Source organism: Streptomyces tirandamycinicus (assembly GCF_003097515.1).
In the GTDB taxonomy this organism is placed as follows: Bacteria; Actinomycetota; Actinomycetes; order Streptomycetales; family Streptomycetaceae; genus Streptomyces; species Streptomyces tirandamycinicus.
The window spans coordinates 6,210,046-6,325,388 of the sequence record NZ_CP029188.1 but is presented as its reverse complement, the minus strand read 5'-3'; the positions used below and the strand labels follow the sequence as shown (position 1 = coordinate 6,325,388).

The window sequence follows — 115,343 nt, the reverse complement described above, 5'->3', positions numbered from 1 at the left end:
GGGCGGGACGGGCCGGAGTCCGGCGTCCAGGACGTGCGCGCGGAGGTTGTGCAGCGGACGGCCGACGAGCGGGCGCGGATCGCCGGAGAGCGGCTGGTACAACGCGTCGACGGTGCACTCGGTGGGGCCGTAGATGTTGAACGCGGCGGTGTCGGGGGCGGCGGTGAGGGTGGCCCAGAGACTCTGGCCGACGGCCTCGCCGCCGAGCATCAGCAGGAGGGGCGGACAGCGATCGAGCAGTCCCTCCTCGACCAGCCGCTCGGTCTGGCCGGGTGTGACGTCGAAGACGTCGGTGCCGGTGCGCTCGGCGTAGCGGACGATGGCGGCGGCGTCGCGGCGCAGGTCGTCGTCGAGCAGGTGCAGTTCATGGCCGGTGACCAGCCAGAGCAGCCCCTCGAGGGCGGTGTCGAAGGAGAACGAGGCGGTCTGGGCGAAGGTGAACCTGCGCCCCGGGTGGGCCTGTTGTGTGGAGCCGATCACTTCGGCACGGTGGAAGGCGAGCAGGTTGGCGAAGCCGCCGTGGTTCACCACGACGCCCTTGGGGCGGCCGGTGGAGCCGGAGGTGTAGATCACATAGGCGGCGCTCGACGGCTCGACCCGGACGGACGGGGCATCGGCGGGCTGCCCGGCCCAGTTGCCCTCGGCGACATCCAGGACCACGGGACCGGTCGATGCCGTGGATCCGCCGCCACCGGCGGATGCGGAGAGACCGGCGGACGCCGTCGACCCGGTGGGTCCCGTCGACGCCGCGGACTCTGATGGCCCGGTGAGGCCGGTGGAATCGGCGGGCCCGGTGGGTCCCGTGAGGTCGTCGATCACCTCCGGCAGCGGCCAGCCGGCACCCGTGAGCACCGCCGCCGGACGCGCATCGGCCAGCATCCGGGCGATCCGCTCCCGGGGATACTCGGCATCCAGCGGCAGAAACGCCGCACCCGCCTTCAGCACCGCGAGCTGACACACCACCGTCTCCACCGAACGCGGCACAGCCAGCGCCACCACATCCTCGGCACCCACACCACAACCCACCAACCCATGCGCCAGACGATTCGCCCGAACCTCCAACTCCGCATAGCTCAACCGGGTCTCCCCGAACACCAGCGCCGTCTCCTCCGGCGTCGCCGCCACCTGCGCCGCGAACGCCACCGGGACGAGCGGCGTTTCGGCGCCGGGCATGGCGGTGTCGTGCCACTCGGCGAGCGCGGCCCGGCCGGCCTCGCCCAGTACGTCCAGTTCGGCGACCGGGCGGTGCGGGTCGTCGGCGGCCTGGGCGAGCAGACGGAGCAGGGCCCCGGCGAGCCGTTCGGCGGTGCTGCGCTCGAACAGGTCGGTGGCGAACTCCAGACCGCCTTCGAGTCCGGCCGGGGTGCCGTCCGGGTGGTGGCGTTCGGCGAGGTTGAGGGTGAGGTCGAACGCGGTGGCGGGCAGGCCGAGCGGCTCGTATGCGGTACGGGTGCCGGGGAACTCGGGTGCGCCGCCCGCGGTGTTGTCGAAGGCGATCATCACCTGGAAGAGCGGGTGCCTGGACAGCGAGCGGGCCGGGTTGAGCTCCTCGACCAGCCGCTCGAACGGCACGTCCTGGTGGGCGTAGGCGGCGAGGCCGGTCTCCCGGACCCGGGCCAGCAGCTCGGCGAAGGTGGGGCGGCCGCCCAGGTCGGTGCGCAGCACCAGGGTGTTGGCGAAGAAGCCGACCAGGTCGTCGAGGGCCGGGTCGAGGCGGCCGGCCAGCGGAGTGCCGATCGGCAGGTCGTCGCCTGCGCCGAAGCGGTGCAGCAGGGTGGCGTAGGCGGCCTGGAGCACCATGAAGAGGGTGGCGCCGTGCGCGGTGGCCAGTTCGGCGAGGCGTGCGTGCAGGTCCGCGTCCAGCTCCAGCGGGACGACGTCGCCCCGGTGCCCGGCGGCCGCCGGACGGGGGCGGTCCAGCGGGAGCGGCAGCTCGTCCGGCAGTCCGGCCAACGCCTCTTTCCAGTAGTCCAGTTGGTGGGACAGCTGGGACTGCGGGTCGGTGTCCGCGCCGAGCAGCCGGTGCTGCCAGACGGTGTAGTCGGCGTACTGGACCGGCAGCGGCTCCCACGCGGGCGTCTCGCCGCCGAGCCGGGCGGTGTAGGCGTCGGCGAGGTCGCGGAAGAGGGGCCGCAGGGACCAGCCGTCGCTGGCGATGTGGTGCATCACCAGCAGCAGTACGTGCTCGTGGGGCGACTCGGGGCGCAGATAGGCGTGCAGCGGGATGTCGCGGGCCAGGTCGAAGGTGTGGCCGACGAGTTCCTGTGCCGGGCGGTCGGTGACGGTGAGCAGCGCGGCGGGGGGAGCGGGGAGCACTCGCTGGTACGGGACGCCGTCCTGCTCGCCGAAGACGGTACGGAGCGTCTCGTGGCGGGCGACGACGTCGCCGAGCGCGCGTTCCAGGGCGTCCGCGTCCAGCGGGCCGGTCAGCCGAAGGGCGAGGGTGACGTTGTAGGTGGCGGTGGGTCCTTCGGCCTGGCCGAGGAACCACAGCCGGCGCTGGGCGAAGGAGAGCGGCAGGCGCTCGGGCCGGGGTCCGGGGCGGAGCACGGGGCGGTCCGGGCCGGTGGCGAGCCGGGCGGCGAGAGCGGCGACGGTCGGGGCCTGGAAGAGGTCTCCGATGGCCAGTTCGGCGCCGAGTTCGGTGCGCGCCCGGCCGACCAGGCGGGTGGCCAGCAGCGAGTGGCCGCCGAGCTCGAAGAAGTCGTCGTCGACGGTGATGTCGTCGATGCCGAGGATCTCGCCGAAGAGAGTGCACAGGGCGCGCTCCCGCTCGTCGCGCGGGGCGCGGCCGGCGGGCCCGGAACCGGTCTCGGGGGCGGGCAGCGCCTGCCGGTCGACCTTGCCGTTGGCGTTGAGGGGCAGGGCGGGCAGGACGACGACGGCCGAGGGGACCATGTAGCCGGGAAGGTTCTCCGCGGCGAACTGCTTGATGGCGGTGCCGAGTTCGTGATGCGCGTCGGGAGTGGGGCTGTCGTGCACCGCGCAGTAGCCGACCAGCCGGGTGTCGCCGGGGCGGTCCTCGCGGGGGACCACGATGACCTGGCGGACGGCGGGGTGGCGGGAGAGCACGGCCTCGATCTCGCCCGGCTCGATCCGGAAGCCGCGCAGCTTGACCTGGCCGTCGACCCGGCCGAGGAACTCGATCGCGCCGTCGGTCCGCCGGCGGACCAGGTCGCCGGTGCGGTACATCCTCTCGCCGGGAGTGAAGGGATCGGCGACGAACCGCTCGGCGGTCAGCGCGGACCGGCGCCAGTAGCCGCGGGCCAGGCCGGCCCCGGCCACGTACAGCTCGCCGGGCACGCCGGGCGGGACGGGTTGCAGGCGGGCGTCCAGGACGTGGGCGCGCATGTTGTCGAGCGGGGCGCCGATCGGGGGCCGGGGCCCGGCCAGGTCGGCGGGGGCGAGGTGGTGGTGGGTGGCGAAGGTGGTGGCCTCGGTCGGCCCGTAGACATGGGCGAGCAGCAGGTCGGGGCAGTGGTCGAGGACGCGTCGCATCAGGGTGCCGGAGGCGGCCTCGCCTCCGGTGCATACGGTCCGCAGGGCGCGGAAGGTCTCCGGGGCCTGCTCGGCGACCAGGTCGAAGAGCGCCTTGGTGAGGAACACCGCGGTGACCCGGTGCCGGGTGGCGACGGCGTGCAGGGCGGCGGCGTCCAGGCCGCCGGGCGGGGCGACGACCACCGTGCCGCCGGACAGCAGCGGTGTCCACAGCTCGTAGGTGGCGGCGTCGAAGGCGTGCGGGGAGTGCAGCAGGACCCGCCGGTGCCGGCCGTCCTGCCAGCGGCGGTCGGCGGCGAGGCCGACCACGTCGCGGTGCCGGACCGCGACGCCCTTGGGGGTCCCGGTGGATCCGGAGGTGAACATCACATAGGCGAGCCGGTCGGGATGGACGGGCAGGCCGGGGTCGTGCGCCGGGGCGGCCGTCTCGTCGCCGGGGCGGACCACGGCGGCGTCGTGCGGGAAGCCCGGGTCGGCGCGGTCGGTGATCAGGACGGGAGCGGCGGTGTCGGCGAGCAGCGCGGCCATCCGCTCCGGGGGCAGGCTCGGGTGCATCGGGACGTAGACGCCGCCGGCCTTGATCACGGCCAGGGTGGCGACGACGAGGTCGACCGAGCGTTCCATCAGCAGGGCGACCGGGGACTCCGGGCCGACACCGGAGGCGATCAGATGGTGCGCCAGCCGGTTGGCGCGGGTGTTGAGCTCGGCGTAGCCGACGGTGCCGCCGTCGTGGGCGAGTGCGACCGCGTCCGGGGTGCGGGCGGCCTGGGCCTCGAACAGCTCCGGCAGCGAGCCGGTCGGAACGGGCGCGGCGGTGGCGTTCCACGCGTCGTGCAGGCGGCCGCGCTCCTCGGGGGTGAGGATGTCGAGGGTGCCGATCGGCGCCCCGGGGTCGGCGGCCGCGGCGGCGAGCAGCCTGCCCAGGCGCTCGAACAGGGTGGTGACGGTGGCGCGGTCGTAGAGGTCGGCCGCGTACTCGACCGAGCCGCTGAGGCCGTCGGGGGCGCCGTCGGGGGTGCGCCGTTCGGTGATGCCGATGTTGAGGTCGAACTTGGCGACCCGCAGGCCGAGCGGTTCGGGGGCCGACTCCGTGCCGGGCAGCCCGAGTTCGCCCTCCTCGTGGTTCTGCAGGACGAGCAGTGTCTGGAACAGCGGGTGGCGGCCGATCGCCCGGACCGGGTTGACCTCCTCGACCAGCCGCTCGAACGGCACGTCCTGGTGGGCGAATGCGTCGAGCTGGGACTCCCTGACCCGGTCGACGAGGTCGGCGAAGGTGGGGTCGCCCGAGGTGTCGGTGCGCAGCACCAGGGTGTTGACGAAGAAGCCGACCAGGTCGTTCAGTGCCTCGTCGGAGCGGCCGGCCACGCCGGTGCCGATCGGGATGTCGGTGCCGGCGCCGAGCCGGGTGAACAGCGCGGCGAGGCCGGCCTGGAGGACGGAGAACAGGGTGGCGCGGTGGCGGCGGGCCAGCTCGGCCAGCGCGGTGTGCAGTTCGGGGCCGTAGCCGAATGCCACGGCGTCGGCGGTTCCGGTCGGGACGGGTGGCCGGGGGCGGTCCACCGGCAGCTCCAGCTCCTCGGGCAGCCCGGACAGAGCTTCCCTCCAGTAGTGGAGTTGACGGCTCATCAGGCTGTCCGGGTCGGTTTCGTCACCGAGCAGTTCGCGCTGCCACAGCGCGTAGTCGGCGTACTGGACCGGCAGGGGCTCCCAGTCGGGGGCGCGGCCGTCGAGGCGGGCGGCGTACGCGGTGGCGAGGTCGCGCAGCAGCGGGCCGAGTGACCAGCCGTCGCCCGCGATGTGGTGGAGGACGATCAGCAGCACGTGCTCGGTGGACGAGCCGTCGCGGCACTGGTCGGGGGTGAGTGAGAAGACCGTGACCCGGATGGGCGGTTCGGCACTGAGGTCGAAGGTGCGGGCGGCGGCCCGGTCCCGCAGGGCGGGGTAGTCGCCCGGTGCGCACTCCACCGTCTCGAAGGCGATCTCCACCTCCGCGACCGGCAGGATCCGCTGCACCGGGACTCCCCCGGCCACCGGGAACACCGTGCGCAGGGCCTCGTGCCGGGCGACCACGTCCGCCGTCGCGGCACGCAGTGCGCCGGTGTCGAGCGTGCCGCGCAGCCGGAGGGCGAACGGCAGGTTGTAGAGCGCGGTGGGCCCTTCGATCTGGTCGATCAGCCAGAGGCGCTGTTGTGCGTACGAAACCGGGATCACGGTGCTTCCTCTGCTCACGTCACGGCGCGGATGGGGTTCGGACTGCCTCAGGCGGGGACTGCGGCGGTGGGGTGCACCGTGGGCCGGCAGTCCAGGAGGTCCACGGGGCGGCCCATCGCGACGGCGATCCTGCGGTCGCCGCGGAACGGGTCGCGGCCGTGCGCGCACAGCAGGTTGTCGACGAGCATCACGTCGCCCGCCTGCCAGGTCTCGCGGACGGTGGCGGCGTCGTAGGCCGCGTTGAGGGCGTCCACGTCCTCCCGGGACAGCGGCTCGCCGTCGCCGAAGCCGGTGTTGAACGGCAGGCCGTCCGGGCCGAACTCGTCGACCATGGCCTCCCGGATGTCCGGGTCGAGCGACCACTCGTTCCAGAAGGCCAGGTGGTTGAACCAGACCTCCTCGCCGGTGACCGGGTGGTGCACGGTGGCCGAACGCAGCTGGCTGGTGCGCAGGTTGCCGTCCGGCTGCCACTGCCAGGCGATGCCGTTGCGACGGCAGTACCGCTCGACGTCGGCTCGTTCCTCGGTGCCGAAGGCGGTGCGCCAGCCGAGCGAGACGTAGTCCGAGTAGCTGCGTGTGAGGATCCAGCCGGAGGACCGGCCCCGCTCCACCAGGTGGCCGGGGAGCCGGGCGAGGACCTCGCGGACGTCGGCGGTCGGGGTGGCGCCGCCCTCCTCGGGGGCGGTCAGGCAGGCGAAGAGCAGCCGGCCGGGGAAGGTCAGGGTGTAGCTGTTCTCGTTGTGCATCCGGATCGACTGGGCGGGCGGCAGGTCGGTGGACGAGAAGACGCCGTTGCCGTAGTCGCTGCGGGGGGTGGCCTTCTCCCGGTACGGGGTGGGCTCGGGGATCAGTACGTCGCGGACGGCGGCGACGTCCGCGCTCCGCGCCACCGGCAACCCGCGCAGGAAGATCGTGCCGTGCTCGTGCAGGGCGGCGGTCAGCTCGGCCTCGTGCTGCCGCAGCCACTCGCAGGCCTCGGCGAGGTCGGCGGTGACCGGCACACGGGTGAGGGCCGGTCGGCCCGGGTTCAGTTCCCAGGTGGGCATGGCGGCACTCACCGCGGGTCGAGGGCGGCGAGCAGGCTCGCCGGGCGGATGTCGGTCCAGTTGGCCTCGATCCAGTCGAGGCACTCCTGGCGGGGGGCCTCGCCGTGGACGGTGGTCCAGCCGGCCGGCACGTCGATCCAGACCGGCCAGAGCGAGTGCTGGTTCTCGTCGTTGACCAGGACCAGATAGGCGGCGTTGTCGTCCTCGAACGGGTTGCTCATGGTGGTCTCCGTAGGGTGAGAGGTGCTCTGGCGAAGGTGATTGCTCTGCGAAGGTGATTCGAAGGTGGTTCGAAGGTAGGGGCGCCGGACGGGCCCGAGCGGCACAAGCCCCGGCAGCTGAGGGGCAGTTACGGGGCTGCCGCGGCCCGGGCCGCCGCGCGGCGGCTCGGCTGCTGACGGCCCCTGCCGCCGGCCGGGCGGGCGGGGCGGACCGCGAGAACGCCCTGCCGCGGGCCGGTCCGCTGCAGGCGCGCGACGGCCCGCGGCGGGAACCGCCGGGCTACCGGGGGATCAGGCGGACCGGGAAGTGGTCGAGGCCGAAGTTGATGATCGACCTGTTGTGGCGGACCGGCCCGGCCGGCTCGATCAGGGACGTCTTCTCCAGCGCGGCCGAGTACAGCGCGCTCAGCTCGGCCTTGGCCAGCGGCGCGCCGATGCAGTAGTGGGCGCCGAGTCCCAGGGCGAGATGCTTGTTGGGCGAGCGGTCGAGCCGGATCTCCTCGGGCCGGTCGAAGGCCTCCGGGTCGCGGTTGGCGGACCACACCCAGACCGCCACCCGGTCACCGCGCCGGATCCGCTGCCCGCCGAGCTCGATGTCCCTGGTCGCGGTGCGCAGCGTGTGCAGCCCCACCGACGTCCAGCGCAGCAGCTCGTCCACGGCCGAGTCCAGTGACACCTCGCCCCGCTGCAGCATGCGCCACAGGTCGGGCCGCTGGACCAGGGTGTGCAGCCCCATGGCGGCGGTGTGGCGGACGGTCTGGACCCCGCCCACCACGATGTTGTCCAGGTTGAGCACCACGTCCTCGACCGGCAGCAGCCGGCCGCCGACCCGGTAGGTGGCCATCATGGAGATCAGGTCGTCGCGCGGGTCGGTGCGGCGCAGCATCACCTGGTGCAGCAGGTAGGGGATGAGCTGCTGGTGCCCGGCGCGGCGCTCCTCCGGCGTGCGGCCGAGGAACGCGGTGTCGCAGACCCGGACCACCATGTCGCGGTCCGTCTCGGGAACGTCCAGCAGATCGCACATGACCGCGAGCGGCAGCGCGGAGACGACGTCGACGAGGTCCACCTCGCCCTGCTCGACGGCCCGGTCGAAGAGCTCGCCGGCCCGCTCGGCGATCGAGCGGGCGGCGCCGCGTACCCCGCCCTTGGAGAAGAAGGGGTTGGCGGGGGCCCGTAGCTCGCGGTGGCGGGGCGGGTCGGTGAGGGCCATCATCCGGCCCGAGCCGACCGGCACCTTGCCCTCCCCCGAGCCGAGCAGCGATCCGGACTCCGAGCTGAACGCGGCGGCGTTGCGCAGCACGTCCGCCGACTCCCGGTAGGTGAGCACCGACCAGACCGGGCCGTCGTCGACGGTGTCGGTGCGGTGTACGGGTGCCTCGCGGCGCAGTTCGGCGACCAGGGCCGGGGTGCCGGGCCGGGCCCACAGGCCCGGGTCGGTGAGATCGACGGCGGCGGCGAAGGTGGTGGAGGCGGAGGTGGTGGAGGCGGAGGTGGTGGTGGAGGCGGAGGTGGTGGAGGCGGAGGTGGTGGAGGCGGAGGTGGTGGTGGAGGCGGAGGTGGTGGAGGCGGAGGTGGTGGAGGCGGAGGTGGTGGAGGCGGAGGTGGTGGAGGTGGAGACAGGGGCGGTGGCGCCCGTCACGGCGGTCGGGGTGGCCGGGGTCGTCGGGGTCGTCGGGGCGGTGGTGGCGGCGTTCGTGGTCGTGGCGGACGTGGCGGCGCCGGCAGTCGAGGCGTTCGTGCTCGTGGCGGCGGTCGAGGCGGTGGCGTTCGTGCTCGTGGCGGCGGTCAGCATGGCTGCTCCCTGGGGGCGGTGCGGGAAGGGGCCCATGGACGGCGGCCGGTCAGAAGAGAGACCAGCAGGCCGACCGGACCGGTCCGGTCGACGGTGGCGAGCAGATGCCCGCCCGGGACGACGCCGTGGCCGAAGGCGCCGCTGGTGTGGGCGGCCCATCCGGTGAGGGCGGTGGTGGCGAGCGTGGGGTCGTCGGCCCCCGCCAGTGCGTACAGCGCGGAACCGATCGGCGCGTGCGCGCGGTGGCGGTAGGTGGCGCTGACGGCGAGATCGGTGCGGATGGCGCCCAGGGCGAGTTCGGCCAGGTCCGGATCGGCCCCGACCAGCTCGTCCAGGCCGGTGAGTCTGAGCAGCTCCGGCGCGTCCAGGTCCCTGGTCCCGCGCCCGGTCCACTCGGCGGGGCTGGGTGCGCCGGCCACGACCACCAGCTCGGGGCGGCGTTCGGCGGGCAGGGCGCGGGCGACCTCGTAGGCGAGCAGGGCGCCCAGGCTCTGCCCGTAGAAGCCGAACCGGCCGCCGTCGCCGCCGGTCAGGTGCGGGGTGATGGCCTCGGTGACGGCGGCCACCAGGGCTTCGAAGTCCGGCGGCATCGGATGGCGGCTGCGGCCGCCCCGGGCCGGCGGGCGCAGCGCCCAGACCTCGGCGACGGGTGCCAGGGCACGGGCCAGCCGTGTGTAGGCGGTGGCGTCGCCGCCGGCGTGCGGGAAGCAGAACAAGCGTAAGGGGCGGTGGGGTTGGGGCGCGGGGACGAGCAGCCAGTCGCCCTCGGCCCGGGGGCGGGCGGTCCGCGCGGCGGGTGCGCCGTGTGCGGCGGTCGCCGTGGTCGCACCAGTCGCAGTGCTCGCGGCGGTCGCAGTGCTCGCACTCGTACCAGTCACCGCGGTCGCACCGGTCACCGTGGTCGCGGCGGTCGCAGTAGTGGCGGCGGTCCCCGTGGTCGCGGCGGTCACCGGACGGCCGCCCGGCGGGCGGTGAGCGCGGGGCGGGCCTCGGCCGGACCGGCCTGGGCGGCGCGGCGGACGGCCTCGGTGAAGCCCGCCAGGTCGGCGGCGTCCAGCAGGTGGCGGAGCTGGAGTTCGACGTTGAGCCTGCGGCGCAGCAGGTGGACCACGCGCAGGGCGGCGAGCGAGTGGCCGCCGAGGGAGAGGAAGTCGTCGTCCGGTTCGACGCTGGGCACACCGAGCACGGTGCGCCAGACCTCGGCGACCTGCTCGGGCAACCCGGCGGGCGCGCCGGGCCGGCCGGCCGCGTCCGGAGCTGCGGCGTCCGCCGTCGGGGCGGGCAGGGCGCGGTGGTCGACCTTTCCGTTCGGAGTGAGCGGCAGGGCGTCCAGCACGGTCACGGTGGACGGCACCAGATGGCCCGGCAGGGTACGGCGCAGCTCGGCCAGCAGGTCCGCGGAACGGACACCCGCGCCGGTGACGTAGCCGGCCAGCCGACGGTCCCCGGGCGCGGGCTCGTGCACGGTGACCGCGGCGGCGGTGACCCCGGCCAGGGCCCCCAGCGCGTGCTCGACCTCGCCCGGTTCGATCCGGAAGCCGCGGAGCTTGATCTGACGGTCCACCCGGCCGACGTACTCCAGCAGGCCCTCGGCCGAGCGGCGGGCCTGGTCGCCGGTGCGGTACATCCGGGCGCCCGGCTCGGGTGCGAACGGGTCGGCGACGAACCGGCCCGCGGTCAGGCCCGGGTGGCCCGGGTAGCCGTGCGCCAGGCCGCCCCCGGCCAGGTACAGCTCGCCGACCGCGCCGGCGGCCGTCACGGGGGAAAGGCGGTCGTCCAGCAGATAGGCACGGACGCCGGGCAGCGCCTCGCCCAGGTGCGGGCCGGGGCCGGTGATCGGGGTGGTGATCGCGTCGACGGTGCACTCGGTGGGCCCGTACAGATTGAGCGCGTCGATGCCCGCGCCCGCCAGTTCGCGCCAGGTGCGGGCGGGCACTGGCTCGCCGCCCATGAACAGGCGCGGGACGGGGGCTTGGGCCAGCGGCTCGCGGAGCAACTGCCAGTGCGAGGGGGTCAGGTCGAGGTCGGTGACGCCGTGTCCGGCGAGCAGTTCCACGAGACGGGCCGGCTCGGCTCGCCGGGCTTCGTCGATCACCACCAGGGTGTCGCCGCGGCAGATCCGGATCCACTGCTGGACGGAGGCGTCGAAGGAGACGCTGGCGTTCCAGGCGACGACGCCCGGCTCGGGGCGGTAGGCGCCGCTGCGTTCCAGCGCGGCGGCGAGGCCGGCGAGGGCACCGTGCGGGACCTCCACGCCCTTGGGGCGCCCGGTGGAGCCGGAGGTGTGGATGACATAGGCGGAGTCGAGCGCGTGGGGGGTGAATCCGGCCGCGTCGCCGTCGGTTTCCGGGTCGGCCGGAGCGGCGGCTTCCACCGGTGCGGCGGCGTCCGGGCGGAGCACCGGGACACCGGCCGGGACGGGCGGTGCGGTGTCGGCACTGACCACGACGGCGACGCGGGCGTCGGCCGCCGTGAAGGCGATCCGCTCGGCCGGATAGGCCGGGTCGAGCGGGACGTACGCGGCGCCGGCCCGCCAGACGGCGAGCAGCGCGACCGGCAGGTCGGTGGTGCGGGCGAGGTGGACGCCGACCCGGTCGCCGCGCCGGACGCCGTGCGCCCGCAGGGCACGGGCCAGGGCGGCGGTGCGGCGGTCCAGCTCCGCGAAGTCGAGGCTGCCGTCGACGGCGTGCACGGCGGGCCGCCCGGGGTGGGCGGCGACGGCGGCGCGCAGGCGGGACAGCAGGTCGGTGGCGGGGGGCGGGGTGACGAAGGCGGCGGTGGCGGGCGGGGTGCGGACGGGTGGGGTGGCGGGGGACGCATCGGCGAAGGCGGTCATGGGAGGACGCTCCTCGGAGGTCGATGGGGTCAGTGCGGTCGATGGGGTCGGTGCGGTCGGTGAGTTCGGTGCGGTCGGTGCGGTCGGTGCGGTCGGTGAGGTCGGATGACACGGGTCACGACGGGTCACGACGGGTCGCGACGCATCACGGCGGAAGCTGCCGCCTCGGGGCGGCGGTACGGGCGTCGGCGGACGACGGCAGGCGACGGCAGGCGACGGCGGGGCGACGGCGTCACGGCCGCGCCGCCCGGGCGGACCCTTGGCGCGTGCCGGGACGGAGCCCCGGACGAGCGGCCACCCGTGGCGCGTGCCGGACGGAGCGCCGGGTGGGCGGGCGGATACCGCCGTACGCGGCCCTTGGCAGGTGTCCGGCAGCGCGCTCCGCGGCGGGTCAGATACCGGTGGCCATGCGCGCCAGCGCCGTCGCGTAGGCGTCGACGTACTCCTCCGCCGTGGCGTCGTCCACCACCGCGCGCTGGTGGTCCACGGCGAGCAGCACGCGCTGCGAGACCGGGTCCTGGATCAGCGAGGCGCCGAAGGCGAAGCTGTTGGGCTCGTGCCGCAGGGTCGGCTCGCAGCCGATCCGGCCGTCCTCGATCCGGGCCGCGCTGAGCCGGCCCAGCGCATGGAACCGCAGGTAGCCGAACTGGCTGTCGAGCGCGGTGCCGGCCATCATCCGGGCCAGCCGGGCGAACGGCACCCGGCGGTGCGGCATCATGTCCAGCTCCTCCCGGTGCACGTGCCGCACCAGGGCGGCCAGATCCCCGTCCGGCTCGGCGGCCAGCGGGACCGTGTTGAGGAACAGCCCGTACACCTCGGTGCCGCCGAGCCGTTCCAGCCTGCCGTTCATCGCCAGCCCGGTGACGACCCGGCGGCGCCCGGTGATGCGGGCGAGGGCGTGCAGGTGGGCGGCGAGCGCGACCGACTTGACCGGGACGGCGAGCGCGTCGGCGGCCGCGCGCAGCTGCCCGGGGGCGTCGTGCAGCACCCGCTCCACCGTGCGCGGCAGCTCGTGGACGTCCTCGCTGCCGGGCCAGAGCCGGCCGGTGACGCCGTCGAGCCGCCGGTGCCAGTAGGCCAGGGAGTCGGGGTCGGCGGCGGCCGCGCGTTCCACCGCGACGAAGTCCCGGAAGGCGGTGCGCGGCGGCGGGGTGGGCGCGGATTCCGGGTCGGCGGCCAGCGCGGTGTGCCGTTCGAGGATCTCGGTGAGCAGCGAGGTGAAGCTCCAGCCGTCGAGGACGGCGTGGTGCTCGGAGACGGTGAGCTGGAAGGCGCCGTCGGCCAGCCGCTGGACGGTGATCCGGAAGAGCGGTGGTGCGGCGAGGTCGAAGGGCCGGTCCCGATGGTGCTCGAAGACGCGGCGTACCTCCTGGTCCTGCTCCTCCTCCGGCGCCCCGCGCAGGTCCGCGAACTCGACCGGCACGGGCAGCGTGCCGTGTACCAGCTGGAGCGGTTCGCCGTAGCCGGAGAGGTCGAGGCCGGTGCGCAGGACGGCGTGCCGGGCCATCGCCTCGGCGACCGAGCGGCGGAAGGCGGTCTCGTCCAGGTCACCGGTGATGCGGTAGGAGTTGACGTTGTGGTAGCTGTCGGTGCCGCCGGCGACCTCCATGTGGAAGACCATGGAGAGCTGCATCGAGACCATCGGGTACGCGTCGACGATCCCGGGCGGCAGGTCGGCCCGGTCCTCGTCGGTGATCAGGGCGAACGGCCGGTCCGCGGCGGGGTCGGCGGCCACCGGGCGGGCCAGCGGCAGCAGGGCGGCGACGGTGGGGGCGTTGAAGACGTCCCGCAGGGTGACCTGCCAGCCCCGTTCGTGCAGGGCGCCCGCGAGCTGGACGGCGCGGATGGAGTCCCCGCCGAGATGGAAGAAGTCGTCGTGGACGCCGATCCCGCCGACGCCGAGCACCTCCGTCCAGACGCCGGCGAACAGCTCCTCCTCCGGCGTGCGCGGCTCGACGTGCCCCCCGTCGGGGGTGGGCGCGGCCCGGTCGGGGGCGGGCAGCGCGGCCCGGTCGACCTTGCCGTTGACGGTGAGCGGCAGCGCGTCCAGCACGGTGAAGCTCGCCGGGATCATGTACTCGGGCAGTGTGCGTGCGAGGAAGGCCCGCAGGTCCCGGGGCTCGGCGGGTGAGCGCCCGGTGAGGTACGCGGCGAGCCGGTCCTGGTGCACGGTGACCACGCAGGCGTCCACCTCGGGGTGGGCGGCGACGGCGTTCTCGATCTCGCCGAGCTCGATCCGGAATCCGCGCAGCTTCACCTGGAAGTCCGCCCGGCCGACGTACTCGAGACCGCCGTCGGGCAGCCGTGTGGCGATGTCGCCGGTCCGGTAGAGCCGGGCGCCGGGCGGTCCGTAGGGGTCGGCGACGAAGCGGCCGGCGGTGAGGCCGGGGCGGCCCCAGTAGCCGTGCGCGAGGCTGCCGCCGCCGATGTACAGCTCGCCGGGGACGCCGGGCGGGCAGGGGCGGAGCCATCCGTCCAGGACGAGCGCGGTGAGGTGCGGCATGGGTTCGCCGACCGGACTGCGCCCGATGCCCGCGCCGCCCTCGGCCATGTCGTGGACGGTGACGTCGTGGACGGTGACGTGGACGGTGGTCTCGGTGATGCCGTAGAGGTTGCAGAGCCGGGCGGGCGGCCTCGGGTCGAGGCCGTACCAGCGCTGGACGACGCCCGGGTCGAGCGCCTCGCCACCGAGCATGATCCACCGCAGTGCGGGCAGGGCCCGCGGGTGCCGGCGCAGCGCCGGTTCGAGCTGGCGCAGCGCCGAGGGCGTGAGGCAGAGATGGGTGACCCGTTCCCCGTCGATCAGGGCGGCGAACTCGTCGGGTGAGCGGCTGGTGAGGTAGGGGACGACGACCAGGCGGCCGCCGTGCAGCAGCGCGCCCCAGAGTTCCCAGACCGTCCAGTCGAAGGCGTAGCTGTGGAACAGCGTCCAGACCGTCTCCGGGCCGAAGCCGAAGTGGTCCCGGCCGGAGTCGAGGAGGCGGCTGACGTGCTCGTGGGCGACGGCGGCGCCCTTGGGGCGGCCGGTGGAGCCGGAGGTGAAGATGAGGTAGGCGAGGTCGCCGGGGCGGCCGGTGGCCGGAGGCCGGGTGGCCGGGTGAGCGGCGATCTCCTCGGCCCGGGCGGCGACGTCGAGGGTCTGCCAGGGGCCGTCCGGGGCGCGGTCGGGCCGGTCGGTGAGGAGCAGGGTGACGGCGGTGTCACCGAGGACCAGGGCGGCCCGGCCGGCCGGGGCGGCGAGGTCGACCGGCACATAGGCCGCGCCGGTCTTCAGCACGGCCAGGATCGCGACCGGCACGGCGGCGGTGCGCTCCAGCAGCAGGCCGACCCGGTCGCCCGGGCGCACCCCCCGGGCGAGCAGGGCATGGGCCAACCGGTTGGCGCGGCGGTCGAGTTCGGCGTAGCTGAGGGTGCCCTCCGGGTCGCTCACGGCGGGCCGGTCGCCGTACGCGTCGACCGCCCGCTCGAAGAGCCGGTGCAGGCAGTGGCCCGGTTCGAGCCGGGCGGGGCGGTGCGGCCGCCCGCCGGAAGTGAGCCGGAGCACGGTGGCGTCCGGGTCGGCGAGGGCTGCGTCGAGCAGCTTCGCATAGTCGGCGGCGAGCCGGCGCACGGTGCCGGCGTCGAAGAGGTCGGTGCTGTACTCGACCTCGCCGCGCAGTTCACCGCCGTCGGTGCCGCCGAAGACGGACCAGGTGAGGTCGAACTTGCTGGTGCCGTTGGAGCGGACGGTGCGCTCGGCGGTGGCGGCACCGAGCCTCAGCGGTGCGCGGTCCTCGTCGTGGGCACCGAACACCACCTGGACCAGCGGCGGGTGCTGCGGGGTACGGGGGGTGCCGAGCAGGTCGACCAGCTGGTCGAAGGGGACGTCGAGGTGGCCGAACGCGTCGAAGGCGCCGTCCTGGAGGCCGGCGAGCAGCCCGCGGAAGGTGGCGCGGGGGTCGAGCCGGACGCGCAGTGGCAGCAGGTTGACGAAGTAGCCCAGCAGATCGCCGAGTTCGGGGCGGTTGCGGGTGGTGACCGGGGTGCCGACGAGCAGGTCGTCGGCGCCGGTCCGGCGCCCCATCAGCAGGGCGAACGCGGCGAGCTGGACGGTGAACGGGGTGACGCCCTCCTGTTCGGCGAGCGCCCGGACCCGGGCCGCGGTGCCGGGGGCGAGGCCGAACGCCTCGGTCGCGCCGCGGTGGCTGCGCTCGGCGGGACGCGGCCGGTCGCCGGGCACCTCCAGCAGGGTGGGGGCGCCGTCGAGAAGCTGTTTCCAGTGGGCGAGGTGCTCCTCGTAGGAGGTGCGCCGCTCTTCCTCCGCCCAGTCCGCGTACTGGGTGGTGAGCACCGGCAGCCGGGGGGCCCGCTGTTCGCCGAGCGCGCTGCAGAACTCGGTGATCTCGCGTTCGAAGAGCTCGGCCGACCAGCCGTCCCAGACGATGTGGTGGACCACGAACAGGAGCGTGGTGCGGTCGTCGGCGAGCCGGAACGCCTCGGCGCGCAGCAGCGGGCCCGCGGTCAGGTCGAACGGCGCGGCGGCCCGTTCGGCGATCAGCCGCTCCGCGCGGTCGCCCCGTTCGGGTTCGGGCAGCGTGCGGAGGTCGGTGACGGCGAGAGGCACGGCGAGGGTGCGGTGGACCCGCTGGCGCGGTCCGTCGGGGTGCAGGGCGAAGGTGGTGCGCAACGCCTCGTGCCGGTCGACCACGCCGTCCAGCGCCCGCTGGAGCAGCGCCAGGTCGAGGGGACCGGTGACGTCGTACGTCCAGGGCGTGGTGTACGTGGCGGCCTGCGGGTTCCAGCGGTCCAGGAACCACAGGCCCCGCTGGAGGCCCGAGACGGGCGCGGTACGGGCCAGACCGGCGGGTGGTTCGACCGGCGGTACGGCCAGACCGGTGGCCGGTTCGACCGGCGATACGGCCAGATCGGGGGTCGGCGGAGCGGCACGTTCATCGGCGAACGGCGGCGCGGAAGTCGGCGGCACGGGGGTCGGCGGCGCGGCGGACGGCGGCCCGGCAGGTTCATCGGCGAACGGCGGCCCGGGGGTCGGCGGCGCGGCGGGCAGGTCGGCGGACGGGCTCACGGCCTCGTTCCCTTCGTTCGGGCGGGTGGGCTGGCGGGCCGGCTGTCCTGCCGGCGGGTCATCACGCGGCCATCCGTTCGGCGATGGCGCCGACCGTCCGGCCGCGGAAGACCGCCTGCGGCGGGACCCGGGTGCCAGTCTGCTGGGAGAGCCGCATGGCGACCCGTACGGCGGCCAGCGAGTTGCCGCCGACGCGGAAGAAGTCGGCGTCCGGGCCGAGGTCCTCGGCCAGGCCCAGTACGGCGCGGACGGCGTCGGCGACGAGCCGCTGCTCCGGGGTCAACGGGTCGGCCGGGGCCGCCGCGGAGCGCTCGGCCGGGGCGGGCAGGGCCCGCCGGTCGACCTTGCCGTTGGGGTTGAGCGGCAGCGCGTCCAGCACGTCGAGCGTGGCGGGCACCATGTGCTCGGGCAGCAGAGCGGACAGATGGTCGAGCAGCGTTTCCGGGTCGGCGACCGGAGTTCCGGCCGCGGTGGTGACGTACGCGGCGAGCCGGCGGTCGCCCGGGGCCGGCTCGTGGACGGTGACGGCGGCCTCCCGCACCGACGGGTGGCGGGTGAGCGCGTCCTCGATCTCCCCGGGCTCGACCCGGAAACCGCGGATCTTCACCTGGTCGTCGGTCCGGCCGGTGATCTCCAGCAGTCCCTCCGCGGTCCGGTGGCCGAGGTCGCCGGTGCGGTAGAGCCGCTCGCCGGGCGCTCCGAACGGGGAGGCGACGAACCGCTCGGCGGTCAGGCCGGGCCTCCCGACGTAACCGAGGGCGAGGCCGCCGCCGGACGCGTACAGCTCGCCGGTGGCGCCGTCCGGGACGGGACGCAGAGCCTCGTCGAGGACGTGGATCGCCTTGCCGTGCAGCGGGTGGCCGATCGGGATGGAGGCTCCGGCGGCGTCCTGACGGGTGACACGGTGGCAGGTGGTGAGGCCGAGGCTCTCGACCGGGCCGTAGCCGTTGGCCACGACCAGGTCCGGGTGCTGCTCCAGGGCCTTGCCGACATGGGTGACGGAGGCCCGCTCGCCGGCGGTGAAGGCCACCCGGAGGTCGTCGTAGGTCTCCGGGAGCTCCTCCAGCAGGAAGTTGAACAGACTGGCGGAGAGCTGGAGTTGGGTGACGCCGTGGCGGCGGGTGAGTTCGGCGACGGTCTGCGGGTCGGGCCGCTGGCCGGGCTGGAGCACGCACACCCCGCCGAAGGCCAGGGCGCCGTACAGCTCCAGGGCGAAGGCGTCCCAGGACACCGGGGAGCACTGGAGCCAGACCTCGTCGGGTCCGAAGCGGGCGTAGTCCTGGCCGAGGTAGGTGGTGGTGAGGGCGCGGTGCGGGACGGCGACGCCCTTGGGCCGGCCGGTGGAGCCGGAGGTGAACATCACGCAGGCGAGGTCGGCGCCGGTGACCGGCAGGCCCGGGTCGTGGGCGGGGCGGGCCGCGACGGCTGCTGCGGCGGCGTCCAGGTCGAGGTGGCGGGCGACCGGGAACGGCGGGCTCGCGTTGCCGTGGGTGACCAGCAGGGCGGCACCGCAGTCGGCGGCCGCGCGGGCCAGCCGCTCGGCCGGGAAGTCCGGATCGAGCAGGGTGTAGGCGGCACCGGCCTTCAGCGCGGCGAGCAGGGCGACCACCAGTTCCGGTCCGCGCTCGGTCAGGACGGCGACGGTGTCGCCGCGGCCGATGCCCCGGCCCCCGAGGTGGTGGGCGAGTCGGTTGGCCCGCTCGTTGAGGGTTCCGTAGTCGATGCGGTCCTCGCCGTGGATCAGGGCGAGCGCATGCGGGTCCCCGGCGGCCCGGTCCTCGAACAGTCTGTGCACCGGCGCTTCCACGGCGGCGGCGAGCGTGCCCAGCCAGGCGTCGCACAGGCCGGCCATGGTGGCCGGGTCGAACAGGTCGGAGTCGTACTCGAAGCGGCCGGTGAAGTCGGTGCCCCGGTCGTCGACGGAGATCGAGAGGTCGAAGCGGGAGACCGGGTTGGAGTGGAGCTCGCGGGTGACCTCGGTGCCGCCGATGGTCAGCGGGCCGGTGTCCAGCGGGTGGAGTTCCAGGAGCACCTGGCAGAGCGGGTTGCGGTCCTCGGTCCGGTCGTCGGGGCGCTCCGCCATGACGGCGCCGACGATGGAGTCGAACGGCGCCTCCTGGTGGCGGTAGCCGCCGATCGCCACCTCACGGACATGCCGGATCAGCTCGCGGAAGTCCATCCCCTCCCCGAGCCGGACGCGCAGCGGCAACAGGTTGACGAAGTAGCCGATCAGCGCGTCGAGTTCGGCCCGGCCGCGGACACTCACCGGGGCGCCCAGCACCAGGTCGCGCTGCCCGGTGCGCCGATGCAGGGTCAGCGCCAGCCCGGCCAGCAGCACCATGAACGGGGTCGCGTCCTCGCTGCGGGCCAGCGCGCGGACGGCCTCGGCGACCGGGCGGGGCATCGCGAAGCGGTGGAACGCACCCCGGAACGACCGGTGTCCGGGACGCGGCCGGTCGGTGGGGAGCGCGGGCCCGGCGGGCGCGTCGCGCAGTTGCTCGCGCCAGTAGTCCAGTTGCCTCCCGGCGGTGCCGTCCCGGTGCTGAGCACTGCTGTAGTCGGCGTACTGGACGGGGAGTTCGGGCAGCCCTGCGGGCCTTCCGGTGGCCAGGGACTCGTACAGGGCGCCGAGTTCGGCCTCGAGAACGGGAAGCGATCCCTCGTCCCAGACGATGTGGTGGAAGAGCAGCAGCAGGGTGGACGTCACGCCGGTGCGGTAGAGACGGGCGCGAACCAGCGGGCCGGTCTCCAGGTCGAAGGGCACCAGCGCCGCCTCGGCGATCAGGTCGTCCAGGGCGGCCTCGGTGGTCTCCACGACGGTGAACGGCAGCTCCCCGGGAGGGGCCTCCCCAGGCCCACCGGCCGCAGGGGCCGGGGCCTCCCCAGGCCCACCGGCCGCAGGGGCCGGGGCCTCCCCAGGCCCACCGGCCGCAGGGGGTGGGGCCTCCCCAGGCCCACCGGCCGAAGGGGGTGGGGCCTCCCCAGGCCCACCGGGCCTAGGGGAAAGATGGACCACCTGCCGGGGCCCCTCCTCGCCCAGCTCGAAGGTGGTGCGCAGCACTTCGTGCCGGTCGACCACACCGGCCAGCGCCCGGCGCAGCAGCTCCGGGTCGACGGGACCTGCGAAGCGGAACACCCAGGGCACGTTGTAGGTGGGCGCGCCCGGGTTCCACTGGTCCAGGACCCAGAGCCCCCGCTGGAAGTCGGAGAGCGGCGCCTCGGTGGCACCGGTGCGCTGCAGCGCGGGGCGTTCGCCCGCGCCAGGGGCCGCGGACACCGCGGCGGCGAACTCGGCGAGGGTCGGCGCGTCGAAGATGGTGTACGGGGAAACCATGCCGAACGCGTCGAAGACCCGGCCGACCACGCGCACGGCGGTGAGCGAATCACCACCCAGGTGGAAGAAGTTGTCGTCGGCTCCGATCTCGGGCACCCCGAGCACGTCCGCCCAGACGGCTGCGATCAGCTGCTCGGCCGGCGTGCGCGGCGGTCGGCGGCGGGCCGCCGGTGCGGCGGGCCGGGCCGGGGGCTCGGGCAGCGCCGCCCGGTCCACCTTGCCGCCGGCGGTCAGCGGGAAGGCGGCCAGCGGGGTGACGGTCGCCGGGACCATGTACTCGGGGAGCCGCTCGGCCAGATGGGCGCGCAGTTCGGCGGCGTCGGGGGCGGTACCGGTCACATAGGCGGCGAGCCGGCCCTGGTGCGCCACCACGACCGCTCCGGCAACTCCCGGGTGCCCGGCCAGCACCTGCTCGATCTCGCCCGGCTCGACCCGGAAACCGCGGATCTTCACCTGGTGGTCGGCGCGGCCGACGAACTCCAGCACGTCACCCGTACCGGATCGCCGAACCAGGTCGCCGGTGCGGTACATCCGGGCGCCCGGCTCGGGCGCGAAGGGGTCCGCGACGAACCGGCCGGCCGTCAGACCGGGGCGGCCGTGGTAGCCGGTGGCCAGCAGGGACCCACCGAGGTACAGCTCGCCTGACTCACCTGGCTCCACCGGCCGCAGCCTGTCGTCCAGCACATACGCGCGGCGATCGCCGAGCGGGCGGCCGATCGGTACCGTGTCGCCCTCCCCCGCCGCCGGGCCCGCCTGCTCGTGGACGGTGGCGGTGACCACCGTCTCGGTCGGCCCGTAGGCGTTGAGCAGCGGCACGCCGGTGGCGGCCCACCAGCCGGCGGCGGCGTCCGGGTGGAGCCGGTCGCTGCCGGAGATCATGAGGCGGAGGGTGCGCGGCGCACGGGCGCCCTCCCGCAGCGCGGCCACCACCTCCTCGAAGTAGCCCGCCGCGACATTGGCCACGGTGACGCCCTCGGCGTCCAGCAGTTCCAGCAGGGCCACCGGGGCGAGCAGTTGCCGCTCGGGCACCACGACGCAGGCACCGGACGAGAGGGCGGTGAGCACCTGCTCGACGGCCACGTCCACGGCCGGGCGGGCGAAGTGCAGCACCACGTCGTCCTCGGTGAGGCCGAAGCGCTCGACGGCGGCGGCCAGGTGGGCGTTCAGCGCGGGGAGCGGAACGTGCACGCCCTTGGGGCGCCCGGTGGTGCCGGAGGTGTACACGAGGTAGCCGGCGGTGGTCCCGCGACCGTGCCGGCCCTGGTCCGGCTCGTTCGGGGGACCACCCAGGCCGTCCGGCGTGCCGAGCCCGGTGAGCCCGCCGAGTCCACGGCGCTCGCCGAATCCGCCCCGTCCGACGGGTGCGACGGGTCCGACGGGTCCGACGGGCGCAACGAGTTCGAGGAGTTCGCCGTCGGTCAGGGCGAGCGTGGCCCCGGCGTCCTCGCGGATCCAGCGGTTTCGCTCCTCGGGCGCCTCCCGGTCCAGCGGCAGGTAGGTGGCGCCCGCGCGGAGGGCGGCAAGCAGGCCGACCACGTGGTCGAGCCGGTCCCGGCCGGTGACGGCCACCGTCCGCCCGGGGGCGATACGGGCGGCGAGGGCACCGCTCAACTCGTCCAGCTCCCGGTACGCGACGGTCCGGGCGCCGAGCCGCAGGGCCGGACGGTCCGGGAAGCGACGCGCGACGGATATGAAGGGGAAACCGCGAGATTCCATCATCCAACCCCGATGAATTAACGACGCTGCGGGCATGAGCGGTCTCGACGATAGGGCGGCATTCCCGGTCCGATCGGCAGAACGTCCGGAAGACCATCGGCAGTTTGAACTGCCTCTCACTTGTGAGCCGTTGCCGCGAAAAGCACGGCTGGCCGGGACATTGAGCGGCCACCACAGCGGGCTTCGGGAAAAGCCTCGGCCGGCCGCGGGAGCAGCCCCGGGTCAGCCGACTGCGGGAACAACATGTGTCAGCCGGCCGTGGGAACAGCACGTGTCAGCCGACCGCGGAAAAGCCTCGGCCGGCCGGCCGCGGGAGCAGCCCCGGGTCAGCCGACTGCGGGAATTGCTGCCGAATCCGGGAATTCCGGTGCCCACACGTCGTCCCGGTCCAGCGCGCCCGGCGCGTATTTCCCGAGCGCGCTGATCAGCAGGCGGAGTTCGAGCGCGAGGCATTGTGCGAACCGCGTCAGCCCGGCCCGCGGGTCCTCGGCCGCGGCGAGCAGCGCCGCCCGGCCCAGACCCACCGCCCGGGCCCCGAGCGCCAGGCTCTTCACCGCCCTGCCGCCCTCCCAGATCCGTCCCGACACCAGCAGGCACGGCGGGGGGCCCGCTTTCGCCAGCCGGCGCAGGCACTCCGCCAGCGGCAGGCCGACCCGGGCCGGGAAGGCGTCCGGCGCCCAGCCGGTGCCACCCTCGGCACCGTCGACCGTGACGGCGTCCGCGCCCGCCTCGGCGGCCACCCGGGCGGCCTCGGCGACGTCCCGGCCGGGGTGCAGCTTCACCCATACCCGGGCCCGGGGGAAGTTGTTGCGCATCAGCCGGATCTGCTGGCGCAGGATCTCCGCCGTGAACGTGCCGGGGGTGCCGGAGCGCAGCACCCGGCCGTCGCCGAAGACGTCGTCCAGCCCGTACCGGTCGCCGAGCCGCGCGGCCGACTCCGCGTCCAGCACGGTCATCCCGCCGAGGCCCGGCTTGGCTCCCTGCCCGAGCTTCAGCTCGAAGGCCAGCCGACCGGACTCGAGCAGCGGCAGTGCCGCCGGGTCGCTGTAGACGAGGTTCCACACCTCGGCGTCGGCGTCCTCGGTGGACTGCTGGACGGCGACCCCGCCCTGTCCGTCGGCGAGTTCCCCCGCGTAGGCGCGGAGGCGGCCGAGGAGTGCGCGGTCCGCGGGCTCGCCGAGCCGGCCGTAACCGCCGACCGGGACGACGTTCTCGCCGATCACCATGGGGAGGCCGAGTGCCCCCGCCTGCCTGCTGAGCGCGAGGCCGAGGTCGCCGCCCGCTGCCCGGGTGGAGCCGAGTGCGGACACGTACACCGGCAGGGTGGAGGCGAACCCGCCGATGCTGGTGCCCAGTTCGACGTCGCGGTAGTCCGGCTCGCGTCCGAGGTCGATCAGCCGGGCGAGCCGCTGCGGCATGAAGACGGGTGGGACGATCCTCAGCGCGTCGAGCGGATCCCGCTCGCCGTCGGGATGCCGGTCGCCCCGGTGCTCCGCGCCGAACAGGACCCGGCCGTACTCGCCGGGCGGCGGGAAGGCCGCCGCCGCCCCGGCCCGGGCACGCCGGCGGACCTCCTCCTCGGGGAAGCCGGGCGCCGAGAGGTCGCTCACGGCGACACCACCCCCGCCACCTTGGGGAAGGCACTGGCCTGCCAGACCGCGTCCAGCCCGGCGACATAGCGGGTCAGCCGCTCGACCCCGATGCCGAAACCGGCGCTGCCCGGCACGCCCTCGCGTACCAGGTCCAGGTACCAGCGGTACTTCTGCGGGTTCTCGCCGGTCTCCCGCATCCGGGTGACGATCTCCGCGTAGTCGTTGGTGCGCCGGCTCCCGCTGCACAGCTCGCCGTAGCCCTCGGCCGCGATCAGGTCGAAGTTGCAGAGCAGGCCCGGCTGTTCCGGACTCTCCCGGTCGTAGAAGCCGCGCGAGCCCTTCGGGTAGTCGGTGACGAAGAACGGCCGGTCCCGCTGCGCGGAGAGCAACGCCTCCCCGTCCCAGTCGAGTTCGGCGTCGCGGCTCTGCGGGTGGCCGAGGCCCCGCAGCTCGGCGACCGCCTCGGCGTGCCGGATCCGGGCGAAGGAGCCCTTCAGCAGCTCGGTGAAGGCGTCCACGTCCCGTCCGAGTTCGGCGAACTCCTTGGGCAGCTCACTGATCGCGCTGCCGACCATGTGCACCACCAGCTCCTCCACCAGCCGGACGGCGTCGTCCCTGGTCGCACCGGCCATCTCGACGTCGAGCTGGTGGAACTCGGCCAGGTGCCGGCTGGTGCCGGCGGTCTCCAGCGGCTCCAGCCGGACGTTGGGGGCGATGCAGAAGATCTTGTCGAAGGCCAGCAGGGAGGCCTGCTTGTAGAGGATGGCGCTCGTCATCAGCTTGTAGCGGTGGCCGTAGAAGTCGACGTCGACCTGCTTGGAACCGCGCGAGCCGGGATCGGTGACCGGTCCGATGATCGGCGGGAGCAGCTCGGTGAAACCCTGCTCGCGCAGGAATCCGCGTGCCGCGAGCAGGAGGTGGTGCTGGATCCGGAGTGCGCTGCGTGTGGTCGGTGCGGTCAGGTGGCGGCCGGGGTCGGGGATCGGTGCGGCGGCCGTGAGCCGGTCGGTGGTCATGGTGTGGCGGGTCCCAACTCTCGTCGTGGCGTGGACGTCGTGCGGGGTGGTACGGCCGTGCGGGGCGGCGGGAGGTACGGGTACGCGGGGCGATGGCGGCGTACGGGGCGTGCCGGGCGGTAGCGGCGTGCCGGACGGTAGCGGTGTTCGGGGTGTACGGGGCGTACGAGGTGTGCCTGGCGGTAGGGCCGTAGAGGGAGGTACGGGCGTCCCGGGCGGGGATGGTGTTACGGGTGTGCGGGGACGTACGGCCGTGCGGAGTGTGCCGGGAGGTATGCGCGTCTCCGCGCCGGCGCCGACGTCCGCCCATACGGAGGCGCCGGCATCCACCCGTGCGACGGCGACGGCGTCCGGCCGTGCGGCGTCCGGCGCTGCGGCGGCGCGGGCGTCGTAGGTCCGCTGGACATGGGAGAGCGCCGAGAGGAGCCCGGCCGAGCCGAGGATCGGCGGACGCGGGCCACCCTCCGCCAGCCCGGCGATCGGCATGGACCCGACGTTCGACCAGTGCAGCCGGCCGTCGGGCGCGAGCGAACTCCGGGCCCGGCCGGCGTTGTCGGGGTGCAGGCAGTAGGGGACGTCCAGATAGCCGGCCGCGAAGGCCCGGATCAGCGCCCGGCCGATGTCGGCGTCCAGTTCGAGCACCGCGCCGATCAGCGCCCGCGCCTCGGCCTCGATTCCGGTGTCCCCGACTCCGGTGTCCCCGACGTGGGTGCCGGGGACACCGCCCGTCGCTGGGCGGGCGCGCTCGGCGGCGGCTGCGGCGGCGGCCGTCTCCAGGGCCCGGACGTTCTCGCCCACGGTCGGGATCCGGTGCGCCTCGGCGGTGGTCTTGACTATCAGCCGGGCCGCACCCGCCCGCACCGCCAGCCGGGCCGCGTCCTGCAGCAGCAGCGTGGCGCCGCCGGGCGTGCGCGGGAAGACACCCATGTAGGCGTAGAGGACGACATGGTGCTCGACGTCCGGCAGCAGTTCGCGGGCCAGCCGCCCGAGCACGGTCAGGGCCTCCTCGTCCTGGCGCGGGTCGGCCTGCTGTGCGTAGCTGAGCGACACAGCGCGCAGCCCGTGCTGACGGAAGAACAGTGCCTCCAGCACGCTGACCGCGATCAGCAGGCTCGGCGGGCAGAGCTGGCCCATCAGGCAGCCGCCGAACGTCTCCAGGTGCGGTTCTGCGCCGAACTCCGCGGCTGAGGCCAGCAGTTCGCAGCCGCGCCGCCAGCCGGCGACCGCCTCGCGCAGCGGCGTCCGGCTGTACGGCAGGCAGTACGAGACCGGACCGCCCTCGGTGGCGTCCAGACCGACGGCGAGCAGCGCACGGACGATGTGCTCGGGCACGGCCGAGCCGTGCCGGACCTGCACCGGGAATCGTCCGTCCGCGACGCTCCTCAGCACGGTGCGGGTGGTGTCCGCGGAGTGAGTGGCGATCGGGTAGCCGTTCAGGCCGGCCCCCTCGGCGAGCGCACGCCGGGCGGCCGCGAGGTCGCCGGTGCGGGTGTAGCTGTCGAGCGTGATGGTGCCGACGGTGACGGCGTCCGCGTTTCGGGTGGCGCGGAGGCCGTCGCGCATCCGCAGCGGATCGGCCATGCCCATCCTGGGCTGTACCACCAGTGCTCCGGCGGCCCGGGCCCGGGCGACGAAGGCGCCGAACCCGGAGGCCGGGAGGGCGGGGGTGTCCGGGCGCGCGGCGAGGCCGTCGCCCGCGCCGCCGCGGGAGCCGCTCACAGCGGCGCCCCCGATCCGGCACGCAGCGCATCACGCCCGACGGGCATCGCCCCGGGCCCGGCGCCCCGCACCCCGCACCCGGCCCCCAGCACGCCCGACCTCTCACACCGCACCCCGGACCCGGCTCGCAGCGCCCCGGAGCCGCTCACAGCAACGCCCCCGACGTGGCGGGCAGGGAGCCGACGAAGGACCGGAACTCGGGCACCGAGACGCCCTCCTCGAAGACCCCGTCGAAGCCTGCCGCCAGCAGCGCACACCGACGGGCCGGATCGCCGGAACCCGCGATCCCGAGCTTCCCCCCGATCACGGTCGGGGTACCGGCCAGCTCGGGGCAGGCGCGCAGCGCGGCGATCACCCGCAGTCCGTCCTGGAAGCCGTGCCCGTTGACGCTGCTCAGCACGATCAGATCCGGGGCGGTCCGGCGGCACTCGGCTACCAGCAACCCGTCCGGCACGCACGCGCCCAGATTGGTGACCCGGTGGCCGAGCTCCTCCAGCAGCAGTTGGAGGAAGACCAGGTTCCAGGTGTGCGAGTCCGAGGCCATCGTCGTCACGACGACGGTCAGACCGGCCCGCTGGGCCTTTCCGTGCTGCTCCACGGCATGCTGCTCCACGGCGCGAACCCTCTGTGTCGGTAGGTGGTGGGGAGTCCCGGGATGCCTCCGGGCGTCCGGGGCTACGGGACCACCGGGTATCCGGGTGTACGGCGCACCCGGCCGTTGACACAACGCTAGGGAGGATCCGGGCAGCCGACCGGCAGCTCACCCGGCAGGATTCGGGCAGTATCCGCCCCTGCCGGGGCCGTCGCACGGGGCTCAGCTCGCCGTCGCCAGTTCCTGGTGGGCCCCGGCGGCGCAGAGGCGACGGCAGAGGTTCAGCACGGTGAACCGGACACCGTCGCGGGCCGGGACACTGCGGATCAGGCCGCTCGCCAGCAGGGCGTGCACCGCCGCCAGGCACTCCTGCGGCGGCCGGCCGCTCAGTGCGACGGCGTCCTCGCCCGACCAGTCCCCCGGTTCGGCCGCGAGCCGCTCCAGCAGGGCACGCTGACCGAGCGTCAGCCGGTCCAGCGCCGCCCCCAGCGCCCCGCCCACGTCCGCCCTGCCGCCGTACCCCGCCGGCGGCGCCAGGTGGAACGGCCCGTCCGCCAGCCGCGCCACCAGCTGGCCCGGGGACAGCACCGTGGACCAGCCGGCCACCAACTCCAACGCACCTGGAAGACCGTCGAGTTGGCGGCAGAGCGCGGCGACGGCGGGCGCCTCCTCGGGCTCCAGCCGGTAACCGGGGCGCAGTCGGCGCAGGTGGGAGAGCAGCAGCCGGACGGCGCCCACCTCGGCCAGTGCCACCGGGTCGTGGTCGAGTTCCGGCCCGGGGGTGGGCAGCGGGGCGAGCGGGATCACCTGGCCACCGGGCAGCGGCTGCGGGACCCGGGCGGTGATCAGCACCCGCAGGCCGGGGCAGCGCTGGAAGAGGTCGTCGAGCAGTGCCGTGTCCACGCCGGCCTCGGCGCCGTCCAGGACCAGCAGGGTGGGCCGCTCTCCGATCGCCCGGGCCAGCTCCGTTCGGCGTTCGGCTCCGGCGGCGGGCCGGCGGCCGCAGTCGATCCACCGCACCGACCACCGGGACGCGAGGTGCAGCCGCCGCGCGACCTCCAGGACCAGCCGGGTCTTGCCGGCCCCGCCCAGGCCGGCCACCGTGACCAGCCGGTCGCCGTGCACGGCGAGAGCGTCGGCCAGCACCTCGACCTCCAGCTCCCGGCCGACGATCGCACCCCGGGCGACCGGCGGCGCGGTCAGCTCGTCGCGCGGCTCCTCGGCGAGCGCCTGCCGGCGCGCGGCCGCCTCGAAGGCCGACCGGCTGCGGCCTTCCAGCCGCAGCGCGTCGGCCAGCAGCCGCACCGTCTCCTGCCGTGGCCGCTGCACCCGCCCGCTCTCCATGTCCCGGATCGCCCGGACGCTCAGGGTCGCGTGATCGGCGAGCACCTGCTGGGTCAGGCCGACCCGTTCGCGCCGGATCCTGAGCAGTTCTCCGAAGCCCGCCGTCGACTGCAGCGCGTGAACGCCGTCCATGCCTCGTCCGCCTTCCTTGGGTTGGCCAACTACCGGGGACCGGGGGGCCGCGCGTCGAAACGGCACGCCGAGGGCAGCGACCGGTGGTGACCGTCGAGCCGTGTTCCCCCTGGCGCCGATGGTCCACGGCCCGGCTCTATGGGCGATCAACGGCCGATCACCGCACGTTCGCCTACTCCCCGGCGCCGGGGTGTGGAAGGGGCGCATGAGGTGACCGGGCAGCGGGGCAGCGGGGCAGCGGCGCAGCGGCGCAGCGGGGCGACGGGGCGACGGGGCGACGGGGCGACGGGGCGACGGGGCGACGGGGCGACGGGGCGACGGGGCGAGGCTCTCCCGGTGCGCAGGCGAGGCCTCCTCCCGCCCGACCCCACGGCGGGACGGCATGCGCGGCTCCCGGCCACGCCGAAGGACGTCCGGCGCGGCTCGCTCACCACCGGCCGGTGGTCCCGGCCCCGATACACCCACCGGTTCGCCGGCGCCCGCGCCGCTCCCCCGTCCGGCTCGGCACCCCGCACGCCCCGTGGCCACCGCCGGACCCGGCCGTCACCGTCCACCGGGGCGGTCGAGGCCGCGCCGCAGTCACCGGGAAAGCACGACCCCCGCTTCTTGCCCCATCCTCGGGTTCGATCCCCGGTCACTGCGCAACGAGAAGGATGCCGTCAGATGGTGTATTCCAGCTCGACTGCTGCGGCCTCGCGCACGGCCGATGCCAGCCGCTCCAGGTCGAGTTCGCTCAGGTGTCCGCGAAGCGCGTCTCGGGTCTCCTGCAACCGGTCGACGAGCGACGGGCCCGTGATGTCGCCGGGCAGGATGATGCGCCGGAACTCCGGATTCTTGATAGCCTCCGCGATCAACTTTTCGGCAAGCCACAAGGGAGTGCGCTCCCGGATCGCGAACGTCAGGTGGACGCTGTCCCCGTCCTGATCGACCACATGCGGGTTGTGGACCCATCCTCTCGGGAGCAGAAGCGACTGCCCGGCCTGAAGATCCACTTGCAGGTCCGGACCCGCGGCTTCCCACTCGGGGATGTAGTCGTCCCGCCACACGCGCCAGGATTCGTTGTACTCCCTCATGGGGCACTCGACGGGCGGGCGCCAAATCTGCCACCGCTTGATGCCGGCGGTCTGTACGACAACGGCCATCTGCTGATCCCAGTGATGGCGTAGCCCCTGACTGCCGGGCGGGGTCAGGAAGGCGTGGACGTAGTTGCTGAAACCCGTCTCGTCCTGAATTCCGCGGGAGACGGTCGTCATGGACGGGATGACCCGTTGCAGGTTGCCCAGCCGGATGGTGAAACCGTTGTCGTACAGTTCGCGGAGCTTGGCCGCGTCGGTGCGACCATGGGTCATGTACGCGTTCTGGTTCAGGGAGGGTCCAGGCGCTTTCACGACCGCGATCTCGTTGGCCGGTATGCAGCCGGTGAAGACGTAGCCCTTGAGGAAGTCCGCGGTGATGGTCTCGTCCAGCGCCGTCCTGCCGCGCTCATAGACGCGGGGCTGATCCGGCCACGTGGTCAGCAGTTCGGTTACGCCCTCATCGGGCAGCAGGAGGCGCAGTGACACAGCGTCGATCCTCACGATGGCGAGAGTGGACAGGGGATGTCCGGCTGAAACCGGTTCGGGCAGCACACGACGTTGAGCGACAGCAGATTTTTCGATGCGGTGTAGTGGACCCAGGAGACGTCGACCCCGCGCGGCAGCACGTCAGCGGCGTACTCCAACTTGCCCTCGAGGCTCCCGTACGCCTGGAAGCCGTCTGCGCGCTCGTACGGAGGGTTCGCTTCGTAGTGCTTCGTGAGCCAGGCGAGGGCAATGCCCACGTCGATCCACGTTCTGTCGGCGGCGACGTGATCCTTCTTCGAGAGCCAATGGCCGGTCATCAGGGGCGGTACGTTGCCCGTTTGGAACTCGGCAGCAGCCTCGCGATACCGGTCAAGTACCTGCTGCTGTCTCTTGTCCTCGGGGTCCGTCACCATAGGCGGGCCATTGGGGTGAGGAGGCCGGCGACTGCCCTCCTTTGCGTATACGGACGAGGGCCCGATCCACGGTCCGTACCCATGCCAGTGCCCTGACCAGCTCATTTGTGCCCTTCGTGGGAGTGCGGGCCGCCCCTCTGTGACAGACGGCCCGCGTCGTGCGTGGTGAGGAGGGAGGTCAGACTAGAGCGTCAGACCCCGCTTGGCGGCCCACCCACGGGCGAAGTCGTCCAGTTCCACCTCGGTGAAGCGAAGCTCACGGCCCGCGCCCTCGGGCTTGTTGTCGCGAAGGACGTAGGAGGAAACCGAGCCGGGGATCTGGCCGACCTCGACGCACGACTCATGCTCGCCCTGGAGGTTGCCGCCGCAGAAGTTCTGGAACTGCGTCCCCTGAACGGGGAGGCTGTAGAGGTTGCTCATGGGATAGTCCTCCTGGTGCATTGGGTGTGCGGAGATCCGTTCTCCGCGCCGTCGTGCACTTGCTCCCGGTCTCGGCCGTCTGCTGTTCGAGGAAGGCGGTCGGGCCCGGGGGTGTTCTCCGTCCCCGAGGGGTGTGCATCGGGGAGAACCGGTGCGTGGTCACTCGGGGATGGAAGATCATGTGGTCAGGTGCCAGTACGCGACCATGATCGAAACTGAGGCGCCGATCACGAGGACTTGACGGAGCCACTGGCGCCAGCCGAGCGGGCGCTTCTGTCGGCCGACGGACTGGTGGAGACGCCGACCGCGAGGGCGGCGATCACTGCCAGGAGCACCAGGACGTAAGCCACTTGCTGCGCCTTGGGACTCACGCGACACCCGTCCGGCTCCTCTGCGTGTAGACCCACAGGAACCGGCGGGTGAGACTCGCAACCTCGCCCATGAACATGTACGCAGCGAAGGTCGTGGCATCCGGCGCGGGACGGGTCTTCAGGTCCAGCAGTCTGTACGCCTCGTGGAACAGCCGCCTTACCGTCTCGTCCTTGTCTGCGCCCAGCTCCTCCGCGAGCAACTGTTGCAGGTGGCCGATCAGGATCGGAGTCCTGGTGTTGACGTCTTCACGGGTCGACGTGCCCAACTGCATGACGAGGGCAGTCTCGGTGCTGTCCCCAATCAGCTCGACGTCGATCGGCGGCTCGTCGAGGCTCGGAGCCTCGCGTCTTTCGCTCACGGTGGACACCACGCATCTCCCCTCGGGTCCGCACCTCAGTGCGGGTTCCTTGGCTGCTCGATCCGCGACGAACGTAGAGCGGGCGCAGCCCAAGCCCCAAGCAGATTGCGTGAGTTTGCACCAAGTCGATTGACCGGCCCTCATGGGCTCGCGACCATCAACGTGTCGCGCAAGCCGACGCAAGACAGCGGACGGGAGAGCAGCCATGCAGCTAACGTTCCTGGGGAAGAACTCCACCCCCGGAGACAGTCCCACCCTGTACGCCAGTGATCAGGACACCTACGTCATCCAAGGCTGGAAGGTGCACGCGAACGACTTGCTCATGCAGCTGTCCGTGCCGGCGGGACAGACCGTCATCGAGGTGCCGACCGAACTGTTCGAGCACCTGACCAAGGACGGTCAGTCGTCCGGCGAGATCAAGAAGTTCGCCGCCCCGATCATGCTCGTCACCGAGCAGGGAACGTGCGTCCTTCAAGGTCCGGAGATGCACGACGCCGACGCATTGAGTCAGATACGCATGCCCGACTACGAGACCTGCATCGAGGTCCCCAAGTCCTCGATCACGGCCCTACTGGAGGAAGACAGTGGACCTGATCACTCCCGCGCAGCGTGACGAGCTGTTCAACAGCTTCCAACGCGATGCCTTCCACTTGGAGCTGCGGGACGACTACGGTTCGCCGATCGAGGACACGCCGTACGCCCGATGGAAGAGGGGCGAGCCCGACGACTACGCCTGGCTCGACGAGTGGAGGGCGCTGATGAAGCGCGTCACGAGTGAGGGCAAGACGGTGCGCCGCGTCCGCGTGGTCAGTCAGCCGCACAGCCAGTACGTCACCTGGGAGCACTCCCTCACGCACCTGAACATCGAGGTCGGTGAGGATATCCGCTGGCTGCCTCGACACATGTTGCCCGAAGGAATCACCTTCCCCGCAGAGGGGAACGACTGGTGGCTCTACGACGATCGCCTTCTCGCCGTGGGCCACTTCGACCCCGAAGGTCAAGTCCTGGGGTCTGAGATCGTCGAGGACCCGGATACGGTGGCCGAGTGCATACGCCTGCGCGACCTGCTCTGGGCCGTTGCCATCCCTCATGCCGAGTACAGGCCCTGACCCTTCAGTGAGCACACAGGCACAGGAAGCACGAGAGGCGCTGGGTGCCCGGCTTCGCGGCTTCCGCAAGGATGCGGGGTTCGCGAGTGGCCGGGCATTCGCGCTGGCCACCGGCTGGGCGGAGTCCAAGGTTTCCCGGATCGAGAACGGGAAGCAGAACGCGAGTGAGCAAGACATTCGTACCTGGTGCAGCACGACCAGCCGCGGCGACCAGGTCGACGATCTGATCGCGACGGTCCGCCATATCGACGAGCTGTGGCTTGAGTGGCGCCGGCAACTTGCGACCGGTGCGGAGAAGCGGCAGAAGGCGGCACTGCCTGTTTACTCGAAGACCAAGGTCTTCCGGATCTGGCACCCCACACTCATCTGGGGAACGCTCCAGACCGCGGAGTATGCAGCGGAGACCTTCAAGCAGGTCCGCGACTACTACGAGATCCCTGATGACACGGAAGCCGCGACAGCGAAGCGGCTTGAGCGTCAGCAGTACCTGTACCGGGGCGACAGGATCTTCAACGTGCTGCTCGCCGAGCAAGCGCTGTACACCAACCTCGGAGGAGCGGAGGTGATGAAGGGGCAGCTCGACCGCCTGTTGGCGGTCATGCGCCTCGCTCGGCTCAGCCTCGGCATCGTCCCGCGCTCTGCCCCCATGCGCATCTGGCCTGGCAATTCCTTCTCGATGTTCGACGACAAGCTCGTTCTCGTCGAGACCTACTCGGCCGAGTTCTCGGTTACGCAGCCCCGAGAGATCGAGCTGTACGCCAAGGCATTTGCCCTCTTGCAGCAGTCGGCGGTCTACGGAACCGCCGTCCGAGACCGCATCCTCACTGCGATCCAGCACTTCGACCGCATGCCGGCGGACCAGGAGGCAAGGCAATGATCATGGAACTGAGCTGGCGAACCAGCTCTTACACGAAGTCCGATAGCTGCGTCGAGGTGGCCGACAACGACCCAACGAAAGTCCTGGTCCGGGACACGAAGGACCGCGACAGCGGAACCCTGGCCTTCTCACCATCGCCCTGGTCTGCCTTAGTGCACTTCACGGGCTATGGGTGTGATTACGGTACTGTCGTAGCTATTGACGGCTGGCCCCACCTCGGCGGGGCTCTTTCATTTTCTCACTTCTTCTTATTGGCAGGAATATGCCTTTCCGGCCATTCCGTACCAGTTCAAGAAACACTACTATTGGAATTACTCCCCCGGAAAGGAGGAGTTGGACAGACATCCTCGACCATTTCACTTGCCGACAGCCTCGCCCGTAAGGGCAAGCGCGTCCTGTTGATTGATATTGATTTCCAGGCCAACAGCAGCAAGGTCTTGCTGCCCAACCATCCTCAGATACAGAAGCACCAGGCCGCTTTTACGACCATCCTTGAGCGCAATCCTCTTCCTCGACTCTCAACCAATGTGCCCAATCTTGAGATCGTTTCGTCGCATGGAGCAGGCAGGCGTTCGCCGAGTGCGTCTGTACGACGCTCGTCACGCCCGCCCGTCCTGGATGGCGAACAACGGTGTACCTGACACAGTCGTGTCCGCCTGGGCGGGACACAGGACCTGTCGCTCACCAAGCGGTTCTACGTTCACCCTGATCCGCAGAGCCTCAAGGTTGGCTCCGACAAGCTTGGGCAGGTGCTCGCATCCTGAGCCCGCAGCGGTGATCATCCGGTGATGATCTGGCGTTTGTGACCATATGCGACACGAGAGCAAGAATGATCAAGGGCCCTACCTCACTGATGTGAGGCAGGGCCCTTTCACCTGCGACTACGAAGCAGAGCTTCCGTCGGGACGACAGGATTTGAACCTGCGACCCCTTGACCCCCAGTCAAGTGCGCTACCAAGCTGCGCCACGTCCCGGTGCCCGCCTGACCTGGGGTTTCCCCCGGCCGAACGCGCACGAGAACCATACCGCACTTCACCGGGTGGCCACGAACCGATTGCCGGTTGACCTCAAGTGCGGTTGAAGTTGCACGGTGGGGCCCATGACGAGCACACGACTGACCACGATTCGTGACGGCGCGCCCGGCCGGCGGGAGCTGGACCGGCTGACGGCCCTGATGGCCCTGATGACGGGCGACGAGAAGCACGGGCCCGCCGCGACCTCGACGCTCGACGCCCTGTGGGTGCTCTACGACCGGGTGCTCCGGGTCAGCCCGGAGACCGCCGCCTCGCCGGAACGCGACCGGTTCCTGCTGCCCAAGGGCCACGGACCCATGGCCTACTACGCGGTGCTCGCGGCGAAGGGCTTCATCGACGAGGAGGTGCTCGCCGGGTTCGGGGCGTACGACTCCCCCCTCGGCCACCACCCGGACCGCGTACTGGTGCCGGGGGTGGAGATCGGCAGCGGCTCGCTGGGCCACGGCCTGCCGCTGGCGGTCGGCACGGCCCTCGGCCTGCGGGCGCAGGGACTGGACACCCCCCGGGTGTGGGTGCTGATCGGCGACGCGGAACTGGACGAGGGGAGCAACCACGAGGCCATGGCCTTCGCCGGACCGGCGGGCCTCGACCGGCTCCACACGCTGGTGATCGACAACGGTTCCGCGACCCACGGCTGGCCCGGGGGCATCGCCTCCCGCTTCGAGGCCGCGGGCTGGTCGGCCGCGACCGTGGACGGACGAGACCAGCAGGCCCTGCACTCGGCGTTCACCGCGCCGCATCCCGGCCGCCCGCGCGCCGTGGTGGCCCGCGTCGAGCCGAAGAACGCCTGACGGCACACCCGGCGGCGAGCCGGGAGCGGACCCGGCCAAGGCCCCGCCGGCATCCGGCGGGAACCAGGACGACCACTCTAAGGACATTGATCATGGACACGATGCGTGAACGCTTCATCTCGAGCACGACCCGGCTGCTGGACGAGGATCCCCGGCTCGCCCTGGTCCTGGCGGACATCAGCGCCGACGGCTTCCGTCCCGCGGCGCGGGCACACCCGAGCCGGGTGATCAACGTCGGCATCCGCGAGCAGTTGATGATCGGCGTGGGCGGCGGACTGGCCCTGACGGGCCTGCGGCCGGTGGTGCACACCTTCGCGAGCTTCCTCGTCGAGCGCCCGTTCGAACAGGTCAAGCTCGACTTCGGACACCAGGGCGTCGGCGGGGTCCTGGTGAGCGCGGGCGCCTCCTACGACTGGCCGGCGGGCGGTTTCACCCACATGGCACCCGGCGATGTGGCCCTGCTCGACACCCTCGACGGCTGGACCGTCCATGTACCCGGGCACCCGGACGAGGCGGAGGCACTGCTGCGGAGGGCGACCCCGGGCGACGACCGGGTCTATGTGCGGCTGTCGCTCCAGTCGAACGAGCACGGACGGCCGGTCGACGGCGCCCGGTTCCTGCCCGCCAGGGAGGGCCGCGACGGCGTGGTGGTCGCGGTGGGACCCATGCTGGACCACGTCCTGGCGGCGACCGAGGGCATGGACGTCACGGTGCTGTACGCGACGACCGTCCGGCCGTTCGACGCCTCCGCGGTCCGGCGGGCGATCGGGCACGGCCCCGCCGACGTGGTGATCGTCGAGCCGTATCTCGCGGGCACGTCGACCGCCGCCGTCAACGAGGCGCTGGCGGACGTGCCGCACCGGGTGCTGGGGCTGGGCGTCGCCCGCCGAGAGCTCCGCCGGTACGGGCGGATGGAGGAGCACCTCGCCGCACACGGCCTGGACCCGGCGGGTCTCCGCGATCGGATCGCCCGGTTCCTGGGCGCGGGGGTGTCCCGCTGAGCGGGCGCCCGCACCTCTGTGCCCGCACCCCTGTGCCCGTACCCCTGCGGCCGCACCCCTGCCCTGCGGCACCCTCCGGCACTCCACGGCGCCCTGCGGCGGTCACCCCTGCTCCCTGGCCGGCGGGGCCAGCCACGCCGCGACGGCCTCCGCGATGGGCAGACCGGTCTCCAGTTCGATGAAGCCGAACTGGCCGCCCTGGTTGCCTTCCAGGAACCACCACAGCCCCTCCGCGTCCTCGGCGAAGTCGAAGGCGGCATAGGCGAGTCCGGCGAGGTTCAGGTAGTCCCGCACGGACCTTGCGATGCGCTCCGGCACGTCGGCGGCCCTCCAGGGCTGGCCGGTGTCGCCGTACCGTCCGTCCACCTGTCCGTCCACGGAGCGTTTCCGGGCGGCGAACAGGCGTGTGCCCACGGCGGTCAGGCGGATGTCGGCGACCTTGGGAACGTACTGCTGGAGCAGCGTGGGCCCGGCGGCCACACTGGAGAAGTCGGTGTCGGGAGGGATGCGTGTGGTGGGCAGGGCCACCGGCGGATCGCCGGGCGGCGGCCCCGAGGCGGACTTGACCACGATGTCCTGGTACTGGGCGGCGAACTGCCGCGCCACGCGCGGGAACGTGGTGATGACGGTGGGGGGTACGGCGAAGCCGCTGCGGTGCGCCAGGCTGAGCTGCCAGGGCTTGCAGCGGGCCTGCGCTGACACGCAGGGGTGGTTCATCCAGCGGGCGGTGGCCGAGTAGAGCATCCCGTAGAGGGCCTGCTCGGTCTCCGCGGTCAGCCACTGGGAGGGCTCCTCGGCGTGGGCGGCGGGATCGCCGGGTCTTCGCACCCAGACCGACCGCAGGGCGCCCATGCTGAGCAGCCGGCCGTCGGTCGACAGATGGCCGTAGAAGTCACCGTGTCCATACTCGGCGGACAGGGCGGCCTCGCCGGGGAGATCGGCGGGATCGAGCCGCACGAGGGGGACCCCCCGGTCGTGCAGCTTGGCGATCACCATGTCCGCGGTGACGTCTTGACGGCACGTCAATATCAGTACGGTCATTGCGGTGCGGGTCCGTCAGTCGTCGAAGTGCGTCTTGGAACCGGCGGTGGACGTCGTCGTGCCGGTGACCAGGATCAGATCGCGGTCGACGATGGCCGGCCGCCCGTCCGGCAGCACATTCAGCTGCAGGGCGGAGTCGTAGGTGTACGGCAGCGTGACCGCAGGACTCTCGGCCGGAAGTACGTACTTCAGTACGAACGGTCGCATGAGTCTCCTTCGTCGACAGTCTGGGCACACGTAACAGTACGTGCCTATGATGTAGGGCACTCATTACTATCCGTCACTTCCGACCGTGCTGGCAGTGAATGTCGTCACACTGGACGGACCCCACGGGATCGCCCCATCGGTAGACGGATGGGGGAATGCGTGGGGTTCCCCCATGAGAGCACTGAATGGTGTAGACCGATGTGAACATCCCGTGAAGACGGGCCAGTTGAGGCTTGACATGTGATCGCCTGCACATGGGCCATGACCGTCCGTCACGCGCGTGCGTCCTCCGCGCACACGTCATGACCATGTGTCACACACTTCCCTCACGCCGGCATCCGGCGTGACCGTGGGTCACGCGGACCGCACGGCCGCGCACAGGTCATCACCGTATGTGACAGGCGTGCGTGGGCCCTTGTGAGCCCCGCTGCCGATGCGCGCGCCGGGGCGCACCCGTACGCCCACCCCGCCCCAGGCGCCCGCGTCACCCGCTCCCGCGCCCCGGCTCCGCACCGGTCGCCTCCGGGCAGCCCCATCGAGCCGGGCAGCGGAAGCGCGGTGCCGCGCCCATCGTCGGCAGCGACCGTCCTCCGACGGGACACCGCCCCGCCTGCCACGGCCGCCCCACCGGCCACGCCCGGAAGCAGTACGCCCCCACCGCCCGGTCCGGAAGCCACCGGCCGGCGGCTCGGCGCCCCGAGCGGACGCCCCGCCTCGGACGGCTCCCGCCGCCTGCTCACGCTCGCTCGTCCAGCCAGGCCACCAGATCCCGGTGGACCTCCTCGCGGTTGGTCTCGTTGAGGATCTCGTGCCGGGCGCCCTCGTACGCCTTCCACGTCAGGGACTCCGTCCCGATGTAGCGGAAGTCCTCCAGCAGTTCGTGCACCAGGGTCATCCCCTGGTGACAGGGGTCCGCCGTGCCGACGGCGACGTGGACGGGCAGGTCGGCCGGGATCCGGGCCAGGTTGCGCGGGTCGTTGATCTTCCGCACGGCACGCAGCCAGTCCAGGGCCAGGCCCGTGCTGAAGGGGAAGCCGCAGCGCTCGTCCGCGATGTAGGCGTCCACCTCGTCCTCGTCGCGCGAGAGCCACTCGAAGCCCGTCCGGTGCGGGTACGGGCCGTTGAAGGACGCGAAGAGTCCGGAAAGGTACGGGGAGGGGGCCGAGCGGCCCTCGGCGGCAGCCCGCTCCCCGAGCAGGGCGATGGAGCCGGCGATGTCGGCGCCCGGCAGCGTGCGGAACGTTCCCGACAGGATGAGGCCGCTGAGGTCGTCGGGGTACTCCTGCACATAGTCGCGGGCGAGCATGGAGCCCAGGCTGTGCCCGAGGACGGCCACGGGAACCCCCGGGTGGAGCAACCGCGCCTGGTCACCGACGGCCTTGATGTCCTCGACCATGGCGCGCCATGAGTCGTATCCGTCGACGGGCACGGCGCCGGGCGTCTCCGCGACCCCGTAGCCGCCGGTGGAGGGTGCGGTCGCCCCGTGCCCCCGGTGGTCGGAGGCGATCGTTCCGTAGCCGTGGGCGGCCAGGTGGCGGGCGAACCGGTCGTACCTCAGCGCGTGCTCCGCCGCCCCGTGGACGATCTGCACCAGGGCCCGGGGACGGCCGCGCTCCGGCAGCCAGGAGTACGTGGCGATCTGCACGCCGTCGGCGGCGTCGAGCAGTCCGGGGCGGTATGCGGTCGCGGTCATGGGGCCGGCCTCCTCGGTCGTACGGTCACGGGTACCTGGGGCGTCCCTCCCCCGGTCGCCGGCGGTCACACCCGCCGGGCCCCGGGATGTGCCTGCCGCGGGCGCTCGCTCCCGGGCGGCCGGTCCCGGTGGAGCTGTTTGTAGTAGAGCGTCGTGGGCCGCAGGGTGCCGCCGGGGTCGGCTGCGAAGCCGGGAATGACGCCGGCCGCCGTCCATCCGGCCGAGCGGTAGAGCCTCTCGGCGGGGCTGCCCGTCTCGGTGTCCAGGACGAGGAGGGTGGCGCCGCGGTCGGCCGCACCGCGTTCCGCCGCGGCGAGCAGGGTCCGGCCGAGCCCCCGCCCCCTGACCTCGCGGTGGACCAGCAGTTTGGTGATCTCGGCCCGGTGGCGGCCGTTGGGGTACCCGGTGAAGCCGGCGCTCACGGTGCCGACGACGCGGTCGCCGTCGCGCGCCACCCAGAGGGCGCGGCCGCCGTCGGCGAGCGCGGGGCCGTGCGAGTTCCACCACCGCTCGGCGGCGGTGCGGTCGAGGGGGGCGAGGAAGCCCACGGAGGCTCCGCCGTCGACCGCGTCGACCAGCAGCCCGGCCAACCGGGTCGCCGTACGGCCGAGTTCCCCGGCCCCCAGTGAGGAGACGGTGAAGCCGGTCATGGCAGCACCACCACGGCGTAGCGGGCCTCCTGCGGCCCGGCGCAGCGGAAACGCGTCGCGCCCCGGAGACGGAATCGCAGACAGTCACCCGCGCGCAGCACGTGTGTCGCGTCGCCGACGGTGATCTCGACCGTGCCGTCGAGCATCCAGATGTGCTGTTCCATGCCGGGCACCGGGGGTGCTTCGTACGCGAGGTCGGCTCCCGGGGCGAGCCGGGACTCGACGATCTCCGCCCGCAGACCGGTGCCCGGCGGTGACACGGAGCGCCGGACGAAGCCCGCCGACTCGTCCGTCCAGACCGTCTGGTCGGCCGCGCGAACGAGCTCGGCGGGCTCCTCCTCGACCTCGCCCAGCAGCTGGGACATCGTCCTGCCGTGGACCGCGCACAGCTTGCCCAGCAGCGAGGTGGTGGGGCTGATCTCGCCCCGCTCCGCGCGTGACAGGGTCGATCGGCTCACCCCGCTGCGCCGCGCCAGCTCGTCCAGCGACCAGCCGCGTTCGGCCCGCAGCCCGGCGAGGCGTGCGGCCAGTCGCACGTCGACGGGGTCGCGCTGCCCGCCCTCCGCAACATCTCTCATATTCGGAACGGTATCCCAGATGCGGGATGAGGAACAGGCCCGGACTCCCGACTCACGCCTCCCGGCCCGTCGGCACGGCCGGTGCGGCCGGGCACGGCACGCCCGGCCGCTCCGGTGCGCCGGAGCCGCCGGAACGGTCGCACGGCGCCGGGGGCGCGGACGACGGAGCGCGCCACCGCCGGCACTCCCGTACGCCGGCACCGGTCTTCGCCCAAGAGCACACGAATCCGCCCGGGTTGCGGGCATTTCCGTACCTCTGAGGGCTGGTCGGCGGCCGACCGGAGCGGAATGCTGTCCCTCGGTGCCATATGCCTTCGAAATGCCCTCGAACCGTTTGCCGAGGGCATGTGGCAGAAAGATGACCCACGGGCATGCCCTGCGAGCGAACCGGACGGGCCGCTACCACCGGCGACGCGGTCTCCACCACACGTCGACGAACTGCATTTCGGCCAAAGTTGGCCACCGAGTTGTACCACCCGTAAGCGATCAACACCATGAGGTAGTCGGCCTGCACGGGACGGGACCATGCCGATGCACCACCTGCTCGAACACTCGCGCGAGCAGGCGATTCGCAGAGGAGGCCTCGCAATGGACGGGTACTTCGCAAGTCGACTTCATCATCAGCTCCGGGACCGGGTGCGGCACTTCGCCGAGTGCGAGGTCCGCCCGCGTGTTCCCGCCATGGAGGCCGCCCGCACGGCGCACCGCGAACTCTCACGGCTCATCGCACGGCAGGGCTGGCTCGGAGCGACGATCCCCAGGGGCCACGGCGGAATGGGCGTCGGGCACCTCGCCAAGACGATCATCATCGAGGAACTGTCCCGCGTGAGCGGCGCGATGGGCGCCATGGTCCAGGCCTCGCAGCTGGGCGTCGCCAAGATCGTCCACTTCGGGAGCGACGAGCAGAAGAAGTCCTGGCTCCCCCTGATCGCGGCGGGTGAGTGCCTGCCCACGATCGCGGTCACCGAACCCGACTCGGGCGGCCATGTGCTGGGCATGAGCGCCACCGCCGTACGGGACGGCGACGAGTACGTCCTCAACGGCCGGAAAGTGTACGTCGGCAACAGCCACGTCGGTGACCTGCACGGAGTCGTGGTCCGCACGGGTCCGGGTTCCACAGGTCTCACGGCCTTCCTGGTGGAGTCCGGCCGCCCCGGATGCCGCATCGGGGAGCAGAAGCCGACCATGGGGCTGCACGGCTTCAGTTTCGGCGAGCTGCACTTCGACGACTGCCGGGTTCCGGTGGCCAACCGGCTGGGCGAGGAGGGCGACGGGCTGGCCGTCGCCTACTCCTCCAGCATGCTCTACGGCCGCGCCAACCTGACCGCCGTGGCGCTCGGCATACACCAGGCCATCCTGGAGGAAACCACACGGTTCTGCGCCGAGCGCCACCGCTACGGCAAGCCGCTGCACGAACTGCCGTCCATCAAGCTGAAGCTGGGGCAGCTCCAGTCACGGCTGATGACGGCACGGCTGGCGGCCTACCACGCGGTGCATCTGCTGGACCGGGGACTGGCCTGCGACGCGGAGCTGATGAACGCCAAGCTCGTCAACGTCGAGTCCGCGCTCGACTCGGCACGGAACGCGATGGAGATCCACGCGGCGTCCGGACTGTTCACCGAACGTCCCATCGAGCGCTTTCTCCGCGACGCGCACCACATCTTCGCGCCCGCGGGCACCTCCGACATCCAGCTGCTCCGACTTGCCGAGGTGGCCCTGGGCCAGTCGAAGGGGCAGTGGTCGAAGCGGCTGGCCGAGCTGACGCGCAGGGAGGCCCTGGTCTAGTGCCCCATCAGGCGTCGCCCGCACACGCGACTCGCGCCGCACGCCGTCCCCGGGAGCCTCGCGACGTTCCCGGGGACGGCGCCGCACGGGTCACAGCAGCCCGTCCTCGCGGCGGTGGATCTGCTCGACCAGCTCCGCCGCCAGGGACTTGATGGTCTCCAGGCCCGCCCGGCCCCACGGCCGCGGCTCGGTGTCCACCACGCAGATGGTGCCCAGGGCGATGCCCGTGCGGTCGATCAGCGGCGCACCGAGGTAGGAGCGGATGCCGATCTCGTCGACGACCGGATTGCCCGCGAAGCGGGGGTAGTCGCACACGTCCTCCAGCACGAGCGCCTTGCGCCGCACAACCACGTGCGGGCAGTAGCCGTGGTCCCGCGCCATGAAGCGGCCCACGTCCCCGCCGCCCGCCGTGCCGAGGTCGCCACCGCCCGCGTGGGTGCCGTCCGGTGTGTGCAGGCCCGCGAAGAACTGGCGGTGCTCGTCGATGAAGTTGACCATCGAGTAGGGCGCTCCGGTCACCTCCGCGAGCTTGTGCGCGAACTCGTCGAACGCCGGCTCCGGCCGTTCTCCCAGCCCCAGCTGGCGCAGTCGCCGCACCCGGGCGGGGGCCTCCCGGTCGACGGGCGTGAGCAGCAGATGGCCGGTCGGGTCGTACGTCATGACTGAGCTCCGTAGCTCGGCGCCGCTGCCGGTGCCGGGGTCGTGGTGAGCAGGTGCTGGACGAGGGTGACCAGGGCGCCGATCCCGGAGCTGGCGATACGCGCGTCGCACAGCACGACCGGGATGTCGTGCTTCAGGTCGATCGCGGCCCTCACCTCGTCCGGTTCGTAGCGGTAGGAGCCGTCGAACTCGTTGACGGCGACGACGAAACCGATGCCGCGCCGCTCGAAGAAGTCCACGGCCGAGAAACAGTCCTGCAGCCGGCGCGTGTCGGCGAGGACGACCGCGCCGAGCGCCCCTTCGGAGAGTTCGTCCCACATGAACCAGAAGCGCTCCTGGCCCGGTGTGCCGAACAGGTACAGCACATTGCGGTCGTCGAGGGTGATCCGGCCGAAGTCCATGGCCACCGTGGTGGTCGTCTTGGCCTCCACCCCGGCCAGGCTGTCGGTGCCGACGCTGACGGCGGTCAGCAGTTCCTCGGTGCACAGCGGCTCGATCTCGCTCACCGCGCCCACGAAGGTCGTCTTGCCCACCCCGAAGCCCCCCGCCACGAGGATCTTCAGAGCGCTGGGGAAGGGGTCGCCGCGGTCGCGCGGGCCCCGGCCGTGCTCGGGGCCGCGCTCAGGGGTGCGGTCGGGGCGGTCGTCAGAGCCGTCGTCGTAGGCCATCGAGCACTGCCTCCAGCAGCGAGCGGTCGGTGGGGGATTCCTGGAAGCGGGGCGCCCTGGCGGTGACCGCCCCGCAGTCCACGAGATCGGAGAGAAGCACCTTGGTGACGACCGCCGGGAGCCGTAAGTGCGCCGCGATCTCCGCCACCGAAGTGGGGCCGTCGCACAGGCCGAGGGCCAGCGCGTGCTCCGGCCCGAGCACCCCCTGGGGTGCCGTGCCGGTGGCCATGACCAGGGACAGCAGGTCGAGTGCGGCCGTCGGACGGGTACGGCCCCCGATCACCGAGTACGGACGGATCAGCCGGCCTGCCGCGTCGTCGAGCCACGGCCCGTCCATCGGGGCCGGCACGGTCAGAGCCCCGTGGCGCTCGGCGCCCCGGCGGCCTGTCTGGCCGGCGTGACCAGATACGGCCGCACGCTCTTCACCAGCATCGCCATCTCGTACCCGAGGACCGCGGCGTCCGCCTCCCGCCCGGCCAGCACGGCGAGACAGGTGCCCGAACCGGCCGTGGACACGAAGAGCAGGGTGGAGTCGAGCTCCACCACCACCTGGCGGACCTCTCCCCCGTCGCCGAACCGGGCGCCGGCGCTGCGTCCGAGCGAGTACAGCCCGGACGCCAGCGCGGCCATGTGGTCGGCGCTGTCGGCGTCCAGGCCGTGCACGGATTTCACCAGGCCGTCGGAGGAGAGCAGGACTGCGTTGCGGGTGTACGGCACTCTCTGGACCAGGCCGCCGAGCAGCCAGTCGAGATCCGAGGAATGGCCCGTGGGCACATCGCTCGCCATGGTGCATCTACTCCTTGTGGGTGTCGTCCTGTTGCTGCGGTTCGTGCGCGGCCGTGTCCGCGCCTCCTGGCGTCCCCGACTCCGCGAGGCCGATGCCCCGCTGGAAGGCCGCCATCAGCCCGGGGTCGTGCAGCGCCTGTTCCTCGGGTCTGCGCTGGGCCGGCCCGTCCCGCAACTGGGGTGCCAGATGCTCCTGCGCACGCCGCTTGGGCAACTGCGGGCGTCCCGCGGTCCCGCGTGCGGCGGGGAATTCGGGCGGCGGGGGCGCGTGGCGGGGTGCGGGGGCCTGCGGAGGCGGGGGGACGGGGACCTGCGGGGCGGCCGCGTGGCCCGCGCCGGTCCGCAGGGCGGCCGGGTCGGGCCGGTCCGGGTGCTCGCCGCGCACCGGCAGCGGGCCGGGCGCGGTGGGATCCGCCGGGGGCTGCCGGTGCGGCATGCCCGGCATGCTCGTCGCGTAGGTGAGGGTTCGCTGACCGCCGGTGTGGTGGGCGTCGGCGGCCTGCCGCGGTTCGACGGCGGGATGGGGTGCGGCGCCCCCGGGTGCGCCGCCCAGGGGTGCGGCGGCCCGCTCCCGGCCGGCGACTCCGCCCGCCACCGCGGTTGCCGCGGCCGGTGGATGGTCGGCGTGGCGGTGCGCGCCCGATTGCGCCGTGCCGCCCTGGGTGCCCGGCTCGGCGCCGAGCAGCCCCTGCGGCAGCACCAGCACGGCCTGGATGCCCCCGTAGATGTTGGACTGGAGGCGGACCGCGATGCCGTGCCGGCGGGCGAGCGCGGAGACCACGAAGAGCCCGATGCGGCCGTCCTGCAGAAGGTGCGCCACATTGACCTGATCGGGGTCCGCGAGCAGGGCGTTCATCTTGTTCTGCTCGGAGAGCGGCATGCCGAGCCCCCGGTCCTCGACCTCCACCGCCAGCCCCGCCGTGACGCGCGACGCGCGCAGCAGCACCTGGGTGTGCGGGGCGGAGAACAGGGTCGCGTTCTCGACCAGTTCGGCGAGGAGGTGGATGACGTCGGCGACCGCGTGGCCCCGCAGGGTGCCGTCGATCGGCGGCACCAGCTTGACCCGGGGGTACTGCTCGACCTCGGCGATCGAGGAGCGGAGGACCTCGGTCATGGTCACCGGGTTCGACCACTGGCGGCGGGAGATGGCGCCGCCGAGGACGGCGAGGTTCTCCGCGTGCCGGCGGATCCGGGTGGCCAGGTGGTCGACGTGGAAGAGGCCCTTGAGCAGCTCCGGGTCCTCGACCTCGTTCTCCAGCTCGTCGAGCAGCTGGATCTCGCGGTGGACCAGCGACTGCAGCCTTCGCGCCAGATTGACGAAGACCTCGACCTTCTGCTCGTTGCCGACGCTGCTGGAGAGCCGGGACGCCTGTACCACGGCCGCCACGGCGGCGTCGTGGGAGCGCGTCAGCTCCTGGGCGAGGAGGTCGAGTTCGTCCCCGCCGGCGGGCGCGGCGGGGAGGTTCTCACGGGCCGGTGGGCGCTCCCCCCGGCGCAGTCCCTCGACGACGGCGGTGAGCTCGGCCTGCCGGCGGGCGCTGGACCGGCGCAGGTTCTGTGCGCGGTCGAGCACGGATCGTGCGGTGCGCTCCGCGCTCACCGCCGCCGCCGCCACGGCGACGACGGCGAGGGCCGCCGAGCCGGCGAGGGCGACCCACAGCGCCGCGGAGGGCCGCGCGCCGGTGGAGCGGATGGTGAACAGCACCGCAGCCGCGCCGCTGAGCGACACCACGACGGCGGGCAGTACGGCGGTGCGCATCAGTTGGGGGCGTATACGGGCTTCGGAGTTCGGCGGCGTGGAATGCGGCCTGCCCGCGGAGGAGAGAGCGCGGGCGCCTGACCGGCCGTGCCGCCCGCCCTCGCGGCGGTCCGACCGCGCGGCGGGTGCGCGTAGTTGAGACATCAGCGTCCTTGGTACGTGGCCCGGGAATCGTGTACCGATCGGTGTGCGCGGCGCCAAGGGGGTGGGCTGCAGCCCACCGTTGATCACCGGACACACAGGGTAGTCGTGAACCGTTCATGTGCGGTGGGCAGTTGACAAACTTGCCCGAAGAGCATCCCGCTCTGGTATGAGGGCTCGCACGCACAGCCGAAATGCCGTGGCCGCAGGCGGGGGACTGTGCCCGGGTACGTCCTCGTCCTCGGCCGATGGGGCGGAGTGTCAGGACAACTGGCGAGAGGGGCGGCCTCGGGGGATATCCCCCCGCACTCGGGCACCGGGCGGGTGCGGGCGGGCCCATGCGGGCGCGGATGGGTCCCTGCGGGTGCGGATGGGAGCCCGCGGGCGCGGATGGGGCCGTACGCGCGCGGATGGGTCCGTACGGCCGCCGATGGCGGCACGCGCCCTGCACCCGGACGGCATTGCCCGCGGGCGGTGATGTTCTTATCGGTCCGCGCCCTCACTGTCAGGGAGCCGTTCCGGTGGGCGAAGCGCCGCGGTCTGTGCGCCTTCGAGGTGCGAGGCCGTTGGCTGGGCAGTATGGCGCGGGTGAGCGTCTGGTTGCCGGTACTCGTCCTGCTGGGGCTGACGGTGGCGGCGGTCGCCGGCCTCTACGGGCTGAGCGCGCTGCTGGCCGAAAGGGCCGCCGCCCTGGCACCGATGCCGTTCGCGGGTGGCCTGATGCCGCGTGAGCACGCCTTCTCCCGCTTCCATGTCAGGTGGTACCCGGTCACCATGATCTTCCTCGCCTTCGACATGGAAATGCTGTTCATGTATCCGTGGGTCAGAGTGGTGCGGGAGATGGGCCCGCCGGCGGTCGTCGAGATGTTCCTCTTCCTGGGCATCCTCTTCGCGGCGGTGACCTACGCCTGGCGCGAGGGCGCACTGCGATGGGCCTGATCGGCGTGCTGCCCCGAATGACCGCCCGGCGGCCTCCCGTTCTGCTGGTGACCCTGCCCGGCGCCACCCGGGAACGGCTCGCGGTGGAGGCGGAACTCAGGCACCGGGGCTGGCCGTCCGCCGCCGGCCCGGCGGCCGCCGCCGGGCTCGTCGTGGCCGGGGAGCAGGGCGATGTGCAGCCGCCGTGGCTGGCCGACGTGTGGAAGGGCGTGCCCCGGCCGAAGGCGTACGTCTCCGTCCGCCAAGCCGACGACGCCCCCCGTGCTCTGGACGTGCTGGGCCGGTTGCTGGCCACGGGGCGTCAAGGCGACGCCCCGTGGCCGCCCTCCACCGGCTCTCCTGGTGGAACGCGGGGCCGTGAGCGGCAGGACCGGGAAGACGGCGGACACGGGCCGTACCGTCACCCGGAGGCGGGGGGTCATCAGGCTCGTCACGACCAGGGCGACCACATGGATCACCCGGGCCGGCAGGACCACGGGGAACGCCCGGGCCGGCAGGACCACGGCGGGCACCGCGGTGGCGTCGTCGCGGGGTTGCCGATGGCCGGGCGGGCCGACGACCGCGACGGCCTGCGGCTGGACCGGCTGCATCTTCCGCTGGGACCGGTGCTCCCGGACTGGCCGGCGGGTCTGGTGCTGGAGGTCGCGCTCCAGGGGGACGTGGTCCAGTCGGTGACGGAGCACCCGCCGGCGGCCGGAGTGCCGGGACGGTGTCCGTTCTGGAGCGAGCCATGGCTGCGTGCGGCCGCGGGCGAGGCGGTGACCCGGGGCACGGCGGAACGCCGGCGCTGTGCCTCCCATCTGGACAGTGTGGGCCGGCTCCTGGCCGTGGCAGGGTGGCCTCGGCCCGCTGCCGAGGCGCGCCGTCTGCGCGATCGGCTGCTGCACGGCGCCGCGACGGATGAGCTCGCTCCGGGGGTCCTGCGGCTCACCCGCCGGGTCGCCGGGTCGCGGACGCTGCGCTGGCTGACGGTTGCGCTGGGGGAACTGCCCGCCGGGCGGGCCGGGGAGCTCGGGGTGACCGGTCCCGCGCTCGCCGCCGACGGTGACGTCCATGCCCGGCTGTGCGTCTGGCTGGCGGAGATCGAGCGGTCCCTGCACGGTATGGACGACACCCGTGCCGTCACCGGCGGCGACGGCCCCCGCGGGCGGCTGGACCCGGACCGGCCGCCTTCCCGGGTTCTGCTCGACGCCCTGCTCCCTCTGCTGCCGGGCGCGGAGTTCGCCTGCGCGCGGCTGATCCTGGCGAGTTTCGATCCGGACCTCGACGAACTGGTGGGGACCGGTCATGCCTGAGGCGGCGCCGCTGTGGGCGGCCCTGGTCCTGCCGGTGGCCCTGTGCCTCGCGGCCGTCGCCGCTGCCGCGTTCGACGCGGTGCTCGGCGGGGACGCCCGGCGCGGCGGTCCCGGTGTGCTCGCCGCGGCGACGGCGCCCGTGCGGGAGGGGCTGCGGCTGCTTGCGCAGCAGCGACGGACCACGCCGTCGGCCGATGTGGCGCTCGGGCGCATCGGCCTCGGCCTGGTGCCGGTGGCCGCGGTCCTGGCCGCGGCGGTGGTGCCGTGGGGAGGTGTGTCGGTGGCCGATCCCGTGGTCGGGATCGTGTGGTTCAACGCGATGGAGGTACTGGCCTGGGCCGCGGTCTGGCTTGCGGGCTGGGGACCGAACTCGGCGCTGTCGCTGATCGGCGGCTACCGCTTCCTCGCGCAGGGGCTCGCGTACGAGTTGCCGCACATGCTCGCGCTGACCATCGCGGGCCTGGGCGCGGAGTCGCTGCGGGTGTCGGAGGTGGTCGGTGCCCAGCAGGGGCTGTGGTTCGTCGTGTGGATGCCGGCCGCGTTCGCCGTCTATCTGCTGAGTGCGCCGGCGATGTCGTTCTGGGGCCCGTTCGGCCATCCGCTGGGCAGGGACGTGGCCGGCGGCGCCGCCGCGGAGTACAGCGGCGTGGACCGTCTTCTTCTGCTCGGCGGCCGATGGCTGCTGCTGGTGGCCACCGCGGCGTTCAGCGTGCCCCTGTTCCTCGGCGGCGGGCAGGGACCGCTGCTGCCGGGCTGGGCGTGGACGCTGCTGAAGACCGCTGCCGTGCTAGCGGCGCTCATCGTGGTGCGGCGGATGCTGCCGGTGCTGCGGATGGAGCGCTACATGGAGTTCGCCTGGATGGTGCTGGTGCCGTTGGCGCTGCTGCAGGCGCTGTTCGTCGCCATCGTCGTACTGAACCGCTAGGGAGCGGCATGCCGGAGAACACGGTCTTCTGGGTCCTCGCCGCCCTCGCGGTGGGCGGCGGGGTCATGGTGTTCCGCTTCGACTCCATGGCCCGGGCGACCTATGCGCTGCTTCTGTCGCTGCTCTGTGTCGGCGGGATGGTCATCCTGCTCGGACTCGACTACCTCGGTGTGGTCATCGTGCTGATGATGACCATCGAGATGGCCATCATGGCCGTCTTCATGGTGATGTACATGATGAACCCGGCAGGGCTCATGCCGATGTCCATGCAGCACAACAAGAAGGGCGCGGCGGTCGTCTGTACGGGGGTCTTTCTGCTGATGGCCTCGGGCATCGTCCTGGCGCCGTGGCCGCCGCGGGCGGGGACGGCGGACGACGACCCGACCAAGGCACTGGGTGAATCCCTGATGGGCCCGCAGATGCTGACGATGATGACGCTGGGCTTCGCCCTGTTCGCCACCATCGTGGCCACCGTGCTGCTGGCCACCCACCGCGGCCGCTACGACCGGCTGGGGGACGATCTGCGGGCACGCCGCGCCGACGACCCGGTACCGGGAGGGGTCGGCCGGTGAACCTGGAACTGTTCCTGCTGGCCGCCGCGGCGCTGTTCGGGGTGGGGCTGTTCGGGGCGCTGACCCAGCAGTCCGTCGTGATGCTGATGATGGGTCTGGAGCTCATGCTCGGCGGCGTCATCCTGGCCGCCGCGGCCGTCTGGCACTACATCGCCCCCGCGGCCACGGACGGGCAGGTGCTGGTCGTCCTCGCCGTCACCGTCATGGCGGTGGAGATGGCGATCGGATTCGCGGTGGTCACCGCCCTGTTCCGGGCCCGGGAGGTCGACATGACCGACGAGGCGGGGGACTTGAGAGCATGAGCTGGGTGCTGTGGGCACTGGTCGGCCTCCCGCTGGTGAGCGGCGTGCTGCTGTGCCTCGGGGGACGGCGGGCCGACCGCGTCGCCCCCGCCGCCGCGGTCTTCGTCGCTGCCGCCGGGATCGTCCTCGCCGTCACGGCGGCCTACGCCCAGCCGCGGGCCGGAGCACCGCTGTTCCAGGGAGCGGCGTTCGGTCTCGCGGTGGACGGCCTGTCGGGCCTGATGGTGGTGACCGTCACCGCCGTCGCCGCGCTGATCCTGCTCTTCAGCACGGCGGACGTCGGGCCGGACCAGGCGCGGGCGAGGTTCTTCGGCATGATGCTGCTGTTCGTCGGGGCGATGCTGGTCACCGTCACCGCGACGACCCTGCCCTCCCTGCTGATGAGCTGGGAGGTCATGGGCGCCACCTCGTGGGCGCTGATCGGCTACTGGTGGCACGACCCGGTGCGGGGTCGGGCGGCCGGAGTCGCGTTCATCACCACACGGACCGCGGACCTCGGGCTCTACCTCGCCGCCGGCGCCTCGCTGGCCGGAGGCCGGAGCCTGGCCCTGGCCGGCCTGGACCAGGTCGCCCGGCCGTGGCTGCACCTGGTGGCGGCCGGGGTGATCGCCGCCGCGCTCGGCAAGTCGGCGCAGTTGCCGTTCAGTTTCTGGCTGTCGAGGGCCATGCAGGGTCCCAGCCCCGTCTCGGCTCTGCTGCACTCCGCGACGATGGTCGTCGCCGGTGCCTACCTGCTGATCAGGACGGGGCCGCTGCTGAGCGCGTCGGGCTGGGGCAGCGACGTCACCGCCTGGATCGGTGTGACCACCGCGTTCGCCCTCGGTCTCGTCGCGGTGGCCCAGACCGATCTCAAGCAGCTGCTCGCCGCCTCCAGTTGCGCCCAGATCGGGTTCATGGTGCTCGCGGCCGGCACCGGATCGGCCGTCGGCGGCACTCTGCAGCTCATCGCCCACGCCGCGGCGAAGAGCCTGGCCTTCCTCGTCACCGGCTTCTGGCTCACCCGGCTCGGCACCAAGGACCTGTCGAAGCTGCGCGGAGCGGCCCGCGCGGCGCCGGTGGCCGGGGTGGCGTTCAGCGTCGCCGCGCTGAGCCTGGCCGGTGTACCGCCGCTGTCACTGTGGGCGGCCAAGGACGTGCTGCTGGCCGGGGCGCTCGCCCACTCCCCCGCGCTGTACGCGGCCGGTCTCGCGGCCGCGGCGGTGTCCGCGATGTACAGCGTCAGGGCGCTCTGGTACGTCTGGCGGCCCGCTCCCCCGCCGCGCCCGGCACCCGACGGACCCGCCCCGCGGCGGGTGTCCGCCGCCGAAGGCGTGCCGTTCGCGGTGCTGTCCGCCGCCGCCGTGGTGCTGACCGTCCTGGTGCTGCCGCCGGTACGGGAGGCCGTCGCGCGGACGCTCGGCGTGAACGGCGAAGCGCAGCCCCTTCCGTGGGAGTTCGCGGTCAGCGGCCTGCTGGCTCTGTCCGTCGCCGCCGCCGTCTGGGCATGGGGCGAGCGGCCCGGCCGGGTGGCACGGCCCGCCGTCCGATGGGCTGCCCGCTGGCTCGGTCTGGAGGCCGCGTCCCGCTTCGTCCTCGTACGTCCCGTCCAGCGCCTGGCCGAGGAGCTCGCCGGCTTCGACGACCGGGTCCTCGACCGCGGCGTCGACGGCCTCGCTCGCGGCACGCTGCGTCTCGCCGACGTGGTGAACCGCCGGGTGGAGACGGCGGTGGACGGGCTCGTCGAAGGTACGGCCGCTGCCAGCCTGGCTCTCGGGCGGCTCGCGCGCCGTCCGCAGACCGGGCAGCTGCACCAGTACCTCGCCCAGGCCGTCGCCGCCTTCACCGTTCTCGCCGTCGTACTCGTCCTCGTGAGGTGACCGCCGTGCTCACGGCCATCGTCCTGCTGCCCGCGGCCGCGTCCGCCCTGCTGCTGTGCCTGCCGCGGCGCGCACCCCGCGCCGTGTGCCTCGGTGTGTGGGTGGCGGTCTCCGCGGTCGTTCTCGCGCTGACGCTGGTCGTGTGGGCGGGTTACCGTGCCGGGGAGGGCATCCAGTACGAGACGTACGCCCAGTGGATCCCCAGCGCCGGCATCGGCTACCACGTCGGGGTCGACGGGCTGTCGCTGCCGCTGCTGGCGATGACCGGGGTGCTGTTCCTCGCGTGCGCCTGCTACGCCTGGCGCGAGACGCGTCGCGTGCGGGACTTCGCCGCGCTGTTCCTTCTCCTGGAGACCACGTGCCTGGGCCTGTTCGCCGCCCTGGACCTGATCCTCTTCTTCGTCTTCTTCGACCTGTCGATCGTGGCGATGTACTTCATCATCGCCGGCTGGGGTCATCGCGGCGCGGCACGGGCCGCGTTGAAGTTCTTCCTCTACACCTTCATCGGATCGCTCGCCCTGCTGCTGGGGTTCATCGGGCTGTACCTCGCCGCCGATCCGCACACCTTCGACATGGTGGCGCTCACCCGTGAGAACCCGCTTGCGGGACGTTCCGCGTACGGCGCCCTGGTGCTGCTGGCCATCGGCGTGGGGCTGGCCGTGAAGACGCCCACCGTGCCCTTCCACACCTGGCTGCCGCCCGCGCACACCGAAGCCCCGGCCGAGGGGTCGGCCATCCTCGCCGGGGTACTGCTGAAGATGGGCACCTACGGGTTCCTGCGGATCGCCATGCCCATGCTGCCCCAGGCCTGGCGCGGCTACGCCCTCGTCTTCGTCGTCGTCGGCGTGGTCTCCGTGCTCTACGGGGCACTGGTCGCGCTGGCGCAGAGCGAGTTCAAGCGGATGATCGCCTACACCAGCGTCAATCACATGGGCTACATCGTCCTCGCCATCGGCGCCGCCGCGGCAGCCGGTACGGACCCGGCGGACGCCCGCCGCCTGGCCGTGACCGGTGCGACCTTCCAGATGGTCAGTCACGGACTGCTGACCGGGGCTCTGTTCCTGCTCGCCGGTGCCCTCTACGAGCGCGGCCGCACCTACGACATGGCCGCCTACTCCGGCGTCGCCGCCCGGGCGCCGGTGTTCGCGGCACTCACCGGAGTGGCCGTCTTCGGCTCACTCGGACTCCCCGGCTTCTCCGGCTTCATCGCCGAGTTCCAGATCCTGACGGGCAGCCTGGGGCCGCGCCCGGTGGCGACCGCACTGGCCGTCGTCGGCATCCTGCTCACCGCCGCCCTGCTGCTCCGGGCGCTGCAGCGGATGTTCCTCGGACCACTGCGGCTTCCGGACTCCGCAGGTGACTCGCTGGCCTTCGCCGACGTCCGGGCCCATGAAGGCGTGGCCATCGTGCCGCTGCTCGCCCTCGCCGTCGTCCTCGGCCTCATGCCGCGCTTCGTGCTGGACGTCATCGAGCCGGCCTCCCGTGGCGTGCTGGAGCTGCTGGCCCGATGAACGAGATGAACGAGAACCCGCTGTACCTGCTGCCCGAGGTCTTCCTCGGCGGCTCCGCCGTGCTCGGACTGCTCCTCGGAGCCTGGCTGCCGCGCCACCGCCAGTGGCTTGTCGCCGCCCTCGGCTCCACCGCCTGCGCGGCCGGCGTCGCGGCGGCGGGGGTGGCCGCCGCGAGCGCCCCCACGACGGCCTTCGGCGGGGCCTTCGCCGTCGATCCGGTGACCGCGACCGTCCGGATCGTCGTCCTCGGCGGAACGCTCGTCGTACTGGCCCTGAGCACCGCCCCCTTGCGGAGGGAAGCCCGCGAAAGCGAGTTCTACGTGCTCGTCCAGCTGGCGGCCCTGGGTGCGCTGATGCTCGCCGGCGCCCAGGACCTGCTGCTCGTCGCCGCCGCCTACCTGCTGGCGAGCGTCCCCTCCTACGCGCTGGCCGGATTCCGCAAGGACGGACCCGGTACCGAGGCGGCGCTGAAGTACTTCGTGATCGGAGCGCTGCTCGGCGTCGTCTTCCTCACCGGTATCACCGTGATGTTCGCAGCGGGCAGGAGCACCGCCTACGCCCGACTCGGCGGCGCTCTGCCCGAGGCCCCGGCCGCCCTCGTCGGCGTCGGGCTGGTCGGCGTGCTCGCCGGGCTCCTCTTCAAAGCCGGAGCGGTGCCCAGCCACTTCTGGGTGCCCGACGCCGTCCAGGGCAGCTCGCCACCCGCCGCCGCGCTGCTCACGACCCTCCCCAAGATCGGAGCACTGGCCGCCCTCTACCGCCTGCTCGCCGCACCCCTCGCCGGCAGCGAGGTCCCCTGGCCGGAACTCGTGGCCGTCCTCGCCACCCTCTCCATGACGCTGGGGAACTTCGGTGCCTTCTTCCAGACCGACGTCAAACGACTGCTGGCGTACTCGGCCATCAGCCAGGTCGGCTATCTGCTCATGCCCATCGCCGCCGTCGGCGCGGGCGCCCAGGCCCAGCCCGCTCTGCTCTACTACCTGGCCGCCTACGCCCTGACCAACCTGGGCGCCTTCGCCGTGGTGTGCTCCCTCCCCCACGCGCGGAACCTCGACGACTACCGCGGCCTCCTGCGGCAGCACCCGGCGCTGACCCTCAGTCTGATCGTGTGCCTGCTCGGCCTCCTCGGCACTCCTCCCACAGCCGTGTTCCTCGGCAAGCTCGAAGTCTTCACTGCGGCCATCGACGGGGGACTCGCCTGGCTGGCCGTGGTCGCCGCCGTCAATACGGTGGCGTCTCTCTTCTACTACCTGCGCTGGATCCGGCCCGCCGTGTCGGGCGGTGAAGCTGCTCCGCCCCACCAGGTGCTGCGGCCGGCCGCGGTGCTCGCCTGCACGACCGCCACCGCCTCGGTGGTCCTGGGCGTCGCCGGGGGCCCGGTGCTCGGCCTGATGACCGGTGCCCTCGCCGGCTGACCCGTCCCCGTATACGGAACAGCGCACCGGTTCGTCGCCTGCTCCGGCCACCACGCCGAAAAGCCGCCCTGCCTCCTCCATCGGGGCTCCCGGCCTACGGCGTCAGGCACCGGAGACACCGGAGTGCACCGCCCTCAGGCCGGGTGCGCCAGTGACCACACGGCTCTGCCTGGATTCACGGCCGGTGACCGCCGCCCTGTTCGCACTGCGCCGCACGGGACTGATACGCGGAGAGCGACGGCAGCGGTTCCTGACCGGCGCATTCGGCCGCCTCCACCTCGGCGGCGACAGCTTCGCGATACGCGCCGACGCCCGGCACGGCGACCGGCACGCGACCCTGGCCCTCACCGGCAACGGACAGAGCCGCGCGACCGGCCTGGTCGCCGCACACGTCGTGCGCGCCCTGGTCACACAGAGGGTGCCGAGCGGCGTCCACCACCTGGAACAGCTGACGGCCCTGGCCGACCTGCCGGAGCGGCTGGGCCCGCACGGCGTCACGGCGACCCGCTGAATCCACGCCCGACTGAATCCACGCCCGACGCGCGCCAGGAGGGCGCCGGCTGATCGCGTACGGGCACAACCGGATCGGCGGCCCCGACGATGGGTCATGGCGGGAGTCGGGAGACGACCGGGCGGGAGACGACCCAGCGGGTGCCGGGAAGCGACCGGGGCGCCGGTACCCGCCTCGTCGACATCGACGGCAAGACACCGTCGCCGCCCGGGACGCCGTCACCGTCCGAAACACCGTCATCGTCCGGGGCCCGGACAGCGGCCACACCGCGCTCGGCGACGGGTCAGGGGCTGGGGTCGCACCCGCTCGGGCGGGAACGCTCGCGCATCGGCCCGACCGGGGCACGCTCGTCCCAGGCGGATGTCACCGCTCGCCCGCGAGGTCGAGGTCGCCACTGGGTGTCTCGGCCTCGGCCCCGACCCGCCCGGGGCGGCGCCACGGGTGTGCGATCGGATGGGACACGGTCCGCCACCAAGGATCCTCGGGCAGCTTCCGCGCGGGCTCGAAAGGCTCGCCGGGCCGAGGGAACGCCGCGGCCTGGCCGGCTTCCGCGGCCGCGTCCCTCGTCCACTCCCCCGGCTCCGCCCACGCGTGCAGAGCCAGGTTGAAGGTGCCCCAGTGGATCGGCAGAAGCACGCCGGACGGGGTGCCTCCTTGCAGGTCGAGGTGGGCCTGCACGCCCTGGGCAGGCGTCATGTGGATGTCCGGCCACCCGCCGGGCAGCGGGGTATGGTCCGTGCGGCCCTCGGGCCAGTACTCGCTGTACGCGCCAATCTGGATCATGGTCGCGTCGAACGGGCCGTACTCGGCACCGATGTCCCGGAAGCCGGGGAAGTACCCCGTGTCACCACTGTGGTAGACGCGGTGACCGGACGGCCCCTCGACGGCCCACGACGCCCAGAGCGTGTGCTGCTGGTTGCGGAGGCCGCGGCCGCAGAAGTGCCGGGCCGGGGTGGCGGTCAGCCGCAGGCCGTCCACCTGCGCCGACTCCTGCCAGTCCAGTTCCCGAAGGCGACTCTCCGCCACGCCCCAGCGTTCCAGGTGCGCCCCCACGCCCAGTGGTACCGCGAAGAGCGTGTCCGTCGAGGCCAGCGCGCGGATCGTGGGCAGGTCGAGGTGGTCGTAGTGGTCGTGGGAGATGACGACCACGTCGACCGGGCCGAGCGCGGCGAGGGGCAAGGGCGCCGGGTGGAGGCGCTTCGGCCCCGCGAACGCGAAAGGTGAGCAGCGCCGGCCCCAGACCGGGTCGAAGAGCACCCGCTTGCCGTCGATCTCGGCGAGCACGCTGGAGTGGCCCATCCAGGTGAGCCGCAGCCCCGAGACAGGGGGCCTCGCGAGGTCCTCGCCCACGGTGGGGTGCAGGGGTATCGGCGCCGCGGGGCCCCGGCGCCGGCGGGACTCCTTCCGGAAGTAGACCTGTGCGAACTCGAGCATGGATCCGGACGGTCTGGTCCGGGCGCCCACGGGGTTCTGGAACACCCCGTCGGCGAAATGGGGCGAGCGGCGGATCCGCTCCATCCGCGCTCCGGCGGGGTCGGCCCCGAAGGCAACGGGCCGCAGCGATCGCAGTCGGGAGCGCAGCGGGTGCGGGGAACCTGCGCCGGTCACGGGGACCTCCTGGGGTCTTCGGTTCGTTCCATTATCGGTGGATGCACGCGGGACGCCGGGGCGCGCGAACCGGGCGACGCCCATGTCCCACGGGAACGGCAACGAACGGGGTCACGGAAAAATGCCGGATGCCGCGGCCGGTGCGGGGGCGGCACGGGGAGGGCGGCACGGGGGACGGGACGGGGGCGGCAGCGGCGGCGGGACGCGTTGACAGTCCGCCGGCGCCCTCGGATACTGACCGACTGTTCAGTTCGCAGTCGCAGCCGGAGGCCCCGTGTCCCACTCCAGCCCGCTTGTCTCGCTCACCTGGACCGACCATGTCACCGGGCGGCGCGGCCATCTGGTGATCGACCGGCTCGTACGAGGGGTGTGCAGCGGAGGGCTGCGGATGCGCCCGGGCTGCTCCCTGGCCGAGGTCGCGGGCCTGGCCCGGGGCATGACCGCGAAGGAGGCCCTGCACTACGACCCGGAGGGCCGGTACGTGCCGCTCGGTGGCGCGAAGGGCGGGATCGACTGCGATCCGAGGGACCCTGAGGCGTACGGCGTGCTGGTCCGCTACCTGCGGGCGATGCGGCCGTACATCGAGCACATGTGGACCACCGGCGAGGACCTCGGGCTCAGACAGGACGTGATCGACAGGGCCGCTGCCGAAGCCGGGCTGGTCTCGACGGTGCAGGCCGTGTACCCGCTGCTCGACGACGAGGCGACGGCGCGGCGGCGGCTGGCCGACGCCTTCGCCGCCGATGTCGACGGAATCGGGCTCGGCGAACTGGTCGGCGGGTGCGGGGTCGCCGAGTCCGTGCTCACGGCCCTGGAACGCGCGGGCACTCCCCGCGAGGGAACCCGGGTCTCGGTGCAGGGCCTCGGCACGATGGGCGGGGCGACGGCCCGCTTCCTCTCCCGCGCCGGGCTGCGGATCGTGGCCGTGGCCGACGTCCGGGGGACGATCGCCCACCCGGGCGGCCTCGACGTGGAGGCCCTGCTCGCGGCCCGGGACTCCTTCGGGACGGTGGACCGCTCTGCTCTCCGCCCCGGCGACCTCGAACTGCCCGGTGACGCCTGGCTGTCGGCGGACGCGGAGGTCCTGGTGCCCGCCGCGGTCTCGTACGCCGTCGACGCGGCCAACCAGAAAGCGATTCGGGCCCGTTGGATCGCGGAGGCGGCGAACATGCCGGTGGTTCCCGAGGCGGAGGAGCTGCTGCGGGCGCGCGGTGTCACCGTGCTGCCGGACGTCGTCGTGAACTCCGGGACCAACGCCTGGTGGTGGTGGACCCTCTTCGGCGACATCGGCGCGGACGCGGACGAGGCGTTCGCCCGCACCCGGCGGTCCATGCGCCCCCTCGTCGACCGGATGCTCACCCGCGCGGAGTCGGACGGCACCACCCCGCGGGCCGCGGTCCAGGCGATCGTGGCCGACCTGCTGCCGCGGATCGCGGAGCGCTTCGGCCCGTACGCACGGTAGTCCGGGGGCCCACCGGCGGCCGGGGCCGCGCTGCGGCGACGGCCGGGTGAGCCGCGGCGGTCCCTGCGTCACGGCCGGGTACTCGCCCGCGGCCGGCCGGTACCGTACCCGCAACCGGGGAGCCGCTGACCGGGCCGCCGCTGACTCCGGCCGCGGCGGAGTAGGGTGCCGAGTTGCGTACCGCGGTCCGGGTTCACCCGACACCGCCCACGCGGGACGGCCGGGCCCCGGACCGTACCGGCGTCCTTCCCGGACGCCGCGGTGCGCTTGTTCCCGTGGTGCGTTGTTTCGGCGGTGCGCTGTTGAGAAGGCCCACTCCTACGGCGGCACACTCGTACGGTGCACCACCCGTTCGGTGGACCGTGCCGCTGGCGCCGTACACGGTCCCAACGGGTCATCCTTGTCGGTGGCCCGACGGTGGCCGCGTCTGCGGGACCGCACGGCGCAGGCCGGGCGCGGACCGCTCGGCCGTCCCGGTGGCCCGCGCTTTCGGCGCCGCAGGAGCGGGATTCATGAGCAGCTCGATCGGACGTCAGGAGGTTCCCGATGCGGTCGGCGGACGACATTGCGGTGTGGCGCGAGCGCGGCGACCCCCTGGTGGCGGGGGCCGGTGCCGGGAGGTTGCGCGGGTTGCGCCTGGCGGTGAAGGACATCCACGCCGTCGCCGGGTACCGGATCGGTGCCGGAAATCCGGCCCGGCTGGCGGAGGCCGAGCCCCGGCCGGCGCACTCCTGGGCGGTGGCCGCCCTGCTGGACGCCGGAGCCGATGTGGAGGGCATCGCGCAGACGGACGAGTTCGCCTACAGCCTCAACGGGACCAACGCCCACTACGGCACACCGCCCAATCCGGCCGCGCCCGGCCGGGTGCCCGGCGGCTCCTCCAGTGGTCCGGCCTCGGCTGTCGCGCTCGGTGAGGCCGACGTGGGCCTCGGGAGCGACACGGCAGGCTCCATCAGGGTGCCCGCGTCCTACTGCGGTCTGTACGGACTGCGACCCACACACGGCCTCGTCCCCGTCACCGGAATGCTGCCGCTGGCACCGTCGTTCGACACCGTCGCCTGGCTGGCACGGGACCCCGGGCCGCTGGCGCGCGTCGGCGACGTCCTGCTGCCGGAGGCCGGGGCGGCCGAAGCCGTACCCCCGTTCCGCACGGCGCTGGTGGCGGACGATCTTGTCGCGCTCGCCGAGCCGGAGGTGCGCGGCTCGTTCGCCGAGGCGGCCGCGGACCTGGCGGCGCGGACCGGGCTTCGCATCGAGCACGTGCCCTCAGTGGGCGGCGATCCCGCTGCACTCGGGGCGGCGTTCGCGACCGCCCAGGGCGCCGAGGTGTGGGAGTGCGACGGCGCCTGGGTACGCGCCCATCCCGGTGCGCTCGGCCCCGGCATCGCCGCCCGCTTCGCCCGCGCCTCGGAGGTCACCGCGGAGCGCCGGGCGGCCGCCGAGGAGGTCGTACACCACGCGGGCCGGGCGGCGCGTTCGGCCCTGCCGGACGACACCGTGCTCCTGCTACCCGCCACGGGCGGCCCGGCACCGACGACCGACGAGACCGCCGAGCGGAAGGCAGCACTCCGTGATGCCGCGTTCCGCCTTACCTGCCTGGCGAGCAGCGCCGGTCTGCCCTGTCTGGTGCTGCCCCGGATCAGGGTGGGCGGACTTCCCGTAGGACTGGCCGTCGTCGGGGGGCACGCGACCGACCGGCGCCTGCTGGAGCTCGCGACGCATGCGCAGGCACCGCGGAGAGCGCTCTGAGGGAACCGCGGGTTGAGCGTCGGCGTCTGGTTCATTGCCCCACTCGGCCGTCGATCCGCTCGCGCAAAAGGTCGGCGTGGCCGCAGTGCCGTGCGTACTCGGCGATCTGCGCCACCAGGATCTCGCGCAGGGGCGCCTCCCCGGTACGGGTGCCGAGGTCGGCGCACCCGGCGATGAAGCGGTCGGTCAGTTCCCTCTCGGCCCGCCACCGGTCCCACGCCTCGTCCACGACCGCCGGGTCGGCGATCGCGCCGTTCCAGTCTCCGTCCCGGTCCTCCGCGGTGCGGTAGATCCTCGGGGAGTCCTCTCCGGCCATCCGGCGGAAGTGCCGTTCGTCCTCGGCCATATGACGCACCAGCCCGAGCAGGGACATCGTGGACGGAGGCACGGAGCGCCGGGCCATGTGCTCGGCGTCCAGACCCGCGCACTTCATCTCTATGGTGAGGCGGAAGTACCGCAGACTCTCCAGCAGCGCGCCGCGTTCGTCGACCGTCTCGGCTGCCGTCTCTCGCGGGTCGTCGTCCGGGTCGACCCACATGTCGGGGTGGATCGTGGCGGGGGTCCACCGTGTCACCGCCGCTTGGCCGTCGCGCTCACCTGTGAACATCATCGCATCATGCCGCGCAGCGCCTCGGTCCGCCAGGGAGTATCGATCCGGGTTCCAAGCCGCAGGCCGACCGCCTCCGGGCACCGCGACGTCCGGCCCGCCGATCCGCCGCGTCCGGCACCTGCCGTCGTATCGCCGGTAGGCCCGCGATCCGGTCGCCTTCGACCCCGTCCGTGCCGGCGTCTAGGGTGACCGGGTGACGAGAGTCCGGTTGAACGTGGCGGAGCGGCGGCGGGAACTGCTGCGGGCCGCCGTGGAGCAGATCGAGGCCCGCGGGGTGGCCGCCGTCCGGATCGCCGATGTCGCGTCCGCTCTCGGCGTCAGCAACGCCCTGGTGCTGTACCACTTCTCGTCGAAGGAGAAGCTCGTCGCCGCCGCCTTCTGCTATGCGGCGGAGAGTGATCTGGGGCATCTGCGCAGGATCCTCGGCCGCAGGACCTCGGCGCTGCGGAGGCTGCGCGCCGCCGTGCGCTGGTATGCCCCGACCGGGCAGGCGAAGGGGTGGCGGCTGTGGATCGAGGGCTGGGCCGCGGCGTTGCGGGAGCCCTCCCTGCGCGAGGTGTCCCGCGATCTGGACCGGGTGTGGAAGGCGGAGCTCACGGCGGTCATCACGGAGGGTGCGGCAGCGGGCGAGTTCCACTGCGCGGACCCGACGTCGGCGGCCTGGCGCCTGACGGCGACGCTCGACGGCCTGGCCGTGCAGATGACGTCGTATGCGGGCTCGCTCAGCCGCGCGGTCATGCTGGAGTGGGCCGAGGAGGCGCTCGCCCGCGAACTGGGGCTCGACCGGGCGGCGTTGACGCGGCAGAGTGCTTAGCGCACGGTCGGTGCCCGGCGCACGGGCAGGGCCTGGCGCACGGGAAGTCGCGCGGAGAGGAAGACGTCGTCGGCACAGAGCACGGAACAGCCCGCCCTCGATGTACTCGTGGTCGGCGGCAGTGGGGTCGACACGGTCGTGCGGGTCGAGTCGCTGCCGGTGCCGCAGGCGGACTCGGTCGGGGTACCGCCGATCCGTGAGTGGGTGGGCCACACCGGCGGCAATGTGGCACTCGGGTGCCGGGCGCTCGGGCTGGGTGTGACCTTCCTGGACTTCATCGGGGACGACCCGCCGGGCGGCCGGGTGCGGGAGCGGCTGGCGGACGGCGGCGTGGACTTCGAGCATCTGGTGTCCCCCGCCGGAACCAGGCGTGCGGTGAACCTGGTCGACGGCACGGGGCGCAGGATGTCGTTCTACGACGCCCGCGACCCGGGCGATCTGCGGATGCCGCGCGACTTCTACCTCCCCCATCTGCGGCGGGCCCGCCACGTCCATCTGTCGATCGTGAACTTCGCCCGGTTCCTGTACGACGACGTCGTGGACCTCGGGGTGCCGGTGTCGACCGATCTCCACGACTGGGACGGAGTGGAGGACCACCACCGGGACTTCGCGCTGCGCTCCGACGTGGTGTTCCTGAGCGCGGCCGGTGCCGGGGAGCGGATCGCGCCGGTGATGCGGGAGATCCTGCGTGAGGGCCGCGCCGAGGTGGTCGTCGCCACGGCCGGGGCCGGCGGCTCGTATCTGATGACCCGCGACGGCGGGCGCACACCCCGCCCGATACCGGCGACCGTGCCGCCCGCTCCGGTGGTGGACTCCAACGGCGCGGGCGACGCGTACGTCTCGGGCTTCCTCTACGGCCGGCTGGCGGGCCGCCGGGTGGAGGACTGCGCACGGCTGGGCGCGGTCGCCGGAGCCTACGCCTGTACGGGGCACGGCAGTTCGGCGCTGATCGGCCCCGAAGCGCTTGCTTCCGCTCAGGTCTGACGCACCGGGGCGTACGCCTCGGCGTCCAGCCCGAACGTCCATGCGACGCCCTCCCTCGCGGTCCGGGTCTCCGGCGGAACCCGCAGCCAGTACGTCTTGTGCGTACCGTCCGGCTCCGGCGTGGAGTTGACCACTTCCACCATCGTGACGTCCTCGTCGTCGGCGAGCGGGATGCGCCACAGGACGCCGGTCCCGTCGCGATGCACGGGCCGGGCGCCCGACTCGGCCAGATAGCGGTCGTAGCCGTAGAACTCCAGCATCACCCGGCGCAGTTCGGCGTTCTCCTCGGTGCGTATGCGCTCAGGGGTGAGTGAGGCCAGTCCGGACAGGAACTCGGCCGGGACGGGCATGCCCCGCCAGGCGTGGAGCGCGAAGCCGTCCGGGAACGCGAGCGCCGGGCCGTCGCCGCGGTCGAGCCGGCCTGCCTCGTCGCGGTGCAGCTCCACGGGCCGCTCGCAGATCACCACCGCCTTCTCGAAGGGCCACCACCAGCCGGCGTGCCGGGCCACCCGGGCGAGGCCGGCGAGCCGGTCGCTGCGGCCGTCGAAGGCGGCGAGCCAGGCGGCGTCGTGCTGGCCCAGGACCGCGTCCAGCAGGACCATCCGCGCCGACTTCCGTTCGGCGTCCGCGGCGTCGGGGTCGGCTCCGGTGCGGGCGGCTTCCTCCGCCAGGGCGTCGGCCACTCCGGTACGTATCCGTTCCGCGAGCGCACGCGTGGTATCCCACAGCAGCGCGCCGCTCCTCCCCCACAGCTCCGCCCAGCCCGTGGGGCCGAGGGCGTCGTGCACACGGCGGCGCTCCTCGGCCCAGGGCACGGTCCTCACCTCGTCCCGCACCGAGCGGCCCGCGTCCCGGAGCGACCGCACCGCCGTCACCGCGGCCTTGGGCGATCCCACCCATACGAAGCGCTCGGGTTCCGTGAGCCCGGCCGTGCGGTAGGCGAGCCCGACGCCCTCCTCCGCGGCCGCCCGGTCTGCCGGGCCCGTCGCCGCGGCCACTGCCCGCCATGTGTCGATGTACTGCATGCCAAGCCCCGTCCCTTGATCCCTGTTGCCGTCCTGCCGGTCGCGCGCCCCGCCGGCCCTGTCCCGCCGCGGGCCGCTCCCCCGGCGCTCAGTCCGCGACGATCCGCACCGCGCCCGGGATGTACTCCCGCTGGCGCACCACCCGGTACCACCCCTTGGGCAGGGGTATGCGCGCGTGCTCCTCGTGCACCACCCGGCCGCCCTCGGGGAGGTGCAGCAGCATCGGCCCGGACGGCCCGGCGTCGCGGAACAGCCGCCCCGGGCCCGTCACCGCGTGGGCGTGGCCCGTGACCTCGCCGAGCGCCAGCACCAGCCGCCCGCGGCCGTCCCTCGGTTCCCCCTGCGCGTCCTCGGCACGGGTGGGCACGGCGTCCTCCGCGACGGGCACGATCAGCACATCTCCCTGCCGGTACATAGCTCTCCCCTGGACCGCCGGCACCTGGTGCGCCGGACTGTGATGGACGTTAGAGGCAGGGTCTGACATCGGCGTCCGCCCCCCTGGACGCGGGATGCGCGCGACCCGGCGGCGGAGCCCGTCGGCGGCGCGTCGGCGATGGAGCCCGGCTCGGGCGCGTGGCGCGGCGGCCGCGGCCGGGTCACCGGCGGTGCGTGTGGGAGGTCGCGCCGCCGCTTGCCCGCCCGGCGCGGCCGGCGGTGGACGTGGTGGCCGCCCCCGCGACGGGCGGTGTCAGTGACGCTTGGTAGAACTGCTCGCACATCAACCGATCATCGCCGTCCGCCGTCTGGAGCATCGTCATGACCATCGGGAGCCATCTGCAGGTGCTGCACGGCCTGCCCGCGTTCGACTTCCCCGGCGCCGACGCGAAGGCCGGCGAGCTGCCGGACCCGGCCTCCGTCGCCTGGCGGATCGCCGTCGAGGCGTACGAGAGCGAGGAGGCGTGGGAGGACGCCTTCGCGCGCTTCACCGCCGCCGTGGACACCACGAGGGTCCGGGCGCTGATCGTGGGCGCCTGGAGTGATGTGTACGAGAGCGGTCCCGGCGAGGTCGTCTCCGCGCTGCTCGCCGCACGCGACCGGCTGCCGGAGCTGCGGGCGCTGTTCGTCGGCGACATCACCGGCGAGGAGTGCGAGATCTCCTGGATCAACCAGGGTGATGTCACGCCGCTGCTCGACGGCTTCCCGGAGCTCGAGGAGTTCGGGGTCCGGGGCGGCATGGGCCTGGCGTTCGGGGCGGCCCGGCACGATCGCCTGCGGACCCTGGTCATCGAGAGCGGCGGCCTGCCGGCCGAGGTGGTGCGGGGCGTCGCCGCCTGCGAGTTGCCCTCGCTGGAGAGCCTGGACCTCTGGCTCGGCACCTCCGGCTACGGCGGTGACGCCGAACTCACCGATCTGGGGCCGTTCCTCGCCGGCACCCGGCTCCCGGGGCTCCGCCGTCTGGCGCTGCGCAACAGCGAGATCCAGGATGAGATCGCCGCGGCCCTCGCGGCCGCTCCCGTGGTCGCCCGGCTGGACGTACTGGATCTGTCGATGGGCACCCTGGGCGACCAGGGTGCGGCGGCGCTGCTCGAGGGGCAGCCCCTGACCCACCTCAAGGAGCTCGATCTGCACCACCACTTCATCGACGCGCCGATGGCCGAGCGCATACGGCGCGCGCTGGAGCCCTCCGGAGTCACCGTCAATCTGGACGATGTGCAGGAGTCGTGGGACGACGACGGGGACGACGGCCGGTTCACCGCGGTGGCCGAGTGAGACCGGCGGCGTCCCGGCGCTTCGCCGTCGTCGGCGTCCCGGGGAACCGCCGGGTCGCCTTCTTCCAGCGTGCCCTGCGCGCGGCGGGGCTGCCCGAGGCGCGGGTGGTGCCGTGGCTGGACGTCCTGCGCGGCCGGGCCGGCTTCGCCGGCGGGGAGACCGTGCGGATCGACTCGCCCGGCGAGGACCCCGAGGTGGACCGGCTGCTGCGCGGAGTCGAGGACCCGGCCAGGGTCGAAGGCACCGGCCGCTGGTACGCCCGTTTCACGGACGCCGTACGGGAGGTGGCGGAATCCGTGCGGGCGGCGGGCGGCACCCTGCTCGACGACCCGGCGGAGATCGCCGTGCTGTTCGACAAGCGGCTGTGCCACGAGCGGCTCGCGACGGCCGGTGTGGCGGTGCCGCCGTCGCCCACCTCGGGCGCCGGAGTCCCCGCCGTTCGCGGCTGGGACGACGTGCGGGCCGTGCTCGCCGAACCGGGCTACCGCCGTGCGTTCGTGAAGCTCGCGCACGGTTCCTCGGCGTCCGGTGTGCTGGCCGTGGAGTTCGCCGGCGGCGGCCGCGTCAGGGCGGCGACATCGGTGGAACGGGCCCCGGACGGAAGGCTGTTCAACTCGCTCAGGCTGCGCCGCTACACCGCCGAGCCGGAGATCGCCGCCATCGTGGACGCCCTCGCGCCCGACGGTCTGCACATCGAGCGCTGGCTGCCGAAGGCCGACCAGCACGGACGGGCCGCCGACCTGCGGGTCGTGGTCGTCGCGGGCCGGGCCACGCACGCCGTGGTGCGGACGAGCCGGTCCCCGCTGACCAATCTCCATCTGGGCGGTGTCCGGGGGGACCTGGCCGAGGCGAGGGCCGCGGTGCGGGCCGCCGGCCGCAGCTGGCGCGACGACGTGCTCGGCCCGTGCGAGCGGGCCGCCCGCCGCTTCCCCGGAACCCTGTGCGTCGGCGTCGACCTGCTGCCGGCCACGGGCTGGCGCCGGTTCGCCGTCGGCGAGGTCAACGCCTTCGGCGACCTCCTACCGGGGCTCACGGGACTGCCGGGCAGCGGCAGCGAGGGACTCGACACCTATGCGGCGCAGGTCGCCGCCGCCGTACGACCGCACCATGAGGAACCACCATGCACCCAGCCCCTCCCGGCCCAACCGGTCCGGCCGGCATGACGCAGTCCCCCACGACGGACTTGGACGGGTCCCCGCACCGCACCGCCGGACCTCCTCCGGCGGACATGCGGGAGGTCGTCGGCACGGACGACCTGCTGCTCGTCACCCTCGACACGCTGCGCTTCGACATCGCGCAGGAACTCGCGGCCGCCGGACGCATCCCGCATCTGGCACGCCATCTCCCGGGCGGACGCTGGGAGCGGCGGCACGCCCCGGGCAGTTTCACCTTTGCCTCGCACCAGGCGATCTTCGCGGGCTTCCTGCCGACGCCCGCCGCGCCCGGTCCTCACCCGAGGCTGTTCGCCGCGCGGTTCGCGGGCAGCGAGACGACCGCCGACGGCACGTTCGTGTACGACACGCCGGACCTGGTATCCGGGCTCGCCGGAGCCGGGTACCGGACGGTGTGCATCGGCGGTGTCGGCTTCTTCAACCGGCAGGGGCCGCTCGGCAGCGTGCTGCCGGGGCTGTTCCAGGAGAGCCACTGGGAGCCGGAGTTCGGGGTGGCCTCCCCGACTTCCTTCGAGTCGCAGGTCGCCAGGGCGGAGGAGGTCGTCGCCGCCCTCCCCGCCGACCAGCGCCTGTTCCTCTTCGTCAACGTCTCGGCCCTGCACCAGCCCAACTGGTTCCACCTGCCCGGGGCGACACGCGAAGCGGGCGACTCGCGCGAGACCCACGCCGCGGCGCTGGAGTACGTCGACCGGCACATGGGCCGGCTGTTCGCCGCGGCGGGCAGCCGCCGGCGCTGCTTCGCGATCGTCTGCTCCGACCACGGCACGGCGTACGGCGACGGCGGATACACCGGCCACCGCCTCGGACACGAGGTCGTGTGGACCGTGCCGTACGCGCAGTTCTTCCTGCCCGGGCCGGACGAGACGGACGGTGCCCGGTGAACCGCGGGGCGCAGAGCATCCGCCCGTACCGGAGCTACGTCTACGCGTACCCGCACAAGACGTCCTACCGTCCGCTGCCGGAGCGGCCCGCGCTGAGCGAACTGTGGGCCGGGGAGCGGAAGGACGCGCTCTCCCTCTACCTTCACATACCGTTCTGCGAGGTCCGCTGCGGCTTCTGCAACCTCTTCACCCGGATCGGCGCTCCCGGCGAGCTGACGACGCGGTATCTCGACGCGCTGGAGCGGCAGGCCGTGGCCGTGCGGGAGGCGCTGGGCGACACGGAACCGGTCCGGTTCGCGGCCGCCGCGTTCGGCGGCGGCACGCCGACCTTCCTCACCGCCGGGGAGCTGGAGCGGCTCTGCGACATCGCCGAGCGGCGGATGGGCGCCGATCTGCGCGAGGTCCCGCTGTCGGTGGAGACGTCCCCGGCCACCGCGACCGCCGACCGCCTCGCGGTGCTCGCCGGGCGCGGTACCACCCGGGTGAGCATCGGCGTCCAGAGCTTCGTGGACGCCGAGGCGAGGGCCGCCGTCCGTCCGCAGCGGCGCGCCGACGTCGAGGCCGCGCTCGGCCGCATCCGGGACACCGGCGTCCCCGTCCTCAACATCGATCTGATCTACGGCATCGACGGGCAGACCGAGACGACCTGGCGGCGATCCCTCGACGCGGCGCTGGCCTGGCACCCCGAGGAGCTGTACCTGTACCCCCTCTATGTGCGGCCGCTGACCGGTCTCGGCCGGCAGGCCGGCGCCGACGCGGACACCGCCTGGGACGAGCAGCGGCTGCGGCTCTACCGGCAGGGCCGTGATCATCTGCTGGCGCACGGATACCAGCAGGTCTCGATGCGGATGTTCCGGCGCGGCGGCGCGGGGGGCACGGCGCCGCGCGGCCCGGACGACCACGCCTGCCAGACCGACGGCATGATCGGCCTCGGCTGCGGGGCACGCTCGTACACCTCGGGGCTGCACTACTCCTTCGACTACGCCGTCGACATGCGCCGGATACGGGCGATCATCGACGACTACACGGAGGCGGCGGACTTCACCCGTGCCGAGGTCGGCCGCCGGATCGACGGCGGTGAGGCGCGCCGCCGGCATCTGCTGCAGTCGCTGCTGCAGGCGCAGGGCATGGAGGTGGCCGGCTACCGGGAGCGTTTCGGCAGCGCACCCGCCGAGGACTTCCCCGGCGAACTGGCCGCGTTCGCCGGGCGGGGCTGGCTGGAGGAGACCGGCGGGCTGCTGCGGCTCACCCCGGAGGGGCTGGCGCACTCGGACGCGCTGGGTCCCGAGCTGTTCTCGCCGGCCGTACGGCACGCGATGGCCGCCTACGAGCCGAAGTGAGGCGCCGATGGATCTGACCGTGCTGTACCGCGGGCCGCTGGCGTCGTGCGACTACGACTGCCCCTACTGCCCGTTCGCCAAGCGGCGGGACAGCCGCGAGCAGCTGCGGGCCGACCGGGCGGCGCTGGAGCGGTTCGCGGGCTGGGCGGCGGAGCGGCAGGGCGAGGACCGGCTGTCGGTGCTGTTCACGCCCTGGGGCGAGGGGCTGGTGCGCTCCTGGTACCGCCGTGCGCTGACCGAGCTGTCCCGGCTTCCGCACATCCGCAGGGTCGCCGTCCAGACCAATCTGAGCTGCCGCACGGACTGGCTGGACGGCGCGGACCCGGGGAAGCTGGCGCTGTGGTGCACGTACCACCCCGGTCAGACGCCGTACGCCCGCTTCCTCGGCAAGTGCCGGGACCTGGCCGCGCGCGGCATCAGGTTCAGCGTCGGGATCGTGGGCTTCGAGGAACACCTGGAGTCCGCCCGGCGGTTGCGGGCCGACCTCCCGGCCCAGGTCTATCTGTGGGTCAACGCGGCGGAGGGGCGTACGTACTCGGACGGGGAGGCCGCCCGGTGGACGGCGCTGGACCCCCTCTTCCCGTACAGCCGGCATCCCCACCGCTCGGCCGGGCTGCCCTGCCGCACGGGCGAGTCGGTCATCTCGGTGGACGGCGACGGCACGGTGCGGCGCTGTCACTTCGTGCGGTCCGAACTGGGCAACCTCTACGACGGCTCCTACCGTGCGGCACTGCGGCCGCGGGCCTGCCCGCTCGCGGTGTGCGACTGCCACATCGGCTACGTCCATCTGGAGTCGCTGCCGCTGTACGACGTGTTCGCCGGAGGGGTCCTGGAGCGGGTCCCGGCCGGGTACCCGGTCTCGCCGCCCGGCGGCGGGAGCACCCCGGGCGGGAGCGGCGCGGGCGGGAGCGGCGGGAGCGGCGGGAGCGGCGGGAGCGGCGGTGGGGACGCGGGCATGGCCCCTCGCCCCTGGCCGGACCCTCGCCCGTAGCCGGACCGTCGCCCGGGCGCGGGCCCTTGCCCGAACCCGGACCGTCGCCCGCGCGCGGGCCCTTGCCCGAACCCGGACCGTCGCCCGCGCGCGGACGGGCGCCCGCGGGCGGGGCGCGGCGATCAGAGCGGCAGCAGGTCGGGGCGTTTCGGCACCACGTGATCGCCGGACGATTCACCCCTGAGCCGCCGGCCGATCCACGGCGCGAGGTGCTCGCGGGCCCACTGGATGTCGTCCCGGCGGACTTCCAGGCTGCCGCGCGGCGGCAGCGGAGGCCACGGCTGGTCCGGGTCCGCGGGCACCTCCAGTCCGAGCACCTGCGCGGCGCGCAGCGCCACGCGGGTGTGCCCTTCGGGCGAGAGGTGCAGCCGGTCGGCGTCCCAGGCCCGCCGGTCCTGCACCGACCTGAGCGACCAGAGGTCGAGGACGGGGCAGTGGTAGCGGTCGGCGATGGCGCGGACGTGTGCGGTGTACGTGGCGATCCTGCCCCGCAGGTGGCGGAGCACCGGCACCCCGCGGGTGTCGAACCCCGTCGTCACCATCACGGTGCCCACGGAGGCGGTGAGGTCCGCGACCGCCCGCTCGAAGCGTTCCGCGACGGCGTCGGGGTCGCTGCCGGGCCGGATGATGTCGTTGCCGCCGGCGCAGAACGTCACCAGGTCCGGGGCGAGTTCCCTGGCACGGGGCACCTGCTCCGCCACGATCTGGTCGAGGAGTCTGCCGCGTACGGCGAGATTGGCGTAGCGGAAGGTGTGCTCCGGGAGGCGGTCGTCCAGCAGGACCGCGAGACGGTCCGCCCATCCGACGAACCGTCCGTCGGGTCCGGGGTCCCCGACGCCCTCGGTGAAGCTGTCACCGATCGCCGCGTACGACCCGAAGGGTTCCTTTGCTCTTGAACGCGAATCGTCTGCCACGTCGAGCCATCATTCACCGCGTCAAGTGGCCTACGCCACCGTAGGGAGGGGTTGACGGCACGTGACATGGACCACCACGTCACCTCCCGACCCAGCGTGGACCATGTGCACCGGAGCCGCAGCCGCGCGGACTGCTCCGCTGCCGCGCACGGCCCGCGCGAAGGCGTCCGCCGGCCCCCTGCGCGGGGCCGGCGGACGGATGACGCGGCGCGAGGTACCGACGCAGCGTCAGATCGAGACCCCGTGGCGGCGCAGATAGGCCAGCGGGTCGATGTCCGATCCGTAACCGGGGCTGGTGCGGATCTCGAAGTGCAGGTGCGGGCCGGTGGAGTTGCCGGTCGAGCCGGACAGGCCGATCTGCAGGCCGCCCTCGACGCTCTCACCGGAGGAGACGGACAGCTGGGAGAGGTGGGCGTACTGCGAGTAGGTGCCGTCGTCGTGCCTGATGACGACCTCGTTGCCGTACGCGCCGCTCCACCCGGCCGAGACGACCGTGCCGGGGCCGACGGCCTTCACGGACGTGCCGGTGGGGGCGATGAAGTCGACACCGGTGTGGTAGCCGCTGGACCACATGGCTCCGGCGGCCTTGTACGCGGTGCTGACGCCGCCGGCCACCGGGGCGAAGTAGCCCGAGGGGACGCTCCCGGCGGCGGGAGCGGCAGCCGGCGCCTGGGCGGGGGCCGCCGCCGGGGCCGCCGCGGTGCGGTCGGCCGTGCGGGAGGCGCGGTCGGCGGGCGCGGCAGGTGCGGTGGGCTTCTGCGCCGCGGTCCCGGTACCGGCCTTCGCGGGTGCGCCGGCCTTGCGCTCGCTCTTCGCCTGCGGCTTCGGGGCGTCCTGGGCCGCCTGCTTGCCGTGCAGGCTCAGCTCCAGGCCCGGGTGGATCAGCGACGGGTTCTCGCCGACGGCGGCCCGGTTGTCGGCGTAGAGCTGCTGCCAGCCGCCGGTGACGCGCTGCTCGGCGGCGATCTTCGAGAGGTGGTCACCCGGCACGACGGTGTAGAGCCCGGCCGCCGTGACGGCCTGCGGCGCCTGGGGGGCGACGGCCTTGGGGGCGGCCGGGGCGCCGGCCTTGTGGACGGTCGGGGCGGCGTGCCCGGCGGGCGCCGACTGCCCGGCGGCGTTCGCGCCCGCGGCACCGACGAACGGGATCGCGATGACGGCTCCGCCCGTACCGGCGGCGACCAGTCCGCGCCTGAACGGGCTGGTTCTCGGACGGCGGTGCTTCCCCTTACCGGGCATGGCGCTTTCCTCTCCGCCGCCTGCGAGGTGAGCTGTCGGGTTCGGGCTGGAGCCGCCCGGCCGCGCGTGGACACGGCTTCACCCCAAGCCGTCCGGGATCACGGAACGGCGCGGTACCTGGGTCCCCCGCTCCTGCCACATGTGTGGGTGGGTGCGATATTCCGGACGGCGGCAGGATGAGGCGTTCCGACCGGATTGCGGTGACCGTAAAGGAGCCCGGCCGCCGGGAACAAGCCGTCATTTCCCCGTTGAATCGATCTGCCGGATATCAGCGCACATTTCCCGGTCACGCTCCGTGGATTCCGGGGCTTCGACTTCCATACGGGCAAGGGAGTTGAACCGTTGAGCCCCCCACGGAACGTCACGGATATGATTCAGCTCACGGGCGAATGCCATACCCATTTCAATGGGTTCGGATTGCCCAAAAGTGGCCAACTCGGACACACTGGATATTGCGGATGCATTGCGATTAACGACATGTGTCCCACGGAAAAGTACTTATACCCGCCCGGACGGAATGCCGTTCCCGCACGGATGAGTCGCCGGGACCGGCACGTCCGCGCGCACCGCACCCGACGTCACCACACCCGACGCCACCGCACCGTCCGCTCGCCGGCCGGGGCGTGCCGCACCGGGGTCCGCGGGACCCCGGTGGCAGGGGAGCTCCGCGCGCCCAGGTCCCCGCGGAGCGCGAAATAATTGCCTGAGGAACCGATGTCGTAGTGTCGGCATCGCGCCATCGTCGGCGAGCAGCGCCGACCGCAGACACGGAGGAGCCCCCGTGACGCAGCAGCTGCCCCAGACCCCGTCGGCCGAACCCGAGCTGTCCGGCGTGCGCAACTTCCGGGACGTGGGCGGGCTGCCGACCGTCGACGGACGGCACATTCGGTACGGGCGGCTCTTCCGCAGCGGCCATCTCGCGCACGCGACGGACACCGACGCGGCCTTTCTCTCCTCGCTCGGGCTCCACACGATCTTCGACTTCCGCAATTCCGCCGACCAGAGGCTGGAGGGGCCGGATGTGGAGCTCTCCGGGGTGCGCAACGTCAATATCCCGCTGTCGGACCCGGCCGACGGGGCGGAGTTCTGGCGCATGGTGCGTGACGGGAACCTCGATCAGCTGAAGTCGATCCTCGCCGACGGCCAGGCGGCCGGGCGGATGATCGCCTCCTACCGCACGCTCATCAGGGAGCGCACCGCCGAGCACAGCCGCGTCCTGCACGCACTGGCGGACGACAGCACGCCGGCGCTGATGCACTGTGCGGCGGGCAAGGACCGGGCGGGCCTGTCCATCGCCGTCTCGCTGCTGGCGGTGGGCGTCGAGCGGGACGCCATCGAGGCGGACTACCTCAAGTCGAACGACCCTCACCGGCGCTACCGGGTGCGCCGCAGCGACAGCTCACCGACCGGGATGTCGCCCGAGGTGATGGAGCTGCTGAACCCGTTGTTCGACGCCCGGGCCGAGTACCTGGCCGCGGCGTTCGAGACCATGGAGGAGGTCTGGGGCGGCACCGAGCGCTATCTCCAGGACGGCCTCGGCCTGACGCCCGCGACGCGGGAGCGACTGCGCGACCGTCTGGTCGACGGCACCGTCTGACCGCGTCCTGCCGCGGAACACCGGCGGTGACGGAACGGACCGGGTCGTCCCGCGGTACGGCCGCGGCAGGCCGGAGTCGGCATGAGCAGGATGAGCGGAATGAGCAGTACGGACGGAATGAGCGCCAAGGTGACGGTCGGCGGCACGGTGGTCGCCTACGCGGTCCTGGCCGATGCGAGCAACGCCTGCGATGCCGTCGACGAGGTGGTGGTGGCCGCGGACAGCTGGGCGTCTGCCATCGGCCTCGTCCGTGCGCTGGGATACCGGAAGGTCCCCAGGCGCCCCGCCCGCGACACCGTCGACGGCGACGCGGTGGAAGCGGCGTTCGCGATGCCCGGCACGGTGTTCCGCAGGCGCTTCGGCAGCGGAGCGCCGTGGGTCCCGAGCTCTCACGGCGAAGGGCGGTGAGCCGGTGGCAGCCGACACCGCCCCGGGGCGGTCGTTCGCCGGTCCGCGGCGAGGCGCCCGGTTGACGACCGGGCGCGTCCACGAGGCCCGGCCCACCCGGCCCGTCGAGCCGCCCGCCCCGCCCCCTCAGCGGCCGGCGATCGCCTGCTTCACGAGTGTCTTCCCGAAGTCCCACATCAGCGCGCTGCCGTCGTGCGCGTCGTCCATGACGGCGGTGAAGGCCGCGACGAACCGGTCGACCTCCCGCTCCCCGATGATCAGCGGCGGAATCAGCTTGATCACTTCCAGCCGGTCGCCCGAGACCTGCGTGAGGATGCGGTGGCGTTGCAGCAGGGGCACGACCACCATCTGGGCGAACAGACCCCTGCGGGCCGCCTGCAGCATGGTCCAGCGGCCGCGCAGCTTCAGCGAGGACGGTCTGCCGAACTCGATCCCGATCATCAGTCCGCGACCGCGGACCTCGTGGAGCAGCTCGTAGCGGTCCACGAGCGCGGCGAGCCTGGTCCGCAGCAGGTCCCCGGTGGCCCTGGCGTTCGCGACGACCTGCTCGTCCTCGATCACCGAGAGCACGGCGAGACCGGCCGCCATCGCCTGGGCGTTGGAGCCGAAGCTCGCCGAGTGCACCAGCACCCGGTCCATCGAGGAGTAGACCTTCCGGAAGATCCACTCCTTGCCGAGGGTCGCGCCGACCGGCACATAGCCGCCGGAGAGGGCCTTGGCGACGCAGACGAGGTCGGGCTCCACCCCGTCCTCGTGCTGGTAGGCGTAGAAGTCCCCGGTTCTGCCGAGGCCGGTCTGCACCTCGTCGGCGATCAGCAGCGCCCCGTGCCGGTGCAGCAGTTGCTGTGCCGCGGGCAGGAATCCGGGCGGGGCCTCGTGCACGCCCTTTCCCTGGATCGGCTCGACGACGAAGCCGGCCACGTCGCCGCGCGCCAACTCCCGTTCCAGCGCAGCCAGATCGCCGAGCTCCACCGCGGTGTCCGGGAGAAGCGGGGTGAAGCCGTCCCGGAAGCCCGCCTCGCCGTTGACCGACAGCGACCCGGCCGTCAGCCCGTGGAAGGCGTGGCCGCAGTAGAGGATCCTGGGCCGGCCGGTCGCGTAGCGGGCGAACTTCAGGGCCGTCTCGACCGCCTCCGTGCCGCTGTTGCAGAAGAACACGCGGTCCAGGTGGGGGCTGTGGGCGAGCAGCTTCTCGGCGAGCAGCCCGGGCAGGGGCGGGCAGTCGAAGCGGGTCAGATCGGCGAGGGAGGCGTCGATGACGTCGTGGAGCGCCTTGCGGACGACCGGGTGGTGCCGGCCGAGGCCCATGACGCCGAACCCGGAGAGCATGTCGAGGTAGTCGCCGCCCTCGTCGTCCCAGAAGTAGGCGCCCTCCGCCCGCTCGTACACCCGGTCGAAGCCGATCGTCCGGAGCATCCGCGGCAGTTGGTGGTTGAGGTGCCGGGCGTGCAGCTCGTACCGCTCACCGGCGCGCTCCTCGAGCAGCTTCGCGAGGTCGAACCCGTCGCTCATCCGCCGCGCTCCTCGAAGGCCGGGGGGCGCCCCCGCCGTACGGCCCCGGCGGGTGCCCGGGAACCGGCACGCTCCGGCCCCGGTCCGGTCCGCCGCGCTCCGGCCGGAGCGGCCGGGGCCCGCCGTCCGCCGCCCGGACTCACCTCCCGCTCCCCGACACGGATTCCCGAGCGGCGCGCAGCGACTCCTTCAGGGAGCCCATGGTGGCGAGGACGGCGGTCGGTTCGTACCCGCAGTGCGCCATGCAGTTCGCGCAGCGCGGGTCCCTGCCGCGGCCGTACTTGCTCCAGTCGGTCTCCTCGACGAGCTCCTTGTAGGTGGGGACGTAGCCGTCGCTCATCAGATAGCAGGGGCGCTGCCAGCCGAAGAGCGAGTAGTTCGGGATCGCCCAGGCCGTGCAGGGGAAGTCGACCTTGCCTTCGAGGAAGTCCAGGAAGAGCGGTGAGTGGTTGAGCCGCCAGCGCCGCCGGTTGCCGCCGGCGAACGCCTTCCGGAACAGCTCGCGGGTCTGCTCGACGCCGAGGAAGTGCTCCTGGTCGGGTGCCTTCTCGTAGGCGTACGCGGGGGAGATCATCATCTCGTCGACCTTGAGGTCGTCGTTGAGGTAGTTCAGCACCTCGATGACCGTCTGCGGAGTGTCGGTGTTGAAGAACGTGGAGTTGGTGGTCACCCGGAAGCCGTGCTCCTTGGCCTCCTTGATCGCCGCCACCGCCTCGTCGAAGACGCCTTCCTTGGCCACCGACTCGTCGTGGCGCTCGCGCAGCCCGTCGATGTGGACGGCGAAGGCGAAGTAGCGCGAAGGGGTGAACTGGTCCATCTTCTTGCGCAGCAGCAGGGCGTTGGTGCAGAGGAACACGTACTTCTTCCGGGCCACCAACTGTGCGACGATCTCGTCGATCTGAGGGTGCATCAGAGGTTCGCCGCCCGCGATCGACACCATCGGGGCACCGGACTCCAGAACGGCGCCCACGGCCTGGGCGACCGGCATGCGCTGCTTCAGGACCCCGGCCGGGTGCTGGATCTTGCCGCAGCCCTCGCACTTCAGATTGCAGGCGAACAACGGCTCCAGCTCCACGATCAGCGGGAACTTCTCGCGCCTGCGGAGCTTCTGTTCGAAGAGATAGGTTCCGACTCTGATGGTCTGGCGGAGCGGCATGGCCATCTGGCTCACCTCCTGGGGAGCAGCAAAGAACGGTGCCATTCGTAGAAAGCGGGCATTACTGCACGAAGGACACGGAAAGCTGATATTCCACCGCGTACCGTGCCGATACGGACCAGCTCATGCTCTGGAGCGTCCACGACCACCCGGACGGCCGCAACCTGGCGCACCCCCGCTCTCAGGGCACCGTGGAGCGTCGCAGCCGACTCCATGTCCACCGCGATCGCGCCGGTCGCCGCCAGCTCCGCCCGTTCCTGTCCGCGCACCACGTGGTCGGAGGCGGTGAGCGGGCCGGTGTGCACGGTCCGCCCGGGTACCGCCCCGGCCAGAGTCTCCGTCAGGACGTCCGTGGCGGTGCACGGCGTGGAACCGGAGGGCCCGCGGGTCTCGTCCGCCACCACCACGTCGCCGGGGTGCATCCCGGGGGCGAGCCCCGCGCAGAAGCCGGCGGCGATGACCCCGGCCGCCGGGGGCGCCCCGGCCCGGCGGCCGGGGCCCTCCGCGGCGTCACCCAGCACCCGCGCGAGCGCACGCTCCGCGTTCCTCGGGCCCATCCCGGTGCGCAGTACGGTGACCGGGCCCGGGGCGCCGCCGCGGCCGCCCGCGCGCAGGGCGAGCCGTTCGATGCCCAGCGCGCAGGCGATCAGCAGCGGCGGGACGGGGGCGCCGCCGGGCGGCGTACCGGGGGCGGTCATTCAGTCACCGTTCCGGCCGGCGGGCGGCTGTCCGTGCACGTACCGGCCGAGGGCCATCAGCGGGAACACCTGCCGGTAGATGTGGTAGTTGATGGAGAAGTCCCAGGGGAAGCCGGTGCCGGTGAAGTACCGCTCGTCCCAGGAGCCGTCCTCGCGCTGGGTGGCGGCGAGGAACGCGATGCCCCGCTCGACCGCGCTGCCGTCCCGCTCCCCCGCGGCCAGCAGGGCCAGCAGGGCCCAGCCGGTCTGCGAGGGGGTGGAGACACCGCGGCCGATCCACGACTCCTCGCGGTACGAGCGCAGATCCTCGCCCCAGCCCCCGTCGTCGTTCTGGACGGACTCCAGCCAGCCGACCGCCCGCCGGATCGCGGGGTGCGAGACCGGCACCCCGGCCGCGGTGAGCGCGGGGACGACCGCGCCCGTGCCGTAGAGGTGGTTGACGCCCCACCGGCCGAACCAGGCGCCGTGCGGCTCCTGTTCGCGCAGCAGCCAGTCGACCCCGCGGCGGGTCCGCGGGTGGTGGGCCCGGCCCTCCTGGGCCAGCATCTCCACGACGTGCGCGGTGACGTCCGCGGACGGGGGGTCGACGACCTCACCGAAGTCGCAGAACGGCAGCCGGTTGGGGAAGGTGCCGGTGTTGTCGGCGTCGAAGGCGCCCCAGGCTCCGCACTTCGACTGCATCCCCAGCGTCCAGTTGCCGGCCCGGGCGACGGCCTCCTCGACCCGGGCCGGGTCCGGGTGCTTCACCCGGCGCAGGGCCAGGACGACCTCGGCCGTGTCGTCGATGTCGGGGTAGTTGTCGTTGTGGAACTCGAACGCCCAGCCGCCCGGGGCGAGACGCGGCCTGCGCACGGCCCAGTCGCCGGGCCGGGTGATCTGCTCGCCGAGCATCCAGTCGGCGGCCCGGACCAGAGCCGGGTGGTCCGCGGGCACCCCGGCGTCGGAGAGCGCGACGACGGTGAGGCAGGTGTCCCACACGGGCGACTGGCAGGCCTCGACCATCCTGGCCGGGCCCTCCCGCCGGTCACCCGGCCCGGCGGTCCCCTCACGCCACACGGCGAAGCGGTCCAGCGACTCCAGTCCGGCCCGCATCACCGGGTGGTCGAGGTCGTAGCCGAGCAGATGGAGGGCGATCAGCGAGTAGACGGCGGGCGGCTGGATGCCGCCCCAGCAGCCGTCGTTCTCCTGCCGCTCGATGATCCAGCGGGCGGCCCTGTTCATCGCCGCGCGGCGCAGCGGGCGCAGGGCCACCGCGCGGTAGCCGTGCAGCAGCCGGTCGAGGCGCTGGAACACCCCGTCCCAGCTGCCCGCGGGAGCGAGCGGCCGGGGCGGGTTGGGGCGGTGGCGGTCCGTGTGCAGTTCGTCGAGCGCGAACGGCGCGGGGCGTACGGGCCGCGTGGCGGAGACGACGGTGAGCGGCACGATGGTCTGGCGGGCCCAGCAGCCGAAGTCGTAGATGTTGAGCGGGAACCAGGAGGGGAGGTAGATGAGCTCGGGCGGCAGCTCGGGCAGGTCCTCCCACTTCCACCAGCCGAAGAGCGCCAGCCAGATGCGGGTGAAGACACGGCTCGCGGCGATGCCGCCCCGCGCCCGGATCCATGCGGCGGCGCGTTCCATGTGGGGGTCGTCCGGCCGGTCGCCGGCGAGGCGGAGGGCGACGTACGCCTCGATGGTGGTGGAGAGTTCGCCGGGGCCGCCGTAGAAGGTGGCCCAGGTGCCGTCCTCGCGCTGCTCGCCGCGGATGAAGACGGCCGCGGCCGCGGTCGTCTTCTCGTCGTGGACGCCGAGGAACTGACGGAGCAGCAGGTCCTCGGCGTCCATGGTGACATTGGTCTCGAGGTCGGCCTTCCACCAGCCCTGCGGGGCCTGCCTGCCGAGCAGGTGCTCGACGGAGCGCTGCGCCGTCAGCAGGGCGGTGGTGCACAGGCCCGCGGAGTCCCCCGGGGCCGGACGGTGATCGGTGGTGTGGTCGCTGGCCGAGGGCGAGCGGAGCGCGGGGGCCCCGCCGCTTCCGTCGGTCGTCGCTGTCATGGCTTCCCCTTCGTGCAGTCGGACATGCTGCTTCGGGTCTGCCGTCGGCCGGTGCCGAGGGGGCACCGGCCGGCGACTGCGAACTCATATGCGACTGATCACGGTCATCTCGGTGGATGCCGTCCGGGGGAGGCCGCTCATCTCTTGCGTACGACGACGAAGTCGGCGAGCGCGACGAGCTGGGCCCTGACGTGCTCGGGCATGTCCACCCGGTCCAGCGCCGCCACGGCGACGGCGTGCTGCCTGCGGGCCTCCTGCGACGTCCAGTCGCGGCCGCCCGCCTCCTCGATGAGGGCCGCCCGGGTGGCGAACTCCTCCTCGGAGAAGGCGTCGACGCCGCCCGCGGCCCCGGGCCGCTCGTCGGTATCCGCCTTGGCGTCGGCGGCGAGCAGTTCGCCGAGCCGCCGCGACGCCGGCCCGCCCGCGGCGAGCGCGGCGACGACGGGCAGGGACTTCTTGCGCTGGCGCAGATCGCTCCAGGTCTGCTTGCCGGTGGCCTCCGGGTCGCCCCAGATGCCGAGCAGGTCGTCGACGGCCTGGAAGGCGAGCCCGAGGTGGTAGCCGTACGCCTCCAGGGTGTCGGCGGTGCGGTCGTCGGCGCCGCCGAGCACCGCGCCGATGGAGACGGCGCAGGCGAGCAGGGCGCCCGTCTTGTTGCCCTCCATCTCCAGGCACTCCTCGACGGTGACCCGCTCGCGGTGCTCGTAGGAGATGTCCTGGGCCTGGCCGTCGATGAGCTTGCGGGTGGCCGTGGTCAGCCTGCGGGTGGCGCGGCCGGCCTCCACGGTGCCGAGTTCCAGCAGGATCTCGTTGGCGAGCGCGAAGAGCGCGTCGCCGACCAGGATGGCCTGGGCCGGGCCGTGCACCTTCCACACCGTGTCGCGGTGGCGGCGCTGCTCGTCACCGTCCATCAGGTCGTCGTGGAGCAGCGAGAAGTTGTGCACCAGCTCGACGGCGACGGCACCGGGGATGCCGACCTCGGGCGCCGCGCCGGCGGCCTCGGCGGACAGCAGCGCCAGCGCGGGGCGTACGGCCTTGCCGCCGTCGCCGTCCGCGGGGCGGCCGTGGGCGTCGATCCAGCCGAAGTGGTAGGCGGCGACGGTGTCCATGGGGGGCGCGAGCCGGTCCACGGCGGCGCGCAGCACCGGGGTGGACATCGTCCGCCCGCGCTCCAGCAGCGCGGTGACGGCCGCGGTGTCGACAGCCGGGTTCGCCGAAGGCGCAGTCGGCACGTTCTCTCCTCTGGTTCCGGACATGGGGCTCAAGCCGCCTCCTCGAGCGGGTGCTCCTGGCGGCGGCCGAGGTCTGCGAGGGCGGCGCCGGCGGCGTCCAGTCCGCTGCGCACGGCGCCCTCCATGGTCGCGGGCCAGCCCGTGGCGGTCCACGACCCGGCCAGCAGTAGGCCGGGGGCGTTGGTGCGGGCCGCGGGCCGGAGCCTGCCGACACCGGGGGCGGGGGCGAACGTCGCCGTGCGCTCCCTGGTGACGAAGAAGTCCCGCACCTTCGCGGCACGTGCGGCGGGCAGCAGCCGTCCGAGCTCCGGGAGGTAGCGCTCGCGCAGTACGGCGACGGGGGTGTCGATCTCGTCCTCGGCGGCGGACTGGGACAGGGCCAGGTACTGTCCGGCCCCTCGTCCGCCGGCCCCGTCGGCGGGGTGCCCGCCGGGGCCGTCCGCGGCGAGGCCGGAGGCGCCGGTGCGGTCGAAGACCCACTGGACGGGGCTGCCGAGTGCGGCGAAGAAGGGGCGGCGCAGCACCGGACGGTCGTACACCACGTGCACGTTGAGGATCGGCGCGGTCCCGATGGCGAGCAGCCGGTCCGGGTCGTCCAGGGCGCCCTCGGGGAGGAGGGCGTGCGCCTCCCGCTGCGGTACGGCCAGGACGACGGCGTCCGCGGTCAGCCGGCCGCAGCCCGCGGTGACGTTCCAGCGCCCGTCGTCCGCACGGGTGATCTCGCCCGCGCGGGTGCGCAGTTCGGTGCGGACGCCGGCGGTGTCGAGGGCCTTGCGGGCCAGTGTGTCGTGCAGTTCGCCGAGGGGGACCCGGGCCCAGCCGATGTCGGCGGCGCCGGGGTCGGAGAGCAGGCCGGTCTTGAAGACCATCGCGGCCAGGGCCAGGGAGGCGTTCGGCGCGGTCGCGTTGAGGGTGGCGACCCCCACCAGGTCCCAGAGGGCCTCGACGGCGCGCGGGGACTGGCCGTGCCGGCGCAGCCAGCTGGCGAAGTCCACGCCGTCCAGGGCCGGGTCGGCGGGGTCGAGGCCCTTCAGCGCGAACGCCGCTCGTCCGACGGCGGCCCGCTCGGTGAGGGAGAGGTGGGGGTAGCCGGCGAGGCTCGCGGCGAGGTGGAGGGGCACGGGCAGGGCGGTGCGGCGCAGCCGTCCCAGGCGGGGGCCCCGGGGGTGGGCGGCGTCGAGGACGGGCACGTCCAGGCGCGGCTGGAGCGGAGCGAGGCCGGCGCCGCCGACGCGGTCGAGGAACCATCGGTAAGCGGTGCAGCAGCGCAGATAGACGTGCTGGCCGTTGTCGACCGTCAACTCGCCGCGCCGGAACGAGAAGGCCAGCCCGCCGAGCCGGGGCCGGTTCTCCAGCAGCGTGACCCGCACCCCGGCGTCCGCCAGGCGGAGCGCGGCGGTCACCCCGGCGAGCCCGCCGCCGACGACGACCGCGCGCCGCTCGGAGGTGCCGTCCCGGTACGTCATGCGCCCTCCCCGGCTGCTCGGAGGCCGCCCGGGAGCGGGGCGGCGCGCCGCACGGCCGTACGCGGCCCGGCGGCCGGGCGGGTGCGCCGAGAGGGTGCCGGAAGCGGCATCAGACGCGCCTCCTGACGGTGTTGCGGGAGATGTGACGCGCGTCGAGTCCGGAGAGACCGCGCACGGCGACGTACGCCTTCTCCCGGCCGGGCAGGGAGACCCGGCCGCGCAGGACGGCCATCGGGTCGCGCTCGATGCGGTCCAGCAGCCTGCGGTAGATCCCGGCCATGGCGGCGACACAGGCGCCGCTACGCCGGTCCAGCATGGGCAGCAGCCGGTAGCCCTCGGCGAACAGCCCCCGGGCGCGCCGCACCTCGAAGTGGACGAGCCCGGTGAAGTCGGCGCCGGACGGCGGGCTCGCGCGGTGGAAGCCGCCGGTGCAGCCGAACTTGGCGAGATCGTCGCCGGGCAGGTAGGTACGGCCGTTGCCCGCGTCCTCGCGGACGTCGCGCAGGATGTTGGTGAGCTGGAGGGCCAGTCCGAGCGTGTCGGCGTACTCCGGGGCCCGCTCGCTGCCGCGCGCGCCGGGCAGGGTGCCGAACACGCCGAGGGAGAGCCGCCCGACGGCGCCCGCGACACACCGGCAGTAGACCTTGAGGTCGTCCCAGGTCTCGTACGTCTCGCCGCGGACGTCCATGAGGACGCCGTCGATGAGCTCGTCGAGGGCGTCGAGCGGGATGGGGAAGCGCTGCGCCGCGTCCGCGAGGGCCACGGCGACCGGGTCCGTGTCGTCCTCGTCCACCGCGCCGTCGCGGATCCTGCCGAGCAGTTCCCGGGTCGCCTCGAGGCGTTCCCGCTTGGCGGTCCCGCCGAGCAGGCCGTCGCCGATGTCGTCGACACGCCGGGAGAAGGCGTAGAGCGCGGACATGGCCTGGCGCTTGTCGGCGGGCAGGAGCCTGATGCCGTAGGCGAAGTTGCGCGCCTGCGTCCCGGTGACGGCCTCGCAGTAGCTGTACGCGGCCCGGACCGGCGCGGACCTGTGGGTGAACTCCTCCATGGCCCGGCTCACCCCTCTCTACGCGCTCTGTGCAGGACGGCTCCCACTTCGCGCATCAGCCGGGTCCTGGTGGGCCGGGGCGGCCCGGGGAGGACGTCGTGGCCGGCGTCCGCGATGGCGGCGAGGGCTGCGCGTCCCCCGGCGACGAAGCCGGCGAGCAGCAGCCTCAGCCGGCCGTGGACGCTGCCCACGAGCGGGATGCCCTCGTCCAGCAGCCGGCCGGCGCGCGCGGCCTCGTGGGCGATCAGGGCGCGCACCGGCTCGCCCGCGCTCGGTGCGGCCAGGTCGCCCTCGGTGACCCGGAAGTCCTTCATGTCGTCGGCCGGGAGGTAGACGCGGTCCGCGGCCAGGTCCTCGGCGACGTCCTGGAGGTGCTCGACGATCTGGAGCGCGGTGCACACGGCGTCGGACCGGCGGATCCGCTCGGGGCTGGCCGTACCGGTGATCGCCAGGACGAGCCGGCCCACGGGGTTGGCGGACAGTTCGCAGTAGCGGGTGAGGTCGTCCCAGGTCCGGTAGCGGCGGACGAGCTGGTCCTGGCGGTTGGCCTCGATCAGGCCGAGGAACGGCTCCGGGGCGAGCGCGCGGCGGCGTACGGTCGGCACCAGCGCCCGCAGCAGGGGATGGCGGGGGCCGCCGCCGTCGCCGCGGCCTTCACCTTCGCCGTTGCCGTTGCCGGGGAAGATCCGCAGCAGGTCGGCCTCGAAGGCGTCGAGCATCGCGAGCCGGTCGTCGGCCCGCTCGGGGTCGAGCCCGAGGTGGCGGGCGTCGGCTCCGCCCGGGGCGAGGTCGCCGTCGCCGATGTCGTCGACGAGCCGGGCGTATCCGTAGACGGCCATGAGGTCGTCGCGCCAGGCCCGGGGCAGGAAGAAGGGGGCCACGGGGAAGTTCTCGTCCGCGGCCTTGGCGAGCGTGGTGCGCGTGGAGGCGTCGGGGCGCACCTGCCGGGTACCTGTCACTGCGGGCTGCCAGGTGCGGGGACGGCACTGCCCACGCGGAGCTGGAGATCTTCCGTCATGGCCGTCACATCTCCCGTTCTACACTGCCGACCCAATACATCCTATTTCGGACACGCCGCCGGTCCCCACGAGGGGGTTCGCGGTCCGTCGGCGGAATCCACGCAGGGCGTATCGCCCCACTTGCCGTGAATCGGCAACCGGTACAGCTTACGTTCCGCCCCGTGCCGGCCCTCGGCGGGGCACCCGCCGGGCCGCGAGGGATCCGGCTCCGCGCCGAACTCCCCCGGGGCGAGAAGGACTTGGCGACCGGACGGAGCGGCGTGGAGCTCCTTCCGCCCCGGCCGCACGGGCCCGGCCGTCACTTCGGCGAGGGCGGCCGGGCCGGAGGCCGTCCGGGCGGGGACCCCGGCCGGACAGCTTTCGTCCCGGGCGGGGCCCGCCGCCCACCGCGGAGGACGGGCTACTTACCGGTCTCCTTCTCGTACGCCCTGATGACCTCGTCCGTCGGGCCGTCCATCAGCAGCTCGCCCTTCTCCAGCCACAGCACCCGGTCGCAGGTGTCCCGGATCGACTTATTGCTGTGGCTGACCAGGAAGACCGTCCCCGCCTCCTTCCGCAGCTCCCGGATGCGCTCCTCGGAGCGGATCTGGAACTTGCGGTCGCCGGTGGCCAGCGCCTCGTCGATCATCAGCACGTCGTGGTTCTTGGCCGCCGCGATCGCGAAGCGGAGCCGGGCGCCCATCCCGGAGGAGTAGGTGCGCATCGGCAGGGTGATGAAGTCGCCCTTCTCGTTGATACCGGAGAAGTCGACGATGGCCTGGTAGCGGCCGCGGATCTCCTCACGCGACATGCCCATGGCGAGGCCGCCGAGGATGACGTTCCGCTCACCGGTCAGATCGCCCATCAGGGCCGCGTTGACACCCAGCAGCGACGGCTGGCCGTCGGTGTAGACCCGGCCGCTCTCGGTGGGCAGCAGCCCCGCGATCGCGCGCAGCAGGGTCGACTTCCCGGAGCCGTTGGTGCCGATCAGGCCGATGGCCTCACCGCGGTAGGCGGTGAAGGAGACGCCGCGGACGGCGTGGACCTTGCGCACGCCGCGGGACTCCCCGCGGTCGCGTCGCAGTATCCGGCTCAGCGCGGCCGTCGCGCTGCCCTTGCCGCCGCTGCCGCCGTTGACGCGGTACACGATGTGCACGTCGTCGGCGATGACGGTGGGAACCCGGGCGTCGAGCGGGTCGTCGAGGTGGTCAGCCACGGCCATAGCGCTCCTCCGCCTTCCAGAAGTACACGAACCCGGCGACCCCCAGCAGCAGCGCCCACAGCCCGCCGGCGAGCCACACGTGCGAGGGCAGGTTCGACGAGTCGTACCCGTCGATCAGGGCGAAGCGGACCAGGTCCATGTAGATCGCCGCCGGGTTGTACATCAGGACCTCGGCGATCCACGCGGGCTTGTCCGCGAGCATCACCTTGATCGAGAACATGACACCCGACCCGTACATCCAGGTCCGCATGATGAACGGCATCAGCTGCGCGAGGTCGGGCGTCTTGCTGCCCATCCGCGCCATGATCATCGCCAGGCCGACGTTGAAGACGAACTGCAGTCCCAGGGCGGGCAGCACCAGCAGCCAGCTCAGAGACGGGTAGCTGCCGAAGCCGACCACGATGAGCACGAGGACGACCATCGAGAACAGCAGCTGCTGGAGCTGCTGCAGCGCGAAGGAGATCGGCAGCGAGGCCCGCGGGAAGTGCAGAGCGCGCACCAGTCCCAGGTTCCCGGAGATGGCCCGGACACCGGCCATCACCGACGTCTGCGTGAACGTGAACACGAACACGCCCGTCACCAGGAACGGGATGTAGACCTCCTTCGGCATCCCGCGGCCCGCGCCGAGGATGAGACCGAAGATGAGGTAGTACACGAGAGCGTTCAGCAGCGGCGTCGCGACCTGCCACAGCTGGCCGAGCTTCGCCTGGCTGTACTGAGCGGTCAGCTTCGCCTGCGAGAACGCGAGGATGAAGTGCCGGCGGCCCCAGAGCTGCCTGACGTATTCGACCAGCCCGGGGCGGGCACCGCTCACCGACAGGCCGTACTTGGCGGCCAGCTCCGCCGGTGTCAGACCGTCGTCGGGAGACGGCCGGGCGCTCGTGGCGATCGCGCCGTCGTGGGTTGTGTCACTCACAAGTCGAGACTTTCGTGTTCAGGATGCGCGGCGGTGGGCCTCAGGTGGCGGCCAGGTCCCGGAGTACGCCCGATGCTCTCAGATCCCGGACCGTCAGACGACCGGCGGTCGGCCCAGTCGCGTCAGTCGCCACACGGTACGCCACCTCATGGGACGGCGGGGTCCGCAGGGAGTGGCCCAGCCCTCCCGGAAGCCGGCGAACCAGGCCCGCAGGGCCGCGGCCGAGGGCCGCCTGAGGAGCGTGAGCAGGATCCACACCCCGAGGTAGACGGGCACCAGCGGAGCGGGCAGGTTGCGGCGGGCCAGCCACACCCTGTTGCGGGCCACCATGCGGTGGTAGACCGCGTGCCGGGAGGGCGGCGTCGTCGGGTGGTGCAGCACCATGTCGGAGCGGTAGTCGATCATCCAGCCCGCGTCGAGGGCCCGCCAGGCGAGGTCGGTCTCCTCGTGCGCGTAGAAGAACTCGCCCGGCAGCCCGCCGACCTGCTGCAGCACCGTAGTGCGGACGGCGTTGGCTCCCCCGAGGAACGTGGTGACGCGCGAGGAGCGCATCGGGTCGGACGCCCGCAGCCGGGGGACGTGCCGGCGCTGGGTCAGCCCGGTGTCCGGGTCGGCGATCCGGAAGCTGATGATCCCGAGGGCCGGGTCCTCCTCGAACGCCCGGCGCACCAGCTCGGCGGTGTCGCTGTTCGGCAGCAGGCCGTCGTCGTCGAGGAACAGCAGCGCGTCGACGTCGCCACCGCCCGGGCCGAACGCCTCGATGCCGACGTTGCGGCCGCCGGGGATGCCCAGGTTCTCGGGCAGGTCGACCGTGCGCACTCCGTCGGGCACCCCCGTGACCGGGGCGCCGTTGCCCACGACGACCACCTCGACGGGGTCGCCGTCCTGCTTGGCGACCGAGTCGATCAGGGCGCGCAGGTCGTCGGGCCGGTCGCCCATGGTGATGATGACGGCACCGAGCTTCATCCGGCTCACCTCAGCCTGCTGGAGACGAGGATGGAGACCAGGTGCAGCACCGTCTGCAGCAGGGCGATGGCGGCCAGCACCGCCACGCCGAGGCGGGTGAAGAACAGGTCGCCCCGTACCTGGTCGGCGATCGCCAGCACCAGGATGAGCAGCGACGCCTCGATGCCGAGGACCAGCCGGTGGAACTTGAGCGCGGCGGCGGCCCGGCGGGCGAGGGCCATGCCGGACGAACGCGGCTCGGCCGCCGCGTCCTTGACCGGCTCCATCCCGGCCTGGTGCCGGGCGACGCCGACCAGGTCGGTCTCGGCCTTGATGAGGATGGCACCGAGCGCGGCGAGAGTGCCGAGGAAGGCCCACAGCCAGTCGATGCGTCCCCCTCCCCACAGGTCCGCGGCGCGCAGGCCGAAGCCGGTGAGGACCGCCGCGTCGCACAGGTAGGCGCCGACCCGGTCCAGGTACACCCCGGACAGGGAGTACTGCTTCTTCCAGCGGGCGACCTCGCCGTCCACGCAGTCCAGCAGCAGGTAGAGCTGGACCATCAGCACGGCGAGGACGGCGCCCCAGACGCCCGGCACCAGCAGGGCCGGCAGGGCCAGCACCCCGGCCAGCGTCATCAGGTACGTCAGCTGGTTCGGCGTGACCTTGGTGCCGACCAGGACGCGGGTGATGCGCAGCGAGATCTCGCGCATGTAGAGGCGGCCGCCCCAGTGCTCGCCGCTGCGCCGGTCCTTCACCCCGGCCGGGTGGACGACCGGGCGGAGCTCAGCTACGGATGGTCTTGGCATAGTCGGCGTACGCGTCCCTGATCTGGTCGGTGGACAGGTCGAGGTGCTCGAGGATGGTGAAGCGGCCGGGCCGCGTCTGCGGTGCGTACTCCACGGCCCTGACGAACTCGTCGACGGAGAAGCCGATCTCGCCGGGCAGCACCGGAAGCCCGTGCCTGCCGAGCACTTCGGCGAACAGCGCGGACTCCTCGTGGGCACCGCGCAGGTGCATCGCGAAGGCGGCGCCCAGGCCGACCTGCTCGCCGTGCAGCGCGCAGCGCTTGGGGTACAGCAGGTCGAAGGCGTGGCTGATCTCGTGGCAGGCACCGGAGGAGGGGCGGGTGTCGCCGCTGATCGACATGGCGATGCCGGTCAGGACCAGGCCCTCGGCCAGCACGGTGAGGAATCCGTCGTCGCCGACGCCCCCGGGGTGGCGCAGCACCGACTCGCCCGCGGTACGGGCCATGGCCGCGGCCAGGCCGTCGACCTTCTCGCCGCCGACCCGGTGGGAGAGCTCCCAGTCGGCGATGGCGGAGATGTTGGAGACGGTGTCGCCGATGCCGGCCCGGACGAAGCGCACCGGGGCCTCGCGGATGACCTCCAGGTCGATCACCACGGCGATCGGCGTGGGGACTCCGTAGGAGCCGCGCCCGTTGTCGTTGTCGAGCGTCGCGACCGGGGAGCAGAGGCCGTCGTGCGCGAGGTTGGTCGCCACGGCCACCAGGGGCAGGCCGACCCGGGCCGAGGCGTACTTGGCCACGTCGATGATCTTGCCGCCGCCGAGGCCGACGACCGCGTCGTACCGCTTGCCCTTGATGTCGTCGGCGAGCCGGACCGCCGCGTCGATCGTGCCGCCCGCCACCTCGTACCAGTCGGCGTCGGGCAGCAGCGGGGCGAGCCGCTCGCGCAGCACCTGCCCGGAGCCGTTGCTCGTCGCGACCGCGAGCCGGCCCCCGGACGAGATGCGCTGGTCGGCGAGCAGACCCGGCAGGTCCTCCAGGGCACCCGGGCGGATGTCGACGACGACCGGCGACGGGATGAGCCGGGTCAGTACAGGCACGCGATCTCCCGGCCCCTGGCGAGGTCGTCGTGGTTGTCGATCTCGACCCAGCTGATGTCGCCGATCGGCGCCACGTCGATCCGGAAGCCGCGGTTCACCAGCTCCTGGTAGCCGTCCTCGTAGTAGAGGTCGGGGTCGCGCTCGAAGGTGGCCTTCAGCGCGTCGGCGAGTTCCTCGGCGGCCTCGGGCTCGATGAGGGTGACGCCGATGTACTCGCCGGTGGCCCCGGCCGGGTCCATCAGCTTGGTGATCTGCCGGACGCCCTGGCCGTCCGCGGTGATGACCTTCATCTCCTCGTCGGCGAGTCGCTTGACCGTGTCGAGGGCGAGGATGATCCGCCGGCCGTCGCCGCGGGCGTCGAGCAGGGTCCTCTCGACGGAGACCGGGTGCACGGTGTCGCCGTTGGCGAGGATCACGCCCTGCTTGAGGACGTCGCGGGCGCACCACAGGGAGTAGGCGTTGTTCCACTCCTCGGCCTTGTCGTTGTCGATCAGGGTGAGCTTCAGGCCGTAGGTGGCCTCCAGCTCGTCCTTGCGCGCGTACACGGCCTCCTTGCGGTAGCCGACGACGACGGCGACCTCGGTGAGGCCGATCTCGCTGAAGTTCCCCAGCGTCAGGTCGAGGACCGAGAGGTCCCCGTTCACGGGCACGAGGGCCTTCGGAAGGGTGTCGGTGTAGGGGCGCAGACGCCGTCCGGCACCGGCAGCCAGGACAAGGCCGATCATGCGGGTTCTCCTTCGTCGTGTACGGCGGGTGCTCCGGAGGACACCCAGAAGCGGACGGACTCCGCGACCACCACCAGTGCCACGGCGACCGCGAGGACCGTCAGCGCGATCGTGAACTGCGGGGCGCCGAGCAGGGCGGCCAGCAGCGCGACCGCCAGGGTCCGCCCCTCGTGCCCGCCGGCCGCCCGGACCAGCCAGTGCGGGGGCGCGCCGGTGCCGCCGCGGATGCGGTACACCGTGTCGTAGTGATGGTAGGCGACCGCGGCCACCAGGCCGAAAGCCGCGGGAAGGGCCCCGTCCACGTCCGCCCGGGCGGCGAGGATCAGGATCGTGCCGTACTCCGCGGCGCGGAAGACCGGGGGCACCAGCCAGTCGAGGGCGCCCTTGAGCGGGCGGGCGACGGCGAGGCCCGAGGTGAGCGCGTAGCCGAGGGCGGCGACGGCCGTCCAGGGGCTGCCGTAGGGGGTGAGCGCCGCGGTGAGGGTGACCGCCGCGGCGCCCGCCAGGGCGATCACCGGGGGCGCGAACGCCGGGAGCCGGCGGGCCACGCCCCCGAGACGGGCGGCGAAGCCCTCCGCCAGCGGTCCGGAGTCGGCGAGGTCGCCGAGCGCCCGCGCGGCCCGGTCGGTCCTTCGGGCCTTGCGGGTGAGCGAGCGCAGCACGCGCCCGGCGGTGGTGTACGTGGCGGCGAAGGCGCAGCCGGCCAGCAGCGCGTAGAAGACGATCCGCGGGGTGGTGGCGGCGGTCAGCACGGCGATCATGGCCCAGCGCTCGCCGATCGGCAGCACGATCATGCGCCGGACCCAGACCGTCCAGCCGACGCCGTCGAGGCGATCGGAGAGGGCGGCGGTGGGGCTGGTGTTGCCGGTGGCGTCGTGGTTGGCCTCGTTGAAGGAGAAGTCGACCACGTGCCGGCAGGTCTGCAGCACCATCGCGCCCAGCGCCAGGGCCCAGACGTCGTCCCCGCCGCGTGCGGCGCCGAGCGCGAGGCCCGCGTAGTACGCGTACTCCTTGGCCCGGTCGAAGGTGGCGTCGAGCCAGGCGCCGAGGGTCGAGTACTGCAGGGAGTAGCGGGCGAGCTGCCCGTCGGTGCAGTCCAGGACGAAGGAGAGGATCAGCAGCACACCGGCGGCGACGAAGCCGCCCCGGGTGCCGGTGGCCGCGGCGGCGGCCGCTATGAGGGCGGTGACCAGCGAGGCGGTGGTGACCTGGTTCGGGGTCAGCCCGCGCCGGGCGCACCAGCGGGCGAGGTAGCGGGAGTACGGGCTGATGCAGAAGGTGGTGAAGAACCCGTCGCGCGCCTTGACGGCGGACCGCAGCCGGACGTCCTCGTCGTCGACGGCCGCCAGCGCCTGGCGGGCCTCGTTGCGGGCCTGGGGGTCGCCGGGCACGGTCGCCACCAGGGGCCCGAGCTCGGGACGGTGCGGGGCGGCGCCGCCGTCGGCGAGGGCGGCGGCGACGAGGTCCGGGAGCACGTCGGCCCGGGCGGGGCGGGTGTCCGTGGCCGGGCCGCCGGGGGACGCGCCGTCCTGGGACGACCGCACGGGGCGCTGCCCGTCCGGTCGCGGTCCGGCGGACGCCTGCCGCAGGGCCGCCAGCAGGGCGGGGCGCGCCTCCGGCAGGGCGGTGGCGGCGCCGGGGATCGCGGCCGCCGGGAAACGCGGGTCCGTCAGGCCGAGGCGGAGCGCGTGCACGTGACCGACGAAGCGCGGGTCCACGAGGGCGGCCCGCTCGGCGGCGGGGAGAGCGGCCAGCAGGCCGGCCGCCTCGTCGGCCCCGGTGGCGATGCGTACGTCGAAGCCCAGCGCCCGCAGATCGCCTTCGAGCGGCGATCCGGGTACCGGCGGACCGGTGAGGATGGCGGTCGACAGACGGACTCACTCCTTGGCGCTATCAGACGGGTGGGCACGGCGGCTCGGCCCGGGACCGGGCGGCGGCATGTCGGCTGAGGCTATCGGATGAACGGAAGCGCGAGTTCACTGAGGTTTCCCGGTGAGGACACCCGCGCCCGTCCCGCCGGCCTCGTGCTCGATCCGGGCGTCCCCGCCCGGACCGGCACCGGCCGCCGGCACCGTGACCGAGATCATCATCGTCGATCGGCGGCCGACCCCACAAACCGCCCCCGGCGGCACCGCCGCCCGGGCGCCGCGTGGTTAGGGTGGCGGGCATGACATGGCTGATCACAGGCGGGGCGGGGTACATCGGAGCGCACGTGGCGCACGCCATGACCGGCGCCGGGGAGCGGGTCGTCGTGCTCGACGACGTATCGACGGGCGACGAGGCGCGGCTGCCCGAGGGGGTGCCGCTGGTGAGGGGCACCCTGCTGGACCGGGAACTGCTGGACCGCGTCCTCTCCGGGTACGGGGTCACCGGCGTGGTGCACCTGGCGGCGAGGAAGCAGGTCGGCGAGTCCGTGGAGCAGCCGCTGCGCTACTACCGGGAGAACGTGCACGGGCTGACCGTACTGCTGGAGGCGGTCGCCGACGCGGGCGTGCAGCGCTTCCTCTTCTCCTCCTCGGCGGCGGTGTACGGGATGGCCGACGCGGACCTGATCACGGAGGACACCCCTGCGGTGCCGATCAGCCCGTACGGGGAGACCAAGCTGGCCGGCGAGTGGCTGGTGCGGGCGGCGGGCCGGGCGCACGGCATCGCCACCGCCTGTCTGCGCTACTTCAACGTCGCGGGTGCGGCCCGGCCGGAGCTCGCCGACACCGGGGTGTTCAACGTCATCCCGATGTTCTTCGACCGGATCACCCGGGGTGACGCACCGAGGATCTTCGGCGACGACTACCCGACACCCGACGGGACCTGCGTCCGCGACTACATCCACGTCGCCGACCTCGCCGACGCCCATCTGACCGTGGCCCGCCGGCTGGCCGCCCAGGACGGGGCCGGCGACCTCACGGTGAACGTCGGCCGCGGCGAGGGGGTCTCGGTGCGCACACTGGCCCGGGTCGTCGCCGAGGTGACCGGTCACGGCACGCCCGCGGTCGTCGGGCCGCGCCGCCCCGGGGACGCGGCGCGGGCCGTCGCCTCGGTCGGGCGCATCGGTGAGGAGCTCGGCTGGACGGCCTCACGCGGGGTGCGCGAGATGGTCGAGTCGGCGTGGGAGGGCTGGCTGCTGCACCACCCGGAGTGCGTGCGCCACTGACCCGTCCCGGTGCCTGGCCGGCGGCCTGATCTGCGGACATCACCGCAGGTCAGGCATATGACAACGGTGTTCAGCGTCGTGTTGCCCGGTGCTCCCGCCCGTAGTTCACTGACCACGCGGGACGGAACGTCCGCGGCGATCCGGGAGGCGTCTGGCATGGGGGCAGGGCACGACCACGGACACGGCGGCCGCCCGCCGGCGGGGACCGCGGCCTCCGCCTACCGGGGACGGCTGCGGGTCGCGCTGGCCATCACGCTCGGCGTGATGGGCCTGGAGATCGCCGGCGGGTTGCTCGCGGACTCGCTCGCCCTGATCGCCGACGCCGCCCATATGGCCACCGACGCCCTGGGGCTCGGCATGGCGCTGCTCGCGATCCACTTCGCGGGCCGCCCGGTCGACGCGAACCGCACCTTCGGCCTCGCCAGGGCGGAGATCCTCGCCGCGCTGGCGAACTGCCTGCTGCTGCTCGGCGTCGGCGGCTACCTGCTCTACGAGGCGATCCAGCGCTTCATCACACCGGCCGAGACCAAGGGCGGCGTCGCCATCGTCTTCGCCCTCGTCGGTCTGGCCGCCAACGTGGTGTCGCTGTTCCTGCTGATGCGGGGGCAGAAGGAGAGCCTCAATGTGCGCGGCGCGTATCTGGAGGTCCTCGCGGACGCCCTCGGCTCCGTGGCGGTGCTGGTCTCCTCGGCCGTCATCCTGGCGACCGGATGGCAGGCGGCCGACCCGATCGCCTCGCTGGCGATCGGCCTGATGATCGTGCCGCGGACGGTGAAGCTGCTGCGGGAGACGCTGAACGTGCTGCTGGAGGCGGCGCCGAAGGGCGTCGACATGGCCGAGGTGAGGGAGCACATCGAGGCCCTCCCCGGCGTCCTGGACGTCCACGACCTGCACGCCTGGACGATCACCTCCGGAATGCCGGTGCTCTCCGCGCACGTGGTGGTGGCGCCCGACTTCCTGGACGAGGTGGGTCACGAGAAGATGCTGCACGACCTGCAGAGCTGCCTCGGCTCGCACTTCGACGTCGAGCACTGCACATTCCAGCTGGAACCCGGCGGCCACGCGGAGCACGAGGCGGGCTACTGTCACTGAGGGCCGCCGGACCGGACCGGCCGGGCCCGTGCGGGAGGGAGAGGAGCCGACGTCGATGGCGGTCGCAGTCGCCGCTGCCCCGCGCAGCACCCGTCCCCGCCCGGCCCCCGGGCTCCCGGCCGGTCGCCTTCCGCACCCCCGGGCGCACCCCGGCCCGTACCCCGGCCCGCACCCCGACCTGATCGATGCGGCGGCCGGGACCCGTCTCCCCCCGGGGGTTTGACACCGTGTCAGAGTCCGACAACGCCTTCCGTGACGCCTTCTTCGCCCTGCACCGCGGGCTGCCCCGGCAGGGGCCCGGCTCCGACGCCACCACCCGCCGACTGCTGGCCCTCGCGGGCCCCCTCCCGCCCCGTCCCCGGATCCTCGACCTCGGCTGCGGTCCCGGCCGCGCCGCGCTGCTGCTGGCGGCCGAGGCCGGGGCCGAGGTCACGGCGGTGGATCTGCACCAGCCGTTCCTGGACGAGCTGAGGCGGGCGAGCGCCGCGCGCGGTCTCGCCGGGCGTGTCCGCACCGTGCTCGCCGACATGGGCGCGCCGCCCTTCCCGGACGGGTCGTTCGACCTGGTCTGGGCCGAGGGCTCGGCGTACGCGATCGGCTTCGACACCGCGCTGCGCCGCTGGCGGCGGCTGCTCGCCCCGGGCGGCGCCCTGGTCCTCACCGAGTGCGAGTGGACCTGCGCCGAACCGAGCCGGGCCGCCCGCGCGTTCTGGGACGAGCACTACCCGCTGCGCACGACGGCGGCCAACGCCGCCGCGGCGGTCGGCGCCGGATATCACGTCGTCGCGGTGCACCGGCAGCCCGAGAGCGACTGGCAGGAGTACTACGGCCCGCTCGCAGCCAGGGCCGCCGCGGTCGATCCGCGGACGGCGACCGGGGCGGCGGCCGCCGCGCTGGAGGCCACCCGGGCGGAGATCGCGATGCGCCGGGACCACGGCGGGGAGTACGGCTACACCGGCTATGTGCTGCGACCCGCCGACCCGCACCGGCGGGTCCGGCCGGAGACGGACGCCGACATCCCGGCCGTACACGCCGTGAACGCCGCGGCGTTCCCCACCCGCGACGAGGCGGAGCTGGTGGACGCCCTGCGCCGGGATCCGCGGGCGTGGCTGCCGGGACTGTCCTGGGTGGCCGAGGCGCCGGACGGCTCCGTCGCCGCGTACGCGCTGCTCACCCGCTGCCTGGTCGGCGGCGAGCCCGCACTGGCGCTGGCCCCCTGCGCCACCGCCCCGGAGCACCAGGGGCAGGGGGCGGGGTCCGCGGTGATCCGCGCGGTGCTGGACGCCGCGCGGATCGGGGGCGAGCGACTGGTCGTGGTGCTGGGCCGTCCGGAGTACTACCGGAGGTTCGGCTTCGGGCCTGCTTCACGGCTCGGCATCCGGCCGGGCTTCGAGGTGCCCGACGAGGCGATGATGGCCCTGGTGCTGGACGGTTCCACGGACCCGCCGCAGGGCATGATCACCTACCCGGAGGCGTTCGGGGTGTGAACCGCCCCGCGTGCCCGTGCGGCTCCCCGCACGGGCACGGACATGCCCAGGGGCGGTGAAGTGCGGACAAGCCGCTTTTGTACGGCAGACTGGGTGCGCCCCTCAGGGCCGAGGACCGAAGCGAAGGATGGCTATGCCGATCACACCCGCCACCGCGCCGAACAGCTCGTCGAACGGCACCGCGCAACCGATCTTGCTCGAACTGGTCGACGAGAGCGGCCGAACCATCGGCACCGCGGAGAAGCTCTCCGCCCATCAGGCGCCGGGACAGCTGCACCGGGCGTTCTCCGTGTTCCTCTTCGACGAGCAGGGGAGGCTGCTGCTGCAGCGGCGGGCGCCCGGCAAGTACCACTCCCCCGGCGTCTGGTCGAACACCTGCTGCGGGCACCCCTATCCGGGCGAGGCTCCGTTCACGGCCGCCGCCCGGCGCACACACGAGGAGCTGGGCGTCTCCCCGTCGCTCCTGGCCGAGGCGGGCACCGTCCGCTACAACCATCCGGACCCGGCCTCGGGCCTGGTCGAGCAGGAGTTCAACCACCTGTTCGTGGGCCTGGTGCAGTCGCCGCTGCGGCCCGACCCGGAGGAGGTCGGCGAGACGGCGTTCGTCACGGCGGCGGAGCTGTCGGAGCGGCATGCGCGGGACACGTTCTCGGCCTGGTTCATGACGGTGCTGGACGGGGCGCGCCCGGCGATCAGGGAGCTGACCGGCCCGTCCGGGGGCTGGTGAGCCGGCGGGCCCTGCCATGGGGTCCCGCGGTGCGGCGCCTACAGGGGTGCCGCGCCGCTCACCGGGACGAGGGGCAGTGCCGCCCAGACGATCTTTCCGCCGCGCGGGGTGTGCTGGACGTCGCACTCGCCGCCCGTCTCCCGGGTGATCTCCTTCACCAGCAGCAGTCCCCGGCCGCCGGTCCGGGCGGAGTCGCTCTCCAGGGCCTTGGGCCGATAGGGGTGGTCGTCCTCGACGGCGACCCGGATCCACTCCGGGCCGACCGCGACCTCGACGGTCACCTCGGGCGACAGCAGCGCCGCGTGCCGTACGGCGTTGGTGACGAGTTCGGACACGATCAGCAGCAGTCCCTGCAGGACCTCGTCGTGGACCGGTACGCCCTGTCGGCGGACCAGGTCGCGGACGGCATGCCGGGCCTGCGGTACGGAAACGTCGAGTGCGGGTGCGGTGAACCGCCAGACGCCTTCGTACGACAGTGGCCGGGCCGGGACGCTCCCGGGGCTCTCCATAGACCCGCACCCACCCTCGTGAAACGTCGCTGGGAACTGTTGCGTACACGAGTGTCGGGAATGCACTGGTCCATACCGGGCTGCTGACCAGAAGTCAGCTCCTATCGACGGTTCCGAACCGGGATGGTGCGTTCGGGTCAGTTCTTCGACCGATCGGGGTCGTCTTCTGACGACCTCTCGGATACGCCGGCAGCCGCCCGGCCGGGCGTCCCCCCGGCCTCCCCGATCCGCCCGCCGTCCGCGACCATCCCCACGATCTGCCGGCCGGACACGCCGATCGCGATCAGCCCCAGCCCGTCGAAGAGCAGGGCGAGGGAGAAGAACACGCCGAGGACGTAGCGGCTGCTCTCCGGCCAGTTCACGAGCACCAGGATGCCCAGCAGCAGACCGAAGGCGCCCTGGAGCAGGGTCCAGCCGAACTGCGGACCGCGCACGACCAGACTGCCCACCAGCCGGAACAGCCCTCCGGTGAGGAACAGCAGCGCGGCGAACATCGTCAGCGCCTCCGCGCTGCCCTCCGGATGGCGGATGACGACCACGCCGGCCGCGATGTTCAGGGCGGCGACGACGACGGCGAGCCAGAAGAAGCTGCTGCCGCGCGACTCGATCGCGTGGAGCAGTCCGACGACCCCGCCGACGAGCAGCAGCCATCCGAACAGGAGCATCGAGGTGAGGGTGGCGAGCCCGACGTAGACGAGGCCGACGATTCCGGCGATCACCAGGATCACGCCGAGGACCGCCAGCCATCCGAAGCTTCGGCGGAGCTTTCTGCCCTCCCGGGCGGGACCGGTCATCGCTGCCTCCTCGTCGTGCCCTCCCCGGTCGCCGTGGTCGCTGCCGTCACGCTCTGCGACACCGTCGCCTGCGTCACCGGCGCGCCCCGCACCGGCACCCCCTCCCCGATCGTAGGCAGCGGCCCGGCGGATAGCATCCGGCGCATGGACCGGACGAACGAGGCGTACGGGGCGGAGCCGGGGCTACGGCACTCGGTGGCGGACGGGGTGGCGACCGTCGTCATCAGCCATCCGGCCAGGCGCAACGCGATGACCGCCGCGATGTGGCGCGAGCTGCCCGGGCTGCTGGCCCGGCTGGGCCGCGACCCCGCCGTCCGGGTACTGGTGCTGACCGGCGACGGCGGCACCTTCTGCGCGGGCGCCGACATCACCTCGCTGGGCCCGGCGGTCCCGGACGAGTCGCCTCAGGAGCTGGCCGTGCGCGCCGAGGACGCGCTCGCGGCGTTCCCCAAACCGTCACTGGCGGCGGTCCGCGGCTACTGCGTGGGCGGCGGCTGCCAGCTCGCGGCCGCCTGCGATCTGCGGTTCGCCGAGGAGGGCGCCTCCTTCGGGATCACCCCGGCGAAACTCGGCATCGTCTACCCCGCGTCCTCCACCCGGCGCCTGGTCTCGCTCGTGGGCCCGGCCACCGCGAAGTACCTGCTGTTCTCGGGCGAGTTGATCGGTACGGAGCGGGCGCTGCGCACCGGCCTGGTGGACGAGGTGCTGCCCGCGGGCGAACTGGGCAAGAGGGTGGCCGAGTTCGCCCGCGTACTGGCGGCCCGCTCGCAGCTGACGCAGGCCGCCGCGAAGGAGTTCGCGGCCGGGCGGGCCGACCGCGAGGCCCACTGGGCGGAGCAGGCGCGCGGCAGCGGCGACACGGCGGAGGGGGTCGCCGCCTTCCTGGAGCGCAGGCCGCCGCGGTTCACCTGGAGCGGGTGAGGCGGCGGTGGCGGCCGGTCCCGGCTGGGGCCCGGCCGTCCAGGGCGGGTAGCGGCTGGATCCCGGCCGTCCGCGGCTGCTGGCGGCCGTTGGCGGCTGGGGCCCGGCCGTCCGGGGCCGGTCCGGGGCCACCGCGCGCAGCCCGGCCCGCTCATGGCCCCGGGCGCGGGCGCGGGCGCGGGTGCTGTCCGGGCTCAGGCATCCGCCCCCAGGACCAGCCCGGCACGGGTACGCCACTGCGCCACCAACCGCTGCGGAGCCTTCTGCGGCGATCCCGCGTCGTAGGGCGGCTGCGGGTCGTACTCGGTGAGGAGCTGGACCGTCCGGGCGACCTCGTCTCCCGCGATCCGGCCGAGGAGGTGGAGCGCCATGTCGATGCCGGAGGAGACGCCCGCGGCGGTGACGTACTTCCCGTCGAAGACCACGCGCTCCCCCGTCGGCTCCGCGCCGAAGGGCACGAGGTCGTCCAGGGCGAGCCAGTGGGACGTGGCGCGACGTCCTTCGAGCAGTCCGGCCGCGGCCAGCAGGTGCGAGCCGGTGCACACGGACGTGGTCCAGGTGCTGGTCGCGTCGGCCGTCCGCAGCCAGGCGAGGACCGTCTCGTCGAGCATGGCGCGCCGGGAGCCGGGTCCGCCGGGTACGAGCACGATGTCCGGGGCCGTCACCTCGTGGAGCGCCCGCTCGGCGGCCACGACGAGGGTGCCCTGGTCGTTCTGTACCGGGCCGGCCTCCTCGGCGACGAACACGGTCTCCGCCCCGGGGAGCCGGGAGAGCATCTCGTAGGGGCCGATGGCGTCGAGGCTGGTGAAGCCGTCGTAGAGGACGAATGCGATCTGCATGGCGGATCCCCGGGAGGGTGAGGCGGTCCGGGAGGACCGGGCGTGGCCGCCGGCGGGTGCGGTGGCGGCTCGGAGGGAACGGCCCGTCCCGGGCCGCGCCGTGCACGGGTCCGGCGGACGGGGCGGGTTCGGCGGGCGGGGCGGGCGGGCCCGCCGGGAGGGGCGGGTTCAGCGGGCGGGGGCGTGGAAGCGGCGCCGGTACTCGGCGGGCGCCGTACCGAGGGCCTTCACGAAGGCGCGCCGCATCGCCTCCGGTGTGCCGTAGCCGCAGGCGCGGGAGACCTCCCCGACCCCGTGGCCGGTGTCCTCCAGCAGTCGGCGCGCGTGCTCCAGGCGCACCCGGTCGACGTACGCGCCCGGCGTGGTCCCGGTCTCGGCGCGGAAGGCGCGGGCGAACTGGCGGGGCGAGAGTCTGGCCAGACCGGCCAGCGCCGCCACGGACAGATCGCCGTCCGGGTGGTCGGTGATGTACTGCTGAACGTCGCGCAGCGGTTCCCGCCGGGCGGTCTGGGCGGCGAGCTGGGCGCTGAACTGGGACTGGTTGCCCGGCCTGCGCAGGAACACCACCAGATGGCGGGCGACGGTCAGCGCCGTTCCGCGCCCCAGGTCCTCCTCGACCAGGGCGAGCGCCAGGTCGATGCCCGCCGTGACCCCGGCCGAGGTGGCGAGCCGGCCGTCCCGTACGAAGATCGGCTCGGGTTCCACCCGCACCTCGGGGTGGGCGCGCGCGAGCCGGTCGCAGAGGGACCAGTGCGTGGTCACCCTGCGGCCGTCGAGCAGCCCGGCCTCGGCCAGCAGCAGGGCGCCGGAGCACACCGAGACGAGCCGCGTGGCGTCCCGGGCACGGCCGCGCAGCCAGTCGACCACGGAGGGATCGGGGCGGCGGGTGCCCTCCCCGCCCGGCACGATCAGCGTGTGCGGCGGTCCGCTGTCGCCGAGAGTGCCGTCCGGGACGAGCGTCAGGCCGCTGGAGGTGCGCACGGGACCTCCGTCGAGGGAGGCGGTGCGCACGGCGTAGCGGAACGGCGCCCGCGGCGCGTGGTTGGCGCCGGTGAAGACCTCGACCGGGCCGGTCACATCGAGGCTCTGCACTCCGTCGAAGAGCACCACGAGCACGGTTCGCTGCTGCATACGCCCATGCTCCCGGCCACCGGCCGATGACCGCAATGACGAGTACCCCACCTTTCCTGCCATCGGGATCAGGCTCGGGATCGGGCTCGGGATCGAGGCCCGGTGTCCATCCCTTCACGCCGTACCGACTGGTCGGTAACGTTCAGGTATGAGCTCTCTTCACCCGCGCGCGGGACGCCGCTGCCACAACGCCCTCAACCCGCTCCACTCCACCGTGTACTTCTCGCCCGACTTCGCGGGGGAACTCGCGCGGATCGGCGTCGAGGACCCCCGTGCCGCCTACTTCGCGGGCCGCGCCGCCGCCCTGGGCGCCGTCGGGCCGGGCACCGTCGCTGCCACGTTCTACAACTTCAGCCACGAGCTGATCGCCCAGCACCTCCCGGCGGTCTGGGACACCGCCTCCCCCGCCGCGGTGCTGGACGCCCGTACCCGGGCGGTCGACGCGACACTGCGCCGGCTGCTCGGCGAGGACGCCGTCGCCTCACCGGAGATGGCGGAGGCCGCCCGCCTGGCGCTGCGCGCCACCGAGGCCTGCACCCGGCACGCCCGCCCGCTGTACGCCGCACACGCCGACCTGCCGGTGCCCGAGGAGCCGCACCTCGCGCTCTGGCACGCGGCGACCCTGCTGCGCGAGCACCGCGGCGACGGCCATCTCGCCGCACTGCTGTCCGCCGGGCTGGACCCGCTGGAGGCCCTGGTCAGCCACACCGCGACCGGCAAGGGCATGTCACCGCGCTGGATCCTCGCCAGCCGGGGCTGGCGGCGCACCGACTGGGAGGCGGCCTCCGACCGGCTGCGCGAGCGGGGACTGCTCGACGGCGACGGCGAACTGACCGAGGCGGGCACGGCCCTCCGCGCGGAACTGGAGGAGCACACCGACCGGCTCGACCGCGCCCCGTACGAGTCCCTCGGCGCGGCCGGCGTCGAACGCCTCACCGAGCTGGGCCGCGGGTTCCTGACAGCCGCCGCCGCGGCCGGAGCCTTCCCCGACGGCCTCAGCGGGAAGGGCTGACCGGCGGCGGCACGGCGGACGTTTGACGGCACGGGGCAGGGCAACCCGGAACCGGGCACGACAACGTGCCCGAACCACACGGCAACGTGTGTGAACCGCTCGAACCAGAGGAGGCAACCGTGTTCCGTGCCGTCGCCGACGCGCTCAGGACCCTCGGCGGCATCGTCGCCGCCGTCGTCACCGCCCCGTTCCGGCTGCTGGCCCGCCTCTTCGGCGGCGCGGCCGGCCGCGGACGGCGCACGCGCCGGGCGTAGGGGGACGCGCGACACGGCCCCGGCCCACCCGGCAGAATGCAGCAGAGGAGATCGCGCGGGCACACGTCCGCGCGGCCTCGCAGGCACAGCCGGTATCGGAAGGCGAGTCGGGAACCGTGACGACGTCCATCGAAGGCAGGATCGCCGAGGAGCTCGGCGTACGGGAGCGGCAGGTGAAGGCGGCCGTCGAGCTGCTCGACGGCGGGTCCACCGTCCCGTTCATCGCGCGCTACCGCAAGGAAGCGACCGAGATGCTCGACGACGCGCAGCTGCGCACGCTCGAGGAGCGGCTGCGCTATCTGCGGGAACTGGAGGAGCGGCGGACCGCGGTCCTGGAGTCCGTGCGCGAACAGGGCAAACTGACCGACGAGCTCGAGGCGCAGATCCGGTCCGCCGACACCAAGGCCCGTCTGGAGGACGTCTACCTCCCCTTCAAGCCCAAGCGGAGGACCAGGGCGCAGATCGCCCGCGAGGCCGGGCTGGAGCCGCTCGCCGAGGGTCTGCTGACCGACCCGACGGTCGAACCCCTGGCGGCCGCCGCCGCGTTCGTCGACGCCGGCAAGGGCGTCGCCGACGCCGCGGCCGCCCTGGAGGGCGCGCGCGCGATCCTCACCGAGCGCTTCTCCGAGGACGCCGACCTCATCGGCGAACTGCGGGAGCGGATGTGGACCCGGGGCCGGCTGGCGGCGAAGGTCCGCGACGGCAAGGAGGAGGCCGGCGCGAAGTTCGCCGACTACTTCGACTTCGCCGAGCCGTTCACCGAACTCCCCTCGCACCGTGTGCTCGCGATGCTGCGCGGCGAGAAGGAGGACGTGCTCAGCCTGGAGCTGGAGCCGGAGGAGCCCACGGACGGTCCTTCGACCTACGAGGGCATGGTGGCCCGGCGCTTCGACGTGGCCGACCGGGGCCGGCCGGCGGACAAGTGGCTGCTGGACACGGTGCGCTGGGCCTGGCGGACCCGGATCCTGGTGCACCTCGGGATCGACCTGCGGCTGAGGCTGCGGACGGCCGCCGAGGACGAGGCGGTACGGGTCTTCGCCGCCAACCTGCGGGACCTGCTGCTCGCCGCCCCCGCCGGCACCCGCGCGACGCTGGGCCTCGACCCCGGCTTCCGCACCGGGGTGAAGGTGGCGGTGGTGGACGCGACCGGCAAGGTCGTCGCCACCGACACGATCTACCCGCACGTACCCGCGAACAAGTGGGACGAGTCGCTGGCGAAGCTGGCCCGGCTGGCGAAGGAGCACGCCGTCGAGCTGGTCGCCATCGGCAACGGCACGGCGTCCCGCGAGACGGACAGGCTGGCCGCCGACCTCATCGCCGGGCACCCGGAGCTGAAGCTCACCAAGGTGATGGTGTCGGAGGCCGGCGCGTCGGTGTACTCGGCGTCCGCGTTCGCCTCGCAGGAACTGCCGGGCCTGGACGTCTCGCTGCGCGGCGCGGTGTCCATCGCCCGCCGGCTGCAGGACCCCCTCGCCGAGCTGGTGAAGATCGACCCCAAGTCGATCGGCGTGGGCCAGTACCAGCACGACCTCTCCGAGGTGAAGCTGTCGCGCTCGCTGGACGCGGTCGTCGAGGACTGTGTGAACGGCGTCGGCGTCGATGTGAACACCGCCTCCGCGCCGCTGCTGTCCCGGGTCTCGGGCATCGGTGCGGGCCTCGCCGAGAACATCGTGGCGCACCGCGACCAGAACGGCCCCTTCCACTCCCGCAAGGAGCTCAGGAACGTGGCGCGGCTCGGTCCGAAGGCGTACGAGCAGTGCGCGGGCTTCCTGCGGATCCGCGGCGGCGACGACCCGCTGGACGCGTCCAGCGTGCACCCCGAGGCGTACCCGGTGGTGCGGCGCATGGTGAAGACGACCGGCAGCGAGGTCGCGTCGCTCATCGGCAACACGGGCGTGCTGCGGTCGCTGCGCCCGGACGACTTCGTCGACGAGACCTTCGGCCTGCCGACGGTGACGGACATCCTGCGGGAGCTGGAGAAGCCGGGGCGCGACCCCCGCCCCGCGTTCCGGACGGCGACCTTCAAGGACGGCGTGGAGAAGATCTCCGACCTGGCGTCCGGGATGGTGCTGGAAGGAGTCGTCACCAATGTGGCGGCGTTCGGGGCGTTCGTGGACGTCGGTGTCCACCAGGACGGCCTGGTGCACGTCTCGGCGATGTCGCGCACCTTCGTCAAGGACCCGCGGGACGTGGTGAAGCCGGGCGACGTGGTCAAGGTGAAGGTCCTCGACGTGGACATCCCGCGCAAGCGGATCTCGCTGACGCTGCGGCTGGACGACGAGGCCGCGGCGCAGCCGGGCGGCGGTGGTGGCCGGCGCCGCGACCAGGGCGGCGGCCGGCCGCCGCAGCAGCGCCAGGGCGGCCGCGACCGCCGCCCGGCCGCCGGCTCGGGCTCCGGCTCCGGCCGTCCCTCGGCACCCCCCGCCAACAGCGCGATGGCGGACGCCCTGCGCCGGGCCGGGCTGCTGGACGGCAGGGGAGGCGGCGGGCGCTGAACCCGCCACGGCCGCGCGGACGGGGTCCGCGCGGCCGGGTCCCCCGGGGCGGCGGCTGCGGACCGTTCGGCACCGGGCCTCCGGACCGGCGGCACCGGTGCGGCCCGCGGCGGCGCCCGGTGCGCTGAGCCTTCGCGTTCGCGTTCGCCCAGGGAACACGCCACCGCGTGCGCTGAGCCTCGGCCTCGGCCCGGCACGGCACGGCACGGCACCGCGTGCGCTGAGCCTCGGCCTCGGCCCGGCACGGCACGGCACGGCACCGTATGCGCTACCGCGCCCTCGGCACCACGGCGCCGGCACCCCCATCATCTTCGGGGAGTCGGGGCAACCGCTCCAGCGGAGACGGTCAGGGCCCGGCCGTTCTCAGCACTCGGTGACCTTGCCGTGCGCCACCTCGAGGCACCGGGTCGTACGGACGGTGTCCAGCATCCGGCGGTCGTGGGTGACCAGCAGCAGCGTGCCGGTGTAGGAGTCGAGAGCGGACTCGAGCTGCTCGATGGCGGGCAGGTCGAGATGGTTCGTGGGCTCGTCGAGCACCAGCAGATTGACGCCCCGGCCCTGGAGCAGGGCCAGCGCCGCCCGGGTCCGCTCGCCCGGGGACAGGCCGACCGCCGGCCGCAGTACGTGGTCCGCCTTGAGACCGAACTTGGCGAGGAGGGTGCGGACGTCGGCGGGTTCGGTGTCGGGGACCGCCGCGCAGAACGCGTCCAGCAGCGAGTCCGTGCCGTGGAAGAGCCGACGGGCCTGGTCGATCTCGCCGACGACGACGCCGGAACCGACGGCCGAGTGCCCGGCGTCCAGCGTGAGCCTGCCGAGGAGGGCGGCGAGCAATGTCGACTTGCCGGCACCGTTGGCTCCGGTGACGGCGACCCGGTCGGCGAGGTCGATCCGCAGCGACACCGGCCCGAAGTGGAAGTCGCCCCGCCGCACCTCCGCGTCGCGGAGGGTCGCGACGACCGACCCTGAGCGCGGCGCGGCCGCGATCTCCATGCGCAGCTCCCACTCCTTGCGGGGCTCCTCGACCACATCGAGGCGTTCGATCATGCGCTGCGTCTGGCGGGCCTTCGCGGCCTGCTTCTCGCTCGCCTCGCTGCGGAACTTGCGGCCGATCTTGTCGTTGTCGCCGGCCTTGCGCCGCGCGTTCCTGACGCCCTTGTCCATCCAGGAACGCTGCATCCGGGCCCGGCCTTCGAGGGCGGCCCTCTTGTCGGCGTACTCCTCGTAGTCCTCGCGGGCGTGCCGCCGCGCCGTCTCGCGTTCCTCCAGATACGCGGCGTAGCCGCCGCCGTAGAGCGTGATCTCCTGCTGGGCGAGGTCGAGTTCGAGGACCTTGGTGACGGTGCGGGAGAGGAACTCCCGGTCGTGGCTGACGACCACCGTGCCGGCACGCAGGCCGGAGACGAAGCGCTCCAGTCGCTCCAGCCCGTCCAGGTCGAGGTCGTTGGTCGGCTCGTCGAGGAGGAAGACGTCGTAGCGGGACAGCAGCAGGGAGGCGAGTTGGGCCCGGGCCGCCTGGCCGCCGGAGAGCGAGGTCATCGGCCGGTCGAGGCCGGTGGGGAGGCCGAGCGAACCGGCGACCTCCTCGGCGCGCTCGTCCAGGTCGGCGCCACCGAGCGCCAGCCAGCGCTCCAGGCTCGCCGCGTAGGCGTCGTCGGCGCCCGGCGTGCCGTCGACGAGCCCCCGGGTGGCCTCGTCCATCGCGCTCTGGGCGGCGGCGACCCCGGTCCGGCGGGCGAGGAACCCCCGTACGGTCTCCCCCTCGCGCCGCTCCGGCTCCTGCGGGAGGTGGCCCACCGCGGCGGTCGGCGGGGACAGCCGCAGCTCGCCGTGCTCCGGGGTGTCGAGGCCGGCGAGCAGCCGGAGGAGAGTGGACTTCCCGGCGCCGTTGGCGCCGACGAGGCCGATCACGTCGCCGGGCGCGACGACGAGGTCGAGCCCGGCGAAGAGCGTGCGGTCGCCGTGTCCGGCGGCGAGGTCTTTGGCGACGAGGGTTGCGGTCATCAGGGGGCCGAGTCTAGTGCGGCGTCAGGCAGGGCTCGCCCGTCGAGGAGCGGCGTCCGGCGCATGGGGTGCCCCCGGCCCTCCCGGCCGAGGGGATGGGGTGTCCCCCGGCCCCCCGGGCCGAGGAGATGGGGTGCGCCCCGGCCCCCGGGCCGAGGGGATGCCGCCGCGACCGTACGGCGCCACCCCGGCCCGGCGGGCGGGTGGCGCCACACGGTCGCGGCGGGCGGACCGGGACGACGGGCGGCCCCGGACGGCGTCCGGCCGAAGAGTGCTCCGGGCGGGCGGGACCCCCCGGGGCCCGGGGGTCACCTCTCCGGCGGTGTGGGCCCGATGCGGAGCTCGAAGTCGCCGTCGTACTTCTCGTGCCCCGCGATCACGGCGAGTTCCACGGCCTCCTCGCCGAGCCGGCCGCGCAGGATGATCGGGTCGTGGCGCAGGTCGCGCATCAGCGCGAAGCACATCGCCGTCATCACGACCAGGAACGGCGCCGCGACGAGGATGGTGAGGTTCTGCAGTCCCGCGAGGGCGTCGCCCTTCCCGCCGCCGATCAGCAGCATCACGGCCGCCACGGCGCCGGTGACGCTGCCCCAGAACACCACGACGAAGCGTCCCGGCTCCAGGGCGCCCCGCTGCGAGAGCGTCCCCATCACCAGGGACGCCGCGTCGGCGCCGGAGACGAAGAAGATGGCGACCAGGATCATCACGAGCAGGCTCGTGACCGTGGCAGCGGGGTACTGCTGCAGCACGGCGAACAACTGGCCCTCGGGCGTGGTCTCGTCGCCGAGCCGGCCCCGCTCCTGGAGCGTCATCGCCGTACCGCCGAAGATCGCGAACCAGCAGAGGCTGACCGTGCTGGGCACCAGGATCACGCCGCCGACGAACTGCCGGATGGTGCGTCCCCGGCTGATGCGGGCGATGAACATGCCGACGAACGGCGTCCACGAGATCCACCAGGCCCAGTAGAAGACCGTCCAGCTGCCCAGCCAGTCGGCGACCCCCGCGCCACTGGACGCCTCGGTGCGGCCGACCAGTTGCGGCAGTTCGCCGAAGTAGGTGGCGATCGAGGTGGGCAGGAGGTCCAGCACGATGATGGTCGGCCCGGCGACGAAGAGGAACACGGCGAGCAGCAGGGCCAGCACCATGTTGGTGTTGGACAGCCACTGGATGCCCTTCTCGATACCGGACACGGCCGAGAGGACGAAGGCGAGCGTCAGCACCGCGATGATGACGACGAGCAGCGCCGTGCTCACCCTGGTCATCCAGCCCAGTTCGCTGACTCCGCTGCCGATCTGGAGCGCGCCGAGTCCGAGGGAGGCGGCGGAGCCGAACAGCGTCGCGAAGATCGCGAGGATGTCGATGAGCCGGCCGCCCCAGCCCTGGGCGTGCTTCCTGCCGATCAGCGGCTCGAAGACCGCGCTGACCGTCTGGCGTCGGCGGCGCCGGAAGGTGCTGTAGGCGATGGCGAGTCCGACGACGGCGTAGATGGCCCACGGGTGCAGCGTCCAGTGGAACAGGGTCGTGGCCATCGCCGTCTCCATGGCCTGCGCCGCGTCGGCGGGATCGGTGCCCGGCGGCGGCTCGGTGAAGTGCGCGAGGGGCTCGCTGACTCCGTAGAACATCAGGCCGATGCCCATGCCCGCGCTGAACATCATCGCGATCCAGGAGACGGTGCGGAACTCGGGCTTTTCGTCCTCGCGTCCGAGCGGGATCCGCCCGTAGCGGCTGATGGCGAGCCAGAGCGCGAAGATCACGAAGCCGGAGGCGGCCAGGACGAACGCCCAGCCGCCGTTGCGGATGAGGCCCGCGAGCATGCTGCCCGACACCCGCCCGAGGGTGTCCGTGGCGACGGAGCCCCAGAGCACGAAGGCGACCGTGAGGACGGCGGTGACCCCGAAGACCACCCGGTCCGTTGCGGTGGCGTGCCGAGCCGGCTCCGGCGGCCCGGGGATGTCCGTCACCGGAGGGATTCCCCGGTCCGCCGGCTGTCTTGCGCCAGGTGAGTCGTCGTGCGGCACAGAGGGCCCCTTTCGCGGGTAAACGGAGCCGGGCTTCGCTCTCCTGAGGGCCCTCCTACCACATACGGCGAGGTTCATACGGAATCAGCAGCGGGTGATCGGAACCCCGGTCGTGAGGCGGTACGCGGCCCGCTCGTCGAGCAGCAGGGGCACCAGGGCCCGCAGCGACTGCCGCAGCGGTACGACCGCGCCGTCCGGCGTGGGCCGGGAGACCACACCGTGCAGGGCGAGTTCGTCCGCGACCTCGGCGTGCTGGGCGGCCGTGAGCCGGTAGCCGCAGGGCGGGTCCTGGATGGTCTCGTCCGGTGACGCGGGGTCGTTGTCGGCGCCGCCGGTCCACACCGGGCCGCGGTCGGCGAACCCGGCGAGCCGGGCCGCGGTCGTCGCGGCCTCGATCCGGCCGCGCCGCTCGCCGTCGAAGGCGAAGGCACCCTCCAGCGCCGCGAGCTGGGAGTGGACCCGGCGCCGGTTGTTGACGGCGGGGTCCGCCCGCTCGGCGTCGGTGAGGGCGTCGACCCGGGTCTCCACCAGCAGGCCGACGGAGTGCTTCACGCCCGCCGTGTTGCGCAGGATGCGCTCCTGACCGTCGCCGGCGACCTGCCGGACGGGCTCACCGGTGACGGGATCGGTCCAGATGCCGTAGACGCCGCTGCTGAATCCGGCCTGCTCCGCGCGGGGCCGTACATAGCTCTCGGAGAGGGTGTGTGCCTCCCGGCGCACGTCCGGCGCGGTGTTGAGGTTGCGCGGCCAGAGCGCCAGCAGGTCCTTCTCGTAGTAGCGGGGGGTGGCGTTGTACTCGTGCAGGTCGTAGACCATGTCGGGGCGGCTGTCGCGGATGACGGCGGCCAGGGCACGGCCCTCGGCGGTCCTCAGCGCGATGTGGTCGCGGTTGACGTCCACACCGTCGCCGTTGCCGCGGGTGCCCGCCGCGCGCCCGTCGGGGTTGGCGGTCGGCACGACGAGGACGGTCGTACGGTCCAGGAAGCGGCGGGTTCCGGCGTCCCTGGCCCGGGCGAGGTCGCGGACCGTGGTGAGACACGCCTCGCGGCCGGACGGCTCGTCACCGTGCTGGCTGCAGATCAGCAGCATGGTGTGCGCCGTGGGCCGGTCGCCGCCGATGCGCACGAGCTGCAGCGGACGCCCCTGCGCGGTCGTGCCGATGGTCCGCAGCGACACCCGGTCGCTTGACCGGTCGACGGCGCCGAGGAACGCCCACTCCTCCGGTTGCGTGGTCCAGCGCGCACCCCCGGAGGACTCGAATCCGGTGCGGGGGACGCCGGCGTGCGCGGCGGCCTGGACGGGCGCGGGTACGGCGGCGGTGGTGGCCGCCAGTGCGCAGAGGGCCACGGCCAGGGTGCGGATACGTCGGTGCATCGGTTGCTGCCTCCGTGGGCGGGTCGGATCGGATGTGGTGCGGCGGCGCCGTGCGAGCCGGGGTGCCCGGACGGCCCGAACTGCCGGGCGGCGGCGGTGGCCCGCCGCGCACCGGCCTGCCGCCGGCGAACGGCACCCGCGGCGCGGTACGGGACCGGTGGGCCCGGCCGCGGGGCATCGCGCGGAAGTGCGTGCCGATGCGGGTGGCCGTGCAGCCGGTGGCGGCGGGGGCACGGTCCTTCGTCCCGCCGGCGACGGCCCCCGCCCCGGGACGCCGCAGCGAGCGGCGGCGCCGACGCGGCCGCCGGGAGCGGCTCGTGCCCGTGTGGCGTCCCGCGTCGCGGGGACGGCCGTGCGGCGTTTCCGCGACGTGGGACCGGCCGTGCGGCGGGAGGTGGCTGTCGTGGTCCGGCGAGAGGGCCGCGGGGGCGCCCACGGCGCCGCCGGTCGTCGCCCGGATCCCGTTGCCGCGCCCGCAGCAGGAGTAATACGGGGCGGCGTCCGTGATCAGGGGTACTTTCCGGCCATGTCGCGCCGGTTGTTCCCCCGGCCGGACGACGCCTATGCCGACGCGGTCGTCCCGGTCGCCCCCGTCACGACACGGCCGGGTGCCGAGCGGTACGGATGCCCGTGCCGTGTCGCGGCACGCGATGCCGGGTCCGCTCTGCCGGGACGCGGTGGTGTGTGCGGGTGTCCGCGGGACGAGTACGGACGCCGGGGAGGTCCCGGCCGCCGCGGCGACGGTTCCGCCGTCGAGTCCCATGCGGTGCACACGTATCGGCATGGGAGCGGACGGTACTCCCGCCAACTGCCGTGCAACAGGGGGCAGTAGTGAGCCGTTCGAGGACAGGAGTGACGCATGGAGACACCCGGGATGCCGGCCGGCCGGCGATCGCGTCGCGATGGGCGCCACGGCCACCAGGGAGCGTGGGACGGGTGAACGGGTCCCGGCGAGATCGTCCACCCCGGACGTCGGGGGCATCCGTGCGCCGCGGGGTCCTCGTCCCGAGCGCGCTTGCCGCGTCGCTTCTGCTGCTGGTCCCGGCATCCGCCGCCGCGGGGAGCCCGGGAAGGTCCTCCGGGGAGGGCGGCGCGCCCGGGGCCCCGGGCATCGGCGACCCCTACTACCCGGCCGCGGGAAACGGCGGCTACGACGTGTCGCACTACGACCTGCGCCTGAAGTACCAGCCGGCGACGGATCTCCTGGAGGGGACGGCCACGATCATCGCGACCGCCCTGCAGGACCTCTCCCGGTTCAACCTGGACTTCGGTCTGACGGTCGACGAGGTGCGGGTGAACGGCCGCACGGCGGCGTTCACCAGAAGCGGCGACCACGAGCTGGAGATCACGCCCGTCGCGCCGCTGCCGAGGAACCGCACGGTCTCGGTGGTCGTCCGGTACGCGGGAAAGCCCTCCGAGCTGAAGATCGGCGGCTGGACCGCCTGGCACCGCACCCCGGACGGCGGCGTCGCCGCGCAGGAGCCGGCCTCGGCCGTGTGGTGGTTCCCGTCCAACGACCACCCGCTGGACAAGGCCACCTTCGACATCTCCGTCGCGGTCCCGGACGGAACCCAGGCGATCAGCAACGGAGTCCTGCGGTCCCGGTCGTCACGGCTCGGCTGGACGCGCTGGAACTGGCGGTCCGACAGACCGCAGGCCACCTATCTCGCCACGCTGGCCGTCGGAAGGTTCGACATCACCACGGACACCACCGCGAACGGGCTGCCGGTCCTCAACGCCTACAGCAAGGACCTCGGGGGCGACGCCGGCGCGGCGCGGGCGAGCGTCGAGCGGACCGCCGAGGTGGTGGAGTGGCTGGAGGGCGTGTTCGGCCCGTACCCGTTCAACGCGCTCGGCGGCTACGTCCCGAACGTGACCAGCGGGTACGCCCTGGAGACGCAGACCCGGCCCTTCTACAGCCCCCGGCAGTTCGCGGTCGGCGCGAACGTCTCGGTGGTCGTCCACGAGATGGCCCACCAGTGGTACGGGGACAGCGTCTCGGTGAAGGGCTGGGAGGACATCTGGGTCAACGAGGGCTTCGCCCGCTACAGCCAGTGGCTCTGGTCGGAGAAGGAGGGCGAGGGCACGGCCCAGGAGCTGGCCGACCACGTCTACGCCCTGCACCCGGCCGACGACCCGTTCTGGACGGTGAGACCCGGCGACCCCGGACCCGACAAGCAGTTCCACCTCGCCGTGTACGACCGCGGCGCGCTCGCCCTGCAGGTGCTGCGCAACACGATCGGTGACGAGGACTTCTTCGCGGTGCTCAGGGGCTGGCCGGCGGAGTACGCCGACGGCAACGCGAGCGTCGGGGACTTCGTGGAGTACGCCGAGAAGGTCTCCGGCAAGCAGCTCGCGGCCCTCTTCCGCACCTGGCTGTACGAGGCGTCGAAGCCGGCCGTGCCCCCGGGGGTGCCGGCCGGGGCGGTACGGGCGGCCCGTGGCGCGCGGTCCGCGGCACCGCCGGCCGAGCCCAGGTCGTACCGGAAGATCGCCGCCACCGACACGGTGCACGACCGCGGCCACGGCCAGGGACACGACCAGGGCCAGGGCGGTGATCACGCCCGCGCTCACAGTCGCGATCACGGTCGCGTTCACGGTCGCGATCACGGCCACTGACCGGCGGAATCCGGCGCCGCCGCCCTGGTCCGGTGCGGCGGCGCCTGCGGATACGCTGACCGCGTACGACCCGTGCCACCCGTACGGACACCGCCGGTGAGGAGCGTCCCGTGCCCGATCGGAGCAGTGGGCCCCGGCCCACCCTGGAAGCCGTCGCCGCGCGGGCCGGGGTCTCCCGGGCCACGGTGTCCCGCGTCGTCAACGGCGGTGCGGGGGTGCGCGCGCCGCTCGCCGACCGGGTGCGGGAGGCGGTCGCGGAGCTCGGGTACATCCCCAATCAGGCGGCCCGCAGCCTGGTCACCCGGCGCAGCGGTGCGGTCGCCGTGATCATCGCCGAGCCGGAGTTCCGGGTCTTCTCCGACCCGTTCTTCGAGCGCCAGGTGCGCGGCATCAGCCGTGAACTGGTCGTCCACGACTCGCAACTGGTGCTGCTGTGGGCCGAGGGCCCGGACGACCACGACCGGATAGCCCGCTATCTCGGCGGCGGGCACGTCGACGGCGCACTCGCCTTCTCCCTCCACGAGAGCGACGAACTCCCCTCGGTGGTGCTGGCGTCGGGCGTGCCCGCGGTGTTCGGCGGCCGCCCCGGCGGGCCGGGCGCGGGCTCCGAGCACGCCGTACCCTACGTCGACTGCGACAACCGGGGCGGGGCCCGGGCGGCGGTGCGCCATCTCGTCGGTCTCGGCCGCAGCCGGATCGCCCATATCGCGGGGCCCCGGGACCAGACGTCGGCGCTGGACCGGCTGCACGGCTACCGGGACGTACTGCCGGACGCCGATCCGGGACTGACCGCCCAGGGCGACTTCACGGCGCGCGGTGGGGAGCGGGCGATGGCCGGGCTGCTCGACGGGAATGCCGCCGTGCCCGATGCGGTGTTCGCCGCGAACGACCTGATGGCGTCGGGGGCGCTGAAGCTGCTGCGCGAGCGCGGGCTGCGGGTGCCGCACGATGTCGCGCTGGTCGGCTTCGACGACATGGCGCCGGTCGCCGAGGCCACCGATCCGCCGCTGACGACGGTCCGTCAGGACATCGAGGGAAACGGCCGGCTGATGGTACGGCTGCTGATGGAGCTGCTGGACGGTGGCGGCCCGGAAGCCGCTCCCCCGGCCTCGCTGATCACACCGACGAGGCTGGTCCGGCGCGCCTCGGCCTGAGACCTGCCCGGGACCTCCGGGGTGCCGCCTGCTGGGGGCGTCCCCGGCCGCCCCTCGGCGCACTCCCGGCGTCACCGTGCATCACGCGACACCACGGGGCGTCACCCGGCACCACGGGGCTCCACCGGCATCATCCGGCACCACCGGCATCATCCGGCACCACCGGGCGCGCAGCCGGACGGCCCGTCGGCCCGCCCGCCCCGGTGGCAGCCGCCCTCCGGCCCGGGCCCGGCGGCGGGCCTCCCTGGCCTGCGGGAGATAGCGCATCCGCTCCGGAAGCAGGGGGACCACGGTCCGGACGACCCGGCCGAAGCGCCGCAGCCGCCGCTCCTGCTCGCAGGTCCAGGGCAGCCCGATCGCCGCGCGGGCGTCCGGCGGCATCAGCCCGATGGTCAGGAAGCGCCTCAGCCGGAGGAACCGGGGCAGCACCAGCGGCCAGCACAGGCGCAGCAGCAGCCGCAGCGGCAGGGGGCCGAGGGCGGGCGGCGGCAGTACGCGGTCGGTGGCGACGAGGTCCCGGACGACGGCGTTGGCCTCCAGTTCGCGGGCGAGGACCCCGCGGTAGTACGGCCAGAACTCCTCGACGGTGGCCGGCATGTCCCGGTCGCGGAGGCCGAGCACCCGCCCGACCATCAGCCACTCCTGGTAGAGCCGGCGCTCCTGGGCCTCGGTGAACGGGCGGTACAGATAGCGGACCGCGTGGCGGTGCACGGGGAAGCCGGTGGCATGGACCCACGCGTAGTGCCCGGGGCTGAGCGCGTGGTAGCGGCGGCCCCGGCTGTCGGTGCCCGCGACGCCCCGGTGCAGCCGGCGCAGCCGGCGGCCCTCCTCGGCCGCGGCGTCGCCGCCGTACACCCAGAGCTGGAGCGAGCGCAGTGAGCGCTCCGCGCGCCCCCAGGGGTCGGTGCGGAAGGCGGAGTGCTCGTCGACGCCGGCGCCGACGGCGGGATGGGCGACCTGCAGGGTGAGCGCGGCGGGGAGCATGAGCAGCCCGCGGACGTCGCCGACGAGGGTCCACAGGACGCCGCCGGGCGGCGGGGGCGGGGGGTCCGGACCGGCCCTGCCGTCCGTCCTCCGCGTCAGGGGTTCCCGCGGCCTGGTCATGGGTGTGCTCCCGGTGGGCGCGGAGCGCCCGTTCTCACGTTCCAGTATGCGATCACGAGCCGGTGAGAGGGAGCGGTGGAGGGAGCAGCAGGCGGCGGGAGCAGCCGACGGCCGGTCCGGCGGCGAGGCCCGTCCGCACATCCCCGGGAGGGCACATGTCCGTACACGTTCCAAGGAACGCGGAACTCCGGCAAGAAACCCGGCACCTGACGGTTACCCCGAGGTAACAGCCGCTGCTTTGATGTGCGCGCCGATGTCAAACCCCCACAGGAAACAGGAGTCCCAGTGCCGCAATCCGTGCTCCGCCGCGCGTCCGGCGCAACCCTCTGCACGATGCTCGCCGCCGCGGCCCTGGCGGTCGCCGCGCCGCCGGCGTCCGCCGCCCCGGCCGGGCAGACCGCCGCGGCGACGCCCTCGCTGAAGGTCCTGACGTACAACGTCTTCCTGTTCAGCAAGACCCTGTACCCCAACTGGGGCCAGGACCACCGGGCCGCCGAGATCCCGAAGGCCCCGTACTTCCAGGGCAACGACGTCGTGGTGCTCCAGGAGGCGTTCGACAACTCCTCCTCCGACGCACTGCAGCGCAACGCCCGTGACCGGTACCCCCATCAGACCCCGGTGCTGGGCCGCAGCAAGAGCGGCTGGGACGCGACGGGCGGCGCGTACTCGGCGACGGTACCGGAGGACGGCGGGGTCACCGTCCTCAGCAAGTGGCCGATCGTGCGCAAGGAGCAGTACGTCTACAAGGACGCCTGCGGTGCCGACTGGTGGTCCAACAAGGGCTTCGTGTACACGGTGCTGGATGTGAACGGCAGCCGGGTGCACGTGGTGGGGACCCATGCCCAGTCGACCGACCCGGGCTGCGCGGCGGGGGAAGCGGCGCGGATACGCAGCCGGCAGTTCAAGGCGCTCGACGCGTTCCTCGACGCCAAGAAGATCCCGGCCTCCGAACAGGTCCTGGTGGCGGGCGACTTCAACGTCGACTCGCGCACCGCGGAGTACGCGGGCATGCTGGCCGACG

At 73.3% G+C, this 115,343-nt stretch carries 94 protein-coding genes, 1 tRNA gene and 1 riboswitch (2 of these 96 only partly in view); of the genes, 38 read left to right on the top strand and 57 right to left on the bottom strand.

Features of this window, described 5'->3' with window-relative positions; genetic code table 11:
* From DDW44_RS27575 to DDW44_RS27500, 17 genes are all read right to left on the bottom strand, one after another.
* Nucleotides 1–5,709, bottom strand: partial view of an amino acid adenylation domain-containing protein gene (locus DDW44_RS27575; protein WP_167455537.1) — the 5' end (the start) only. The gene continues 8,166 nt to the left of window position 1, outside the view; only the first 5,709 of its 13,875 coding nucleotides appear in the window; the start codon lies at nt 5,707–5,709; its stop codon lies off the left edge, out of view.
* A 47-nt stretch (nt 5,710–5,756) separates the two neighbouring features.
* On the bottom strand, nt 5,757–6,755 hold the full coding sequence (locus DDW44_RS33030; protein WP_108908155.1) for a TauD/TfdA family dioxygenase: 999 nt from the start codon (nt 6,753–6,755) through the stop codon (nt 5,757–5,759).
* Nucleotides 6,756–6,763: 8 nt separating this feature from the next.
* On the bottom strand, nt 6,764–6,976 hold the full coding sequence (locus DDW44_RS27565; RefSeq protein ID WP_027733649.1) for an MbtH family protein: 213 nt from the start codon (nt 6,974–6,976) through the stop codon (nt 6,764–6,766).
* A 280-nt stretch (nt 6,977–7,256) separates the two neighbouring features.
* Nucleotides 7,257–8,768, bottom strand: a complete 1,512-nt coding sequence (locus DDW44_RS33270; RefSeq protein WP_108908154.1) for a cytochrome P450 — start codon at nt 8,766–8,768, stop codon at nt 7,257–7,259.
* The gene (locus DDW44_RS27555; protein ID WP_244224127.1) at nt 8,762–9,718 is read right to left on the bottom strand and encodes a thioesterase II family protein; all 957 of its coding nucleotides are present in this window, start codon (nt 9,716–9,718) and stop codon (nt 8,762–8,764) included. The genes DDW44_RS33270 and DDW44_RS27555 overlap by 7 nt, the downstream gene beginning before the upstream one ends.
* Nucleotides 9,715–11,604: a non-ribosomal peptide synthetase gene (locus DDW44_RS27550; protein WP_108908153.1), complete on the bottom strand. Its 1,890-nt coding sequence runs from the start codon at nt 11,602–11,604 to the stop codon at nt 9,715–9,717. Before DDW44_RS27550 ends, DDW44_RS27555 begins: the two co-directional genes overlap by 4 nt.
* Nucleotides 11,605–11,995: 391 nt before the next feature.
* Complete coding sequence (locus DDW44_RS27545) at nt 11,996–16,666, bottom strand: non-ribosomal peptide synthetase (protein WP_108908152.1); 4,671 nt, start codon at nt 16,664–16,666, stop codon at nt 11,996–11,998.
* A 61-nt stretch (nt 16,667–16,727) separates the two neighbouring features.
* A complete protein-coding gene (locus tag DDW44_RS27540; protein WP_244224126.1) occupies nt 16,728–21,719 on the bottom strand; it encodes a non-ribosomal peptide synthetase in 4,992 nt (1,663 codons plus the stop codon).
* 323 nt (nt 21,720–22,042) lie between these two features.
* Nucleotides 22,043–23,326, bottom strand: a complete 1,284-nt coding sequence (locus DDW44_RS27535; protein WP_108908150.1) for a glutamate synthase-related protein — start codon at nt 23,324–23,326, stop codon at nt 22,043–22,045.
* A complete protein-coding gene (locus DDW44_RS27530) occupies nt 23,323–26,043 on the bottom strand; it encodes an amino acid--tRNA ligase-related protein (RefSeq protein ID WP_108908149.1) in 2,721 nt (906 codons plus the stop codon). Before DDW44_RS27530 ends, DDW44_RS27535 begins: the two co-directional genes overlap by 4 nt.
* 145 nt (nt 26,044–26,188) lie before the next feature.
* Entirely contained in the window at nt 26,189–26,656 is a 468-nt protein-coding gene (locus tag DDW44_RS27525) for a cobalamin B12-binding domain-containing protein (RefSeq protein WP_279634819.1), read from the bottom strand.
* A 201-nt stretch (nt 26,657–26,857) separates the two neighbouring features.
* Nucleotides 26,858–28,111 (bottom strand): helix-turn-helix domain-containing protein, encoded by a 1,254-nt coding sequence (locus DDW44_RS27520; protein ID WP_108908147.1) that lies wholly within the window; start codon nt 28,109–28,111, stop codon nt 26,858–26,860.
* Between the two features lie 659 nt (nt 28,112–28,770).
* Nucleotides 28,771–29,688 carry a JmjC domain-containing protein gene (locus tag DDW44_RS27515; protein ID WP_240800789.1) on the bottom strand — a complete coding sequence of 306 codons (918 nt, stop codon included), beginning with the start codon at nt 29,686–29,688 and terminating at the stop codon, nt 28,771–28,773.
* Nucleotides 29,685–30,086, bottom strand: coding sequence for a hypothetical protein (locus tag DDW44_RS27510; protein ID WP_240800788.1), 402 nt, complete (start codon nt 30,084–30,086; stop codon nt 29,685–29,687). The genes DDW44_RS27515 and DDW44_RS27510 overlap by 4 nt, the downstream gene beginning before the upstream one ends.
* Nucleotides 30,087–30,269: 183 nt before the next feature.
* A complete protein-coding gene (locus tag DDW44_RS27505) occupies nt 30,270–30,506 on the bottom strand; it encodes a DUF397 domain-containing protein (RefSeq protein WP_037756790.1) in 237 nt (78 codons plus the stop codon).
* A gap of 227 nt (nt 30,507–30,733) precedes the next feature.
* On the bottom strand, nt 30,734–30,856 hold the full coding sequence (locus DDW44_RS33265; protein WP_279634818.1) for a hypothetical protein: 123 nt from the start codon (nt 30,854–30,856) through the stop codon (nt 30,734–30,736).
* Nucleotides 30,857–30,873: 17 nt separating this feature from the next.
* A complete protein-coding gene (locus tag DDW44_RS27500; RefSeq protein WP_244224125.1) occupies nt 30,874–31,236 on the bottom strand; it encodes a hypothetical protein in 363 nt (120 codons plus the stop codon).
* 205 nt (nt 31,237–31,441) lie between these two features.
* Between DDW44_RS27500 and DDW44_RS27495 the strand changes: the two genes are divergently transcribed.
* Genes DDW44_RS27495 through DDW44_RS27480 form a run of 4 tightly spaced genes read left to right on the top strand, consistent with a single transcriptional unit; the run spans nt 31,442 to nt 33,863 of the window.
* The gene (locus DDW44_RS27495; RefSeq protein WP_108908145.1) at nt 31,442–31,849 is read left to right on the top strand and encodes a hypothetical protein; all 408 of its coding nucleotides are present in this window, start codon (nt 31,442–31,444) and stop codon (nt 31,847–31,849) included.
* On the top strand, nt 31,821–32,345 hold the full coding sequence (locus DDW44_RS27490) for a DUF6879 family protein (RefSeq protein ID WP_108908144.1): 525 nt from the start codon (nt 31,821–31,823) through the stop codon (nt 32,343–32,345). The genes DDW44_RS27495 and DDW44_RS27490 overlap by 29 nt, the downstream gene beginning before the upstream one ends.
* A 7-nt stretch (nt 32,346–32,352) precedes the next feature.
* Nucleotides 32,353–33,222, top strand: a complete 870-nt coding sequence (locus DDW44_RS27485; RefSeq protein WP_240800787.1) for a helix-turn-helix domain-containing protein — start codon at nt 32,353–32,355, stop codon at nt 33,220–33,222.
* Nucleotides 33,219–33,863, top strand: a complete 645-nt coding sequence (locus DDW44_RS27480; protein WP_108908142.1) for a DUF397 domain-containing protein — start codon at nt 33,219–33,221, stop codon at nt 33,861–33,863. The genes DDW44_RS27485 and DDW44_RS27480 overlap by 4 nt, the downstream gene beginning before the upstream one ends.
* A gap of 259 nt (nt 33,864–34,122) precedes the next feature.
* Here DDW44_RS27480 and DDW44_RS27475 read toward each other — a convergent pair.
* Nucleotides 34,123–34,196 (bottom strand) — tRNA-Pro (locus tag DDW44_RS27475).
* Between the two features lie 125 nt (nt 34,197–34,321).
* On the opposite strand from DDW44_RS27475, the gene DDW44_RS27470 reads away from it, so the two are divergent.
* On the top strand, nt 34,322–35,047 hold the full coding sequence (locus DDW44_RS27470) for a thiamine pyrophosphate-dependent enzyme (protein WP_108908141.1): 726 nt from the start codon (nt 34,322–34,324) through the stop codon (nt 35,045–35,047).
* A 92-nt stretch (nt 35,048–35,139) separates the two neighbouring features.
* On the top strand, nt 35,140–36,048 hold the full coding sequence (locus tag DDW44_RS27465) for a transketolase family protein (protein ID WP_108908140.1): 909 nt from the start codon (nt 35,140–35,142) through the stop codon (nt 36,046–36,048).
* A gap of 102 nt (nt 36,049–36,150) precedes the next feature.
* Here DDW44_RS27465 and tgmB read toward each other — a convergent pair whose 3' ends face one another.
* The 5 genes from tgmB to DDW44_RS27440 form a co-directional block, all read right to left on the bottom strand.
* On the bottom strand, nt 36,151–37,089 hold the full coding sequence (tgmB, locus tag DDW44_RS27460) for an ATP-grasp ribosomal peptide maturase (RefSeq protein ID WP_108908139.1): 939 nt from the start codon (nt 37,087–37,089) through the stop codon (nt 36,151–36,153).
* Nucleotides 37,090–37,104: 15 nt separating this feature from the next.
* Nucleotides 37,105–37,296 carry a putative ATP-grasp-modified RiPP gene (gene tgmA / locus DDW44_RS27455; RefSeq protein WP_017944157.1) on the bottom strand — a complete coding sequence of 64 codons (192 nt, stop codon included), beginning with the start codon at nt 37,294–37,296 and terminating at the stop codon, nt 37,105–37,107.
* A 736-nt stretch (nt 37,297–38,032) separates the two neighbouring features.
* On the bottom strand, nt 38,033–38,989 hold the full coding sequence (locus DDW44_RS27450; protein WP_108908138.1) for an alpha/beta fold hydrolase: 957 nt from the start codon (nt 38,987–38,989) through the stop codon (nt 38,033–38,035).
* Between the two features lie 65 nt (nt 38,990–39,054).
* On the bottom strand, nt 39,055–39,639 hold the full coding sequence (locus tag DDW44_RS27445) for a GNAT family N-acetyltransferase (RefSeq protein ID WP_108908137.1): 585 nt from the start codon (nt 39,637–39,639) through the stop codon (nt 39,055–39,057).
* Nucleotides 39,636–40,217 carry a helix-turn-helix domain-containing protein gene (locus DDW44_RS27440; RefSeq protein ID WP_108908136.1) on the bottom strand — a complete coding sequence of 194 codons (582 nt, stop codon included), beginning with the start codon at nt 40,215–40,217 and terminating at the stop codon, nt 39,636–39,638. Before DDW44_RS27440 ends, DDW44_RS27445 begins: the two co-directional genes overlap by 4 nt.
* A 588-nt stretch (nt 40,218–40,805) precedes the next feature.
* On the opposite strand from DDW44_RS27440, the gene DDW44_RS27435 reads away from it, so the two are divergent.
* A complete protein-coding gene (locus tag DDW44_RS27435; RefSeq protein ID WP_108908135.1) occupies nt 40,806–42,002 on the top strand; it encodes an acyl-CoA dehydrogenase family protein in 1,197 nt (398 codons plus the stop codon).
* Nucleotides 42,003–42,092: 90 nt separating this feature from the next.
* On the opposite strand, the gene DDW44_RS27430 is transcribed toward DDW44_RS27435, so the two are convergent.
* From DDW44_RS27430 to DDW44_RS27410, 5 genes are read right to left on the bottom strand one after another with little or no spacing between them, the layout of a single operon-like run.
* Nucleotides 42,093–42,662: a GAF domain-containing protein gene (locus tag DDW44_RS27430; RefSeq protein ID WP_017944162.1), complete on the bottom strand. Its 570-nt coding sequence runs from the start codon at nt 42,660–42,662 to the stop codon at nt 42,093–42,095.
* Nucleotides 42,659–43,330, bottom strand: coding sequence for a GTP-binding protein (locus DDW44_RS27425; protein WP_027733625.1), 672 nt, complete (start codon nt 43,328–43,330; stop codon nt 42,659–42,661). The genes DDW44_RS27430 and DDW44_RS27425 overlap by 4 nt, the downstream gene beginning before the upstream one ends.
* The gene (locus DDW44_RS27420) at nt 43,308–43,679 is read right to left on the bottom strand and encodes a DUF742 domain-containing protein (RefSeq protein WP_026164701.1); all 372 of its coding nucleotides are present in this window, start codon (nt 43,677–43,679) and stop codon (nt 43,308–43,310) included. Before DDW44_RS27420 ends, DDW44_RS27425 begins: the two co-directional genes overlap by 23 nt.
* A 2-nt stretch (nt 43,680–43,681) precedes the next feature.
* Nucleotides 43,682–44,116, bottom strand: a complete 435-nt coding sequence (locus DDW44_RS27415; protein ID WP_017944165.1) for a roadblock/LC7 domain-containing protein — start codon at nt 44,114–44,116, stop codon at nt 43,682–43,684.
* A 7-nt stretch (nt 44,117–44,123) separates the two neighbouring features.
* Entirely contained in the window at nt 44,124–46,019 is a 1,896-nt protein-coding gene (locus DDW44_RS27410; RefSeq protein ID WP_240800786.1) for a sensor histidine kinase, read from the bottom strand.
* A gap of 576 nt (nt 46,020–46,595) precedes the next feature.
* On the opposite strand from DDW44_RS27410, the gene DDW44_RS27405 reads away from it, so the two are divergent.
* From DDW44_RS27405 to DDW44_RS27365, 9 genes are all read left to right on the top strand, one after another.
* Nucleotides 46,596–46,955: an NADH-quinone oxidoreductase subunit A gene (locus DDW44_RS27405; protein ID WP_026281533.1), complete on the top strand. Its 360-nt coding sequence runs from the start codon at nt 46,596–46,598 to the stop codon at nt 46,953–46,955.
* Nucleotides 46,946–48,250: a hypothetical protein gene (locus DDW44_RS27400; protein WP_108908132.1), complete on the top strand. Its 1,305-nt coding sequence runs from the start codon at nt 46,946–46,948 to the stop codon at nt 48,248–48,250. The genes DDW44_RS27405 and DDW44_RS27400 overlap by 10 nt, the downstream gene beginning before the upstream one ends.
* Nucleotides 48,243–49,175: an NADH-quinone oxidoreductase subunit H gene (locus DDW44_RS27395; protein ID WP_108908131.1), complete on the top strand. Its 933-nt coding sequence runs from the start codon at nt 48,243–48,245 to the stop codon at nt 49,173–49,175. Before DDW44_RS27400 ends, DDW44_RS27395 begins: the two co-directional genes overlap by 8 nt.
* An 8-nt stretch (nt 49,176–49,183) precedes the next feature.
* Nucleotides 49,184–49,747 carry an NADH-quinone oxidoreductase subunit J gene (locus tag DDW44_RS27390; protein WP_108908130.1) on the top strand — a complete coding sequence of 188 codons (564 nt, stop codon included), beginning with the start codon at nt 49,184–49,186 and terminating at the stop codon, nt 49,745–49,747.
* Entirely contained in the window at nt 49,744–50,049 is a 306-nt protein-coding gene (nuoK, locus tag DDW44_RS27385) for an NADH-quinone oxidoreductase subunit NuoK (RefSeq protein WP_017944170.1), read from the top strand. The genes DDW44_RS27390 and nuoK overlap by 4 nt, the downstream gene beginning before the upstream one ends.
* Nucleotides 50,046–51,905: an NADH-quinone oxidoreductase subunit 5 family protein gene (locus DDW44_RS27380; RefSeq protein ID WP_108908129.1), complete on the top strand. Its 1,860-nt coding sequence runs from the start codon at nt 50,046–50,048 to the stop codon at nt 51,903–51,905. The genes nuoK and DDW44_RS27380 overlap by 4 nt, the downstream gene beginning before the upstream one ends.
* A 5-nt stretch (nt 51,906–51,910) precedes the next feature.
* Nucleotides 51,911–53,416 (top strand): complex I subunit 4 family protein, encoded by a 1,506-nt coding sequence (locus DDW44_RS27375; RefSeq protein WP_206307392.1) that lies wholly within the window; start codon nt 51,911–51,913, stop codon nt 53,414–53,416.
* Nucleotides 53,413–54,831 (top strand): NADH-quinone oxidoreductase subunit N, encoded by a 1,419-nt coding sequence (locus DDW44_RS27370; protein ID WP_108908127.1) that lies wholly within the window; start codon nt 53,413–53,415, stop codon nt 54,829–54,831. Before DDW44_RS27375 ends, DDW44_RS27370 begins: the two co-directional genes overlap by 4 nt.
* Nucleotides 54,832–54,982: 151 nt before the next feature.
* Nucleotides 54,983–55,342, top strand: coding sequence for a hypothetical protein (locus DDW44_RS27365; protein WP_244224124.1), 360 nt, complete (start codon nt 54,983–54,985; stop codon nt 55,340–55,342).
* A 363-nt stretch (nt 55,343–55,705) separates the two neighbouring features.
* On the opposite strand, the gene DDW44_RS27360 is transcribed toward DDW44_RS27365, so the two are convergent.
* On the bottom strand, nt 55,706–56,950 hold the full coding sequence (locus DDW44_RS27360) for an MBL fold metallo-hydrolase (RefSeq protein WP_026281531.1): 1,245 nt from the start codon (nt 56,948–56,950) through the stop codon (nt 55,706–55,708).
* Nucleotides 56,951–57,224: 274 nt separating this feature from the next.
* On the opposite strand from DDW44_RS27360, the gene DDW44_RS27355 reads away from it, so the two are divergent.
* Nucleotides 57,225–58,412: a Glu/Leu/Phe/Val dehydrogenase dimerization domain-containing protein gene (locus tag DDW44_RS27355; protein WP_108908126.1), complete on the top strand. Its 1,188-nt coding sequence runs from the start codon at nt 57,225–57,227 to the stop codon at nt 58,410–58,412.
* Between the two features lie 546 nt (nt 58,413–58,958).
* Nucleotides 58,959–60,161: an amidase gene (locus DDW44_RS27350; protein WP_108908125.1), complete on the top strand. Its 1,203-nt coding sequence runs from the start codon at nt 58,959–58,961 to the stop codon at nt 60,159–60,161.
* Between the two features lie 31 nt (nt 60,162–60,192).
* Here the strand turns inward: DDW44_RS27350 and DDW44_RS27345 are convergent, their stop codons facing one another.
* Entirely contained in the window at nt 60,193–60,768 is a 576-nt protein-coding gene (locus DDW44_RS27345) for a DinB family protein (RefSeq protein ID WP_267805415.1), read from the bottom strand.
* Between the two features lie 196 nt (nt 60,769–60,964).
* On the opposite strand from DDW44_RS27345, the gene DDW44_RS27340 reads away from it, so the two are divergent.
* Nucleotides 60,965–61,585 (top strand): TetR/AcrR family transcriptional regulator, encoded by a 621-nt coding sequence (locus DDW44_RS27340; protein ID WP_166802877.1) that lies wholly within the window; start codon nt 60,965–60,967, stop codon nt 61,583–61,585.
* A 108-nt stretch (nt 61,586–61,693) separates the two neighbouring features.
* The gene (locus DDW44_RS27335; RefSeq protein ID WP_108908122.1) at nt 61,694–62,569 is read left to right on the top strand and encodes a carbohydrate kinase family protein; all 876 of its coding nucleotides are present in this window, start codon (nt 61,694–61,696) and stop codon (nt 62,567–62,569) included.
* Here the strand turns inward: DDW44_RS27335 and DDW44_RS27330 are convergent.
* Both DDW44_RS27330 and DDW44_RS27325 read right to left on the bottom strand, forming a co-directional pair.
* Nucleotides 62,560–63,594 carry a DUF6745 domain-containing protein gene (locus DDW44_RS27330; protein WP_108908121.1) on the bottom strand — a complete coding sequence of 345 codons (1,035 nt, stop codon included), beginning with the start codon at nt 63,592–63,594 and terminating at the stop codon, nt 62,560–62,562. The genes DDW44_RS27335 and DDW44_RS27330 overlap by 10 nt on opposite strands.
* An 88-nt stretch (nt 63,595–63,682) precedes the next feature.
* Complete coding sequence (locus DDW44_RS27325; protein ID WP_108908120.1) at nt 63,683–64,009, bottom strand: hypothetical protein; 327 nt, start codon at nt 64,007–64,009, stop codon at nt 63,683–63,685.
* 341 nt (nt 64,010–64,350) lie between these two features.
* On the opposite strand from DDW44_RS27325, the gene DDW44_RS27320 reads away from it, so the two are divergent.
* The 5 genes from DDW44_RS27320 to DDW44_RS27300 all read left to right on the top strand — a co-directional run bounded on the left by DDW44_RS27320 (nt 64,351) and on the right by DDW44_RS27300 (nt 69,688).
* Nucleotides 64,351–65,304 (top strand): STM4015 family protein, encoded by a 954-nt coding sequence (locus tag DDW44_RS27320; protein ID WP_108908119.1) that lies wholly within the window; start codon nt 64,351–64,353, stop codon nt 65,302–65,304.
* Nucleotides 65,301–66,467 (top strand): STM4014 family protein, encoded by a 1,167-nt coding sequence (locus DDW44_RS27315; RefSeq protein ID WP_108908118.1) that lies wholly within the window; start codon nt 65,301–65,303, stop codon nt 66,465–66,467. The genes DDW44_RS27320 and DDW44_RS27315 overlap by 4 nt, the downstream gene beginning before the upstream one ends.
* A 65-nt stretch (nt 66,468–66,532) precedes the next feature.
* On the top strand, nt 66,533–67,357 hold the full coding sequence (locus tag DDW44_RS27310) for an STM4013/SEN3800 family hydrolase (RefSeq protein WP_108908117.1): 825 nt from the start codon (nt 66,533–66,535) through the stop codon (nt 67,355–67,357).
* On the top strand, nt 67,354–68,697 hold the full coding sequence (locus DDW44_RS27305) for an STM4012 family radical SAM protein (protein WP_108908116.1): 1,344 nt from the start codon (nt 67,354–67,356) through the stop codon (nt 68,695–68,697). The genes DDW44_RS27310 and DDW44_RS27305 overlap by 4 nt, the downstream gene beginning before the upstream one ends.
* Nucleotides 68,698–68,704: 7 nt before the next feature.
* Nucleotides 68,705–69,688, top strand: coding sequence for an STM4011 family radical SAM protein (locus DDW44_RS27300; RefSeq protein WP_108908115.1), 984 nt, complete (start codon nt 68,705–68,707; stop codon nt 69,686–69,688).
* Nucleotides 69,689–69,810: 122 nt separating this feature from the next.
* Here DDW44_RS27300 and DDW44_RS27295 read toward each other — a convergent pair whose 3' ends face one another.
* Complete coding sequence (locus DDW44_RS27295; RefSeq protein ID WP_018889002.1) at nt 69,811–70,602, bottom strand: SGNH/GDSL hydrolase family protein; 792 nt, start codon at nt 70,600–70,602, stop codon at nt 69,811–69,813.
* Nucleotides 70,603–70,830: 228 nt separating this feature from the next.
* Nucleotides 70,831–71,841 carry a M23 family metallopeptidase gene (locus DDW44_RS27290; RefSeq protein ID WP_108908114.1) on the bottom strand — a complete coding sequence of 337 codons (1,011 nt, stop codon included), beginning with the start codon at nt 71,839–71,841 and terminating at the stop codon, nt 70,831–70,833.
* A 2-nt stretch (nt 71,842–71,843) separates the two neighbouring features.
* A riboswitch (cyclic di-AMP (ydaO/yuaA leader) is annotated at nt 71,844–72,001 on the bottom strand.
* 621 nt (nt 72,002–72,622) lie between these two features.
* Here DDW44_RS27290 and DDW44_RS27285 point away from each other — a divergent pair.
* Together DDW44_RS27285 and DDW44_RS27280 are read left to right on the top strand one after the other, a co-directional pair.
* Nucleotides 72,623–73,438, top strand: a complete 816-nt coding sequence (locus DDW44_RS27285) for a tyrosine-protein phosphatase (RefSeq protein ID WP_018889000.1) — start codon at nt 72,623–72,625, stop codon at nt 73,436–73,438.
* A gap of 99 nt (nt 73,439–73,537) precedes the next feature.
* The gene (locus tag DDW44_RS27280; RefSeq protein WP_244224123.1) at nt 73,538–73,846 is read left to right on the top strand and encodes a hypothetical protein; all 309 of its coding nucleotides are present in this window, start codon (nt 73,538–73,540) and stop codon (nt 73,844–73,846) included.
* Between the two features lie 126 nt (nt 73,847–73,972).
* Here the strand turns inward: DDW44_RS27280 and DDW44_RS27275 are convergent, their stop codons facing one another.
* The 15 genes from DDW44_RS27275 to DDW44_RS27205 all read right to left on the bottom strand — a co-directional run bounded on the left by DDW44_RS27275 (nt 73,973) and on the right by DDW44_RS27205 (nt 91,511).
* Complete coding sequence (locus DDW44_RS27275; RefSeq protein ID WP_108908112.1) at nt 73,973–75,358, bottom strand: aspartate aminotransferase family protein; 1,386 nt, start codon at nt 75,356–75,358, stop codon at nt 73,973–73,975.
* Between the two features lie 139 nt (nt 75,359–75,497).
* Nucleotides 75,498–76,520, bottom strand: coding sequence for an adenosyl-hopene transferase HpnH (gene hpnH / locus DDW44_RS27270; RefSeq protein ID WP_017944199.1), 1,023 nt, complete (start codon nt 76,518–76,520; stop codon nt 75,498–75,500).
* 5 nt (nt 76,521–76,525) lie between these two features.
* Entirely contained in the window at nt 76,526–77,212 is a 687-nt protein-coding gene (locus tag DDW44_RS27265; protein WP_018888997.1) for a phosphorylase family protein, read from the bottom strand.
* Nucleotides 77,213–79,243, bottom strand: coding sequence for a squalene--hopene cyclase (gene shc / locus DDW44_RS27260; RefSeq protein WP_108908111.1), 2,031 nt, complete (start codon nt 79,241–79,243; stop codon nt 77,213–77,215). It lies immediately after the preceding gene.
* 137 nt (nt 79,244–79,380) lie between these two features.
* Nucleotides 79,381–80,499: a polyprenyl synthetase family protein gene (locus DDW44_RS27255; RefSeq protein ID WP_411354516.1), complete on the bottom strand. Its 1,119-nt coding sequence runs from the start codon at nt 80,497–80,499 to the stop codon at nt 79,381–79,383.
* Between the two features lie 5 nt (nt 80,500–80,504).
* Nucleotides 80,505–81,941, bottom strand: a complete 1,437-nt coding sequence (gene hpnE / locus DDW44_RS27250; RefSeq protein ID WP_108908110.1) for a hydroxysqualene dehydroxylase HpnE — start codon at nt 81,939–81,941, stop codon at nt 80,505–80,507.
* Nucleotides 81,942–82,050: 109 nt separating this feature from the next.
* Nucleotides 82,051–82,989, bottom strand: coding sequence for a presqualene diphosphate synthase HpnD (hpnD, locus tag DDW44_RS27245; protein WP_108908109.1), 939 nt, complete (start codon nt 82,987–82,989; stop codon nt 82,051–82,053).
* Nucleotides 82,990–82,997: 8 nt separating this feature from the next.
* Nucleotides 82,998–83,948 carry a squalene synthase HpnC gene (hpnC, locus tag DDW44_RS27240; protein ID WP_425275667.1) on the bottom strand — a complete coding sequence of 317 codons (951 nt, stop codon included), beginning with the start codon at nt 83,946–83,948 and terminating at the stop codon, nt 82,998–83,000.
* A gap of 460 nt (nt 83,949–84,408) precedes the next feature.
* Complete coding sequence (locus tag DDW44_RS27235; RefSeq protein ID WP_017944206.1) at nt 84,409–85,209, bottom strand: ABC transporter ATP-binding protein; 801 nt, start codon at nt 85,207–85,209, stop codon at nt 84,409–84,411.
* Entirely contained in the window at nt 85,196–86,125 is a 930-nt protein-coding gene (locus DDW44_RS27230) for an ABC transporter permease (RefSeq protein WP_017944207.1), read from the bottom strand. The genes DDW44_RS27235 and DDW44_RS27230 overlap by 14 nt, the downstream gene beginning before the upstream one ends.
* 93 nt (nt 86,126–86,218) lie before the next feature.
* Complete coding sequence (locus DDW44_RS27225; protein ID WP_018888991.1) at nt 86,219–87,091, bottom strand: glycosyltransferase family 2 protein; 873 nt, start codon at nt 87,089–87,091, stop codon at nt 86,219–86,221.
* 5 nt (nt 87,092–87,096) lie between these two features.
* Complete coding sequence (locus DDW44_RS27220) at nt 87,097–87,876, bottom strand: CDP-alcohol phosphatidyltransferase family protein (RefSeq protein WP_206307390.1); 780 nt, start codon at nt 87,874–87,876, stop codon at nt 87,097–87,099.
* On the bottom strand, nt 87,854–88,915 hold the full coding sequence (locus DDW44_RS27215) for an iron-containing alcohol dehydrogenase family protein (RefSeq protein ID WP_018888989.1): 1,062 nt from the start codon (nt 88,913–88,915) through the stop codon (nt 87,854–87,856). Before DDW44_RS27215 ends, DDW44_RS27220 begins: the two co-directional genes overlap by 23 nt.
* Complete coding sequence (locus tag DDW44_RS27210; RefSeq protein ID WP_017944211.1) at nt 88,903–89,640, bottom strand: phosphocholine cytidylyltransferase family protein; 738 nt, start codon at nt 89,638–89,640, stop codon at nt 88,903–88,905. Before DDW44_RS27210 ends, DDW44_RS27215 begins: the two co-directional genes overlap by 13 nt.
* A complete protein-coding gene (locus DDW44_RS27205) occupies nt 89,637–91,511 on the bottom strand; it encodes a DUF5941 domain-containing protein (RefSeq protein WP_108908106.1) in 1,875 nt (624 codons plus the stop codon). Before DDW44_RS27205 ends, DDW44_RS27210 begins: the two co-directional genes overlap by 4 nt.
* 296 nt (nt 91,512–91,807) lie before the next feature.
* Between DDW44_RS27205 and galE the strand changes: the two genes are divergently transcribed.
* The 4 genes from galE to idi all read left to right on the top strand — a co-directional run bounded on the left by galE (nt 91,808) and on the right by idi (nt 96,097).
* Nucleotides 91,808–92,791, top strand: coding sequence for a UDP-glucose 4-epimerase GalE (galE, locus tag DDW44_RS27200; protein ID WP_108908105.1), 984 nt, complete (start codon nt 91,808–91,810; stop codon nt 92,789–92,791).
* Between the two features lie 156 nt (nt 92,792–92,947).
* On the top strand, nt 92,948–93,883 hold the full coding sequence (locus DDW44_RS27195; RefSeq protein WP_108908104.1) for a cation diffusion facilitator family transporter: 936 nt from the start codon (nt 92,948–92,950) through the stop codon (nt 93,881–93,883).
* Between the two features lie 227 nt (nt 93,884–94,110).
* Nucleotides 94,111–95,370 (top strand): bifunctional class I SAM-dependent methyltransferase/N-acetyltransferase, encoded by a 1,260-nt coding sequence (locus DDW44_RS27185; RefSeq protein ID WP_108908103.1) that lies wholly within the window; start codon nt 94,111–94,113, stop codon nt 95,368–95,370.
* Nucleotides 95,371–95,503: 133 nt separating this feature from the next.
* Nucleotides 95,504–96,097, top strand: coding sequence for an isopentenyl-diphosphate Delta-isomerase (idi, locus tag DDW44_RS27180; RefSeq protein WP_017944217.1), 594 nt, complete (start codon nt 95,504–95,506; stop codon nt 96,095–96,097).
* 38 nt (nt 96,098–96,135) lie between these two features.
* Here the strand turns inward: idi and DDW44_RS27175 are convergent, their stop codons facing one another.
* Nucleotides 96,136–96,606, bottom strand: a complete 471-nt coding sequence (locus DDW44_RS27175; protein WP_108908102.1) for an ATP-binding protein — start codon at nt 96,604–96,606, stop codon at nt 96,136–96,138.
* A gap of 137 nt (nt 96,607–96,743) precedes the next feature.
* A complete protein-coding gene (locus tag DDW44_RS27170) occupies nt 96,744–97,400 on the bottom strand; it encodes an HdeD family acid-resistance protein (RefSeq protein ID WP_017944219.1) in 657 nt (218 codons plus the stop codon).
* A 144-nt stretch (nt 97,401–97,544) separates the two neighbouring features.
* Here DDW44_RS27170 and DDW44_RS27165 point away from each other — a divergent pair, with 144 nt between their 5' ends.
* The gene (locus DDW44_RS27165) at nt 97,545–98,321 is read left to right on the top strand and encodes an enoyl-CoA hydratase/isomerase family protein (protein ID WP_108908961.1); all 777 of its coding nucleotides are present in this window, start codon (nt 97,545–97,547) and stop codon (nt 98,319–98,321) included.
* Nucleotides 98,322–98,515: 194 nt separating this feature from the next.
* Here DDW44_RS27165 and DDW44_RS27160 read toward each other — a convergent pair whose 3' ends face one another.
* Nucleotides 98,516–99,160, bottom strand: a complete 645-nt coding sequence (locus DDW44_RS27160) for a DJ-1/PfpI family protein (protein WP_108908101.1) — start codon at nt 99,158–99,160, stop codon at nt 98,516–98,518.
* A 168-nt stretch (nt 99,161–99,328) separates the two neighbouring features.
* Complete coding sequence (locus DDW44_RS27155) at nt 99,329–100,291, bottom strand: GlxA family transcriptional regulator (RefSeq protein ID WP_108908100.1); 963 nt, start codon at nt 100,289–100,291, stop codon at nt 99,329–99,331.
* A 148-nt stretch (nt 100,292–100,439) separates the two neighbouring features.
* Here DDW44_RS27155 and DDW44_RS27150 point away from each other — a divergent pair, with 148 nt between their 5' ends.
* The 3 genes from DDW44_RS27150 to DDW44_RS27145 all read left to right on the top strand — a co-directional run bounded on the left by DDW44_RS27150 (nt 100,440) and on the right by DDW44_RS27145 (nt 104,052).
* Nucleotides 100,440–101,303 carry an SCO6745 family protein gene (locus DDW44_RS27150; protein WP_108908099.1) on the top strand — a complete coding sequence of 288 codons (864 nt, stop codon included), beginning with the start codon at nt 100,440–100,442 and terminating at the stop codon, nt 101,301–101,303.
* Nucleotides 101,304–101,422: 119 nt separating this feature from the next.
* On the top strand, nt 101,423–101,557 hold the full coding sequence (locus DDW44_RS33260) for an LPFR motif small protein (RefSeq protein WP_017944225.1): 135 nt from the start codon (nt 101,423–101,425) through the stop codon (nt 101,555–101,557).
* A gap of 116 nt (nt 101,558–101,673) precedes the next feature.
* Complete coding sequence (locus DDW44_RS27145) at nt 101,674–104,052, top strand: Tex family protein (RefSeq protein ID WP_108908098.1); 2,379 nt, start codon at nt 101,674–101,676, stop codon at nt 104,050–104,052.
* Nucleotides 104,053–104,415: 363 nt separating this feature from the next.
* Here DDW44_RS27145 and DDW44_RS27140 read toward each other — a convergent pair whose 3' ends face one another.
* The 3 genes from DDW44_RS27140 to DDW44_RS27130 all read right to left on the bottom strand — a co-directional run bounded on the left by DDW44_RS27140 (nt 104,416) and on the right by DDW44_RS27130 (nt 109,445).
* Nucleotides 104,416–106,053, bottom strand: a complete 1,638-nt coding sequence (locus tag DDW44_RS27140) for an ABC-F family ATP-binding cassette domain-containing protein (RefSeq protein ID WP_108908097.1) — start codon at nt 106,051–106,053, stop codon at nt 104,416–104,418.
* Nucleotides 106,054–106,361: 308 nt separating this feature from the next.
* The gene (locus DDW44_RS27135; protein ID WP_108908096.1) at nt 106,362–108,014 is read right to left on the bottom strand and encodes a BCCT family transporter; all 1,653 of its coding nucleotides are present in this window, start codon (nt 108,012–108,014) and stop codon (nt 106,362–106,364) included.
* 141 nt (nt 108,015–108,155) lie between these two features.
* Nucleotides 108,156–109,445 carry a M14 family metallopeptidase gene (locus tag DDW44_RS27130; RefSeq protein WP_108908095.1) on the bottom strand — a complete coding sequence of 430 codons (1,290 nt, stop codon included), beginning with the start codon at nt 109,443–109,445 and terminating at the stop codon, nt 108,156–108,158.
* A gap of 984 nt (nt 109,446–110,429) precedes the next feature.
* On the opposite strand from DDW44_RS27130, the gene DDW44_RS27125 reads away from it, so the two are divergent.
* Both DDW44_RS27125 and DDW44_RS27120 read left to right on the top strand, forming a co-directional pair.
* On the top strand, nt 110,430–112,064 hold the full coding sequence (locus tag DDW44_RS27125) for a M1 family metallopeptidase (RefSeq protein ID WP_108908094.1): 1,635 nt from the start codon (nt 110,430–110,432) through the stop codon (nt 112,062–112,064).
* A gap of 110 nt (nt 112,065–112,174) precedes the next feature.
* Nucleotides 112,175–113,218: a LacI family DNA-binding transcriptional regulator gene (locus DDW44_RS27120; RefSeq protein ID WP_108908093.1), complete on the top strand. Its 1,044-nt coding sequence runs from the start codon at nt 112,175–112,177 to the stop codon at nt 113,216–113,218.
* Nucleotides 113,219–113,299: 81 nt separating this feature from the next.
* Here the strand turns inward: DDW44_RS27120 and DDW44_RS27115 are convergent, their stop codons facing one another.
* A complete protein-coding gene (locus DDW44_RS27115) occupies nt 113,300–114,322 on the bottom strand; it encodes an oxygenase MpaB family protein (RefSeq protein WP_108908092.1) in 1,023 nt (340 codons plus the stop codon).
* 285 nt (nt 114,323–114,607) lie between these two features.
* Between DDW44_RS27115 and sph the strand changes: the two genes are divergently transcribed.
* Nucleotides 114,608–115,343: the 5' portion of a sphingomyelin phosphodiesterase gene (gene sph, locus DDW44_RS27110; protein ID WP_108908091.1), read on the top strand. It continues 266 nt past the right edge of the window; 736 of the gene's 1,002 nt are visible here — the first part of the coding sequence; the start codon lies at nt 114,608–114,610; its stop codon lies beyond the right edge, outside the window.

What these genes read in the sequence shown, in the direction of transcription:
- DDW44_RS27115 (WP_108908092.1), bottom strand. Translation starts at nt 114,322, where the DNA reads ATGACCAGGCCGCGGGAACCCCTGACGCGGAGGACGGACGGCAGGGCC.
- DDW44_RS27130 (WP_108908095.1), bottom strand. Translation starts at nt 109,445, where the DNA reads ATGCACCGACGTATCCGCACCCTGGCCGTGGCCCTCTGCGCACTGGCG.
- DDW44_RS27265 (WP_018888997.1), bottom strand. Translation starts at nt 77,212, where the DNA reads ATGACCGCCCCCGGTACGCCGCCCGGCGGCGCCCCCGTCCCGCCGCTG.
- DDW44_RS27165 (WP_108908961.1), top strand. Translation starts at nt 97,545, where the DNA reads ATGGACCGGACGAACGAGGCGTACGGGGCGGAGCCGGGGCTACGGCAC.
- DDW44_RS27175 (WP_108908102.1), bottom strand. Translation starts at nt 96,606, where the DNA reads ATGGAGAGCCCCGGGAGCGTCCCGGCCCGGCCACTGTCGTACGAAGGC.
- DDW44_RS27450 (WP_108908138.1), bottom strand. Translation starts at nt 38,989, where the DNA reads ATGACCGCGACCGCATACCGCCCCGGACTGCTCGACGCCGCCGACGGC.
- DDW44_RS27480 (WP_108908142.1), top strand. Translation starts at nt 33,219, where the DNA reads ATGATCATGGAACTGAGCTGGCGAACCAGCTCTTACACGAAGTCCGAT.
- DDW44_RS27415 (WP_017944165.1), bottom strand. Translation starts at nt 44,116, where the DNA reads ATGGCGAGCGATGTGCCCACGGGCCATTCCTCGGATCTCGACTGGCTG.
- DDW44_RS27225 (WP_018888991.1), bottom strand. Translation starts at nt 87,091, where the DNA reads ATGAAGCTCGGTGCCGTCATCATCACCATGGGCGACCGGCCCGACGAC.
- DDW44_RS27310 (WP_108908117.1), top strand. Translation starts at nt 66,533, where the DNA reads ATGCGGGAGGTCGTCGGCACGGACGACCTGCTGCTCGTCACCCTCGAC.
- DDW44_RS27195 (WP_108908104.1), top strand. Translation starts at nt 92,948, where the DNA reads ATGGGGGCAGGGCACGACCACGGACACGGCGGCCGCCCGCCGGCGGGG.
- DDW44_RS27470 (WP_108908141.1), top strand. Translation starts at nt 34,322, where the DNA reads ATGACGAGCACACGACTGACCACGATTCGTGACGGCGCGCCCGGCCGG.
- DDW44_RS27150 (WP_108908099.1), top strand. Translation starts at nt 100,440, where the DNA reads ATGAGCTCTCTTCACCCGCGCGCGGGACGCCGCTGCCACAACGCCCTC.
- DDW44_RS27550 (WP_108908153.1), bottom strand. Translation starts at nt 11,604, where the DNA reads ATGACCGCCTTCGCCGATGCGTCCCCCGCCACCCCACCCGTCCGCACC.
- DDW44_RS27505 (WP_037756790.1), bottom strand. Translation starts at nt 30,506, where the DNA reads ATGAGCAACCTCTACAGCCTCCCCGTTCAGGGGACGCAGTTCCAGAAC.
- DDW44_RS27160 (WP_108908101.1), bottom strand. Translation starts at nt 99,160, where the DNA reads ATGCAGATCGCATTCGTCCTCTACGACGGCTTCACCAGCCTCGACGCC.
- DDW44_RS27465 (WP_108908140.1), top strand. Translation starts at nt 35,140, where the DNA reads ATGGACACGATGCGTGAACGCTTCATCTCGAGCACGACCCGGCTGCTG.
- DDW44_RS27540 (WP_244224126.1), bottom strand. Translation starts at nt 21,719, where the DNA reads ATGATGGAATCTCGCGGTTTCCCCTTCATATCCGTCGCGCGTCGCTTC.
- DDW44_RS27325 (WP_108908120.1), bottom strand. Translation starts at nt 64,009, where the DNA reads ATGTACCGGCAGGGAGATGTGCTGATCGTGCCCGTCGCGGAGGACGCC.
- DDW44_RS27510 (WP_240800788.1), bottom strand. Translation starts at nt 30,086, where the DNA reads ATGGTGACGGACCCCGAGGACAAGAGACAGCAGCAGGTACTTGACCGG.
- DDW44_RS27380 (WP_108908129.1), top strand. Translation starts at nt 50,046, where the DNA reads ATGAGCTGGGTGCTGTGGGCACTGGTCGGCCTCCCGCTGGTGAGCGGC.
- DDW44_RS27520 (WP_108908147.1), bottom strand. Translation starts at nt 28,111, where the DNA reads ATGGACGGCGTTCACGCGCTGCAGTCGACGGCGGGCTTCGGAGAACTG.
- DDW44_RS27395 (WP_108908131.1), top strand. Translation starts at nt 48,243, where the DNA reads ATGCCTGAGGCGGCGCCGCTGTGGGCGGCCCTGGTCCTGCCGGTGGCC.
- DDW44_RS33030 (WP_108908155.1), bottom strand. Translation starts at nt 6,755, where the DNA reads ATGCCCACCTGGGAACTGAACCCGGGCCGACCGGCCCTCACCCGTGTG.
- DDW44_RS27405 (WP_026281533.1), top strand. Translation starts at nt 46,596, where the DNA reads ATGGCGCGGGTGAGCGTCTGGTTGCCGGTACTCGTCCTGCTGGGGCTG.
- DDW44_RS27370 (WP_108908127.1), top strand. Translation starts at nt 53,413, where the DNA reads ATGAACGAGATGAACGAGAACCCGCTGTACCTGCTGCCCGAGGTCTTC.
- DDW44_RS27345 (WP_267805415.1), bottom strand. Translation starts at nt 60,768, where the DNA reads ATGTTCACAGGTGAGCGCGACGGCCAAGCGGCGGTGACACGGTGGACC.
- DDW44_RS27410 (WP_240800786.1), bottom strand. Translation starts at nt 46,019, where the DNA reads ATGTCTCAACTACGCGCACCCGCCGCGCGGTCGGACCGCCGCGAGGGC.
- DDW44_RS27565 (WP_027733649.1), bottom strand. Translation starts at nt 6,976, where the DNA reads ATGAGCAACCCGTTCGAGGACGACAACGCCGCCTATCTGGTCCTGGTC.
- DDW44_RS27220 (WP_206307390.1), bottom strand. Translation starts at nt 87,876, where the DNA reads ATGCCAAGACCATCCGTAGCTGAGCTCCGCCCGGTCGTCCACCCGGCC.
- tgmB (WP_108908139.1), bottom strand. Translation starts at nt 37,089, where the DNA reads ATGACCGTACTGATATTGACGTGCCGTCAAGACGTCACCGCGGACATG.
- DDW44_RS27290 (WP_108908114.1), bottom strand. Translation starts at nt 71,841, where the DNA reads ATGCCCGGTAAGGGGAAGCACCGCCGTCCGAGAACCAGCCCGTTCAGG.
- DDW44_RS27210 (WP_017944211.1), bottom strand. Translation starts at nt 89,640, where the DNA reads ATGATCGGCCTTGTCCTGGCTGCCGGTGCCGGACGGCGTCTGCGCCCC.
- idi (WP_017944217.1), top strand. Translation starts at nt 95,504, where the DNA reads ATGCCGATCACACCCGCCACCGCGCCGAACAGCTCGTCGAACGGCACC.
- hpnD (WP_108908109.1), bottom strand. Translation starts at nt 82,989, where the DNA reads ATGGAGGAGTTCACCCACAGGTCCGCGCCGGTCCGGGCCGCGTACAGC.
- hpnH (WP_017944199.1), bottom strand. Translation starts at nt 76,520, where the DNA reads ATGGCCATGCCGCTCCGCCAGACCATCAGAGTCGGAACCTATCTCTTC.
- DDW44_RS27445 (WP_108908137.1), bottom strand. Translation starts at nt 39,639, where the DNA reads ATGACCGGCTTCACCGTCTCCTCACTGGGGGCCGGGGAACTCGGCCGT.
- DDW44_RS27280 (WP_244224123.1), top strand. Translation starts at nt 73,538, where the DNA reads ATGAGCAGTACGGACGGAATGAGCGCCAAGGTGACGGTCGGCGGCACG.
- DDW44_RS27440 (WP_108908136.1), bottom strand. Translation starts at nt 40,217, where the DNA reads ATGAGAGATGTTGCGGAGGGCGGGCAGCGCGACCCCGTCGACGTGCGA.
- DDW44_RS27430 (WP_017944162.1), bottom strand. Translation starts at nt 42,662, where the DNA reads ATGACGTACGACCCGACCGGCCATCTGCTGCTCACGCCCGTCGACCGG.
- DDW44_RS27235 (WP_017944206.1), bottom strand. Translation starts at nt 85,209, where the DNA reads ATGGCCGTGGCTGACCACCTCGACGACCCGCTCGACGCCCGGGTTCCC.
- DDW44_RS27155 (WP_108908100.1), bottom strand. Translation starts at nt 100,291, where the DNA reads ATGCAGCAGCGAACCGTGCTCGTGGTGCTCTTCGACGGAGTGCAGAGC.
- DDW44_RS27390 (WP_108908130.1), top strand. Translation starts at nt 49,184, where the DNA reads ATGCCGGAGAACACGGTCTTCTGGGTCCTCGCCGCCCTCGCGGTGGGC.
- tgmA (WP_017944157.1), bottom strand. Translation starts at nt 37,296, where the DNA reads ATGCGACCGTTCGTACTGAAGTACGTACTTCCGGCCGAGAGTCCTGCG.
- DDW44_RS33270 (WP_108908154.1), bottom strand. Translation starts at nt 8,768, where the DNA reads ATGCTGACCGCCGCCACGAGCACGAACGCCACCGCCTCGACCGCCGCC.
- DDW44_RS27350 (WP_108908125.1), top strand. Translation starts at nt 58,959, where the DNA reads ATGCGGTCGGCGGACGACATTGCGGTGTGGCGCGAGCGCGGCGACCCC.
- DDW44_RS27275 (WP_108908112.1), bottom strand. Translation starts at nt 75,358, where the DNA reads ATGAGCGACGGGTTCGACCTCGCGAAGCTGCTCGAGGAGCGCGCCGGT.
- DDW44_RS27170 (WP_017944219.1), bottom strand. Translation starts at nt 97,400, where the DNA reads ATGACCGGTCCCGCCCGGGAGGGCAGAAAGCTCCGCCGAAGCTTCGGA.
- shc (WP_108908111.1), bottom strand. Translation starts at nt 79,243, where the DNA reads ATGACAGCGACGACCGACGGAAGCGGCGGGGCCCCCGCGCTCCGCTCG.
- DDW44_RS27435 (WP_108908135.1), top strand. Translation starts at nt 40,806, where the DNA reads ATGGACGGGTACTTCGCAAGTCGACTTCATCATCAGCTCCGGGACCGG.
- DDW44_RS27495 (WP_108908145.1), top strand. Translation starts at nt 31,442, where the DNA reads ATGCAGCTAACGTTCCTGGGGAAGAACTCCACCCCCGGAGACAGTCCC.
- DDW44_RS27400 (WP_108908132.1), top strand. Translation starts at nt 46,946, where the DNA reads ATGGGCCTGATCGGCGTGCTGCCCCGAATGACCGCCCGGCGGCCTCCC.
- galE (WP_108908105.1), top strand. Translation starts at nt 91,808, where the DNA reads ATGACATGGCTGATCACAGGCGGGGCGGGGTACATCGGAGCGCACGTG.
- DDW44_RS27320 (WP_108908119.1), top strand. Translation starts at nt 64,351, where the DNA reads ATGACCATCGGGAGCCATCTGCAGGTGCTGCACGGCCTGCCCGCGTTC.
- DDW44_RS27140 (WP_108908097.1), bottom strand. Translation starts at nt 106,053, where the DNA reads ATGACCGCAACCCTCGTCGCCAAAGACCTCGCCGCCGGACACGGCGAC.
- DDW44_RS27330 (WP_108908121.1), bottom strand. Translation starts at nt 63,594, where the DNA reads ATGCAGTACATCGACACATGGCGGGCAGTGGCCGCGGCGACGGGCCCG.
- DDW44_RS27255 (WP_411354516.1), bottom strand. Translation starts at nt 80,499, where the DNA reads ATGTCCGGAACCAGAGGAGAGAACGTGCCGACTGCGCCTTCGGCGAAC.
- DDW44_RS27425 (WP_027733625.1), bottom strand. Translation starts at nt 43,330, where the DNA reads ATGGCCTACGACGACGGCTCTGACGACCGCCCCGACCGCACCCCTGAG.
- hpnE (WP_108908110.1), bottom strand. Translation starts at nt 81,941, where the DNA reads ATGACGTACCGGGACGGCACCTCCGAGCGGCGCGCGGTCGTCGTCGGC.
- DDW44_RS27300 (WP_108908115.1), top strand. Translation starts at nt 68,705, where the DNA reads ATGGATCTGACCGTGCTGTACCGCGGGCCGCTGGCGTCGTGCGACTAC.